Consider the following 107641-nt stretch of genomic DNA (forward strand, 5'->3'; position numbering starts at 1 on the left):
TCCAGAGCATCTCTTCTGACTCGGCCATCATCGGCGGAACGCGGGTTCCGATCACAAAGGTCTCGTGATCGATATCTGCTATGGCTCCGGCGACTCGCCCGGCCCAGAGATCGATCTCCCTGAAGAGATCGGAACAGACAAAACAGGTTCCCTCTTCATAGGGAGCAAAACGCAGGTTAGCATCCAGTGCATGGGCTACACGGAGTGCATGACCCCTTTCCGCATTGGAGAGTCCAAACGATCGTTTTGCAAAGAGTCTACCCAGGCAGTGATCGCAGATTGGCCCGTATTCAAGGATTGAACCAACAAGTGACAGTAATTCGCTCATGCTAACCTCCGGTCGGCTTCATTCAGGTAAATGGTGATGGTATGATCAGCATGGAGCACCTGCGGACCGACAGAGAGTCGCATGAGATCAGCTGTCAATGCCTCTTCCTCTTCAGTGAAATTCTGATGATCAGATAAGAGAAGGTTCTCCGGCAGGGAGTTGATAGTCCGGATATCGTCGCCTGATTCATCAAGTACTGCGAAGGGATACTCTGACAAGAGCCTCGCAAGCCCCCCGCGCCTGATGAAAACACCGGGAGAGGATTCGATAAACTCCGATCCACATATCTTTCCAAGCGCTTTTTTAATCAGGGCACCGGCACTCCGCTCATCAGGATTTAACGATCTGACGGTCTCCCCTTTGAAGAGGATCGTCGTCTCTGGCCCTCCCTTCAGGATGAGGTAACATTCAACATCCCGCCTCAAATCATGTGAGAGAAAGAAACTGGAGTTGACACAGCGGCAGAGGATATCCATTCTTCCTGCACTGCCGGGCATATCATTTAGGGAAAAACCGGGATCGGTGACGGCACGATGGCCAAGGATAGCAAATCGTCTCATAACAGGCTCCATATGGCATCCCGGAGGAATCTCATCTCATACCGGGACAATTACATATCTATATAGATGTACACCAGCTTAATAGAAACGGAATAGGGCTAAACTGCCTACATCAATGACAGAGAGGAGAGAATCCATGAGTACTTACAAAAAAAGAGATGTTGTCCTGGCACCATTCTCCTTTTATCCGGGCGATCAACCAAAAGTCAGACCCGCTATTGTGCTTTCAGAGGAATCCGGAGATCTCCTCCTTGCACCCTGTTCGCGAAGGCTGCCGGAGTCACTTTCTGCCATAACAATCGATCTCGATGATTTTGAGGTGGGGGGGCTTGAACTCTTTGAAGAGAGTGTCGTCCTTGTTGCACACCTGACAAAAATGCCGAAGAGAAAGGTTATTTCAAAGAAAGGAAGGCTAACAAAAGAAGCCTTTACGAAAATTGTTCAGAGAGGATAAAAATCCCGGACAGGGATTATACCAGCTTATCCCCACCACCAAACTGTTTCATCATCCGGTTCATCGAGAAACGGCCGCCACCTTTAAAACCTTTCAGGGCACGCTGCATCATCTTATAGTATTTTATCAGTTCGCGGACATCATCGACTGAGGAGCCCGATCCCATTGCGATCCTGTGTATCCGTGATGTGCCAAGCAGCGAAGGATCATCCATCTCGGCATCGGTCATCGAATCCATCATGATCCGGTACCGTTCCATCTTGACGGACGTGACATCATAGACCTCGTTTGGCACATTCATACCGCCAAGCGGAAGCATGGAGAGAACCTGCTTCAGAGGACCCATTTTATTCAGGGCTTCAAGCTGTTTGTACATATCCTTTAAGGTGAACTTCCCCTTCATCATCGCATTGACGTCGAGATCGTCCCCTTCCATCGCTTCCTCTGCACGCTCGACAAGGGCTTTTAAATCCCCCATTCCGAGCAACCTGGATATGAACCCATTTGGATCGAACCGCTCGAGATCGTCGATTGTTTCGCCCAAACCAATAAAGACGATACTTGAATTCGTTTCGGCAACGGCAGAGAGAGCACCACCGCCTTTTGCGGTTCCATCCATCTTCGTGATGACAACACCATCGATCCCGATTGCTTCATGGAACCTCCGTGCCTGATCGCGTGCACCCTGCCCGAGTGCTGCATCGATAACAAGCCAGCGATGGTCGGCTTTGACAACGGAATTGATCTGCATGATCTCTTCGATGAGCTCATCCTCAAGGGCATGCCTCCCGGCAGTATCAACAATAACCACCTCGACATCGCGAAGGGCAGCCATTCCCTCTGTGACGATCTTCAGGGCATCTTTTTCTTTTGGATCGCCAAAGATGGGGACATTGATCTTCTGGCAGAGGGTCTGGAGCTGGGCAAATGCACCGGGCCTGAAGTTATCACAGCAGATAGCACCGACTTTCAACCCTTTTCGCTGGAAGTACCGGCAGAGTTTTCCGGTTGTCGTAGTCTTCCCTGAACCCTGAAGACCCGCCATCAGGATCGTCTGGGGTTTGAGTGAGACTTCAGTCTCCGGCCCCATCATTGATACGAGTTCCTGGTAGACGATCCTGAGGACATGATCCCGGACCCCCATCCCCTTGGGAGGTTCTTCTTCAAGTGCACGGGTCTTGATGGATTGCGAGAGTGCCATCACCAGCTTGACATTCACATCAGCCTGGATAAGGGCACGCTGGAGATCACGGATAAGCTCGTCAACTGCTGCACGGTCAACGACAGCTTTTCCTGCGAGCTTCTTTACAGCATCCTTCAATGAGTTTGAGAGTGAATCAAGCATCAGGCATCTTCCGCTAAAATCTCGTTTATAATCAAATCAGGGGTGAAGAGAACGATATCCTCATACTCCTGGCCAACACCCAGGAAGATGAGGGGCTTTCCGATCGTATAGGCGATCGAGATGGCAGATCCGCCCTTCTTATCCATATCCACCTTCGTCAGCATGACGCCATCTGCCCCGATCGTCTTTTCAAATTCAGCTGCCCTGACAACCGCATCGTTTCCTGCAGTTGCTTCATCCACATACAGAATGAGATCAGGTTTGAATATACGCCGGATCTTCTCGAGCTGGCTCATCAGGTTCGCACGGTTATGGAACCTGCCGGCGGTATCGGCGAGGACAACATCCACATTATGAGCACGGGCATACTCGACGGTATCAAAGAGGACGGCTGATGGATCTGCTCCCTCCTGGTGGTGGATAAGCCGTATTCCAAGCCGATCGGCATGTACCCTGATCTGTTCGATGGCACCGGCACGATAGGTGTCGCCAGCCCCGATGACAACGGAAAAACCTTCTTTTCTGAGAAAAGCACCTACTTTTGCAATTGAGGTTGTCTTTCCGGTACCATTGACGCCCGTAAAGAGGATTTTGACAGGCTTCTCATGTGAACGGATGAAGGCCGGAAGATCCAGCCCTTCGCCGAGCACCTCACGGAGTGCATTCTTCAGGGCGCACGTCACAATTTCATCAGGGCTCTGCCTGATCTTCCTGTGGTTCCCGACAAGTGAACTCCTCATATGGGCGATGATCGCATCGGTAACCGAAAGTGCAACATCCGACTCAAGAAGAATCATCTCCAGTTCAAAGAGCGGCTCATTGAGATCCTTTTCAGTCAGTATGAACTCCCGTTCCGTGACGAGGGTTTTGACTTTCGAAAAAAAACCATCTTTCCCGGGTTTTGTCTCAGGACCGGTCTCTCCAATCCTTTTCGGCGGCAACTCACCAGTCTGGCGATCCTCCGGTATGGATTCTCCCTGAGGAAAAGATTCTTCTCCGGGATGAGTCTCCGGTGAAGGAGAGGAGATAGCCGGCGACTCTTCGATATGCTCCTCGATTGAGGCGCCAAATCGTGACCGGACATCCCGTAATTTGTTTTTTAAGCCTTCAAACATACTCCGGCATCAGCTCCGGCCGGTAGGTTGTCCCTGACCAGCCTGGTACAGCTGTTCAAGGCGTCCGCCAACCTCTGCTGCCTGAGTCTGGAGCTTCTGAATCGTCTCGGCAAGACGTTTTCCCTGGGCTTCCATCTCGGTGATCCGCTCTTCCATAAAGGAGACGGTCTCGTCATTTGTCTTTCTGACAGAGATATCAGATCCGATAGAGACGAGGACCGAATCGGGATCGATCACTTTTGCCAGGATGGCAGCGCCCCCGCCAAGCGGAAGGAGTGATACAGCATCTGTTGTCTCCTTCAGTCCTCTGAGGGTTTCAATAGAGATGATCATCTCCATTCTTGCCTGTTCGATAAACTGGAACTGCCGGGAAAAGAGTTCAATCTGTTGATTAAACTCATTCAGGTACATCTGAAGTGCCTGAAACTCCTCTTCAGGTGTCGGAGTACTATCTTTACTCGCCATTGACACTCTTTATGCTCTCAATTTTGATTAATCTTCTCTCGATGCGGTGTTTACTTCCCATGAGAGTATAGATCCGCTCTTTCGCCTGTGCTTCGTTTGGTGCTGAAATCACCTTGGTGTATGGTTTCCATTCATCACCAATCTTCATCAGACCTGTAATTTCAAATTCTGGTAACTCCATTCAGCTCACCGTAGTAATCCAAATACATCTTCCATCCTTCCGAGTTCAAAACCGGTCGTCTCGCTGCCTGCAATGAACCCTTTCGAGTTTGCAAGAACACCTGTCCCAACCAGATTCGAACCCATGTTGACGGATCCACAACCGACCGGAAGCGAGGTGAAAGACTCAACCCGTTCGATCTCCTGCGGGGTTGCCCGCGGAGAGAGAAGAATGCCTTTATTTGTTGCAACGGCGGCCATTCCAACGGTTGGAATTCCGGCGATCTGCATCCGTTCAACCGGAACCTTGAGGAAATCACTGATCCGATCGATCAGCCTGGCAGGCATCTCCGGATGAACGAGGGCAAACTCATCATTGACCAGCATGCAATTGCCAGCGGCATTCATCATCTCATCCATAAGCAGCACTTCCCCGTACTCCTCAAGCCGCCTCTGCTCCTCACTCCCGATCATGCCGGAGACCACCATACCCCGGCTGTTGCCGGTGATGAGCGATCCGATGATGGATGACCCCTGCAGGAACGTCCGGACGATCTCAACATCCAGAAGCTCAGCTATGGTATTGGCAAACTCATCCGGAACCGTTTCGGGAACAATCGCAAACTCCTCAAATACCCGTGCAAAAACCCCGATATTCGGATCGCCATTGAGGGACAGGGTATAGTTCATTTCACTCCCCGGCAAGTTCTGCCTGGACCTGACCGTCTGAGAATTTTATCGCACGGACACGGATCTTTGAAGGGGGTTTCTGGCTCCCGCACTCCCAGATCTTCTCGTTGATACTCCGGTCAAGTTTGACGTCTTCACTCTTCATGTGCTTCTGCAGGTATGTCCGGACATCCTTAACAGCAACTTTTGCCCGCTTCCATTTGGGGGCGCGTTTTGTATCCCGAAGCGGGATGATGTATATCTGTTCCTTCTCTGCCTCGACCATTGCTCACACCTTCAGACTGCTACGTCTCCAGCTGCGCCGCTTTGGATGCGATACAACTGCACGCTTCGTTTTGATCATGACCCATTGCGGAACCCTCCGGTTCTGCTGGGTGGCTTTCGCCATTCGTATCTTTCGACCTTTTGTCAGTTTGCTCATTGGTATTCACCAACCTGATCTATTCTTCTCCCGCAAACGAGAGATTGCTGGTGATTTTCAGGGAAGATTCCGCTCCAGTCGATTCCACGTTGTGTCATCTCCTCACGGATTTCAGCTTCATAATCACCATTTTCTATCATCGGAGTCTCACCATAGACGACGGTGAGCATCCGATCCACAAGGCGTGTTATCTCACGCCTTCCAAACCCAAGAAGGGGGCGTATATAGGAAACCCCCATCCTGTCTTCAAAGCTCTGCACCTCAGACGGGTTCAGCATAGGCACCCGGTCCATGAACCGGGTGCCATCGGCGACCACCTCATACTCCTGTGCAAGCGCACAGAGGGACCGTCGGTGAATCTCATTGATTGCCTCATTTGGATACCCACACCGAACGAGTACTCCAATGGCCTCATCAATGAAACCTGACGCAAAGGTTCTCTTTTTCCAGGGCATACCCAGAGCCTCTGCCGCCGCCGCGACTTTAGGAACCTCCCGATCGGGATTGAATACGAACGTGTTCAGCTCTACAGTATAATCCCGCGAGAGCAGGATGGCAGCAAGAGAACTATCTTTTCCACCACTATAGAGCATTCCGACCTTCATCATACCCTTCGGATATTAAAGTCCTTTTTTTGCGGTACCAGTTGTTTGAGGAGCTCTTTGAGCTGTGCATCAGTGATCTTTTTCGTACTTGAGAGCCGACCCTGCTGGGCGAGCATGACAAGCTGCTGTTCAACGCCTCGTGCAAAATCAGGTTTTGTGAGCTTGATTGTATTTAACCGCTCACGTGCTTCTGGCTCAAGAATCTGCATCAGCACCATCTGGACCTGCTGATCAATCTGTTGCTGGCGCTGGGCCTCCTGCTGTTCTGCCTGCTGCTGTTGCTGCATCTGGGCAAGGCGGCGTTGCCGGAGTTCAGATAACTCATCGTCTCCCATGTACACATCACCTCAATACTTCTCGATTCCCGGTGCTGCTTCTAAAACCTCGGCTTTGAGGCTGTATGCAACATTATCCAGGAATGATCGGCCGGCTGGCGATACCTGTCGGCCTCCTGTTGCCTTCTCAAGGAGACCGGCTGCTTCGAGCTGCTGGAAAAGTTTCCGTGCAATCGAGCCGCTCCCCTTTCTGAACCGGGATGGGCGGGAACCCCTGTTCTGGGCGCCGCCATAGATTGATCTCATTCTCTCCACTCCGACCGGTCCATCAACATAGACACGGCGCAGCACTGCTGCTGCACGGATATGCCACCAGTCGGTGTTCTCCGGTGGCATCTGCTTATGAACTCCCGTCTTGACATACTCTGCCCATGATGGTGCCTGGATCTCGGGTTTACCCTTGAGTTCCTCTGCAACCTTCCTGATGAGGAGTTCTGCCGGGATATCAAATACTGTAGTCATGTTCTATTCCTCACTGTTGTGGTTCACTAACAGTCTTTACGTATAGGGCGGATCAGCTGATATAAATTTCTGGATGAAAAGGAGATGCAGGGCAGGTGGAGCCTACCCGCGTTTCTTTGCAATGACCATTGTCCTGCCACGGGTTGTGATCACCTCACCCCCGGTTCCGTCCACCACTGTGAGGGGATCCATTGGAGCATTCTTCAGCCATTTGATCTTAATCATTTCTCTCACCTCTAGCTGGGCGCGGATCTCACCAGTAACCTCCGGCGTCACCCCGAGTTTTCCAACCCAGATCGTCGGCTTTAATTTCTGGATTCCTGATCTATCATACTTTGTTGGCATCGTGCTTCACCACCGGATAGCGTTTTCTCTGGCCGCATACAAGGCAGGTCATAATAACCCTTCCATGCTGAATCCTGATCCTTGAGTTTTTACCCGGTCTCAGGAGGGTATGGCAGTGTGCGCAGAAGAGACGCCGGTATCGCTTCGGGATACGTATCCTCTGCTTCATTGCAATCCTCTTTGCAATCAGGATACAGCGCCTGGAGCGCTCAGAATCTTCATCAGCCCACTGTATTGCATTCTCAAAGAGGATATCGATCCGCTCACGGGCGATCTTCTTTCCATTTCCAAAATGATTTTTCTCTCTCATCTCAGGCGCTCCAGGATCTATCTTTATGGAGATCAGAATCCAGCCTGATCACCAACCTCCCAAGAATCCGGAGACGATCCTCGCAGAAGAGGGAGACAGCCTCGGGGAGGGCGATATGCTCCTCAAGAAGGATCCGCTCGGCGAGGCTTCCGGGATCATCATCATCCAGGACATGAACTGCTCTCTGGAGGATCACCGGTCCGCTATCTGTTCCTTCATCTACAAAGTGAACGGTGCAACCGGAGATCTTCACCCCGTATGCAAGCGCCTGCCCCTGCGCATCAAGACCCGGAAACGAAGGAAGAAGCGATGGGTGGATATTGATGATCCGGCCTGTATACTCCCTGATAATGGATGATCCCAGGATCTTCATGTACCCTGCGAGGACAACAAGATCCGGGGCAAGAGACCTGAGAGTGCTGATAACTTCCTCTTCGTACTCACTTTTTGTCGAAAATCCGGAATAATCTATGGTAAAGACTGGTATCCCGAACTCCTCTGCACGGACAGCAGCCAGCGTTTCCCTGCGATCGACGATCAGCCCTACACACCGCCCATTGATCATGCCTCGCGCTATCGCGGAGGCGACCGCCTGAAAATTTGAACCACGGCCTGACGCAAGCATGACGATGCGTTTCATAGGAATATATGGGAAGGCTTTACCGATAATACTGATCAGTTCTCCGGAACAGATTCAAGTGTAAGCTTGACCTTCAGGATCTGCCGCCCCCTCATCTGTGTCACCGTGAGCCGCCCGTTCACCTCAGGGATGATGATGGATTCACCGATATGAGGGATCCGACCAAGCCGGGTGAAGACAAGGCCGCCAACCGTCTCATAGTTATCCGGCGCAAGCGGGAGAGGAACAGGGATGGACTTGTTGATATCCTCAACCCATGCCTGCGCATCTATCAGATATGTACCGTTTCCCATATCCTGGATCTCATCTTCCTCGATATCAAACTCATCCAGAATATCGCCCACAAGCTCTTCCAGAATATCCTCGATTGACACCACCCCTGAGAAGACACCGTATTCGTCGAGGATGATCGCAAGATGCGACTGCTTGAACTGAAGCTCTTTTAAGAGTTCGTCAATCTTCTTGGATTCAGGAACAAAATAGACCTCATGAATCATATCGGGGATAGAAACATCAGGAACACCGCTGTGGATAGCCCGGAATACATCCTTTACATTCAGGATGCCGATGATATTTTCACCCTCGCCATGATACACAGGCAGGCGTGAGAAACCGGTCTCATGGAAGAGATCCAGCGCCTCGTTCAGACTTGATGAGTCTGAGATCATCACCACGTCAGGCCGGGGAGTCATCACCTCACGTGCAATTGTATCACCGAACCTGAAGACAGAATGGAGCATTGCACGCTCGTTCTCTTCAATGGCACCGCTCTCTTCCCCGACATCGATCCATTCCTTGAGCTCCTCCTCGGTGACACCATGCTGAAGCTGGAGATCATCCTCTGTCGTGCTCACTTTCCTGATCCGGTCATAGAACCAGAGGATCGGGAAGAGAAGCTTCTCAAGAAACAGGATCGGCCGGGCGACAAAGAGTGCAAATGCATCAACCCGCTTCGAGGCATAGGTCTTTGGCCCGATCTCGCCGATGACGAGCATCAGGATAACAACAACTCCTGTGGCAATCCCAACACCCGCATCGCCGAAGTAATCGATTGCAATCGCTGTGGCAAGGGTCGCTGCCGAGACATTCACGATATTATTTCCGATCAGGATTGTGATCAGCAGGTGATCGGTATTCTCTTTCAGATTTGCAAGGGCTGAGGCACTCTTTGTATTTTCTGCAAGGAGCGTTCTGACTTTTGCCCGTGTGATTGCAATCAGGGCCACTTCGGATCCTGAGAAGAAACCCGAGAGGAAGAGGCAGACAAAAAATAAGGTGAAGTGAAGTGCATCAGCCGCCATAGTGCACTCACTCCATTCCAGTGCTCTGAGATGAATTATGGTTCATAAGCGCTTCGTATCTATCAATCAATTGAAGTCTGTAATGATAAATGTACTCCTTTGTGCCATGCATTCTGGAATTGTTCCGCCTCACCGGCGAGGAGCGCACACTTCTCCTGGTAGCTGAGCCTGTCCGGGAGAGCAAGATCCTCTATCTCAAAGATGACCGGTCCATCATACTCAACAGATGCAAGAATTCTGATTAATCCATCCATTTTTTCTGTCCCGGCGAGGGGTGCATGCATGAGGGCGGGCGAGCCATAGCTGGCATGGATGGTCCTGATCCGATCACAATTCAGCCTGGCGAACTCTTCAGCCAGCTCCTCCCCGCCGATGCAGGCATGCGCATAATCAAAGGTGAAGGAGAGATGCTGGTAATCATCAAGCACATCCCGTATCGCCTCGGGTGTTGAGAGGAGGCTGTTTATTTTCGGCTCCATATTTTCGATGGCAACCGCAACAGAGAGCCCACGGGATGCAGCCTCCACTGCCTCCATGTAGATTGCAAACCTGTGCATATCCGCCCGGCTCGGGGGACGTTTTGCGGTTCTTCTGCCGGGGTGGATGGTGATCACCTCTGCCCCGATCTCATCTGCAGTCAGAATCGCCGAGCAGACGGCGTCAACCGACACAGCCGCCACCTCCGGGTTGATCGAGACAGGATTGAGATCGAGGGTGGGAGCATGTACCGTAACAGGAGATAGGGAGGGGAATTCATTAAGAGCTTTTTTCAGTTCAGATATATTCCTGCCGGTTGTCCAGAAAGAGGGGGTTTCAAGCCAGAACTCAACGGTATCAAGCCCGGCACCCCGGATACCGGAGAAGATCGAGGAAAGGGCATATTCATGAAAGAACATGCTTGATACACCGGTTCGTAGCATACGCAGTTTCTTCTCATCCCGCCACAAATAGATTCCTATGCCCGGTGAAGAACAGGCAACCCTGGTTTCAGGCGATCCTGAGGTTATCACAGTGCAGGATCTCACCAGGATCATCAGGGAAGAGCTTGATACTCCCCTGCTTCGCGGCATTTCTGTCAGGGGTGAGGTAACAAACTACCGTCTGCATTCATCAGGACATATGTACTTCACCCTCTCAGAGAAGGACAGCGGTGGGAATGCCGCAATCGACTGTGTCATCTGGAGACGATCAGCAGTCCGGGTATCACCCCCTCCTGAGAACGGGATGGATGTGATCGTGCATGGGTATGTTGACTTCTATCCTCCTTATGGCAAGACCCAGTTTATCGGAGAGAGCATAATCCATGCAGGGGCCGGAGGAAAATTCATCCTTCTTGAGCAATGGAAGCGTGAACTTGCAGCTGAGGGTTGTTTTGCAGCTGAAATAAAAAAACCGATCCCGCAGTATCCCCTCCGTGTCGGCGTCGTCACGTCCCCGACAGGTGCAGTACTTCAGGATATCAGGAATATCCTCTCACGCCGGTTCCCCCTCGATCTGATCATTTCACCGACCCAGGTGCAGGGAGAGTATGCACACCAGGATATCGCCGGGGCAATCAGGAGGATCGACGGGCTTGCGGATGTGATCATTGTTGCACGTGGCGGGGGGAGTTTTGAAGACCTCTTTGCATTTAATCATCCGGATGTGATCCGGGCGATTGCTTCGTGCAGAACCCCCATCGTCTCCGCTATCGGGCACGAGGTCGATGTGACACTTGCCGATCTTGCAAGCGATCTGCGTGCGCCGACACCGTCAGCTGCCGCAGAACTTATCGTACCCGATCGGGTCACCCTCCTGCGGGAGCATACTGAAGCACGATCAGCACTACAGAACCTTATTCTTGACCGTCTGGAGAAACGTGGACGCGAACTTGAAGAGATCCGGCTCAGGATAGAGAGCCGGAGGATAAAACGGCGGATCAGCGATATGAAACAGGCTTCCGCCGAGCTGCTTGAACGACTCCAACAGGCGATAGCCAGAAAGATCGCACAACAGAGAAGTAATCTTGCCCTGTATGCAGCAGAGATCCGATCGGCAGATCTGAGGGCTCCGCTTCGGAAGGGATATGCCCTCATCCTTGCAGATGGAGAGATGATCCGATCGGTTGATGCAGTCAGGAAGGGCAACCCGGTGACGATCTATCTCCAGGATGGTGAGATGGACGCAACAATTACAGAGGTACGCCATGACAGAGACGTATGAAGAGATGGTTACACGGCTCCGTGATATTACACGAAGACTTGAAGATCCTGATACTCCCCTCGATGAGAGTGTCAGGCTCTATAAGGATGGAATTGAACTGATCAAAAAGTGTGAAGACTACCTGACACAGGCTGAACTCCGCATCCTTGAGATTGCTGAAGAGTGATCCCGATCACTCCTCACAGCTTGCGGTCATGATGACAATCATCTCCGCCCCGCCAGAGAGAGACTCAATAAGTTCACGTGGCAGTGTCCGTGCAACATAATCCGATCCAATCCCAATAGTGCGCCCACAGACAAAATCACTCCTCCGCCAGACGAGATCAGTCGGATGATCGAATGTCATCTGCGACGAGCCACGGGATCTGATCTCGCAGGTAATGTCTCCTGCCTGAAGGCGTGTTTTCAGGATAGCGCGATCATCTGCAAGGAGTGAACAGAAGTCATCGGCAAGATCCGCGGCCCCCTTATCTGCCGATACCCCGATGATACAATCACCCTGCAAAGAGAGTTCATCCTCGCAGGTGATCTCAAATGTTGTCCTGTGAGTGCCCCTGACATGCACATGCCCATGGCAGGTGATCACTTCTCTGATCTCCATTGTTTATGATGTCTGCACACAATCTAATAGAGTATGTCGATATCAGTAAATTGTCCGGTCTGTGGGGAAGAGACCGATCATGAGCTCCTTCGTGACGGTGAGCCTGCCACAGTACAATGCTCTGAATGCAGCCATATACACCGCTCTGCAATAAAAATACCAAAAGTAATTGAGATACGGGCGATCGTCAGCAGTGAAGGGGAATCCAGGCAGGGGACGATTGAACTGACCGATGATGAGATCGTCGAGGTCGGCAATACGTATGTTGCGGATGTTGGGGACGATATCTTTGGTGTGGAGGTGACCGGTGTCGAACTCGGGCCTGCGCGCAGAATGAGAGCAAATACGCGTGATATCACCTGCATCTGGACACGTGTGATCGATTCGGTGATCATCCGTGCCTCTCTCCACAAAGGGGCGGTGACCTACCCCCTGTACGAACATGTCGAGGGGGAGACGGTCTATACTATCGGCGAGATTGCATCTGTCGGTGGCCGGCAGTTCCGCGTGACCCGGATCAAGCTCCGTGACGGCGCTGTCGTCAGAAAGCCCGGATCATATGCTGAAGCTCGTTTTATCAAGCGGGTCTATGGGGAACGATCATAAATACTTCTTCAGGAGAGCTGAGAACTCCTCCAGGTGAAGGACACCCTCCACCTTCTCCACCACTTGATCATCACTGAAGATGATCGTCGTCGGGGTCACCTTCAGCGAATATCTGCTGATATAATCCGGATGCTCTTTTGCATTGATCGATTCGATAGAGACCGACAAGGCTGCCTCTACCTCTGCGTTGATCGATTCCTGCTCAAGGCATCCCATACACCCATCCTGGTAAAAGGAGAGAATCTTCACTGACATGATGGAGATTCTTGGGATTTGAGATAAAAAAGGTATTGGATCTAAGAGATTGCTGTTACCGAGTTGATGGTGACGACAGCATAGGAGTACCCATACCTGACAAGTACCGTCTCATCGGTCTTCTCTTTGATGAATGCGAATCGCAACTTGATGTCAGGTTCCACATCATCCAGAGTGATCTGTGGATTATCAGCAAATCCAAGAGCAATCATCTCTCCAACGGTGAGATTTTCAAATTCATACCCCATCTCACCAATCTGTTCAACAGTCAAATCCCTTTCAAGTGGCGCATCAGCACTTTCAAACGTAAAGGGGACGGTGATTCTATCTCGCTCCCGATATCCGATAGGAGCCGCGGTGATCTCCTGAAACTCCGTTCTGAAAAGGGCATATGGAGCAATACTGTTATAGCGATCAGGAATTGGTATTATATCTTCATTTGGACTGTATCCTGCCGAGACCTCTATCGGGCCAGACAGGTAGACAAATTGATCTGCCTCTGATGCGACAACTTCCAGAGTGGTGAGGACAGGAATATCATTCTCATTATAGATGGTATAATCAATTACAACCAGATCTCCGGGCTGGACTGTGCGCAATCCGCCAATCCATGCAGTTCCAAGGAGGGAAGCTGCCATCATGACGGCGAAGAGGACGGCAATTGAAATTGCCCCCACTTTGGTCCAGTTGATGGGATCAGCCTGTTTCTTCTCTCGTGATGTCTTTCTCTGCGGTGCCATTATGGAATATATGTTATTATCATGAGGGTAAAGCGTTTGTCGATCTGATCGACAAAGTGAGGTTATTTCTCAGAAAACCACCAATTCAATTAAATAATTCAAGAAAGTAACAAAAATTTTTCATACAAAACCCCAAAACTCTTAATAAGGCTTTTCGCAAGGGTACTACACAGCAGGAGGGAGTTCCCCTTCTACCAAACAGGTATTGGTATCACCATACAGCAGGTATAGTCTGCTCAGAAATAGATGCCATCGACAAAGATTATCCAGCCATTGGAGGTGTTTGATGGAGAATGAGTATGAGCCAGAAGTTCTGATAGAAGTAAACAACCTCTCAAAAATATTTGGAAGCAAGCCGGAGAAAGCACTCCTGATGCTCAGGGACGGGAAGACAAAGAACGAAATTCTTGAAAAGACCGGCCAGACCGTCGGGCTGAATAACATCTCATTTCAGGTATTTAAAGGTGAAATATTTGTCCTGATGGGGCTCTCGGGATGCGGAAAGTCAACACTTCTTCGGTGTTTAAACCGTCTCATCAACCCGACTGTCGGGAGTATCGTCATCAATGGAAATGATATTGTTACGATGAATGAGGATGAGATCCGGGATTTCAGGAGAAAGCAGGCCGGAATGATCTTCCAGAATTTTGCACTCCTCCCGCATAAAACCGTCCTTGATAATGTTGCTTTTGGCCTTGAAATTCAGGGGATGGCACTTGAAGAGCGGTATGCAAAAGCAGCTGAAGCACTGAAGATGGTCGGACTTGCCGGATACGAGCAGAGCATGCCCGATCAACTCTCGGGAGGGATGAAGCAGCGGGTGGGGCTTGCCCGCGCACTCGCAAGCGATGCCGAGATCCTGCTGATGGATGAGGCATTCAGTGCACTTGATCCATTGATCCGGAGAGATATGCAGGATGAGCTGATCGAACTTCAGGAGCGGCTGAGTAAGACGATCATCTTTGTCACCCACGATCTCGACGAAGCACTGAAGCTTGGAAGCCGGATCGCACTGATGAAAGATGGAAAGATCATCCAGGTCGGAACGTCTGAGGAGATCCTGATGAACCCGAGCAATGAGTATGTCGAGCGGTTCGTTGCCGATGTCGATATGACAAAGGTGCTGACCGCACAGGATGTGATGAAGAAGGCGGATCCGATTATTTCATGCAGGAGCGGACCGCGTCTTGCTGCACGCCTGATGAAAGAATATGGTATCTCAAGTCTCTTTGTCGTGACACAGCATCGCCTGCTGAAAGGAATAGTCTTTATCGATGATGTCGTGGAGGCAGTCAAAAATGATCATACGACCCTTGAGGAGATTGTCATCAATGATCTGACAACAATTGATCTGGCAACCCCACTTGCCGATATTATCCCGATCATAGCCGATAGTAAATATCCACTCCCGGTCCTCGATCAGGATGGGAAACTGAAAGGGATCATCGTAAGAGGATCGGTCCTCTCGGCATTAGCACGAAAGGAGAGTGAACCAATTGTCGCTTAGTTATACAATTGATCTCCCAAAAATCCCAATCGGACAGTTTGTATCTGATATCGTTGACTGGATTGAGGCGAACCTCGGGTGGCTGCTGGATGGAATTACGAAAGGTCTTCGATTCCTCTTAAATGGTTTCCAGGATATCCTGTCATTTCTCCCACCACTGGTAATGATACCGGTTTTTGGAGTTCTTATCTATCTAATTACCCGGAGGGATATTCGCCTGTCATTGTTAAGTATCGCAGGGCTACTTCTGATCTGGAACCTTCAACTCTGGGATCAGGCGATGATGACGCTTTCACTTGTCATAGCTTCAACGATCATCGCCCTCTTGATCGGCATACCTCTTGGCATTATGGCAGCCAATAACGATAGCATCAATACCGGGATACGGGTGCTGCTTGACTTCATGCAGACGATGCCATCATTCGTTTATCTGATTCCGGCAGTCATCTTTTTCAGCCTTGGAAATGTGCCAGGCATGATCGCAACGGTTGTCTTTGCGATGCCACCTGCAATCCGCCTGACAAACCTCGGGATCAGACAGATCCCAATTGAGCTTATTGAAGTGGCAGATGCCTTTGGCGCAACGCCCTGGCAGAAGCTGATAAAAGTTCAGCTACCGGTTGCTCTCCCGACGATCATGGCCGGCGTCAACCAGTGTATCATGCTCGCCCTCTCGATGGTCGTCATCGCATCGATGATCGGGGCAGGCGGACTTGGATATCAGGTGCTTGTTGGAATCCAGCGGGTGGATATCGCAATGGGCTTTGAGGCAGGGCTTGCGATTGTGATCATCGCCATCATTCTTGACCGGATCACCCAGGGCCTGATAAAATCTGAGAAGGCGCGGGAATGAAGATATGGGCTCCATTTCACCATAATATATAAACATACTCAAAAACTTTTTTCACATATTAGCCACAAAAGTTCAACTGGTCTCTCTAAAAATTTAGTTAGATTTCAAACAATTAAAAAGGATGGTGAATGAATGATTACAAAGAAACTGTTTATCTCACTTTTTGCAGGGTTAATGCTCTGCACCGCACTCCTCGCAGCAGGTTGTGTCGGCGAGACAACCGAACCTCAGAAGGAGATCTCAATCGGCTACGTTACCTGGGACTGTGCCATAGCCAGCACCCATGTGATGCAGGAAGTCTTTAGAGATGCCGGTTATAATGTGAAAACTGTTGCAGTAGATGCAGGACCCCTCTATGCAGGGCTTGCACGCGGCGATATCGACTTTACCACAACTGCATGGCTCCCATTCACCCATAAGATGTACTGGGAAGAGTATGGTGACCGGCTCGATTACGTCCAGGAGAACATCCCGGGTGATGCCAGAATCGGGCTTGTTGTGCCACAGTATGTGACCATCGACTCAATCGAGGAGATGAATAGTGTCGCAGACAAGTTCGATGGAAAGATCATCGGCATTGAGCCCGGCGCAGGCATCATGCAGGCAACTGAAGATGCAATCGTCGAATACGACCTTGATTATGAGCTTGTTGCATCCAGCAGTGCAGGAATGGCAGCAGAACTCAGATCCGCATATAAAGATGAGGAATGGATCGTCGTCACAGGATGGGCACCACACTGGAAGTTCGGCAGGTTTGACCTGAAGTTCCTTGATGATCCAAAGGGTGTATATGGTGAGGCAGAAGATATCGTCACTGTGGCACGCAGCGGCCTGAAGACAGAAGATCCAGAGGCATACGCGATCCTTGAGCGGTTCCAGTGGAGTGCTGCGGATATTGCAGAAGTGATGACCAGCATCGAAGAGGGTACTCCTGCCGAAGAAGCAGCACGTGCCTGGATCACAGCAAACCCAGACAAGGTCAACTACTGGATCAACGGGTAAAACCGAAGATATGGGGATTTCAATTCCCAAATATCGCTTTTTTCTTAATTATGATATGGAATCCGGATTATCTCGCTTTCTTCTTCTGATCCAGTACCGCATTCAGGATCAACTCTACTGCATGAAGAGTTCCCTCAATCCCTGCAAGGGGACGGCTCCCAAGCAGGATATGCCCCCTGTTTGGGGGAGTGATACCGATAAACGCTGCATCCGGCAGGATCCGAGCCTCATAGGACGATCCAATCACCAGATCGTATGCATCCTGACAGAGGGCTGATCTGATCTGATCGTAATCAGTTACACTCCGAGTATCTGTTGCATTCCTTGGAAGGATGAGTGGGTGCTCTGATCCGAGATACCGTACAAGGAGATCTGCAAAAAATGCTGCATACCCGGACTGTGCACATAGTGCGGCAACCGGGGGATCGTTCCTTCGCAGGTACTTCTCACAGGCGGCAATAGCCATCTCCTCAGCCCTCTCGCACTCTTTTAGAACCGGTGTTGGATCTGCACCGGGGATCGTATCGGCTGCATCCGTCAGGGTCTGCTTCAGGGAGGAAAGGCCAAGGAGCGAGCCGTAGGAACGCCCAAGTGGAGCTATATAATCAGGATTTGCCGTAACCGTCATCGGTGCCGCTTTCCGAAGCGATCTCAATTGATCATTTGAGAGGACTACTCCAACCGGCATCCCGGCCATCGCAAGAATTCGTTTTGATTCATGCATATTCCCGCGCCAGAAGGGGTCGAGGAGGCAGATTCCCCCAAGATTCACCCCGGGAACTGTAATCTCTGCCTCTTTCAGGAGTGTTTCGGCTGCCAGTGTAAATCCGGCTTCTGCATCTCCGAGAAAACCCGGGGAATCAATGATGAGAACGGGAAGATCGTCCAGTTCCGAGGCGAGATCCTCCCCCATCAGTGCAGGAACACAGGAGTTGACGACTGCCACCCGTCCGGCTCCCCCCTCCAGAACCTCCGAGACGACCGACCGGAGACGGGCACCAGTTCCAAAGATCACCTCATCATGCAGAATAAATGAGCCATGAAGCGGTCTCTTAACGAGCGATTTCGGGTAATAGTAACAGCCGCTTGAGCCATGAATCACAACCGCAAGGTCGCTGAATCCTGCCAGAAAAGAGACTGCACCGGTAAGGGCACAGGGCCAGACGGGGTTTGTACATTCAGGCACGGGAAAGACTCCTCCTCCATGAGTTGAGCATTCGTCTGGTTCCGGCGATTCCAACCGGTGGATCATAGGGCAGGGGAAGGAGATGACCACCTGACACCACTTTCATCTGAAGTGCTCTGAGTGAAGATTCGGCTACAGAAACCGTTTGTGGATCTGCACCCGCTGTATCCAGCCGGATGGACTCGCACCGGAGATCATCGAAACTGCTATAAAGATCATTGATCAGCCCTTCTTCATCCCGGAGTGCCGGACCAGGATCGATTCCGGTACATGCTCCAAGCTGCTTAAGGAAGGCAGAAGTACCATCCGTTCCAACCGGGAAACCGGGGATGATGGGGATATTAAAGCGGCTGGCCAGGATAGATCCAACCGGCTTGAGGGATGATTCACGCAGGATCGCCATCGGTGCGGAGCCGATCCTTTGGCAATCTGAAACAGAGGTCTTCCGGACGAACCGGATGCCGGGAGCAAGATCGAGGAGGGAGAGGAGGCGGGTGATCTCCTTAAAATTTTCTTCTGCCTCGTATTCGAGATTCTTCTCCCCGACAATCAAAACTTCATCATTGGCTCTCCCCCCAGTCCCATCTGCAAGATTGATAAGGGCGGCAAGAGCGTTTCGAATTCCCTCGGAGAAACCTCCCCCGAGAAAACCAGCACCGGGAATATAAATGACCGGCACACCCCGCTTCTGCCTGCAGAGTGCGGCAGTGTCATCGCCGATCGTGTCGGCAATGCAGGTGGATACAACACAGATAAGAGAGGGATCCCGTGCTTCTGCGGCATCCAGCGCATCCAGCAGTGCTTGTTCACCGCCAAATATCACCTCCTCCTCGTTGATATTACTCGAGAGAAAGCAGGGGATCTGCATTTCATCGATCTCGGCTAACGAGGCATGCAGGAGTGAGGCATTATGGTGAGTACACCCTGAAGGGCCATGGATCACCGTCACTGCATCTTCCAGAAAACCGGTCACCGAGAGGACACCCGTTAAGGTGCAGCCCTCACTCCTTGAGATATCGATAGGCGAGCGATTCAAGATCATCGATTGATAGTGGTGTCGGAATTGAGAACTCCGTATTCAGAAGAATGGCCTCTGCACAGCCCCGGTAGACCTCGGCCTGGGGTGAAGCCGGAGCATACTCGATGACGGTCTTCTTATTCAGTTCAGCCTGTGTAACGGTTTTTGACCGGGGAATGAATGCAATCATCTGCGATCCTATTGCATCTGCAAACTCCGAGATGAGAGCATCTTCGCATTCGATATTCTTCCCATTGCCGATCACACCGGCAAGCCTGACTTTGCTCCGCTTATTGGCACTGAGTCGCGAGATCGCTTTTGCAATATTGTTTGCCGCATAGAGGCTCATCAGCTCTCCCGAAGTGACAAGATAGACCTCTTCTGCATATCCTTCCCGCATCGGCATCGCAAACCCGCCACAGACGACATCACCCAGCACATCATAGACGATCAGATCCCCTCTCAACGCACCGAGCTTTTCGAGGAGCTGGAAGGTTGCGATGATGCCACGCCCAGCACAGCCGATGCCAGGCTCGGGCCCTCCCGCTTCGACACATCGCACACCCGAATATCCCGGATAGATCACATCGGAGACGGTCAGATCCGTCTTATGTTCCCGAATCAGGTCAAGAACGGTCGGGATCACACGGCCATTCATCAGCATCCTGGTACTGTCATGTTTTGGATCGCAGCCGATCTGAAGCACATCCAGCCCTTTGTCGGCCCATGCCGCCGAAAGGTTTGCCGAGGTTGTTGATTTTCCAATACCACCCTTTCCATAGAGGGCAATCTGTCTCATCACTCTGATATTGGAGTTTGTAAACTAAAGAAGTTGTGATAACTTCACCCTGATTGAAAAAAGATCAGGCACGATCAAATCCTTTCGCAACGCCAACGATTAAGACAACAACCGGTATCACTTCCAGCCTTCCAAGCCACATCAGAAGGATAAGGAGGATCTTTGATTCATTCGAAATGGCAGGAGAGATCGATCCTGATGACATCCCATTATTACTCATTGCAGAGATAGCGTCAAATATTATACGACTGGTATCAGCAAACTGACCCTCAAACTGGAGAAGAAGAATGGTACTGGAGAAGAGTATGATGATATAGAGGATGATAATAAGCATATTCTTTGATATCTCATACTCCGCAATCATCTTCGGGATTATTCTCCCTTCGTGGCGGAATGGAATAACAGCCTTTCCGGAGATGAAAATCCTCCTGAACCACCAGATAAGACCCTCATAACAGATCTGAACTCTTCCCAGCTTTATGCCACCCGCAGTACTGCCTGTTGATCCACCAATGACCATCAGCGCAGAGAGGAAGAGGAGGGTCGCATGTGGCCAGTAAGAGAGATCGGTGTTCTGAAAACCGGTGCTTGTTGCAGCAGATACAGCCATGAACAACCCATAGCGGATTGAATCAGGAAGTAAAAGATCAAGAATCTGAAAGAGATCAAAGGTGATCACCATGATACCAAAAGCGATTATAGCGAGGAGGAAAACTGCCTGCATATCACGAAAAAATCCAAAGAATCGCTTTGCATAGAGGACATAATAGAGTTTGAATGGAAGTGCCCCGGCGATCATCACCGGTATCAGGAGAATTTCCAGGAGCGGATTATTATAGCTGGCAACCCCGGCATCATACAGGGTAAATCCGCCAGACGAGATAGCAGAAAAAACCAGGTTCGTGGCGTCCCATAACCCGACACCTGAAAGCATCACAATACCGATTCCGGTGAGTGTCAGAATGCCATAGATCTTCCACATCAGAGCCCCGGTATCGACGACGCTCGGCATTAATGCTTCTGAGCGGGCTTCAGAACGATACAGACCACGCTGAACGAGTCCTGACCGATTCACCATCGCAACCGTAAAAGCAACAATTCCCATCCCTCCGAGCCATTGCATAAAGGATCGCCAGAAGAGGATCGTTTTTGGGAAGTTGTCAAGGCCGGATGCCATCGTCAGGCCGGTGGTTGTCCATCCTGACATCGCTTCAAAGACACAGTCGATATACGGCATTCCACAGACGATATAGAATGGGATTGCCCCAATCAGGGAGGAGATTAGCCAGATCATAGCAACCGCGCTGAGTGCCACCGAGAGCCGGGCCTGTTTATTTGAATGAGGGATAGTCCGTAAAAAGCTGCCCAGGATAAAGAATATAAGCGGAACAAGTGCCATCGGAAGGAAGACATGCCATTCCGAATAGATGATGGCAACGATCAGTGGAACGGCCGAGGCAAGAGCCAGAAACTGGAGGATTGCCCCGATATCACGGGCGATGATCGCAAAATGCTCGGTCCGATCCATATTGCATCAGTGATTACCTTTGCTCTGTTAAAAAGATACACTGCTCAGACTGGAGATTCGATGAGAGAACACTGGCGGCAGATAATCTGCCATGCAATCAATAATGCGATCACATCTGTTGGGGAGACCTGTTTTCCCGGGAAGAAAGGCAATGCACATATCTCTGTCTGTGTCTCGATACTCTCCTCAAGAGAACGGGCAAATCCATAGGGGAGATAGCCGTCCAGCCTCAGTGATACACGGCTCCTGCCATCCAGCTCAACAATGCCACCCTCAATCCCAAATGGCCCGTCAGCAAGCGGGAGGATCCGCGAGAGGTCAAGGGTGAATGGTACATTTGTAAGGAGACAGGCGGTTGGATCGGCCTGAAGGAGGGAGACTGAATAGACGGGGGGATCTCGGCCTGGCGCTGCCCGGCTCTCCTCAATTTTGATCACATAATCGGCATACTGCCTCTGGAAGGCCACATATTCTTCGTAGTCAGGTTCTCGTTGGCGAATCTCAGCCAGAACAGCCTCACGGGTATGGCCACGCTCCCCCACATCACGCCTGATCTTCCAGTTATACTTCACATCCCTGTCAGGATCAACAAAGATCGAGAGATCGATCATCTCCCGGAGCTCCTCTGTGAAGAGTGGGTGAAGCCCTTCGAGGATGATGATCTGTTTTGGAGAGAAAGGGATATCCGGATCAAAAGTGCCGTCTGTATGGTTATAGACCGGCTTCTGAATCGTCTCACCCCTCTTCAGGGCGGCTACATCCGATTCAAGACGGTCAAAGCGGTTTGCATCGGGATGAAGGGGGGTAATGGACAATGCGGCCCGCTCCATCCGGTCGTACCGGTGATAATCATCGAGCGTGATCGTTGATACCCTGGAAGGACCGAGGACGATGCTGATGATCTTCGTAAATGTCGTCTTACCCGATCCGCTGTCCCCTGCCACCCCGATGATAAAGGGTTGCCCGGATCCATTCACATGATCGGAAAAATCACCAGAATACATAGCAGAACACCATCTCTCCTCAATTCCAGGCATCAAGCCTCATCTGCCCGGACCATCCTTTCTGTGGACCTGCTATACGTTCAAGCGCCGGACGGATCCGTTCAGGTGAGAATCCGTAATCATCACAGAGTATCTGGATGATCTGATCGGGATCAGGCGGTTTCCATTCCGGCTGATACTCATCAATGACCGGCGGGGAGAGGAAGAACTCCATGATCGGTTCCGGATCGGTATCAGGTGCTTTCTCTGCCATCACATCGGAGAATCGTTCTTCACGGATAATCTTCAATGCCTTCTTCGGCCCGATCCCATGGATTCCCTCGTTAAAGTCTGTCCCGATAAGAATCCCTATCTGGATGAGCTGCTCGCGGGTGATCCCAAGTGTATCAAGGAATTCTGAGAGATAGATCCGCTCAGGAGAAACCGTCACCTGCTTCCCCCCGATCCGCCGTTTCCCGGATACGGCCAGGTTCCGGACGAGGACTGAGGCACCAAAGAGGAGTGAGTCATAATCCTGTGATACTGAATATGTGGCAATTCCATTATTGACGAAGATTGCAGACTGCGCTTCACCTTCGGAGGGGGCGACCATCCAGGGTACCCCTAGTGCATCCAGAAGCTGCTTTCCGCTCGAAAGAATGCTGGCATCCACCCTGGTGGACTGCGTCGCTGCGCGGTATGCAGCACCAGTATCTCCGCGTTCTAAGGCTTCTGCCCATTGTTCTTCACCAGCCTTCCGGATTTCACGTCTTCCTGCAATTGTTCTGGCCTTAAACTCAGGTGGTGAGCCATCAAAGATATAGAGGGGCAGAATACCGTTCTCAAGAAAGTGTGCGGTCCTGAAGAGGAGACCAGAGAGGTGTGAGGTGACCCGCCCTTTCATATCCTGCAAGGGGGTTCCATCTGCCTGCCTGATTATTGAGAGGAACTGGTAGAGTGCGTTATTTGCATCTATTGCCGCAACTCCGGGGATATCCCCAAAGCCGACCGGATGCCTGCATCCTTCCAGCAGAGGACGAATAGAAACTCCCAAGTAAAGACCTCTCTTACCGGTACATCCGCCGTGTCAGGCTGTCGACGATCTCACCGAGCTGTTCAACAGTCCGGTCATATTTCCGATTCAGGCTTACTGAGATCTCTTCCAGATTGACACGCATCGTCCTCTCCCGGGCGATAATATTCTCCTCAAGACTCCGAATCTTCATCCCGAGCGAGAGGAAGAGACCACCCAGCGAGAGCATCATCAGGGTCGCTCCAAGTACTATCGTGAGATCCTGCCAGAGCCTGAGTACAAGAACAAGTGTCGATGACACCATTATGATGATCAGGATCAGATCCCAGACATAATCACGAAGATCCATGTTTTACCATAAGAAGAACCATAATGATTAAGCTACCTATCCGGAGCAGGATATCATGGACCAACAGAACATCTCCGCCATCATTGGCATGCCTCTTATTCTCTGCGCAGTGATCCTCGGAGGCGTGCTCCTTGCAGCCCCTGTTGAGGCTGCCGGGCTGACCGCTTTTGACGACCCAGATTCAATGGCAAACCCGATCATATTTCTCGCAATTCTCCTCACCTTCACCGCAGTCCTTCTGCTGCTGATCAAATATGCAAAACAACAGCTCATCAGCCTCATTATCGGCGGAGCTATCCTGCTCACGTATTTCTATGTCTTCCTGGCAATATCCGGCCATTTTATCGGGTCGGCTCTTGTGGCAGGAGGAGCCGCAGCAGCAGCAGCAATCCTCGCAATCATCCTTCTCTACCGGTATCCAAGATGGTACGTGATCGATTCGCTCGGAATCATCCTTGCCTCAGGAGTGGCGGCCATCTTCGGTGCGTCACTGGCTATTTTTCCGGTGATCATCCTGCTGGTTCTGCTTGCAGTCTATGACGCACTCTCGGTGTATCAGACAAAGCATATGATCACGCTCGCTGAGGGGGTGATGGATCAGAAGATGCCGATCCTCTTTATCATCCCAAAGAAGCTTGGGTACACCGGATCATTTGAGAAGATCACGCCATCTGCTGAAGAGACCGGGGTAAAAAAAGAACGGGGCACTTTCCTGATGGGGATGGGTGATGCGATCATGCCGGCGATACTGGTCGTCTCGGCATATACCTTCATCCAGTCCCCGGTTCCCGCTATCGGCGCTGCAATAGGAGCACTCATCGGACTTGGGGTACTCCTGGTGATGGTCTTCTCAGGCAAACCCCAGGCAGGACTTCCACCATTAAATGGGGGAGTTATTCTAGGTTTTCTGGCAGGATGTCTTCTTGTCTCCGAATGGGCGTGGATCCTCGTTCTCTGAGGGCTGCTTCAAGCGCTTCGGGAACCCCCTCTCCGGTCACTGTTGACATATTCAGGACACCGGGGTAGGGTGCCAGATCGGATTTGTTTGCACAGACAATCACCGGGACGTGAGCAAAACTCTGGACCTCCTCAAGCAGGAGTTGCTGGGTGGGGAGATCATATCCGCAGTGCTCACTTGGATCAATGATAAAGAGGATCACATCTGCCACATAGATGAGTGCGTTGAGTGCCTGCCGCTCGATCTTGTTCCGCTCCCTGTTGCTTCCGGCATCAAGGATCCCGGGCGTATCAATGAACTGGACACGTTCACGCCAGGTGAGTTCACGGTGGCCGACGATGACCCCTTTTGTGGTGAAGGGATACGATGCCACCTGCGGTGTCGCCGTTGAGACGAGCCTGATAAACGAACTCTTCCCGACATTCGGGTACCCTGCCACAACAATCGTGAACTCATCGGGAGAGACGACGGGGAGCTTCCTGAGCACATTCCGTGCGTCATTCAAAAACCTGAGATCCTTATCGATCTGGTGGACAATTGAAGCGATCCGTGCCACTGCCTGTTTACGTAGGGCAAGGTTCTCGGGAGAGCGCCGCATCGATCGTGCGAGATCTTTTCCAATGTCCCGCGTATGTTTCGCAGCCCACCCGACTCCTCCAAAGGCTTTTCTCATCTCTTCAATCCCATAGAGGATATCTACGAGATCCCGGTAGAATGGTGGGAGGGTATCGAACTCAGGGAAGGACTGGATAATCGAGACCAGCTTGTCATGGACTGCCTGTGTGACAGCCATGACGAATTCCTCATTGGCACGGTCTTTATTTTTCTTATCCCGCATCTTCTTTGCTGCACGGCGGAAACTCCGGTCAAGTATCTCATCTGCGGTTGGAACTGTTGGTATTGTATCAAACATCGGTTCTGTTTCCCCAAGCTATTTATCCGGATATGTATGATCAATCATTATGGATCTCTCACTTATCCAGAAAGATATTCTTATAACATTAATCTCACTCTATCATCAACATTCTCATCCCATCAAAGGAGACGATATTGCAGGGATTATCAAGAGAAATCCCGGCACCGTCAGAAACCAGATGCAGGCATTAAAAGCGCTCGGCCTGGTTGACGGCATTCCAGGACCAAAGGGAGGATATCATCCGACTGCACAGGCATATAAGGAGCTGAATATAAAACCGACCGATGATGCAGCGGAGGTGACGATATCAAGAAACGGAATCCCGATTCCGGGCGTGCGGGTGACGGAGGTCGACTTCACCACACTCTGCCATCCCGATCTCTGCCATTCACTGATAAAAATTGTCGGGAGTGTCCGGAATTTCACTATCGGGGAAGAGATCACAATCGGTCCGACACCGGTGAACAAGCTGATGATCCGGGGGGAGGTCTTTGGGCGTGACGAGATCCAGGGTGCGCTTCTCATCTCAATCTCAGAGATGACATCGCTCCCAAAGAAATCGATCCGCCACTACATGAGTTCGCCCTTAATCAGTCTGCCGCCAGATGCGACGATCAGGGAAGCCATCTCCATCTGCTCGAAGAACCGTATCCATGGCGTACCTGTCATATTCAATGAAGAGTTGCTCGGGATCGTTACCCTCACCGATATCGCACGTGCAATAGATACCGGCCAATCCCTGGATACACCAGTGAAAAGCATAATGACCCACGATGTCATTCTGGTTCCCGAACATACACGCCTCTATGAGGTCATCCGGCGATTTAAAGAGCGTGAAATTGGCAGAGTGATCGTTGTTGCCGAAGGAAAACCTGCCGGCATCCTCACACAATCCGATATCATCAGGGTTTTTCCCACCCTTTAACGCCCCGGTTCGGGAAAATAGGAATAGTTTATATAGTTATCAGCCAACCATCTTTCTATGACAAAGGCGTTTGCTCGTACGCTTCGGCGGAAGAAGGTCATGAGTAGTGACGGCAAGGTGATCGGACAGTTAAAAAATATCATCATTGACGTGGGGAGCGGGGAGGTGATCAACCTGATCGTCAAGCCCGATGCCGGATTTGATACATCCCATTACAAACTTGATGATGATTGTATGCTCATCCCGTTTGAAGCTGTCAAGGATATTAAGGATTATATCGTTGTTGATCGGTATATGCTCAGGTGAAGATTTCACCCGAAGCGCTCAAGGGCAGATAGCAGACCCTCGGAAAAACCCTCGCCATATTTCTGATCTGTCACCAGATCAGCTATTTTTTTCAGCTTTTCGCTGCCATTTCCCATGGTTATTCCATAACCTGCAACCTCAAGCATCTCGAGATCGTTATCAGAATCACCAACAGCAACAAAATCTCCGGGAGTGAGGGAGAGGAGCGGGGCAAGTGCTGCAAGTGCTGATCCCTTCGAGATTCCGTGGGTCTGGAGATGGATGGCAAATCCGGTATCGATCACCCGGACCGGGAGATCAGCGATAACGGATACCACCTCATCAACGGGAACGGTGCGTGCAAAAGCCACATCAGCATACCGCAGTTCCATACTGTAGGGAAGTAACGTTATTCCCTGCTCTTTGAAATGAGTGACAAGACGATCATATGCATGGAGACATAATGATCTATCACCGGTGATGTGAGGCGTGCCATCGAATCCGGTCTGGAATACCCCTCCATTCTCCCCGATAACAGCTCCATTGGTTCCTATCATCCGGGCTATCGAATCCAGAAAACAGAGGGTGTTTCCTGATGCGAGCACCACCGGGATCCCTCTGTCAATAAAGATCCGGAGTGTCTCGATTGCATCGATGCTGATCCTCCGGCGATCATCAGTTATGGTTCCGTCGATATCGCAGACAACTGCTTTCAGCACGGCTTGATACCCGCCTTCTCGACCATGAACGTTGCTTCGCCTTCAGGAAGGTTCGGGCTGTCCACAAGGCGTGCAATGCGTTTGCCTGCCTTACTCTTCCTGAGATAGAGCCTGAATGTCGCAGAGTGCCCTACGATATTGCCGCCGATCGGTTTTGTCGGATCCCCAAAGAAGACGCCCGGGTTGGACATTACCTGGTTTGTCACCAGTGCAACGGCATTGTGCTCATCGACGAGCTTGAAGAGTTCATGCATATGCCGGTTCAGCTTCTGCTGGCGTGTTGCAAGAGTTCCGCGCCCTGCATATTCTGCACGGAAATGTCCGGTGAGCGAGTCGATGATGAAGAGGCGGATCGGCATGCCGCTCTCCTTCTTCTCATTGGCAAGATCACGCGCGGTATCGATAAGAAGCATCTGGTGATCCGAGGTATGAGCCCGCGCAACATGGATATTCGCGAGGAACTCGTCTGTTGTTCCCACCTCACAATCGACCTCAAGCCCCTCCACCATCTGGGCGATCCGCTCCGGCCGGAAGGTATTCTCGGTATCGATATAGATGCAGGAGCTGCCCAGGCCGCCGCACTCTTCGGGGAGCTGGCAGTTGACAGCAAGCTGGTGTACAATCTGGCTCTTTCCTGACCCGAACTCACCATATAACTCGGTGATTGCCTGGGTTTCCACACCGCCGCCGAGGAGATCATCAAACTCCGGAACAAATGTCCTGAGTTTCCGAACCTCCTGCCTCCTGAGCAGGACATCGGTTCCGGTCTTAAATCCGCCGATATCCGCAATCTCACGGGCACCCTTGATCATCTTCTTCGCAGTCGCCTCGCCGATCTCAGCTGCCTCGGCGAGATCGACGGGAGAGGCGGTTGCGATACTTTCGACTGTGCAGTATCCGGCCTCACGGAGGCGGTCAGCGGTTGCCGGACCTACACCCGGTACATCTTCTATTGTGATTTCTGGCATATCTTCTCACTTCCTTAATTTGAGATATACTCTGATATTCAAGCGGAGAGGTTATCAATGCCTGACCCCGGAGGGTGAAAGTGAAGGATCAGTCAGGGCAGCTGCCCTCTCCCTGAGTAAAATATGATCAATTGGAATTTCTTCTGCTTCATCCACAACGAGCCGTCGCCCCGAGACCCTGCCGGATATGCGGTAGCGGGTGGAGAGCAGAAGATCTGATGATTCAATCAGAAAGAGGTTCTTCCCATCCGAGAGTGCCATTCCCTCGGAGGTGAGGATGATCACCCCTTCGATCACCCTCTCTTCGACCTCATCCGGAACCACCCGGATGGCACTCCCAAACCCGACCGAGAGTTCGACATCGCCGAACCGGTTCAGCCGGGCACCGGCATTGTAGATCTCGATCGTCTCGCCGCAAAGGAATGGATCACATGCCCGATCCCCCCAGATCACAATCCTGAGCGACCCTTCAATGAAGAGGTTTCTCACCCATGATGGCTCACCCCGCCGTGTGGTAAACTGGCGGGGAGGATGGAGAGAGGTGATCGTCCCCCTGACAGAATAGATCCCCCGCTCCATAACCTCATGCACCTGCGAGAAGGAGAACTGAATCGGATCATCCAGCAAAAGGATCCGTGTCTCATCCTGTGCAATATATTCAATACCATCATCTGATGAACGCCGCTTCGCACCGGTTATCCTGACGGATGCACCTTCGGAGATCCCCTCAAGGAGGGCTGGATCCCACGTGACGAATCGGGCGCACCCGGATGGATCCCCGATGATCGCCTCCTGGATAGTCGCCTCCACACCATCCCGCCGGGTAAAGGTGCGGGGGGAGTCAATCACAAGGATACGGGCATCGATATCGGCACTGGAAGTGAACGACCGGGATTTCTCCTCAGATATTGTGATCTCAACAGATGTTTCCCTGACCGCAAGCGCATGTACCTCAGTTATCCGCCCTTTCTTCGGCCTGCCGATCACCTCGATGACTGTGCCTATCTCAAGCTCTGAGACTCCGGCTGCCATCTCATCCCAGAGGACAAGAGGGATCGAGCCGGTACTGTCAGCGAGTTCGACCCGTGCAACACATCCGGATGATCCATCATCACGGGTAAACTCCTTTGGATCGGTGACCTGCACCACCTTTCCAAAGAATGAGACGAGGGAAGGGGAGTTTGTGATCGCCTGAATCTTCTGGTGGCTCCTCCCAAGATCCTCAACGACGAGAAGTGCTGCAGCCGTCTCATCGATCGCCCCGCCATGGGATGCGATCTTCTCCTCGATCCGCCGGTCAAACTCTTCCTGTTTCAGGATATCATCGACAAGTGCATAATGAAACCTCACAGTACACACTCATTCCTGCTGCCATGATGGGACCTGCATGGTGGCACAGAGATCATCCAGTGTCTCTCCTCTCCTGATCACTTCGGCATGATTCCCTTTCACCATCACCTCAGGACACCGGGGGCGTCCGTTATACTGGGAGGACATGGCAAACCCGTATGCCCCGCAGTCGAGGACGGCGACGAGATCCCCTGCATCGGGTGTTGGAAGAAGGCGGTCTGCTGCCAGGATATCTCCGGTCTCACAGATTGGCCCTGCGATCGTCACGTCTTCCACTCCAATCTGATCTGCTTTGTTTGCCATGATCACTTCATGCCATGAATCGTACATTGCTGGCCTGATCAGGAGGTTGAACCCGGCATCGACATTTGCAAATGTCTTGTATGCCCGTTTCACCGAGTTCACTTTCGTAAGGAGCACCGTTGATTCTGCCACAAGCCAGCGGCCGGGTTCGACCCAGAACTCGGGAGAGATCCCAATCTCCCTGATCCCCTCAATGAAGACGGGCATCACGGCCTGTGCATACTCTTCCGGTGTCGGGGCCACATCGGTTTCCCGGTGGTATGGTACACCAAGCCCCCCGCCGATATCGAGGAATTCGAGGTTGACGCCGATATCGGTCACCTCGCCTGCCACCTTCGCCATGACGGCGGCGGCACGGGCAAATGGCTCGACATCCAGGATCTGGGATCCGATGTGGCAGTGGAGCCCGACGGGAACAACATAGGGGGCATCAAGTGCTGCCTGGTATGCAGAGAGGATCTCTGCTGCCGGGATCCCGAACTTTGTGGTGGCAAGGCCTGTTGCAATCTTTGGGTGGGTGGGAACCTCAAGTGCCGGGTTCACCCGGAACGCGATCTGGGCTGTCTTCTTCTGTTCAGATGCGATTCCAGAGAGCTGGTTTAATTCATCGATCGAGTCGACCGAGACCCGGACTCCCATCTCAACAGCAAGCCTGAGATCGTCTGTTGTCTTGGAACTGCCATTGAAGAGGAGCCGCTCCGGTTTCATCCCGGCACGGAGTGCGAGCATCAGTTCGCCTGATGAGAAGACATCGGCACCGGCACCGGCCCGTCCAAGAGCCCGGAGAACAGCAAGGTTCCCGTTTGCCTTTGCTGCAAAGAGGAGGCGGACATTTGGGTACCAGCTGGATAACGCGGATTCGTACCGCTCGAAGTTATCCAGGATCTGGTCTTCGTTTGTCACATAGAGAGGGGTTCCAAACCGGCCTGCAAGATCGACGAGGTCGTGTGAGCCGCTCATAAGGTGCCCGTTCTGTATGGTGAGGTGGGAGGGGAGCTGCATGGCCATCAGTGCATCGCCTCCATCCGTGCAACTGCTTCTGAAATCCGATCAACGGACCGGGTGATTGCAAACCTCACATAGCCTTCGCCGTTTGCGCCAAACCCGATGCCAGGGGTGGCGACAATACCTGCTTCGTCAAGGAGACGGGCTGAGAACTTCATTGAGTCATCGACCTTCATCCAGACATAGAAGGTGGCTTTTGGTGCGGAGACATCATATCCCAGGCTCCGAAGACCTTTCACCAGGACATCGCGCCGCTCCTGGTAGATCCTGCATGCATCGGCAACACAATCCTGCGGGCCGGTGAGTGCTGTCACACCGGCAAGCTGGACCGCATCAAATGCGCCGGAGTCGATATTCGTCTTGACACGGCCGAGGCCCGCGACGATATCCTTGTTCCCGACAGCCATCCCAAGCCGCCAGCCGGTCATGTTATAGGTCTTTGAGAGTGAGTGCATCTCTATCCCGACCTCGGAGGCGCCATCTGCCTGGAGGAACGAGGGTGCGACATACCCGTCAAAGGTGATCTCCGAGTAGGCATTGTCATGGACTGCTACTATTGAGTGTTCCCGTGCGAATTCAACGACCTCATCAAAGAACTTCATCTGTGCGACTGCTGCGGTCGGGTTGTTTGGGTACCCGAAGAAGAGGAGTTTCGTCTTCTTCAGGATATCTTTTGGAATGGCATCGAGATCCGGGAGAAAATTGTTCTCTTCGGTAAGGGGGAGGGGATGGCAGATCCCTTCTGCAAAGAGGGTCGAGGTCTTGTATACCGGGTACCCGGGATCGGTTGCAAGAACGATATCGCCGGGGTTGACGAATGCCTCCGGCACATGGGCGATTCCTTCTTTTGATCCAATCAACGTGATAATCTCGGATTTTGGATCTGCGGTGACACCGAACCGGTTTTTATACCAGGTGGCAACTGCTTCGCGGTAGGTTGAAAGGCCAAGGTACGAGGGGTAATGGTGGGTTGCCGGATCACGTGCTGCAGTGCAGAGCGTCTCGACAATATGCGGGGGTGTCGGGAGATCCGGGTCGCCGACGCCGAGATCAATGACATCGACACCTGAGCGGATCTTTGCTTCTTTCATCTCATCTATACGGGCAAAGAGATAGGGGGGTAGGTTGTCAAGTCTGTCTGCGTACATTGTGGGTACTGTTCAATCTTACGGTACTTAAGAATCACTGAGAATCCGGATACTTCCCCTTGACAAATGGTTATACCATTCAATGACGATACCTTCTGACGTGGAGAGTGGAGATGGAAAAACGCCTCATTTACCTTGATAATGCCGCAACGACAAAAACGCACCCCGATGTCGTATCTGCGATGCTTCCTTACTTTTCTGACTATTTCGGAAACCCTTCTTCGCTCTATGACCTCGCAGCAGCCTCGCGCACCGCTGTAGAGGAGGCACGGGGAAAGGTTGCGAAGGCGATCGGATCGGCACCGGATCAGGTATACTTCACCTCCGGCGGAACCGAGTCTGATAACTGGGCTATCCGTGGCGTTGCCACGGCCCAGGCAAAGAAAGGGCGGCATATCATCACATCCCAAATCGAGCATCATGCGGTTCTGCATACCTGCGAGGCACTTGAGAAGGAAGGGTTCGAAGTGACCTACCTCCCGGTTGACGAGTTCGGCCGGGTGAGGGTTGCAGATGTTCTGGCTGCTATCCGTGACGATACGATCCTGATCACGATCATGCTCGCAAATAACGAGATCGGGACGATCCAGCCGATTGCTGAGATCGGTGAGGTTGCGAGATCGAGAAAGATCGTCTTCCATACCGATGCGGTCCAGGCAGTCGGGCAGATCCCAGTCGATGTGAATGCCCTGAATGTCGATCTCCTCTCCCTCTCATCCCACAAGTTCAGCGGGCCAAAAGGAGCGGGTGCACTCTATATCAGGAAGGGCACCCGGATTGCTCCGTTCATGCATGGCGGGGCACAGGAGAAGCGGCGGCGGGCAGGGACCGAGAATGTCCCTGCAATCGTCGGGCTCGGGGTGGCAATAGAGCGTGCGGTTGCCCTGATGCCGGAGAAGACGGAGCGGATTATCAGGCTGAGAGAGAAGCTTGTTGCCGGGCTGGGTGCAATCCCGGCGAGCCGGTTGAATGGGCATCCCAAAGAGCGGCTTCCAAATAATGTCAACTTCATCTTCGAGTATATCGAAGGGGAGTCGATACTCCTTCTCCTGAATGCACATGGGATCGCCGCATCGACCGGAAGCGCCTGCACATCCGCCTCCCTTGATCCCTCGCATGTCCTCCTTGCCTGCGGCATCCCCCATGAGGTTGCCCATGGGTCGCTCAGGCTGACACTCGGGGAGGAGATGACAGAAGAGGAGATCGACTATGTACTGGAGATTGTGCCGAAGGTGGTGCAGCGGCTCCGGGATATGTCGCCATTAACACCAAAAGAACTCAGGAGCAGGTGAAGAGAGATGTACTCAGAGAAGGTAATGGATCATTTCATGAACCCGCGGAACCAGCGGGAGATCCCGGATGCCGACGGGATCGGCGAGGTCGGGAACCAGAAGTGCGGGGATATCATGCGGATCTTTCTGAAGATCCATGAGAATCGAATCGAGGATGCAGCATTCCAGACTTTTGGGTGCGGGGCGGCGGTTGCCTCCTCCTCGATGGCAACCGAGATGATCATCGGAAAGACACTCGAAGAGGCCTGGGAGATCTCAAACAAGGCGGTTGCAGAGGCTCTCGAGGGGCTTCCTCCCCAGAAACTCCACTGCTCGGTGCTCGCCGAGGAGGCGATCCACGCAGCGATAAACAACTACCGGGAGAAGCAGGGGCTTCCCCCGTGGGGTGACGTCGCATGTCCCGGGTGTGGGGACTGTCATTCCTGCGAGTGAGTCTAAGTTCCAAATACTTTTTTACATCACCCCGCCACTGTTGGTATGATTAGAGATGGATCATACTGCTATTGTACTCATACTCTGTACAGCTCCACCAGGCGAAGCAGAAGAGATTGCGAAGAGAGTTATTGAAGAGCAGCTTGCTGCCTGCGTGAATATCACACCGGTACGATCGGTGTACAGGTGGGATGACGGGGTGGTCTCTGATGATGAGCAGCTGCTGATCTTCAAGACAACGGCTGAAGGGAGCGGGGATCTCATACAGCGGATCGAGGCGATCCACTCCTATGATGTACCTGAGATACTTGTTATCCCGGTTCAGGAGGGGAGCCAGCCATACCTTGACTGGGTTCGATCGGAGGTGGGCGGATGAACCTGATCAACCATACCGGGATCATGTACAAGAACGGTACGATCTCGGAGATCGACGATGCAATCGTCTGCGAGGATACCTTTACCCTCCACCTGAATGATCGGCCGCTCCTGACGATGGTCGCCTCAGACGATCACCTCCGTGAACTCGGTGCAGGTTTTATCATCTGCTCGGGGATTGCTGACCGGATCGATTCGGTCACTGTAATCGATGAGAATATCTATGTCAATGCCCCGGTGACGGGGGAGTATCTGGCAACGCTTGAGTCGTCGGGCGGGTATGCAAACCAGGCAGAACCCCCTGTGGTTCACTCGAAATCCAGAATCACTCCTGAGAAGGTGCTTGAGGTGAGGGAGTCGATTGACTCCGATGCCTGGCTGAAGACCGGTGCACTGCATGCCTCGGTCCTCTTTTACAAGGGAGAGCTGGCGATCAGGTGTGAGGATATCGGGCGGCACAACTCTGTCGACAAGGTCGTCGGACACGCGATCCTGAATAATCTCCCCTTATCGGACTGCGTGATCGGCTGCACTGGGCGGCAGCCGTCGGGGATGGTGCAGAAGGCTGCCAATGCGGGCATCCCGATCATCGTCTCCCGTGCCGCCTCGACCGACCAGGGTATAGCAACTGCAGAGAAGACCGGTATCACACTGATCTGTTTCACGCGGGAGGGGCGGTTCACCGTCTATACACATCCTGAGCGGATCATCGGACTTGAGCAATATGGGAGGGTGAAATAATGAATGACTATTCTATCTGCATCGGCGGGCAGGCGGGCGAGGGGATCAATAAGGCAGGGCTGTTGATCGGCCGGGTGCTTGGCCTCCTCGGCTACCACGTGTACATGTACTATGACTACCCCTCCCTCATCAGAGGCGGGCACAATTATGCGATTCTCCGTTGTGCAGGCCATGAGATCGGGGCGATTTGTGGGAAGCCCGATATCGTCTGTGCCCTTGACCAGGAGACGGTGAACCGGCATGGAGCAGGTGCACTCCTGATCTATGATGCTGATGTTGCAAAGGGTGAGGGGATTGGGATTCCTGCAACCACGATCATCAGGGAAGAAAGAGGGGCGCCGATTGCCCGGAACACGGTTCTCATCGGCGCACTCTGCCGGGCTGCCGGGATACCTCCCGAAATCCTCGGAGAGGCTATCACAAAGGAGTTTGGAAAACGATCAGAAGAGAATCTCAGGCTTGCCCTCAGGGGATACCATGCGGCTGAAGAGCGGATGCAGATCCCAATTCAGAAGAACGATGCTCTTCCGCTCTTAACCGGGAACGATGCCATTGCGCTCGGGCTGATCCGGGGCGGCCTTGATGCCTATGTCTCCTACCCGATGACCCCGTCATCATCAATCCTGCATACGATGGCCGATCTTGCCCAGGGAACCCCGCTTCTTGTGCTCCATCCCGAGAACGAGATCGCGGTGATCACAATGGCGCTCGGCCTCTCCTATGCGGGAAGGCGGGTTGCAGTCGGGACATCCGGGGGCGGATTCTGCCTGATGAACGAAGGTGTCTCGCTTGCCGGGATGGCCGAGCAGCCGGTGGTGATCGTGATGGCGATGCGGCCGGGCCCCTCCACCGGGATGCCGACCTACTCCTCGCAGGGGGATCTCAGCTTCGTCCTGCATGCAGGCCACGGCGAGTTCCCGAGGATCGTGATCGCGCCGGGCACGACCGAAGAGGCATATGAGTGGTCTGCCCGTGCGATGCACCTCGCCTGGCAGTTCCAGGTGCCCGTGTTTGTTCTTTCTGACAAAAACCTCGGCGAGCATCCGAAGTCAACAGAGATCGATCCTGCGTTTCCGGTGCCGGTTGCATCTGTTCGCTCTCCCCGTGGAACATATGCCCGCTACTGCAATACGCCGGATGGGATCTCCCCATTCTATCCGCCGCCGCTTACCGGCAATGTGGTGAAGGTGAACTCCTATACCCATGATGATTCAGGGATCACAACCGAAGACCCAGGTCAGGCTGCTGCCCATGCAGTGAAGCTGATCCGGAAAGGGGCAACGATAGAGAATGAGATGGCATACTATGGCTGTCTCAGGGTTGATGGCGCAGAGGAGGCAACCGTTGCCCTCATCTGCTTTGGATCTACAGGAGAAGCCTGCCGGGAGATTGGGGAGCGGCTTTCGCTCAGGGTGATCCGAATGATCGTCCTCGAACCGTTCCCGCTTGCACAGTGTGCCGATGCACTGGCGGGTGTCGAGCAGATGATCGTGGTTGAAGAGAACGCCACCGGCCAGCTTGATTCCCTGCTCAGGGGATATGGGATCGTAGCGGATCGGCGGATCTCAAATGTCAGTGGCAGGCCATTCCGCCTTGATGAACTGGAACTGAAAGTGAGGGGGGTGATGCAATGAAGGGAGCAGAGTTTATCAGCGGGGCACAGAACACCTGGTGCCCCGGATGCGGGAATTTTGTGATCCAGCATACCATAAAGGACGTCCTTGCCGGACTTGGGCTTTTGCCTGAAGAGGTGGTTCTCGTCTCCGGCATCGGCTGCCATGCAAAGATTGCAGACTATATGCAGACGAACAGTTTCTATTCAATCCATGGCCGGGGCATCCCGGTTGCAACCGGCATCCATCTTGGAAACCCGAAGCTGACGGTGATCTGCTCAGCCGGGGATGGCGATGCCTATGCAGAGGGGCTTGACCACCTGATCTTTGCAGCAAAGCGGAACGTGGATATCACGGTGATCATCCATGACAACCGGGTCTATGGCCTGACAACCGGCCAGTACACCCCGACATCGCCACTCGGTTTTGCCGGTAAATCGACACCTGAAGGGACACATGAGGATCCCTTCAACCCGCTTGACCTGATGCTTGCATCCGGTGCGACCTTTATAGCCCGCTCCTATTCGAGGGACAAGAAGGGGATGGCCGGGGTGCTGAAGCGTGCCATCCAGCATAAGGGGTTCTCGTTTGTGGAGGTGCTCCAGGTCTGTGCCAGTTTCTATGATGCCCATGCCTGCTATGACGAGCATGTCTATACGCCGGAGGGGCACAACCCATCGAACCGTGATTCCGCAGAGCAACTGATCCGTGAGTGGAACTATGCCGGTGAGGGGGCAATCCCGCTCGGAGTGCTCTACGAGAGGAATGCCCCCACATTCGGGGAGCGGGTCCTTGCAGGAAAGGAAGGGGAGATCGACAGGATGGGGATTATTCAGGAGGCGATTGGGAAGCGGTGAAAGGGGGGGTTGAGCGGATTATCTTCTGGTTTGACAGGGGTTTGCAGTGAACCCGTCACCAAAACATCCTCCGGGGGGGCACTCCTCAACCCCCCTCAGGATGCCGGTGAGGGCGGCCTGGCGGCCACCAGGCGGGGCTGTTCGCCCCGCAAGTGAGGATATGAGCGCTTCGCGCCCACTTCGTGTTATTGGTCTCCCTCTCCCATTCCATCCACTGTTTCTTTTCCGATTTCGCCTTTGTGGATAGGGATATGAGGATTTGATCTAGCAGAGATCCCGATCCCCCGGATCATGACGAGGGACTGAAGCATATGCGGTGCGGGCATCGGGGGGCGGGGTAAGGCTGGATCAGGCTGACAGAGGTGATAAACCCTTGCTCATCAGAGCAACCTGAAAGGCGATTCGGAGAATCGGGGTGTATCTCCTCTGGCAGCCATTGGAGAATTCCCGCCCCTCCCCGCACTGCATCTGCGGCTGCCCGGCATACGTTCCCTGCGAAGCATCTGCGGACGGAGAGAGGGGCGGTGGGGGTGTGGTTTGGTTTGAGAGAATCTGGTTTGCATTAGAGTCAGTATAAATAGGAGCCAACGCCATCGTTAGTAAGGTCAAAGAGAGATGCGTGAGATTAAACGCCAATCTATACTTTCAGAAGAGAATGAGCCGGTCGGTGTCAAACCGGATATCGGGAGATGGAAGGAGAGTGATTCGGCTATGGAGGATCATGGCCTTGCTCATTTCATTCTCAATTCCGAGGATAATAATGGTGAAGACCCGCTCCTCCGGAATGAGGCTATCAGGTACTATCAGAGATTAAACGGGATCGAAGACACCCGATAATTGCCTCTTGATCCTTATTGATAGCATCATTTAGCGTCTTGCCTTCACATTCGGTTATTGGTGCTCCTGGTTATTGGTCCACCCTTGATCATACATTCAGGAAGTCTGGTGCAGCTACCAGAATACCAGCCATCATCGTATTCAATTCAAATTCAGGAGTTCAATAGTTCCTCATCCCCCTCCTGTCCTCCATCTCATCTATTCCGGCAAAAACGGGCCGGATCATAATATCCACATATATAGAAGGACATAGAAAGAAGAACATAGAATAGATACTAATACGAGGCATCCATGGGTTTCATCGACATATTACGTCCCAATATTGAGAAACTGCGAGAGCGGAGTGATATCCCCGGACTGATCAGGGCACTTGAATCACCTGATGAGGAGATACGGGATGGTGCAATGGAAGCTCTCCTTGATTGTATGCCCGATGCCCTTTCTCCGCTCGTCTCTGCCGCCGTCGGAGGTAATGGGAAGCGGCGGGCTGCTGCGAATACCGTTCTCGCCTCCATCGGTGAGCCTGCGGTATTGCCTCTGATCGGGTTACTGGAGGGGGATGATCCGGAGGTCTCCGGGTTCGCAGCCGTTGCCCTCGCCTCGGTCGGGGAGCCCGCCGTCTCATCCCTGGTCGGCCTGTTTGGTAAAATAGATGAAGAGAAGAGTGAGCGTGTGGTGGAGACGCTTGTCGCAATCGGGCCTGCTGCCATCCCGGGACTCAAGGGTGGGCTCTTCTCGCTGCCGTACCGATCCCGCCGCTTTGTTGCCCTTACACTTGACCGATTGAATGCCGGGGCAGCCGATGAGACAGAGGATGCTGCACGCAGGATTGCTCTTGGGCAGTGGAAAGAGCTTGGCTCCCTGAAAGAGCCTGGTCCCCTCGGCGATGCAGCAGTTCTGCTCCTTATCGATCTTCTCTCTGAAGAGTACTATGTACCACGGGTGAATGCGGTCAGGACCCTCGGCCAGCTCGGGGATAGTCGGGCACTCCCGCACCTCAAAGAGGCGGCATCTGATGAAAACCCCAATGTCAGGGCAGCAGCCGCCGAGGCCCTTGGCTCTTTCGGGGGTGAAGAGCATCTCCCGGTGCTCCTCTCTGCCTGCATGGATGAGGATCATTTCGTCAGGCAGTCGGCGGCTGCGTCTCTTGACCGGATCAGTTGGCATCCATCAGATGATGATGAGCGGGTGATCTACTTCATCGCCACCCGCCAGTGGAAGAAGGCAGCCGGGATCGGTGAGGCTGCTGTCCTCCCCCTGATCAGGATGCTCAGGGATACCGACAACGGGGTGATGAAAGGATTGACTGATGCACTCCGGAGCCTTGAGCGGTATTCGATCGGCCCGCTTGAAGAGGCTTTGAATGATCCCGATATCAGGGTGAGGAATGCAGCAGGCGAGATCCTGGTCTCGCTTGGGCAGACCGATCTCGTGTACCGTCCCCTCATCCCAAAGAATGATGGGGGAATGCCGGAAGAGAAGAAAGGACTATAATTTTTTGATGATAAGCCCGGCAGAAGCAGATCTGATCTGACCATGAGGCGGTACCGGTGAATGAAATAACACTCCTTGCAATTGCAGTCGCTGTTGCGATGGATGCATCTGCTGTCTCGATTGCCGCGGGTGCCACCCTGAAGAAGAATATTCTCTATTACGGGGTGCGGGCAGCCCTCTTCTTCGGCTTCTTCCAGGGAGGGATGGCACTTGCCGGGTACCTTGTCGGCGAGGCAGGGAGCGAGCTTATCGCCTCGTTCGATCACTGGGTCGCCTTCATCCTGCTTCTTCTGATCGGCGGGAAGATGTGCTATGAATCATTTCAGGAAGAGGCAGATGAGAGGGAGGCGGGGATTACCAGCCTCTTTACCCTCATCCTCCTTGCCATCGCCACATCCATCGATGCGCTTGCAGTCGGCGCCACATTTGCTGTGCTGGATGTGGAAATTATCCCAGCTGTCATTCTAATCGGCATTGTGACCTTCGCCGGATCGATCGCCGGGATCTGGGCCGGGCGGAGATTCGGGGGCTATTTCGGGAACCGGATCGAGCTCATCGGCGGCGTGATCCTGATCATCATCGGGATCAGAATCCTCGTAGACGGCCTCTTCCTGTAAGAGGTGGCGGTGCACCCCTTTTCATTGAGAAGGGAGTGGATATTCCGCTCCATTCTCCTGTTTTCTCTATGGATCCACTTAGATCCCGATATAGATGGAGATGCCAAGAACCCCGTGCAGAATGGCTATGAGAATAGAGATCCTCGCCATCCAGAGATGCCAGGTGAACGGCACATTCTGAAGCCGCCCTCTCCGTTTCATAACCGCAATCGATGCGGTGATACAGAGAGAGATGAAGAGGACGATCCCAAGGACAACGACCAGGGGGAGGCCGAGGACCGGCGTGTAAGCAATTGCTGCGATAATCATGTTGTATCTACCTCCTGAGAATAATCGAGATCTTCATAGCCAGATGCTCGTTGCATGATATGAAAAGCTTTTCTTCATGGAGGGCAAGTCATCTCATATGGAATCTCCTGTGAAATCACTTCGGGATGCCGCCCTTCTCATCGGGGCAGTCCTCCTGCCACTGTTGATCGGTGCGATCGGAAGCTTCGCAACGGCAACGAATGTCTCGGGATGGTACCAGACGATCGCAAGGCCATGGTTCACCCCCCCGGGCTGGGTCTTTGGACCGGCATGGACGATACTCTATATCTTAATGGGTATCTCCCTCTTCCTGATCATAAAATCCGGATGGGAGCGGCGGGAGGTGAAGATAGCAACCGGCATCTTCTTTGTGCAGCTCTTCTTCAATGGGATCTGGTCGTTCCTCTTCTTCGGGATACCATCACCCTTCCTCGGGCTGATCTGCATCATTATCCTCTGGTGCCAAATCCTCTGGATGATCGTCTATTTCTACCGGATATCAAAGGTGGCTGCGTATCTGAATATCCCCTACATCGCCTGGGTTAGCTTTGCAACTCTGCTGAATGCATCCATCTACCTGCTGAATCCCTAGATTCACCGGGGAGACTCTTTTTTTAACTTTTTATTGTGGTTCTTCTCCTAATTTCTGATTGCCAGATTCCCTGATTCCTAAGCTAAGTTCAGCTGGATAGTATGGTCTGCTCCTCACTACAGATCCCTTTTTCACACAAGCAACAGTGGATGAAAAACCTTGGCTGGGATAGGAGAGGGAGCAGTAGCAGGAAGTGGGCGCGAAGCGCTCAATATCCTCACGTGCGGGGCGAACAGCCCCGCCGGGTGACCGCACGGTCGCCTTCACCGGCATCCGGAGGGGGTTGGCAGTGCCCCCCCGGAGGATGTTCGGTGACAGATCCATTCCTGGCTCCATCGACAGAACGATCGGCATTTTCAATCCCCCCCACCCCACCGCCCCGTCCCCGTCCGCAGATGCTTCGCATGAAACGTAAACCGGGCAGCCGCAGATGCAGCGCAGGGAGGGGCGGGAATACTGCTCTGGACTGCCAGAGGAGATACACCCCGATTCTTCGAATCGCCTTTCAGGTTGCTCTCTCGAGCAAGGGTATATCACCTCTGTCATCCTGATCCGGGGCCACCCCGCCCCCCGATACCCGCGCCGCATATGCTTCAAACTTCCATGATCCGAATGTGGGAACAGGATCGCTCCGGGTTTTTTCGTAGATTTTTTGCTGGAAGGTTTTCCCGGATTTCCGGATATTTCTGAAGGAAAGCTATATCGAAGATTGGATCAGATCATCCTTTGCGAGGGGGAAGAGGGGGATATGCGAATTAAACAGGTTTCATGCAGAAATTTCAAGAGTTTCTCGGATCTCACGGTGGACTTGGATGAGTACAACATCCTGATCGGGACGAATGCGGCAGGCAAGACGAACTTCATCAGGATATTCCGGTTCTTCCGCGATATCGCACGCCACGGACTTGGAAATGCCATCTCCCTCCAGGGGGGGGCTGAATATATCAGGAATGTCAGGATTTCTGCCGATGTTCCGACAGAGATTGGGATCATCTTCGAGAATGAACTCGGAGTCTTCAGTGGTGTCCGGGACACAGCAGGCGGCACCCACACCCTCTCCTTCCACCAGATCGAGTACCGCTTCTCCCTGCAGATACAGGAGGGAGGATACAGAATCCTTGAAGATCATCTCCGGATCAGCTGTTCCTGCAAGCCTGATCTCGGTGAGGGCGAGAGCGGGGAGGGAGAGCTTGTGATCACCCATACCGAGGACGGGGTCTTCTATGATCTCTCCACGCCTGAGGGAATCGCAATTGAGATCTCAGAGATCATCCCGCCATACCTCCAGAAGAATGTTCCACGGAGCGGGACGCTGCTCATCGAGAACCCGCTGCTTGTGCCGATGCCCGGTTTCCAGCGGTTCTTTGCCGAGATCGCCATCTATGATTTTGATCCCCGCACCCCCAGAAAGGCGATCCCCCTCTCGGGCAGGAGTGATCTCGAGGAGGATGGATCGAATCTTGCGATCGTCCTCCGGGGCATCCTCTCCGATCCCGAGAAGAAGAGGCGATTGTCGAACCTGATGGGGGAACTCTTGCCGTTTGTGCAGGATATCGATGTCCGGAAGTTCATGGATTCATCGATCTACTTCACGGTGACTGAGCGGTACGGGGATGATCACCCCCTGCCGTCCTCGGTGATCTCTGATGGGACAGTGAACGTGATCAACCTCATCTGTGCCCTCTACTTTGATGAGAAGCCCTTCATCGTCATCGAGGAGCCTGAGAAGAACGTGCATCCCTATCTGATCGCCCGTGTCGTCTCGATGTTTGCAGATGCTGCCCGGAACAAGCAGATCCTGATTACAACCCACAATCCGGGCGTCGTCAGGCATGCGGATATCGAGGATATCCTCCTCATTTCAAGGGATTCGCTTGGGTATTCGATCATCACAAAACCCGCCCGCCGCGAGGAGGTCAGGACGTTTCTGAAGAACGAGGTCGGGATTGAAGAGCTGTATATCCAGAACCTGCTCGGGCTCTGAAGATGATGCGATTCCCACATGACGATGTTATCGTGCATGATGCTGCACCAACCATGGCTTCCCTCTCTTTCGTCCTCTCCATCTGCTATTGTATGGTTGACCTATGAACCGGCTCTTTGTCTTCTGTGAAGGCCCTGATGATATCAGGTTCTTCGAAGGTGTCCTGAAAAAAGAACTCCAGGAAGGATATGCAGGAGTTGAACTGATCGCCTATGCCGGGATGAAGCATATCCGGGTGGACGGCTTCATCCGGGGGATCGGTGCGATGGGCGACGACTACCTGATGATCGCCGATATCGATAGCGACAGGAATGTGAAGGCAAAGAAGAACCGCCTGAAACGCTGGTACCGGGAGCTCGATACTGACAAGGTGATCATCGTCATAAAAGAGATCGAAGGCTGGTATCTCGCCGGCTTAAACGACCATGCATCCCGATCGCTTGGGCTCCGGCCCCTCCCCGGCACCGACCGGATCACCAAGGAGCGGTTCAACCGGATGATCCCGAACCATTACGTATCGCGGATCGATCTGATGATCGAGATTATCAAGCGGTACTCGATCCAGGTGGCCCGGGAGAAGAACCGGTCGTTTCGGTTCTTTTACTGGAAGTGCCTGGAGTAGGGAGGGATGGCGGAGGGGAGGAGATTGAGAAGAACAGGCTGTTGATCCGGAGAAGAGTGGGGCGCAGGAGGAGAGCACAACGATTCCGAAACCGGATTTTTACACCATCAAAGGCTACAATCAATCAGAGATTCCGATTGTATAATCAAAAATCACGATATGATCGTTTCCGTGACTCGACTTCGAGAACATGAATAATTAAAATATCATCATGAATGGATATGAGAGCCCTAATATCGCGCCGTATCCTGAGAGAATAAACTGGATGCTGTGGGTTCGATGCCTTTAGCTTCTTAATCGAGAGATAGGGGGCTTCTTTGATCTCATGAATCTTGCGAACAACCATCCGGGCAGTTTCTTTTGGTAATTTTTCAAGATCCCGATCTGCACGAGGGGTATACCTGATAGTATAGGTGACCACAGGATCACTGAACCCCATATTTCTTCATGATCTCGGATTCGGAGATGAACATCCCTGCCTTGATCTCTTCAAGAGCTTCTTCAAGGCCAATGATTGCCTCCTCTCCCAATGGCTCCTCATCAATGGCAAGGTTGAGCAGGCGCTCGATAATATCATTATATGACTCTTTTGGGTTCTTTTTGAGGGATTTTAGCTGATCCCTCAGGTCATTTCTGATGTATATGGAGGTTGCTCTCTGCATAGTAATACTACTATGCCCCTATAGGTAATAGAGATGACGATTCCGTATCTCCAAATCCTCTCCCTTCATTCTGTGCATACTCTTCTCTATCTGCACCACCTTCTTCGCATCCATTTGCGTCTGATAATTAGCGTCTTGATTGTATTGCCCGGAATCGCCACCCGCTTCCCTGTGAATGATTCAACACCCCTTTCATACCTCACTCCGCGAGCGGCAAAAGCTTTAATTAAGGGGCAATTCACTTTCAGGGTGCACGGTTCATCTCTTATTACCCATACTGCGTCCTTAATGGTATGAGTACAGAAACAAGCCTTACCAGTTCATCGGTTGTTAAAAGCAGTTCCCGATTATTCTCAAAAAACCAAGCCTTCTCCGATAAGCCGCTCATAAAAGACCTTGATATCCTCGAGTGCGACCACATCCCCGACCAGGTGCTCTTCCGCGATGCCGAGCTTGAGGAGATGGCATTCCTGATCAGGCCGGGCCTCCGGGGGCAGCGGCCGGCAAATATCTTCTGCCGGGGGCTCCCCGGTACCGGGAAGACGACCTGCATCCATCATCTCTTCGCCCAGATCAGGGAGGCTTCGCAGACCCTGATCCCGGTGTACGTGAACTGCCAGCAGAACAGGACTGCATTTGCGGTCTTCTCCACGATCTACCGGGAACTGGTCGGCCATGCACCCCCAAGCTCCGGCGTTCCCCTCAGGAAACTGGTGGATGCCGTCGCAAAGGCGCTTCAGTCCGGAAGAGAGCCCAGGAGAGAATCCGGGGGAAAATCTGGGAGAGAATCCGGAAAACGATCAGAGAGGCAGGCACCGGCACAATCCCAGAGACAAAACCAGAAAGAATCACAGAGACCTGTCCTCCTCGTCTGCCTTGACGATATCCACCACCTGATCCATGAGGGGACCGACACCCAGATCCTCTCCTCGCTCCTGCGGATCCACCTCGACTATCCCGGCTGCCGTGTATCGGTCATCCTTGTCGAGAGCGATCTCGCACTTGACATCTCCCGCAGGCTGGATCCATCGGTCACTTCGAGCCTCTGCTCAGAAGAGGTCTTCATTCCCCCCTATACTGCAAACCAGATCCGGGGCATCCTGAGGGAGAGGGCACGGCAGGCGGCCTATCCGGGGGTGATCTCGCCTGAGATCCTCGACCTGATCACCCACAGGACCAAATCGACGGAGCCGGGCGATCTCCGGGTCGGCATCGATCTCCTGAAACGCTCCATCCTCAGGGCAGAGCGGGCGGCGCACACCACCGTCACCGAAGAGGACGTTGCCGCCGCCTACGGCGATGCCCGCGCAACCCACCTCCGGGGCCTCGTCTCGGTCCTCACCGAAAAGGAGCGGACGCTCCTCTCGGTCATTGCCGGGATGGTGGAGGAGAGTGAGATGGCAGCCAGGAAGAGGTATGAGGAGGAGAGGGAGTATCGGGAGCGTGGGGAGCGTGGGGAGTATGACGGCTCCAGCGGGTATAGCGGGTATAGCGGGCATGGAGGGTCTGAAGAGGATGGAGGATATCAAGGATATGGAGAGGATGGAGGATATCGAGGATATGGAGAGTATAGAGAGTATCTCGAGCCCCTGCCCCCGACATCCGGCCGGATCTTCTCACGGCTCCAGGAGGTGCTGGCAGCCGGGCACTACGAACGACATCGGCAACAGCGGGAGCAGGGAGATCAGCGGGAACACCGTGAGCAGTACCAAAAACTACAGCCGCAGCGAGCCGCCGAACCGCAGTCCGAAGAGCTGGCGGCATGTGCCGAGCCGGAGCCGGGATATGACTCCGGCAGAGGCCCTCATGGAGCGGATGCCCGGATGCAGGATGAACAACAGCACCCTGAGCACCACCTCACAGAGACCCAAACCCCTGAACACGAGTACCCTGAGCTCCATCATCCCGAGACCGAGACCGAGCCCCCCGCACCCACCATCTCCTATACCACCTTCTACGAGCTCCTCAGGTCACTTTCCACCTATGCCCTCATCAGGATCACGATCCGGAAGGCGAAGGGGCGGACGAGCGAGGTCACCCTCCGGTACCAGGCGAGTGATGTGAAGAAGATGCTGGAGAGGAGGTGAGGGTTACTTACAGGAGAATGATTAGTAATAATGGGTACTATCATCATAATCAATTAACCACACAAAAATATTTATTAATATAATCACCATTTAACAATCAGGTTTTAATAATGGTTGATTTTAAAAAACTGAAGGGTGGGAAAGTACAATCATTGGATTCAAACCCTATAAAAATATTTGAAAAATTAGACAAAACGGTGGGAAAAGAATATTTATGGCCACCCCAAGAATACATTTTAACAGAGTGGTATCAAAAACACCGCGAAAATATTGATACGATAATAAAATTACCTACAGGATATGGGAAAACTCTAATCGGATTATTGAGTTTATTATCCTCGCTAAAAGAGGGAAAAGGTCCTGCATTATATCTATGCCCCAATACCTATTTAGTAAATCAAACAATTCAGCAAGCAAAATTATTTGGTATAAAAACTGTAGAAACTTTACCTACTCGTGAATTACCTCGTGAATTTAAGAATTCAGAGGCAATACTAGTTACAACTTGTAATAAATTATTCAATGGCTTATCAAAATTTGGATTTGCTGATTCTCGCTCTGAAATTACTGAAATTGGTGCGTTAGTAATGGATGATGCACATAAATGCCTTGATATTATTCGAGAATCATTTTCAATAAACACAGATAGTGATGATGAAATATATGAAAAGATATTTAATTTATTTTTTGAAACTCTAAAACAACAGGAACCTGGAACTGTAAATGATATTCTATGTAAACACGATGATTGTATGATATGTGTACCTTATTGGCACTGGTATGATCAAAAGGACGCTGTTCTAAAGATATTAAGTGATAATCAAAACAATGATAACATTAAATTTTCTTGGAATTTAATAAAAAATAACCTTGATGTATGTAACTGTTATTTTTCAGGGAGAAGAATGGAAATTTCTCCACGCCTAGTACCTATTGATTTAATTCCATCATTTTCTGATTGTAAACGTCGAATTTTTCTTTCGGCAACACTAACAGATGATGCTTTTTTGATCAAGGATTTAGGAATAGATCCGAATCGTGTACTGTCACCGCTCGTCTATGATAAAGAACATTTTAATGGGGAGAGACTAATTTTAATTCCATCATTAATTGACATCCATCTTGAAAGGAAAGAAATAATATCTTGGCTGGAAAAATTAGTTAAAAATTATGGATATTTTGGAATTATAACTATTGTTCCATCTTTTAACCTTGCTAAAGATTGGGAAAAATCAGATTGTGTTCAAGTATCGAGCATAAAGGAAACAATTGAAGAATTAAATTTGCAGATTAAACAAAGAAAAGCTAAGCAGATAAAAATTTTAGTAAATCAATATGATGGAATCGATTTACCAGATGATACATGTAGAATCTTATGTTTTGATTCTCTTCCATCTTATTCAAATTTATCTGATAGGTACATTCAGTTAACACGCCCAAATTCACCATTAATTAGACAAATGCTCGCACAGAAAATTGAGCAAGGAATTGGACGTTCAATAAGAGGCAAAAGTGATTATTCAATTGTAATAATAATTGGGACAAAATTGACAGATTTCTTATCAGTTCATAGCAAAAGAGTAGATTTCTCCCAGGAAACACAACAGCAAATAGTAATTGGAGAAGAACTGGCTATGAATATGAGAAGCGAAGGTAACGTCTTCGAAGTGATGGAAAAATTAATATCACAATTTTTAGAAAGAGATGAAGATTGGAAGGATTATTATAAAGATAAGATGTCTGACATTAAATCCACAAGTATATCAAATAAAAATATAAGTCGTTTTCTTTTAGAGATGGAATCAGAAAAAGCCTTTAAAATGGGAAAGGATTCAAAAGCAGCCATTTCCATCCAAAAACTCATCGATAATGCCAGTGACGAAAGGGAAAAAGGCTGGTATTTACAACTCAAGGCAACCTATCAATATCGACAAAGTCCATCTGATTCAAAAAAGGCTCAAATGAAAGCTTTTGAGTTAAATAATAAATTATTTAGGCCAGAAATGGAAGTAACTTATCAAAAATCTACAGCATCATCTCATAATCGTGCCAAGGAAATATTAGATTTAATCAGTAGTTATGATGATAAAACAGAGTTAATGTATTTTATCAAGTCAATCACGAATATGTTACATTTTAACCAGTCATCTGAGATATTTGAAGAGAATATATGTAAGTTGGGCTATATTCTCGGTTTTGATTCAAAAAGACCAGAAAAACAAACTGGAAAAGGTCCAGATAATCTGTGGCGAGTTGATAATAATCAGTATTGGATAATAGAATGTAAAAATATGGTTGAGAATGAGCGAAAAATAGCAAAACGTGAAGCAGGTCAATTACATGAAGCTATTGATTGGTTTAAGGCGACATTTGATAATGGAAAAGTTGGAGTCCCAATATTAATCCATCCAAATCATTTATTAGGAGACCAAGCTTTTTTTTCTGTGGAATATTGGGTCATGAAAGATGAACATTTAACAAAAATAAAGAACAATATTGAAAAATTTTATTTTTCACTGAAAGACTATTCAAATGATAATCTCACAACTGAAATAATCAATCAAAAATTCGTAGAATTCGATATTAATTTAGAAAAATTAAAAAACCTTTATACAACAAGAGGAGAGATAAAATAAAATATGCACAATACAACTATTTACCCTTATACAACACTTGCCGGTTAAAAAAACACTAGCATTAACTAAAGCGAAAAACCTATCCCCCTTCCCCCCAACCTCCCTTCTAACCACAATGGATCTCGCCGCATACCAGAAGATAAACAACATCATCGAACGCGACAGTGCAGATGCCACCTACAAATATGCCCTGCTTCGTGGTGTCATCGAAGTCTGCCAGCAGTACGGCCATCTCCGCCAGAATGACACCGGGAGTGATCGGGTCTGGTTCCCTCTCGGCCTTCTTGTTGAGAAGTGGATACTCTATTACTATCCGATCTTCGCTGCCCCGGCCTTCATCCCGCAGAAGAACGGGGAGAAGCCGGATACCGAGCCGGGGAATAAAGTGGCGTTTCGAAAATACTTCACCCCGATTATCGATTATTATCGGGATCGGGGCGGGTTCTCGGTCTTCTATAATGACTATTCACGTGGGTTGATCCCAGGAGAAATACAACCGGCATTCAGAACGCTTGTGAGGGAGATTCGAAACACTATTACTATTATGCCGATGAAACATCTTGGTTTCTCACAATCAAAGGAGCATTACTCGATTTTTCAGTATACAAAACCCCTGCCCCGGCTGCCATCACACCGAGAAATCGACCGGGGCTATCTCATCGAACATGGAGGATCATTCTCGATATCAAGGGATCTCGCGACAATCTTTGAATATTTCGGGAGCTTCATCTCAGGGGAGGAGTGCATCCTTAAGAAATGGGCAGCATTTACCGCATCAGCAGATAAGACAAAGACAATCACCGAAGAGGCGATGCTCTCCCTCCTCGGAACGACACCGACGACCGAGCGAGCACTTGCCGATGCACGGGCGATCTACAGCTCGGTCATCGACCGGAAAGGATCGATCAGCTGTGCCTGGTCGGGAAAGGCCATTGCCTCATCTGGTGCAATGCATGTCGATCATCTCCTGCCTTTCTCCATCTGGAAGAATAATGATCTCTGGAACCTGCTTCCAGCAACAGGGTCAGTCAATAATAAGAAGAGTAACCGGATACCTGATCCAGAGTTCCTCAGATCACGAAAAGAACCGATTATCGGGTACTGGGATCTCCTTCACGATCACTGGCCTCACCGTTTCGAGCGTGAGATCGAAGTTTCTCTCCTCGGGATGGACGCTCCGGGAAGCGACTGGCAGGAACATGCCTTCGAGCAGCTCACCGAAAAAACCACCTACCTCATCACCATCAGAGGATATGAACCATGGTCGATCTGAACAATACCCAAAAAGTCCAGGACGAAAACCCCACCTGCCCCTTCTGCACCCCCGCCCCCTCCTCTATCCTCCTCGCAAACGACCTCGCCTACGCCCGGTATGACCTCTATCCGGTGAGCCCCGGCCACCTGCTCGCAATCCCCTTCCGGCACGTGGCCTCATTCTTTCTCGCGACCGAAGCTGAGCAGGCCGCCCTTTTGTCTCTCGTGCATGATGCCCGTCGGCTGCTCGATGAGCGGTATGCCCCCGACGGCTACAATATCGGGGTGAACATCGGGGCGGCGGCCGGGCAGAGCGTGATGCACCTGCATGTCCATGTGATCCCACGGTATGAAGGGGATATGGAGGAGCCAAAGGGCGGGGTGAGAGGAGTTATTCCGGGGAAGAGGGGGTATTAGAGAAAAGTGGATCACTTTTTGAGGGTCGGAAAAATCCTTCATAAACCCTATGAAGACACTGGATTCAAGGAGGTTTGAAGGATTTCGACGGTTGGAATGCGTTTATAGTATATTTAATTATTAATCATCATCCATCTTCTTCTCAGATTCTATCACATAATTGTAGAGACTTTCTCGAATCCAAAAGTGACCCTCATTCCTTAACCGAGCCATCTCATCTTCTAGTGAGGAGATATGACCATCTCTTTTTGCCCGTAGCAACAATCCAATCACTCCAGTGACGTTCAGATTATATGATCCTGCTATACGTCGTGCTTCACTCTCGTCAAGAAGAAGTATATCATGCTCAATTTCTAGGGCCAAAACGATGCTTTCCGCTTCACCTCGATGAAGATCATTCTCAAGAAGATGGAGAAGATCTGTATTTTTAGGTTGAATCACCGATAAACAACCCTCTTTACGCAAGAGGAGGATTTCTGCAACACCCGGTCGATCATCTCCATCTTCTACAACCTCATGCCAGACGGCAGGAGGAATAATAACTGAAGAAAACCTTCGAAGAAGATCTATCCGCCCAATCAATGAAAGATGGATAAGAGGTGATGAATTACTAATCGCTCGAACCATAGGCGATATCCATCTGGAGATCTTCGTCCGTATAATGACGCGGAACCTTCCGTACTCCGAGAAGCTCCTCCCATTGCCAGCGCTTCAGACCGGCAAGTGCGGCAGCCTTTCCTGAAGAGAGCACACCTCTCATATAGAGAGCAATAGCAAGTTCCTGATGGAGGGCAGACTCTACGCTATCTGGGGGAAGGCGAAGTGCAGATACAATCTCCTGTGGGATAGTGATCGTTATATCGGACATACCTCTTACTCGTTGATAAGAATTGGATAGAAACCGTATAATACTAACTGATCCCACGTTCTGCAAGTAAATGGATACAATACATTAAGGGATCTCGCCTACGCCCGGTATGACCTCTATCCGGTGAGCCCCGGCCACCTTCTCCTCATCCCTTTCCGGCACGTGGCCTCGTTCTTTGAGGCGACCGAGGCTGAGCAGGCCGCCCTCCTGGCTCTCGTGCATGATGCCCGTCGGCTGCTTAACGAGCGGTATGCCCCCGACGGCTATAATATCGGGGTGAACATCGGGGCGGCGGCCGGGCAGAGCGTGATGCACCTGCATGTCCATGTGATTCCGAGGTATGTAGGGGATATGGATGATCCGAAAGGCGGGGTCCGGGGAGTGATCCCAGGGAAGAGGGGGTATTAAAGAAAAGGGGAGAGAGGAAGGGAGGGAGATGCGGTTGAATTCGACATCCATAGTCATTTGATAATGTTCACTGATTCATACCATGACCAGAAACAGATTCTGAGAGAAGAACGACATTTACATCCGGCAAATTTCGTAATCTTCTATCATTTGTGAGAAATGAATTGCATTGATGTATTCTGGCTGTTGCTAGGTGTATGGCATCAGGAAGATGTAGGGTCTCTATTCTGGAACGGAGCCTTGCTGCCTCAATAAGTATAGAGCGATCAATAGGGATGATAGAAAGTGTAGATGAAGGTGATAGTGTCTCCAGATAGAGTTTTTCAAGTGATGAATTTCCGTCCATCATAGGTTTGATGAGAGCTTCTGCGAGTGTTAGTTCACTGGTTGCTGCTGTGAGATCTCCCTCATCAATGGCAGAGAAGAGATCAGTTAGCAAAGAAACATACTCTGGATATCCTTCAAGTGCATAAATAACGATGTTGGTATCGAGATATATCAGATCTCCTTCAATCTCATCGATTATTCCCATGATTCACGCTCTTTTCTTATAAAGGCGTCAACCTCCTCTGCACTTCCAAAACACCCTTGTCCTTTACCAATAATGCTTGTGAGTGATCGTTTCTTTTTCTTTTCTGATGGCTCAAGCACTATTACTTCGGCTATAGTTCCGGGTTTAAATTCAGGAACATAAATCTGAATGAGTCCATCAGATTGGATTTTCACCTGTTTTCGTATGGCCTGTATCATGAGCACATCCCCGTTGTGAATATCTCTCTTTACATATTATAAGATACCTCCCTGCTATTGCTTTCGCTCCTGTAATTTTGATCCACCTGGTACATCGAAATGTAATCCACCCCCTCTCTCCATCGCAAGCGATGCCTGTCGACGGCCGGGCAGAGCGTTATGCACCTGCATCTGCATGTTATTCCGAGGTATGTAGGGGATATGGATGATCCGAAGGGCGGTGTGAGAGGGGTGATCCCGGGGAAGAGGAGGTATTGAGGGGAGAGGAGAGAGGGAGGTTCAGATTGAAACTCTCATGATTTCATGACAATAAAGATTATCATTCCACCTGACAATAATAGGATCGAGTCGATACAATGAGCTTCTATAATGAAGTGATGAGGCAGAAGGAGGCGATCCAGCGACTGGCAGCAGCACGTGGAGCGGTGAATATCCGGCTCTTCGGCTCGGTAATCCGGGGAGAAGAGAACCCGGAAAGTGATCTTGATATCCTCGTCGATTTTGAACCAGGAACAAGCCTCCTTGATCATATTGCACTCATCCATGATCTTGAAGACCTCCTTGGACGAAAAGTAGATGTTCTGAGCGAGAAGGGACTCCACTGGGCTGTCCGTGACCGGATTCTTCAGGAAGCGGTTCCGTTATGAACGATGATCCGGGTATAATATCAATGGAAACGAACAGAGAGATGCTGGGAAACCAGCGAAAGAACGATCCCATCATCCGTCAGCTTGAAGCAAATCTTCCCCATCTCAAAAAGCGTTTTGGTGTTGCCAGAATCGGATGCTTCGGCTCGGCGATGCGGGGAGAAGATCGCCCGGACAGTGATATCGATCTGCTGGTTGAGTTTGCACCTGGAGAAACAACCTTTCGTAACTTCATGGAGTTAGTCTATTTTCTCGAAGATCTCCTTGGCCGCAATGTGGACCTTGTCACCGAACAGGGATTAAGCAAATATCTTTGCCGTACTGTCGAAAAGGAGGTTGTCTGGTGTGGAGAGGGAGATTAAGGAGAGAAGAAGAGAGGAGAAGAGATCTCTGATCCAGCGGACATATGCCGCCATCCACATTCGATATTTCAGTCATTCATCCCCTGGAGGAAGAACCTGATGGAGCCTGATAATGCGGGGCCGTTCATCTTCCTCAAAATGGCAGCAGACGGCATCATGCACCATTGCTCTCAGCTCTTCGAAATTATCGGCCTGGGTATAGATGGAGTGGCCAGGCGAATGAGCCTCATACCCTCCCTCCGGGGATTCCCAGGCAATGAATAGGATTTCCTTTTCAGTGTGCATTGCCTTCAACAGATGTAGATTGTGTATTCCATCATGAAGAAAGTATCATCTCTCCATGCCAATGTGTGCCCATGTGTTCACGAATCAGAAACAATTTGTTTCTGAAGTGGAAACATTTTTTTCGAAGAGCGAATACAATCGTGATCTCTATCTTCTTGTGCCCGGAGAGGATTATTTGCCGATCTCGAGATGATGGCGTCAAGGATGGAGAGGTCAATCTCTGAGGAAGTAGGAGTTTTGACCCATATCCTCATCCTGACATCCAACAGATTATCAGACCTCAGGGAGACGACACCCCATTCTATCTTAGCCTGTTAAGGACAGGGTATACACTCAAAGGTGAATCAATTGAAGGATATTGAATATCGAACCGAACAAGTAACCGAACAAGTAGCCGAACAAGTAAAGAATCACGGCCCTGGTTGCAGCCCTGGTTGCGGCGTGAGTTACGGACCGAGTTGAGACAAGCGAATCTCCACGTGCCACCATGGGCATCTTTCGAAAAATCCTGAAGTCTCACGAAAATCATTATTTTAAGGATTAGACCTTCTTCCTCTGGTTCTCTCTCTCAAGCAATCGTTGATTCAAAGCTTCAGTATCGTCAGGAGTATATTGAAGGATTTGGATGTGGTTTTTTTGGGGTCTACCGTAAAGGAAGATTGATCAGTTACTTCTTGCATAAGAGAGTAAAGGAGTTTCCAATTACAGGTGGTCCAAGTGCCGTCGCCGAATCATTCTTTGATGAGAGACTGTATCAATATGGAAAGCAATTGTGCGACGCACTGCATTGGGATGGGCCAATTCAGTATCTCCGATCGAAAATAAGTGAGCGGCACAGTGCCCTCGATTCGCGGCACAATGGCAGTCAGTTACGACCTATCGATGGCTCCCTGATGATCCACCGACCAACACCCCCATGCAACTGTGACATGGAGATGGCAACCGAGCACCTATCGTGGCTCTTTATATCGAGCAGCGCAGAGTTCGTACATCTCCAGTAAGAACTGTTTAAAACTCACCTCATCTTTGTACAACACGATCCAGAGGAGCTGGAGCACCTGTTCATACGCGAAGTAAAAGAACCGGATTCGTGGATCCTTTGATTTCGAGGAGATTCTCGCTTCATCCTGCACCCGGAAACCGGTTTCGATTCTCCATCGTTTCTTGTAGGTTGGAATAACATATTCCAGATCAATAGACTCCTGATTCGTAGCAAATGCCCAATCATATGACTTTTCAGACTTTTTATCGAATATCTGCCTCAGAAGTGCGAGTGTTGTCTCGCCTCGAAACACCGTCTTCTCCTTATTGACCTCGAGTTCATATCGGATCTTTTTCTTCTCTCCAATATCCAGCAATTCTATCTCTTTTTTGATTTTCTCGTTTTTTGGAGCGAAAATCAGATACGGCACCTCGGCATGTGTCAGAGTCAGCATCAGATCTTTGCTAAAGAATCCCCGGTCAAATACCGTGAGTTCAACGGAATTCACCAGTGGTTCAACCAGAGCAAGACACCAGGTCACCGTTGTTGCCATATTATGGCCAAGATGTACAGGAACTGATAAAAGCGGAATCTTCTGGGGAATATCAGAATTGATGATGGCGCATGAGAGGAACTTGAACTTCCCGGTAACCCCATGTTCACCAGTATATCCATGTATCCAGAACCCCTGAACATCACCATAAAAATCTTCTTCGGTATAATCAAAGGCTAAAACAACGTTTTTATTGGCAAGATCAAATCGTGTACCCAGTCGCTCGACCGTCATCCGATACTGCCAGACAATGTGTGATGTCGTGACATTCTTGATGGCGAGATGGAGTGAATCTGCCCTGTTGCCGACGGTTTCGATATAGGTATTTGCAACCGCTGCTTTGAGGAGGTCCCGGTTATACTGGAATCCAGAGAGTGTAGGTCCTTTAAACGGGAGTTTCAGTGCCCGATCGACGAATGTATCGAGTGTTTTGAGGGTCCTGAACAACCGTGCATCACTGATTTTCATAGTATTACCAGGTAGACTGTTCTGTCCAGGTATTCCTTGGGGCAGTCCACTTTTGCGCTATTCCCGAATTTGGTGACTTTTCGAATGAGAAATCCCTGAATATTCTCGATCTCGATCCGGGTAGCAGGATTTAGTTCAACTTTCTTCATTGGAGATACAATGGATATCCATAATATATACATCTTGCTGGCGCCCAGTCTGTTACAGAGGTTCGAAAAGAAGAGGTGTTAATTCAAGTGGAGGTCATGGATCCCTTTCGGAGATACTGTTCCAATACCACCGGCCGAAACCATCGGCGCGATGAGAGCAACGGCGGCCAAGAGTCCGATAATGCGGTTGAACTTCATCAAAATCCACCGATAAGACTTCGAAGAAACTCTGCATAAAGATTCTGTCTTATTTCTTTACACGATTTATATACTGGCGATCTGTCTACTTCCGGCAAGAGAAGGAGGACATCCCATTTGTCCAATAGAAATCAGGAGACGTCTGCCAAATCCCGGAGAATAGGGCAGGAGGCAATCAGACGAATATCGAATGCCCAGTTGCGAGGCGTTCTTACATCCCCCTCCATACAAAGAAACTCTGGACGGATACTACGTTCAATCGTATCTCTTCGAGGTGACGTCAGCGAGGGAGTTTCCGGATCAACCAGGATCACATGTATCCCCATTTGACCTACGTCTTCTCGAAATCCAAAGAACAACTAGGCACCGAATGAATAGCCGTCTAACGGCGATGTAAGTGACGATACAAACGCCGGATGACCAGCAAAACCAGGCCAGCAAAACAGAATGTATAAAGTATCGCGAGAACAAGACCGACAAACTGACCAAAAATCATGAGGAAAAGATCGATTTCCGGATAAAACTCCTTAATGGCGTGATAAAAGAGTAAGAGGAAGAGCATCACGGCAAACAACCCCATTAAAATAGAGTCTATCGATACCTTTTGCCGCATGCTTCATTCACCCGTTATGAAACCGTTACCGTAAACTGATCATCATCAACAGCCGAAAACCCAGTAAGTACTTCCTGTTCATTGTCATTTGCATAAAATGTATATCTACCCTGGTTAGAGAATTTGACCTTAATTTTCATTTCTTCATCGTAACTGAATATATGTAAATCCATCCAAGAGAGGATCGTGCAGGGTCCATTTATTATTCCGTATTTAGGAAGAAAGGTAGACTCTCCAGAGGCTAGTCGTTGCACTGTGGTGGGTTGCTTACCATGATAAACCTCAGTATACTCAACGCCATTTGGAATCTTCAGAAAGTAGTTTGTAAATCCATCTGGAGCAAAATTTTGCACGTGGAGATTCACGGTGCCATATTGGTTGCGAATATAGTTATAACTATCCGGTGTTATTGTAATATGTGCCTCCAATACAGGAATATCTCTCAAAATTAACGGTGAATCCCCATTCTCTGAAACCAATGGATTTCTAGAATATTCCTTTGTCCCTATGAATTCGCCCTGAGCGGAGTAAACCTTAGCGATATATCTACCGCGTTCTGGCTGCTCCACCGCTACGATATACTCTCGTGAGATATTATTAGATTTAAACAATATTGAAGCATTGGTTGCATCAAGGTTTGAATTAACTGTGATTTCAGTATCATCAACAATTGTCCTATATCGTACCTCCGATACCCCACAAACTATGCTCTCACAATTTATGCTCTCACAATTCGGTTCAGCACTCACCACAGGCATAAACGCACTCACTAATAGGATTACTAGGAGTGCCGAAAATACCCGCATTCCAGCTTTTCCACTCATTTCATTTTCCTCCAGAACTTCCCGGAGGCAGGAGAGGCATACCTTCAAGTACTGAAAGAACACATATCCCAATAGCCTCCGGGCTTGTGGGATTCTTCATCCGGGCGTCAACCGTGGATGGAGGGACCCCACGAACTTTTGCGGACGCCGCTTTGGGTATCCACACAGTGACTTGGGCGTAAGATTAATTTATAAACTCTGTCCCATTCATTTACACGTCCAAGGAATTTTCACGAAAATGAAGAAATTGATCCCTCCGTGAGGAAGGAAGGCACTGGAGACAACTCATTCTCACAGAAGGGACTCCGACTTCTATCCAGCAAGCAGATTATGGGATGCGCTAAAAAGACAATCAGGTGTCCAAAGCGGATGCGCGCTCGCTGCCCTCGATGGAGATGATACGTGCCCAAGAAGAAGCCGACGACAACAAGGACAGAGAACAGAAGATCTGGTCGACGGAAGACACAAGGGACACGTAAAGAGATCTGGCAGATCGCAACGACAAAAACGGTATCGATCGCTTTCTCGATGATGACTACTCTCTGCTTTGCATCCTCATCCCCATGCTTCCCCGAGAAGGAGCAAGGCCGAGAATGTTCATGAGGGGTGTATACGCTCATTCCTGCCCTCTTTATATTCAGTATAACCGGAATTGACCCTGATAAGATGGGAGTAGCCGGATATGCACTCTGGATTCTGTTGCTCTTTGCTATATTTTTAGTTACGGCATTTGTATCGTCATTCTTCAAAGCCGGAATTGTGTACAATGCAACAGAAGTGATAAAGGGCAATGATCCCGCATTCAAAGACGGGATCAGTGCAGCAATGCCAAAAATCGTTTCACTATTTACCTGGGTATTCATTGCGGCAACAGTCGGTCTTATTTTAAGCCTTCTGCGTGAATCTGACAACCCTCTTGGCAGAATTCTCACCGAAATTGTAGTTGGAATTGCCGCTGCTGCCTGGAATCTTGTCACCTTCTTTGTAATTCCGGTTCTATTATTTAAAGATCTTGGTGCAGTTGCTTCTATAAAGGAATCCTGGGGCCTGTTTAAGCAGACATGGAGCGAGACGGTCATTGCCGGTTTTTCATTTGTGGTTGTTATGATCCCGGCATTTCTGCTTATGGCCGGCACCTTCTTCTCGGCCATCTTCCTCCCCTTTGAGGTATTCGGAGGCATGCTTATACTGACTATCATCATCTTTGCAATCTCTGTCATTCTCATATCCGCACTTCAGGGTATCCTCGTTGCTCTTCTGTATCATTATGCAAAGACCGGCGAGATCTCACCGCTTGTTGACAGGGATCTCATCGAAGGCGCCTTTGTTGAGAAGAAAAGCAGCACTACTGGTTCATTCACCGGCGGAAATATCTGATATCCCCGATAAAAATCATTTTTTTTCAGCTATCCAAAAAGAGGCGATGAAAGCGGTTAAAGATTAAGATTGGAGCGAGTTTTTAGAGAGCAGATACCATATACCTTTGAAATTAATAGATAGTTATTTATACAATAATTCCAATGTAACCATACCGGGTAGCGTCCTGGTCATAATAAGAAGTGCAAAACATGACAATAGAAAAGGATGAGATCGTCGGTAAAGGCAAACAGATCAAAGGAAAAATCCGTGAAGAAGTAGGGGGAGGGACGGACAACAAAACGGAACAGGTCAAAGGGAAGATTGAACAGGTCGAAGGAAAAGTCCAGGAAGAAGTTGGGAAAGTGAAGAGGAAGCTTAAGGATTAAGATATAATAACCATGCCAGGATGGGGTGCAACGAACGTAAATCCCATGTCGTTTTCTTCGATAAACATCGTATCTTATGAAAACAGCGATACACAATACAAATGAACGGCACCCTTTCTTGTTAATGGCCTTTGGATATCATGTGGATAAACTACTTCAATAGAATACCTGTATAATCACAAAGGAGGTGAATTATGCCTGATTTAATCGGATTGGCAGTTTTATTCCTGATCTTAGCACTTATCGCATATGTGCTGGGAGCGAAAGGAGTTGCCGGAATCTCGATGACCATTGCAAAGTGGCTCGTTCTTATCTTTATCATACTTGCGATTATCGCCTTTATATTCTAACAGGATACCAACTCTTTTTCAAGCATCCAGCTATCCTCATCATGTTGAGCTATAGAAAAGCGTTCCAATACCGGCGTTCCTGTCTTGCAACATAGTATAGAAAGCGAGGGCTATTTTATATAGCATAGAGATATATTAAACATATGATGGAAAAATGAGTGATATATGGCCACCCCTAAAAGCATGAGATGAACGATTTTTACACTTCAAAGAGATTGAGAAAGTCTATTCAGGATAGATAGTGAGATATCCGATATAGCTGGGAGAATTATGGAAGAGCTTGAAACAGCAAGCTCAAAAGATCTCGCAGAGGCCAGATATGCAAGAAAGATATTGCAGTTGTCTGACCTGAACTATACTCAGAATATTTTACTCGAGATAGAGAGTGTCCCCACCGGAGCAGATCGGCTCATCGAAAAACGAGCGGTCATTAAAGCATTATTGCTTTCAATATGGTTGCAAAGGCTTTATTTTATCATACGGTCAGCGCTCATGTCCATCCTTGCAGTGGTTGTCACCTTCTTCTATGTCTCATTCTTTGGAGAGATAGGTGTTGTTTTAGCCGTTTTTATGGGAGTTCTCATCTTTATCATCGGACTTATCGTGACACGCTTATTCGACCCGCAAAACAGTACAAATGACAAAATATATCGTCAGAAAACCGGCATCTCATAAAAAATGCGGGATTTTATCATGACTCATCTCTAGAAATAAATTGTTGGGAGAGTCTGGGTCGATCATATCAGATCGATGAATCCAGCATCTCACTTAAATTTGATAAGCCCCATCAGAGCCATCACAATAATTGCTAAAATGACAGCCCCAAGCAGACCAAAAATATACCACCCGATCAAAAATGCTATCACCGCTCCAATGCCCATTGCACCCCAGTTCACTGATATTGCCATACTATCACCTACTCCTTATGTGTTCATTCTTCTGCTCTGCTCATCTGGAATTGATTTCTGCTCTGATAAGGGATATCAACCTCGTGAGTATGCAATCATTCTATGAGGATCTATAAATAATGAACGGAGAATAATCGGGATCTTCAAATACTACTATCAGGCACGATCAGCAGATTCGGACTTGGAAAAACACTCATCCCGATCTCTGGTAAATACGCCAGTCCCAACTGTCTTTTGCAGCACGGTTATCCACACATATCTATGAAAGTGTTCCGGAGCAGTAGAGCCAGATTAAAAAGGTTCAAAATTAACCGGGTTCCTGATTCGATCCCCCGCCACCTTTTTCCTGCCAGAGACCAATCATACGAACTGTATGCCCCTCAATCCCTCACAGGAGAAAGCCGTCACCGGCAGCGGCTTCCAGCTCGTGCTCGCCGGCCCCGGCTCAGGCAAGACGAAGGTGATCATTGAGAAGATCCTCCACCTGCTTGACCGGGGAGTCTCCCCCACAAATATCCTTGCCCTCACCTTCTCGGAGAAAGCAGCAGCCGAGATGAGCGAGCGGATCGAAGCGCTGCGACCGCACCAGGATATCGGGATCCATACCTTCCACTCCTTCTGCCTTGAAATGCTCCGGGAGAATATGCTCACAAGCGGGATCTCGATCGCAAACGGGATCATCAGCCGGACCAATGTGCTCGTCTGGGGGCTTAGGAATATCGATTCATTTGGTTTTGAGTATATCCGGATCGGAAACAACTCCTCAGACATCATCACCGCGATCGTCGATGGTATCAGCGCATTCCGTGACGAGCTGATCACGCCTGCGATGCTTGATGAGTACCTGAAGAGAAAACAACAGACAGAAGTCACGGAAGAGGAGCGGGATTATCAGAACAAGCTCACCGACCTGCTGAAGGTCTACAGGGCCTATGAGCAGTACAAGCAGGACGAACACCTCATCGACTTCGATGATATGATCTTTCTGGCAGTCAACCTGCTCCGGAACAATCCTGGTATACGAAGCCTCTACCAGAACCGCTTCCCCTACATCCTCGTCGATGAATTCCAGGATACGAACTTCGCCCAGCTCGAGCTCGTCAAGCTCCTCGCAGGCGATCACCTCTGCGTGGTCGGAGACGACGACCAGACCATCTACCGGTTCAGGGGAGCATACCTGACAAACATCCTGGACTTTCGGGAGTGGGCGAAGGATCATGCAGAAGTCCTGTTGGACGAGAACTACAGAAACCCGCCGGCAGTCCTTCAGCTTGCCTTCCAGCTGATGCAGAGGGCACCGAACCGGCAGCAGAAGGAACTCATCTCAAGGAAACCGGCAGGAGAGCCGGTTGTTGTTGCAGCCTGCGGAAACGAGGAGGGGGAGGGAGAGTTTGTTGCAACCGAGATCGAGCGGCTCGTGGGAAGCCCGCTCCCTCCACGGGGTGACGAGCCCCCACGGCCGCTTAAGTACCGGGACTGTGCCATCCTCTGCCGGAGCAGGAAGGATGGCGCAAAGTTCCAGGCAGCCCTGAAACGGCATAACATCCCCTGCATCTACCAGGCCGATGTTGATTTCCTGCGTCTGCCGGTCATCCGTGACATGATCGCATACCTGCAGATCATCAACAACCCCCTGACAGCGGGCATTGCACTCAACAGGATCATGAAGCTCTGCTCCATCCCCGAGACCGTTGTGCAGGCGATCAATACCGGGGCACGGAGGCGGTCCGGAGACGGGAGATCTGATCCGGATCCCGGAAACGACTATGTATACGAGACGATGCTGGATGCCCAATCTGTGGCCCCGGGCTATGCCCAAAAGATCAGCGAGATCATCGGGATGTTCCGGCAGTTCATCGAGGAGAAGGAGAGGCAGACGCTCCCGGCACTCGTCCATTTCGTGATGATGCAGGCATCAGGACTCTACCGGTCAGCCCTCAATGATGAGGCTGCCCTGACCCGGCAGTACCTTGCCAGGTTCCTTGAGATCACGCAGGAGTACGACCAGATCACCCGTGATGCCACAATCGGCGGGTTCCTTGAGTACCTCCAGTACTTCTCAGGCTTCTCTGTGGAGATCGAGGAGCGGGAGGAGACAGATGCAGTCAGGATCCTCACCATCCATAAGAGCAAGGGAAAGGAGTTCCCGGTCGTCTTTGTCGTCGATCTCGCCCAGAGGAAGTTTCCGCTCAACTACCGGGAGAAACAGTTTGTGGTTCCACCGGATCTCGCAAAAGGGCTCAGGGCAGGCGAGGATGAGAAGGCACTCTTCATCCAGGAGGAACGGCGACTCCTCTTTGTCGCGATGACAAGAGCCGAGGAGCGGCTGTACCTCACCTATGCGAAATGGTATGGGAAGAACAAGCTGGAGACAAAGCCTTCCCTCTTCCTTGAAGAGCTGGCATTCCGTGAGAACCCGCTGATCACGCTGGTCGAGCCGGCGGCATGGAATATGGATCTCCCCTTCCCTGAGGAGACACCGGCCGGGGAGGCCCGGACCCGGCTCCAGGAGCAGGCGATCAGGGCGATTGCAGAGATGCGGCTTTCAACCGCCCTCCAGGATCTGATGACGCTCGAGAGGGTCCGGGGCTATTCCGAAGAAGGAAGAGAGGAGTTTGACCGCGACGCATTCGTGTCAGCCGCCTCGACCGAAACACCGATCACCGAGATCATCAGGAGACCCCCGGAACAGGCAATAATCCCGGAGACGATGGTATTCTCGTACTCAAAGCTGCAACAGTACAAGGACTGCCCGCTCCAGTTTAAGTTCAGGCATATCCTGAAGATTGCAGAGCCCCCCGGCCCTGCACCGGCAGCTGCAAAAGGAAAAGGGATCCATGCCGTCATTGAGAACCTCGACCCGTACCGTCCGGCAGATGAACAGATAGAGGAGCTGCTTGAGAAGCACTGGACCCCTGAGCAGTTCGAGTCGAAGACGCAGGCAGAGCAGAATAAGGCATCAGCCCGCGACCTGCTCATGACCTATATGGAGTGGCAGGAGACGAACCCAAACACGATCATCGCGCCTGAGAAAAGGTTTGGTTTCACCTTCTGCGGCCGCGAGATACACGGGTATATCGACCGGATCGAGCAGACCCCGGACGGCGGCTATGTGGTAATCGACTTCAAATCCGGAAAAAAACCTCCAAACATGACAAAGAAGAGTATCCCCGAAAGTATCCAGCTCAACATCTATGCAATGGCAATCAGGGAACTCTTCGGAGAACTGCCGGAACGGGCATCGCTCTTCTATCTCGCTGACAACCTGATCATCGACTACCTGCCAACCGAGGAGAGCATCAGGGCATTCAGCGAGACCCTTGAGGAGATGCTCAACTCTATCCAGGCAGGCGAGTTCCCTGCCCAACCGGATTATCAGCGGTGCCAGTGGTGCCCGTATGGGGATCTCTGCGATATGAAGGGCAATTAATACCCATCAACCGCCTATTCATGTTTTTTGACAATCATCTCAACAACCCGCTGACCTGACAGAACAGCCATCGGCATCCCTCCGCCGGGGTTTACGCTCCCCCCGACAAAATAGAGGTTCTGGTACTTCTCACTCTTCTTCGGCGCCTTGAATCCCTTGTTCTTCCGGCGGTCCGAGACAATTCCATCCTGAACTCCCGCTTTTATAGGCACTGGATCACAATAGGATCCCACATAACCATCCATTTCCTCAATTTATCCTCGATATGGGCTTGTAATCGAAAGTACTTTATACTATCATGTGCCCATATTGTGTAGGCACACCATGAAACCGATTCGAAGGATCAAAAAGTCTGGCGACAGAGAATACTGGTACGAAGAAACACCCTATTACGACCCGGTATCAAAACAGACTCGATATAAAAACTCCAAATATCTTGGACGAAATATTGACGGAAAGCCCGTTCGTATGCGGGATGCACCACCAGAAGTCAGGGAAAAGATCAGGAAAAATACCAAAACTGTAGCTGTCCGTTCTGCCTACGACCATGGATCAGTCATGCTCCTCACGCAGATCATGCATGACCTGAAACTGGATCAATATCTGCATGAGATTCTTAATGACTCAGATGCTGCAATGGTAACTGCACTTGCACTCAACCGGATTATCAGACCACTGGCAATGAAAGATGTCGGGACATGGTACGCCGGAACCACTCTCGCTCTTGATTCGCCACAGATTACTCTTACCGGACAGAGAATCAGTGAACTGCTTGCTCGAATCGGGTCCAGCACTGTTCCCCAACAACTGATGACGAGACTCCTGGAAGAGAACAGGACGAAAAGGACACTGATTTATGATATCACCAGTCTCTCCAGTCATTCTTCTCTGATGAACCTTCTTGAATATGGATATAACAGGGATGACGTGTCACTTCCCCAGATTAATCTCTCACTCATCATGGACAAGGAACTCGGCATCCCGGTGATGTACGATCTCTATCCAGGGAGTATTACTGATGTCACAACGCTCACTGGAACCCTGAAGAAAATTGCCGCATATGGCGTGAAAGAGTATACCGCCATTATGGATCGTGGGTTTTTTAACCAGCATAACCTTCTGGAGATGCTTGATCAGCAGATTTCGTTCATTATCGCTGCAACGTTCCAGCTGAAAGATGTGAAACTTCTCCTCACCGAGGCGCAACGGGATATCACCAATGTTGAATACTTACAGAAGTTCAAAGACAAGACGATCTACGCAAAACCAGTGACACTGTCACTTGAGTCATATCAATTGAAGGGGTATCTCTTCTATGATCCAAAACGGGAACTTGAGGAGAAAGAATCACTCACCAGCCGTCTGGTTGATATCAGGGATAAACTGGCCACTGTGAGACTGAAGAAGGAAAAACCTGCATTTATCCGGTTTTATGAGATCGCAGGCAAGCTCAAGAATTTTTTCGATTGGAAAGCGGTTGATGATCGGATTGAAGCAACAATTCGGCAGAATGCTGTTGCACAACGGATGAACAGAATGGGGAAGTTCATGGTGTTTTATTCAGGAGATGTTGACTGGTTGACTGCTCTGTCTCTGTACAGGGAACGTGATGAGATCGAGAAGGAGATAGAGATGATGAAGTCGGATTTGGATGTAATCCCACTGAATACGCATAAGGAAAGTACCACAAGCGGTTTCATCTTTGTTGTGTTTGTGGCTTTGATCATCCGGGCCAGGTTGTTACGGATGATGACGGAAGCAGAGTTGCTGAAACACTATTCGGTAAAGAGCCTCTTACTTGAGCTCGATAAGCTCAAAAAGATCACTCTTGCAGATGGGCAGGTGATGACGACTGAGATGACAAAGAAACAGCGGCTCATTCTTGAGGCACTTGAGATCATGTGACTACGTTTTCCGGGAGTTCAGGTTACAGAGAACATACCGAAACCTGTAGCAAACCGGCTGATAGATCTGCTTGAAATCCAAAAGTCGTGAAAAAACTGGAGAAAAGACTGATTCTTCAGGGCGATATAAGGACTTTCATCGTATGGAAGAACGGCCGGCCTTCTTTTTTAAGGGTCTCCAGAATGTAGAGCGGCCGCAGGTAGAACTCCCTGTAGGCTTTTTTCTGAATATCCCGTATATCTTCAAGCGTCAGGCTCAATGTCCCGACAACAGGGGAGAAGAGATCAAAGTTCGACCAGTTCTGCGGCAGGTTTCCGTTCTCCCTGACATTATTGTAAAACTCTGTTCCTGGATACGGGGTTGCAACAGAGAAGAGGGCATAGCTGGCATGGAGTTTTTTTACGAATGCAATGCTCTTTTTTGCTGTCTCTTTCGTCTCACCGGGCAGTCCGAGTGCGATGGACGCAATGGTTCTCATCCCAAAGTCACGTGCAGTTGAGAATACCGTTTTGATCTGATCGATCTTTGTTCCCTTCTTAATCCGGTCAAGGATCTCCTGGTCCCCTGACTCCACCCCGATGAAGAGAGTTTCACATCCTGCCCGCTTCATCAGCCTGATCAGATCAGAATCGATCCTGTCAACACGTGCAGTACAGCCCCACTCGATATGCAGATCCTCTTCAATGAGCAGATTGCAGAAGGTCTCCACCCATCCCGGCATCAATGTAAAGGTATCATCCATGAACGCGATCATCGATATGCCAAGGGTATCGCGGATATGCCTGATCTCCTCTATGACATCTTCTGGTGATCGCTTGCGTATTGTTCTCCCATGAATCGCCGAGGATGCACAGAATGAACATCGCATCGGGCATCCCCTGCTGCAGATCACCGTTGCAATCGGCATATTCACATCAAAGATCCGGTAGTTCTCTTTTGGGAGGAGATGCCGGGCGGGATATGGCAGGGTATTGAGATCTACACATACCTCCCTGTCCGGGTTCTCCTGTATCACCCCTTCCGATCTGAATACAAGACCTTCAATTGTTCCCGGATCTCCCCCGGAACGAAGTATCCGGTACAACTCAGAGAAAGCATACTCCCCCTCCCCCTTTATGATAAAGTCGATTGCAGTGTTTTCGGTAAGGATTTCATGATGCAAAAATGTGGCATGGGGCCCTCCAAGGACAATATACGGATCTCCCGCCATTTTTACTGCCTCAGCTGACTTCAGTGCTTCATTGATGAGCGGCGTTGTGGAGGTGATGCCAACAATAAATGGCCTGGTCCGCTCGACCCGTTCCCTGATATCAGCATATGTCGTATCATCTGCTGCACAATCCATCACCTCGACAGATATCCCGTTCTCTTCGAGGACTGCAGCTATATAGAGGATACCGAGTGGCGGGATCCTGATATTGAGGTACTTCTTGTATTTGGATTTCTGGTCAGGCGGATTGATCAGGAGAACATCAAGAGCCATTACAGAAACTATTGATCAGATGTTATTATTTAATCATTTCTCCCTCTCTTCTCTCCACTGTTCCGGGTGTTTTCCGGTAGACCATCCACTGGAAGAATGCAATCCGTCTGTTGTTGTCGTCGGTGATGATGACGGTGTATGAAGCGAGTTTTGGATTTTTCTCAAACACTTCTGCAACCGCTGTAAGGGTACCTTCCCGGTCGGTAGTGAGGTATGAGATGGACGCATTGATCGCCGCTGCCGGCACGCCATCTGTATTAGAGGCAATGGCAAATGCACAATCTGCAAGGGTAAAGAGTGCCCCTCCGTGGACGGTTCCATGGCTGTTTCTGTGTTGTTGCCGGATCTGCATGGAGACGACGGCCCGGCTGGGTCTGACCTCTATGAGGTCAATACCATTCTCCCGGGCAAAATGGTCTCTCCTGAAGAACTCATATGCATCATCCAGAGCAATTATACGGGGAGATGGAGTCTGCTCAAATAAATAGGTGGTGGCACCCTGTACGCAGTTTTTCCTTCTTCATGAGGGGGGCTTTCTCCGGGAGTCATGATAGTTTTGGCTGCATGTAGCAGCGGAAGTGGACCTGACATCATCAAAACTATTATCCGGTGTTTTACCAATTGAGATAACAAAGGAGGAATAGAGAATGAGCTCATGGAAATGCACAATCTGCGGACATATACACGATGATGAGAAAGAAGCAAAGAAATTCGAGGAACTCCCTGAAGACTGGATATGCCCGGTCTGTGCAGCACGCAAAGCCCTCTTTGTGAAGAAGGAGTGAGCGAATCGTGGTTGTTCGATCGATCAAAGATGGAATCTCCTGGGTCGGGGCAATCGACTGGGACCGGCGGCTCTTCGATGCCCTTGTTCCGACACCAAAAGGAACCACCTATAACAGCTACCTCGTACAGGGGAGCAGCAAAACAGCTCTCATCGATACCGTAGACGAGATGGGCGAGGGCGAGCTCATCACCAACCTGATGACAGAGAACGTCGATACCATCGATTATATCGTTGTCAACCATGCCGAACAGGATCATTCGGGATGCCTTCCATTGATGATGGAACTCTATCCCGGCGCAAAGGTCCTTGCAACCCCAAAAGCCAAAGAACTGGTGGTAGAGTTCTTCGGTATTGACGAAGAGCGGGTACAGGTTGTTGAAGACGGGGAAGAAGTGGATCTCGGTGGAAAAACCCTCCGGTTCATCCACGCCCCCTGGGTACACTGGCCAGATACCATGTTCACCCATGTGCCAGAAGACCGGATCATCTTCACGACAGATTTCCTCGGATCACATCTTGCTGCATCTGATCTCTATATCAATGACCCCGAGCGGCTCTATGAATCAGCAAAACGCTACTATGCCGAGATCATGATGCCCTTTGCAGGCAGCATACCCGCATATCTTGACAAAATCGAGAGCCTCGATGTTGAGATCATCGCCCCAAGCCACGGGCCGCTCTATAACAACCCCGATCTGATCATGGGATACTATCGGCAGTGGGCAACAGGAGAACCAAAAAATACCGCAGTGATCGCCTTTGTCTCGATGCACGGGAGCACAAAGAAGATGGTTGATATCCTCTCAAACGCACTCATCGACGAGGGAGTGGATGTCGAGCGGTTCGATCTCACCGTAAGCGATACCGGCCTCCTGGCAATGAGCCTTGTTGAAGCAAAGACGATCATCATCGCCACCCCGACAGTTCTCTTCGGTGCTCATCCACTTGCCGTCTACGGCGCCTATCTGGCAGCTGCCATCAAACCGAAGGCAAAATACGCAACAGTCATCGGATCATTCGGCTGGGGCGGCAAGACCGTGAAGCAGATCAGCGATATGATCGCTCCCCTGAAATGCGAGATCATTGACCCGGTCTACATCAAAGGCCACCCGGCTGAAAAAGACTTCGCTGCACTCAAACAACTTGCAAAGGCGATTGCGGCAAAACATGCAGAGTGAACAGATTTTATAAATTAATTAAACTCCACCAACCCAACTTTTAATACTCTTAACCTGTGTAGTATTGCCTATGACTGAAAAGGGCCAGATATACAAATGCAGCGTCTGCGGAAATATCACCAGCGTCATGCATGCAGCGAATGGAAAACTTGTCTGCTGTGGAAAGGATATGGAACTCCTGATCGAACAGACAGCCGACAAGACCACCGAGAAGCATGTCCCGATCATTGAAAAGTCAGGGAAGGGTTATGTTGTCACCGTCGGCTCAACCCCGCATCCGATGGAGCCAAACCACTACGTCGAATGGATCGAGCTCCAGACGAAGAATGGCACCTGTTTAGCCCATTTAAAGCCAGGGATGGCACCAACGGCGTACTTCGAGACCGATGAAGAGCCAGTCAAAGTACGAGAGTTCTGCAACATCCATCTGCTCTGGGCAGATCGGTAATCTTCTTTTATCACCTGACAACCAGATCGTCACCCAGATCCCTTGATATCTCCTCAAGACTCCGAAAGCGGCCTGCCTGAATATCAGCTTCACTCGCTTTTATTCCTTCAATCTCCTCCCGGGTGAGCGGCTCGTCATCATAGACGGAATCGATGAGGCGGCAGATGATTGAGTCGTAAGTATCAGCAGGATGCGCTTTCAGATCATCAAGCATCACTTTCGTCTCCTCACGTACCCTGATGGATCGCATCGCCATACCATTGATCGGTTCTTCATGGGAAGTATAGCTTCCGGATGAAAGAGTGAAGAGATGATATACACCTATCAACTCATTCTTTAACCCATTCCCTCGCAATCCCTTTATATTCAGACCACGATTACTCTTTCATGACCGCACAAGCCTATCGGATTGGGGAGAGATTCAATCCCGATCCTGCGCTGAAAAAATATTATTTCCTCACCTACGCAATCGTCGTCATCCTCCTTGGGGGCTTCGGCATCAGCATCCTCGCCGTGACGCCGGATATCACCGCACTCATCATCACCATACCAATCGCAGCGGTGCTCCTCTTCATCCTCTACTGGCTGCCGCTCTACTACCGGTCCATCATCTACGAGCTGACGCCAACCGAGATCAGCTGGAGGCGGGGTGTCTGGTTCCGACAGAATGCGATCGTCCCCTACTCAAGGATCACAAACGTTGATATCCACCAGGGTCCTGTTATGCGGTTCTTTGGGATCTCCTCCCTGCATCTCCAGACAGCAGGCTATTCTGCACAGCCAAATTCCGAACTCAGTTTAAATGGCATTACCGCCCCCGAAGAGCTCCGCGAACTGATCATGGGATATGTCAGGTCCGGCCCTGCCATCGCAACCGAATCCGGTGGTGAAACCGCAGTACCACGATCAACAGATCCCGTCCTCGATGAACTGCGCCGGATCAGATCAGTCCTTGAAGAGATCGAGAAGAAGAGCTGAATGTCCATCCCAGATCTTCAGGGGAGAGATCTGGATCCTCCCCGCCTCATATCATGGAACATCACCCTCCGCTGCCCGCTGAAATGTGCCCACTGCTATGTGGATGCAGGGAATAGCGAGCCGGAAGGCGTCCTCTCCACAGCCGGAGCAAAGGAAGTGATCGATCAGATAGCAGACGTCGGCAGTCCCATCCTTGTCCTGAGCGGCGGCGAACCCCTGCTCCGGGAGGATATCTGTGAGATCGCAGCCTATGGGACAGAGAAAGGGCTCAGGATGGTAATGGGCACCTCAGGCTACTCTCTTGACGAAGAGATGGCACTCCGCCTGAAAGAGGCTGGCATAAAGGCAGTTGCAATCAGCCTCGACTCGACCGATCCCGCCATCCATGATAGGTTCCGCGGGGTGGAGGGGGCATGGGAGCGGGCGGTGCATGCAATCAATGCCTGCAATGCAGTGAAAATCCCGGTGCAGATCAATATGACGGTGACGAGGCCGGTGATCGGGGATATCGAATCCGTAATCACCTATGGCGAAAGCAAAGGAGTGAACGACTACCATCTCTTCTTCCCGGTCAGAACCGGCCGTGGCGAAGAAATCAGCCTCAGCACACCGGAGGAGTATGAGGAGATCATCCGCGAGGTCCTAATCAGGTACCAAAACAGCGGCCTGAATATCCGGCCGACCTGTGCCCCGCAGTTCAGGAGGATTGCAGATGATCTTGGGATAGAGAACCCGCAGTGGGGCAGGGGATGCCTCGCCGGGATCACGTACTGCCGGATCTATGCAACCGGCGAGGTGACACCGTGCCCATATCTCACAGTATCTGTTGGAAACCTGAAAACAACGTCATTTTCGGATATCTGGTACAGGTCGGAACTCTTTGTAAAACTCCGCGACCTGAACAATATCACGGGGAAATGTGGCCGCTGCACCTACAAGGCCGCCTGTGGCGGATGCCGGGCCCGTGCATACCAGAACCCCGCATCTTCACCCCGCTGGTGTGACGGGCTTGCCGCACCAAAACACCAGACAGATGAGATATTCGCAGAAGATCCCTGGTGTTCCTACCAGCCACGAGAGGTGATACCATAAGAACAGATACCGGGTTGGATCAGATCGATCTCCTCATCCTTGATGCCCTGCAGGATGATCTTCCCCTCACTCCCCGCCCCTGGAAGGAGATCGGGGATCAGATCGAACTCAGCGAAGAAGAGTGCCTGGAACGAATCTGCCGCCTGAAAGAAATCGGGATCATCAGGAATATCTCACCTGTTCTTGAATCCCGGAAATTCGGCCTGAATGCCGGATCGCTGATCGCTTTTCACATACCGGAAGAGCGAATAGATAAGGTCGCAGCAATCATCAACAGCTACCCTGAAGTCTCCCACAACTACCGGCGGGATCATTACTATTCCATCTGGTTCACAATCGCCGGTAGAACTGGGGAGGAGATCGAATTGATCCTATCAGATATCCAGAAGAGAGCCGGTATTTCTGATGAGGATATGATCAGCCTCCCCACTATCAGATCGTACAAGATCGATGTCCGCTTTCATTGCATCCCGGAGGGATCAGATGGACGAGACTGACCGGGCAATCCTGAGAGAACTTGAACTTGGCGTCCCCCTGGTGCAGCAGCCATTTGCCGGGATCGGAGTTGCCCTTGGCATCCCCGAGGAGGAGATCCTCTCCCGAATCCGGAAGATGAAGGATGCAGGGATCATCAGGAAGATCCGGGCACGGATCAACCAGCGGGAGATCGGAATTGCTGCAAACGCACTTGTCGCCTGGAATGTGCCAAAGGGATGGGACGGTTTTGAAAGGCTCGCAGATCTTCCCGGAGTATCACACTGCTACCTGAGAAAGCCTGTTCCCGGAAAATGGGAGTACTCTGTCTATACCGTTCATCATAACCGTACACAGGACGAAGTCTATTCCATCGTACGCAGGTTTGCACGTGAGGAAGGGATCACCGGGTACCAGGTGCTCTTCAGTACCGAAGAGTTAAAGCGTGTCCCGGCAGTCCGGATCGATCAGACAGGAGAGGGAACCAGATGAACAGGATCACACAGTGCCTCCATGGAAAAGGAACAATCAGCGGCATGATGCATCAGAGGAAGAATGGAGGGAATGGATCCCGTGGAGAGTACCTCGCCTATGCAACCGAGTTTCGGCCGGTCATCTTCTGGAACCTCACTAACCGCTGCAACCTGAACTGTATCCACTGTTATAATCGATCGGGTCCGGGAAACGGCACAAATAACGAGCTGACAACAGACGAGGCATTAGCACTCATCGATGACCTTGCAACAATGAGAGTTCCCCTGATCCTCTTCACAGGCGGCGAGCCGCTCCTCAGGGAGGATATCTGGACCCTGGCAGATCATGCCCGGAGAAGAGGTATCATGACCGCCCTCTCGACAAACGGCACCCTGATCACACCGGAAGTTGCCGAGCAGATCAAGGCGAGCGGGATCGGCTATGCAGGGATATCGCTTGATGGTGCGAACGCAGAGACCCACAACAGGTTCCGCGGAAGACCTGATGCATTTGAACGATCTCTTGCTGCATTTGCGCATTGCAGGGATGCAGGCGTCAGGTGCGGGGTCCGGGTGACGCTGACAAAAGAGAACTATGCAGAACTCCCCGCACTCATCGATCTCGCAGAAGAGATCGGGGCATCCCGCTTCTGCCTCTACTGGCTCGTCCCAAGCGGCCGGGGCATAGACACCTACAACCGTCTCCAGCTCTCCGGTGGTGAGGTGGATGATGCGCTCACACTTCTCTACAGGCGGGCAAAAGAAACTGATCCGAAACGAATGGAGTTTCTCACTGTCGATTCGCCCCAGGATGCCATCCACCTCCTTGCTGCAATGAAACGGGACAATGCCGACGATATCGCCGAGGCAGAAGAGCTTGTCGCATCCCTCAAAGGCGGATGCAGTGCCGGGACACGGGTTGCCAATATCGACCATCAGGGGAATGTCTACCCCTGCCAGTTTGCACAGGCAGACGATCTCCGTATAGGCTCTGTCAGGGACCAGCCATTCTCCCGGATCTGGGATGCAACTGATCATCCGGTCCTCTCGATCTTCAGGGAGGCATCACCCGCACTTACCGGACACTGTGGAAATTGCCGGTATATCACCCTCTGCGGCGGCGGATGCAGGGTGCGGGCGCTCCGGCTCGCCGGTGAGATCCATGCAGAAGATCCCTTCTGTTTCCTCAATGAAAATGAATAACACGCTAATTTCTTCACAGACATGGCACGACTGAACCCGGAAAAAACCACCATCCTCTTCTTCGACCTTGAAGCGTACGTTCCGGGGCCGCTCCGGAGCAGGGCGAGGATCCCCTCGCTTGCCGCAAACCCCCATCTCCCGGGAGTGTGTCTCATCGGTGGTGTGTTCAGCTGCTGTAACCCGTTTCAGATCAACTCACCCGGGATACAGGGACACTGGATATGGGAATATGAATCCGAGAGGGATCTTCTGGCAGCAATTTATTCTCTCTTTCAGGAATGCTGGGCAAGACTGAAAGGAAAAGAGAAGCATGAAGCGGACTTGATTCTTGCGGGTGTTGGGATCGGAACCTTTGACATCCCCTTCCTCTACTCGCGAGCACTCATCCACGAAATCGCTCCCCCAGAAGACCTCTACGAGACCTTCTGCTGCTGTCGGGTGCTCGACCTTGCTTCAGCCGGGATTGGGTACCTGAGGGAGCGCCATCCCATCCCGCACCCGGTCACCCATACCGATCTCCTGAAGCGGTTCATCGGCGATGAGACTAAAGCAGGTGGCGGCATTGTCTGGGATATGGTGGACTCCGGCAGAACCGGGGCGATTGAGGAGCGGACCGTCCTTGAGGTGGAGCAGATCATCGCCATCTATGAGGCGATGATCACTCTGAACGGTTCAGCTCCCGCCAGACAAAACGGAAACGCTGGATTGCGGTGATATGGCCGAGGAAGCCAAAGAGCAGGAGCATGATCCCAAGGTATGTCCATGAGAAGAGTCCTGCCGGGAGGAGAATATCCGCAATTCCCGCAAGCAGGATCAGAACCAACCGGTCAGCCCTCCCGAGGAGCCCGCCATAGTACCGACCCACCCCGACCGCCTGTGCCTGGGTTCCAAGATATGAGGACATCAGGACACCGGTGAGGGCAAAGACGCCAACCTCCCAGGAGGCAAATCCTCCGGCAAAGATCCCGATGATGATGATGATATCGGCATACCGGTCAAGCACATGATCGAGGAAATCACCCTTCACGCCGGCAGAGCCTGATTCGCGGGCAATTGCACCGTCTATCGCATCAAAAAACGCATTTACGGCGACAAAGAGGACGCCGAGGCCGATCTCGCGGTACCAGAATGCAGTCCCGGCAACCATTGCTGCTACAAGTGCGAGTACCGTGCAGGTATTCGGGGTGAGGCCGAGGCGTATCGAGAGCCTTGCAACCGGGGTTACAATCCCGGTCATATGAGGGCGGAGCTGGTCAAGGGTCATGGCATCCGGTTCATGAGATAGAGAGACCAGTCACAGGTGCCATGTGAGGGGGAGGCATCTCCCGCCCTGACATCCAGAACAAAGTCAGCAACTGTCTCGCTCGTTGTATCTGTCGTCTCGAACTCATAAATCACTTCTGAATCATGGTTCTCGAGGGTCTCGATGAGGGTGCTGTCCAGCGCTTCTGCAAGTGCATTCTCTTCTGCTTTCTCAGGAGAATATCCACGCCCAATCAGCCGATCGACAAGCACATCCGGATCGCACCTGAGGATCACCACCCGGTCACAGGGGAGGAGATGAGCAAGATGGCCTTCCACCACGCCATCAACCGGCTTAAACTCCGCTGCCCAGAGCTCTTCGTCGATGATTATTGTATCACGATCCGGGTCCCTTCCGAGAATATAGGGAGTGATTGTGTCGTTGATCCGGACAACATACACCCCACGCTCCTCAAGGATATCCGCAACAGTTGTTTTTCCGGTTCCGGGAACTCCGGTTAAGCCGATCATCATAGTGACACAATCGCAGAGAGGAATCGTTCGCATTCCCAGTCAGCACCGATAGAGACCCTGATGAAAGTCTCGCCAAGTCCGGGGAAACTCTCGCATGAACGCACCAGCACACCCTTCTTCCCCAGTGCATCCATCGCCTCCCTTCCGGTGCGGGGGGCAAGATCGATCATCACAAAGTTCGCACCGCTCGGTGCAACCGGATAGGGGATCTCATCACAGAAGCGTCTCCGCCACCGCGTAACATGAGCGATGTAGCAATCAGCATAGGCAGGATCCGAGAGTGCGCCGACAGCGGCAGCCTCAGAGACCGCATTCAATGCAAACGGCGTCTCTGCCCGGATATAACAGGGTTGGAACCATTCAGGAACAAACGCATACCCGACCCGGAATCCCGCAAGCCCGTAGACCTTTGACATCGTCCGCCCGATGATCAGGTTCTCGTACCGATCCAACAGCGGCAGATAATCAACATCTGAAAACTCGACATATGCGTTGTCGAGGAAGAGGATGCCGTTGATATTCCCGAGAATAGAAGCGATCACCTCAGGCGGCGTAACCGTTCCCGTGGGATTATTCGGGGAACAGATGAAAGAGAGTTTTGCATCCCTGGCAGCTGCAATGAATGATTTTGGATCGACTTCATAAGAGGCATTCCTCGGTACATATCCGACCTTCCCTCCCTGTGCGGTGACGGCAAGCCCATAGAAGGAGAATGTGGGGGAGGAGATAACCACCGAATCACCAGAGGTGATGAGTGCCCGGACGACCGTCTCGATGACTCCATCCATCCCCGCACCGGCGACAACCGGGTACGAACCATAGATCTCCTGTAGTTTTTTGATCAGTTCTTCATGCGTTATGCCGGGATAGCGGTTACAGGAGATGATAGCCTCTGCTGCTGCTGCCTGTGCCGAATCTGAGGGGGGGGAGGGGTTCTCGTTTGAGGCGAGCCGTGCCACCTCGGAGAAACCGTACCTCTCTGCGATATCCTCTGCCTTCCCGGCAAAGACATATCCCCCGTCCAGAAAGCAGGATCTAACCAAGGACCTCGGTGAGGGCTTCATGAACGACTCCTGCTGCACGATCGATCTCGGCATCCGAGATGATCAGGGGCGGGACAAGCCGGAGATTGCCATCTCCGGCACAGTTGACCAGCACGCCGTGATCAAGACAGATCTGTTGGACCTTCGGACATTCCACTTCGCCGACGGTGATGCCGATCATCAGTCCGCAGACACGGGGATTCCATTTCGCCAGTGCTTCGGCAAACCGCTTCCCCTTCCCTGCAATCTCCGGGAGGATCGGCTCGATGACATCCATCGTCGCCATCGAAGCGGCCATCGCAAGCGGTCCGCCCGCAAAAGTGCTGCCATGCTCGCTCTTCTTAAATGCAAGACCTTCACGTGCTGCAATTGCCCCGATTGGGAAGCCGGATGCGATCCCTTTTGCAAGCGAGACGATATCGGGCATCACCTTTGTCTGGTGCATCCGAAGCCAGGAGCCGGTCCTGCCCATGCCACACTGCACCTCGTCAGCAATGAGGAGTGCATCCTTCTCATCGCAGATCTCCCTGACACCCTCGATGAACCCTTCAGGCGGGATGATGACACCGGCTTCACCCTGGATAGGTTCAAGGATGACTGCGGCAGTATCGGTGGTGACGGCTTTTCTGAGTGCATCGAGATCCCCGTACTCAACAAAACTGCACCCATATCCAAGAGGTTCAAATGGTTCGCGGATAGCAGGCTTATGCGTAACAGCAAGAGATCCGATCGTCCGCCCATGGAAACCATGGGTAAAGGCGACGGTCTCTTTTCGCTTTGTTGCAACCCGTGCAAGTTTCAGTGCAGCGTCATTTGCTTCTGCGCCGGAGTTTGAGAAGAATACCTGTGCCATTTGGGTTGCCGTTGCCAGACGCTCTGCATATTCTGCCTGTCCTGGGACATAGTAGAGGTTTGAGCAGTGGATCAGCTCCTTAGCCTGCCGGCAGATCGCCTCTACAACATGGTCATGGCAATGGCCGGTGCTGCAGACGGCAATACCTGCCACACAATCGAGATACTCACGTCCCTCAGCATCCCATACCGTACATCCCTTCCCGCGCCGGATCATCATCGTCCGGGAGAAGGCAGGCATGTAGTACCTGGCATCAAGGCTCTTGTAATCATCCATGTTCATTCACTCATATTCTATTGTTGCAGGGGGTTTTGGGGTTACATCATAGACAACCCGTGCCACCCCGGGGATCTCCGAGGTGATACGGGATGCGATCCGATCAAGGGTCTCATACGGCAGGCGGAGGGGATCTGCGGTCATGCCATCACGGGAGTTTACCGCACGTACCGAGACGATCCAGCCATGGAGCCGAACATCGCCCTTGACACCCGTTCCAAGTCCGATGAGGGCGGCAAAGCACTGCCAGGGGGAGTAGGTCTCGATCAGCTCCTCCTCGACGATATTGTTTGCCTCCCGGACAATCGCAACCTTCTCGGGTGTTACCTCCCCGAGCACCCTGACCGCAAGACCAGGTCCCGGGAACGGCATCCTGTGCTGGATCTCAGGCGGGAGGCCGAGCGCACCTGCAACGACCCGCACCTCATCCTTGTATAAATCCCGGAGCGGCTCAAGAACTCCCTTGAATGTGATGTCAAGCGGCATTCCTCCGACATTGTGGTGGCTTTTTATACCGCCCTCGCTCTCGATTCTGTCGGGATAGATAGTTCCCTGGAGGAGATATTCGGCCCCGGTCTCCTTTGCCTCATGCTCGAATATCCTGATGAACCGCTCTCCGATCGCCTTCCTCTTCTCTTCGGGATCGATGATTCCTTTGAGGGAGGTGAAGAACTCAGTTGAGGCATCCACAGTCTTGAGGTTGATTGACCCAAAGAGCTGCTTTATCCGGGCACTCTCACCTTTCCTCATCAGGCCGGTATCCACATAGATCGGGATCAGCCGATCGCCGATTGCCCGTGCCGCAAGTGCTGCACAGACCGAGCTGTCGACACCGCCTGAGAGCGCCATGACAACATGGCCATCCTTTGCAGCTACTTTTATCTCCTCAACCGCTTCTTCAATGAATTTCTGTGCATTTACCATGGTTGTCACCTATGTTGTCTTTTTTCCGGTTTTACATGCTGTAACGAACCCGAGGAACGGGGGGGACGGCCGTGTCGGACGTGACCTGAACTCGGGATGGAACTGGGTCGCAAAGAAGAACGGATGATCTGATATCTCCAGGATCTCCATCCGGTTCCCGTTTCTTCCCGAGAAGATAAGGCCATGTTCTTCAAGTACCGGTATAAACTCCGGGTTCACCTCATAACGGTGGCGGTGCCGTTCGATCACTTCAGGTGCCTTATAGATCCGATCCGCAATTGTACCCGGAGTGATTGTAACCGGATAATCTCCAAGCCGCATCGTTCCGCCAAGATCCGTCTCACCCTCCTGTTCGGGGAGGATCATGATCACATGAGTGCCATCTCCAATCTCTGCGCTGATCGCATCACTGATCCCTGCGATATTCCGAGCGTATTCGACTACTGCCAGCTGGAAGCCGAGGCAGAGGCCGAGGAAAGGGATCTTCTTCTCGCGAGCGCACCGGATGGCGGAGATCTTTCCTTCGATACCGCGTGTCCCGAATCCGCCGGGGATCAGGATACCGTCAACCTCGTTGAAGGCGGAATCCTCACAATCCTCGGCATCGATCCACCTGATATTCACTTCAGTCGAGAGGGAGCGCCCTGCATGCTTCAGCGCCTCCTTGATGCTCATATAGACATCCTCAACCCCGTACTTGGTGACGATGGCAACGGTGATTCTGCTGGTATATTCTTTGGTCACAATCCGGTACCAGTCAGTTGAGAGAGAATGCACCTCCAGCTGGAGGAGATCCATCAGGACATCTGCAAGACCCTCTTTCTCAAGCTCCATCGGGACATGATAGGTATCGGGGGCCGTTGTGGCACTGATCACCGCCCGTTCCGGTACATCGCAGAAGGCCGAGATCTTTCTCTTCGTATGGGTACCGACCGGCAGCTCGCTTCTGCCAACGATGACATCAGGATACAGCCCGAGCTCCCTGAGCGCCTTCACCGAGTGCTGGGTCGGTTTTGTCTTCAGGTCACCCATCGAATCTGCGGGGATGAGCGTCACATGGACGAGGATAAAGTCGCCGGGTGCAGACTCGCCATGCATCTGACGAACCGCCTCCAGAAACGGCATGCTCTCGATATCGCCGACAGTTCCGCCAACCTCGACGATACAGACATCTGCCGGATCGCCGTTTGTCCTCCAGTTTTCAGCAGCTGATCTGATCAGGCACTTGATCATATCGGTGATATGGGGGATGATCTGGACCGTCTCCCCGAGATAATCCCCATGCCGCTCCTTATCGATGACGGTCCGGTAGATTTTGCCGGTGGTGATATTATGATCTGAGGTGAGCTCGATATCCATGAACCGTTCATAATTCCCAAGATCAAGATCGACCTCCGCGCCGTCACGGAGCACAAAAACCTCACCATGCTGTGCAGGATTCATCGTGCCCGCATCGATATTGAGGTAGGGATCGATCTTCACCGCAGTAACAATATAACCCCGGTTCTTCAGGATACGTCCAATTGAGGCAGCAGTGATACCTTTTCCAAGGCCACTCATCACCCCTCCGGTCACAACAATATACTTCAAGATAGACCCCCGCTTAAGATCCGTCTCTCTTCTCAAACTATTATCCTTCGCATCGGTTGGTATTGGAGGGGATACCCGGAAGGTCAGTTTTTTGAAACGATCGCAAAAGATGCGGTAGTCCTGGCAAGAACTTCTCCCGATCCATCGCCTCTTCGGACTTCGGCTTCTGTAAAAGCGACCCGCCGTCCACGCCTGACCACCCATCCGCGCGCAACAATCGTTCCGTCCCGTGCTCCCCGGAGGAAGCTGGTCGATTCGGAGATGGTGGCGATTCCTTCGGTCTGGTTAAGCACCGTATAGAGGGCAAGCGCCATCGCTTCATCGGCAAGCGCAACGAAGATGCCTCCCTGGAGCCATCCAACCCCATTATGCATCGTCTGCACAATCTCCATAGACAGTTCCGCGTGACCCCCGGCAAATGAGATGACATTGACGCCCATCATCTTAAAAAACGGGTTTGCCTGATCTGAATCCAGTTTCAGGCGCTCTATATAATCCATCATCTATGACTCGCCTTCAGCCCGGCATAAGCATTTCGACGCCATATTTTTTATATAATTAACACCTTCTGAAAAGATGGGAATTCCAATGGTTACAATCAAGCATTTCCTGGCATTAATCATCGCAATCGCGGTGATTCTCCCCGCCGCTTCGGCGATGGTGGGAGGAGACAAGGCCTGGTTCCTAATCAACAGCAATGTCGATGGAGCCGACGTCTATTTTGGAGGAGAATACAAGGGGCAGACCGTAGATCAGAAACTCTATGTTGAGTACTATACCACCGGAACACCAGTGACCAACTTCATGGTGACAAAGGACGGTTATACACCCTATACGGGCCAGATTACCCATTATCCCGCAATGGGTGAGACAGTTAACCTGTTTGCCACCCTGCAGCCTGCCGAGCCAACCCCGGAGCCCGCACCGATCGGCGGAAGCATCGGCTGGTACACCATCTATGCAAATGTCGATGGTGCAAATGTCTACTTTGACAATGATTTCAAAGGCACAACTGCAAATGGCGAATTAACCGTGCAGGTCTATGCGACAGCCACCCCCTACCAGACATTCCGGGTTTCAAAGGCAGGATACTCGGACTTTACCAGCCAGATCACTGACTGGCCGGCAGCCGGGGAGACGGTAAAACTCCATGCAAACCTGCAGCCGGTTGCACCAACCCAGCCCCAGCCTTCCCCGGTATCGATCCTGGCAGTTCTTGGTGGCGCAGTCGGTGCAGCAGTACTCATCGCCTACAGGCGGAAATAATTCACTTCTTTTTTTTATTCAGCCACCATTCTTATAGTATGGTCATCATCCGCAGAATAGTACCAGAGGATTTTGAGGCAGTCTCCAGGATGGAGGAGCGGAGTTCCGGTTCAATTCAAGGTGCATATGTCTTCATCAGGCAGATGCAGGCAATAGCAGGTGATACCTTCTTCGTCGCAGTGGCAGATGGCGAAGTCGCCGGCTATACCATCGGATCCATCGTCGGCTCTTCCCCTGATACAGGATGGGTTCTCCGGCTCCAGGTGGCAGATCTTCATCAGAGGAACGGGATCGGCCGGAGGTTAATAGAAGGGCTTTTAGCAGCATTCAGGGAGAGAGAGGTGGTGAAGGTCATCCTCTCGGTCTCACCAAAAAACCATGCGGCTCTCCCCCTTTATCGCTCACTTGGGTTTATTGATGATTCATTTGAGCCCGACTACTTCGGGCCGGGTGCTGACCGCCTGATCCTCAGCAAAAATATGGAAACTCTTCTCGATTGACCGGAATAATAACTCTGAGTTGCTTGAGGATCGCCTCTATTCTGCAGATCGGTGAAAACCCTTAATGTGATTGTTTCCGATATCAGTATACATGAAACTCTTGGTAGCAGTTGCACCTGATCGGTTCCGTGATGAAGAACTGAGCGAGCCGATGAAGATATTCAAGGCAAAGGGAATAGAAACGGTCATCGGGTCCACACAGACCGGTGAATGCCTGGGGATGATGGGGGATCGTGTAGAGGCGACCGTGACATTTGGTGACGTTTCCGCTGCCGAATTCGATGGAATCGTGATCATCGGCGGACTCGGTGCACAGGATTTCTTCTGGAGCAGCCGGGAGCTGGTTGCGCTGGTGAAAGACTTTGACGAGAAAGGAAAAGTCGTGGCCGCCATCTGCCTCTCCCCGGCAGTCCTTGCATTTGCTGGTATCCTTAAGGGTAAGAAGGCAACGGTCTTTGCAAGCCCCGCATCAACCTATGCGATGAAGGAGGGTGGTGCATCCCTGCAGAATGATCCGGTGGTTGTCGACGGAAAGATCATTACTGCCAATGGGCCGGCTGCTGCAAAGGCATTTGGTGAGGCAATCGTCTCGACACTGAATGCATAACACCATGGACAGGGTATCTGAGAAGGATTGCAGCCTTATCATTCCTGCATATAATGAGGAGGAGAGGATAGGCAACCTCCTCATCGATCTCATCGGATTTGGCGGTGAGATCATCATTATTTCAGATGGGACTGATGCAACAGCCTCGATCGTCTCCCGGTTCACCGTGGAGAATCCCGACTGCGATATCACCTGCATCTCCTCTCCTGAACGGCTCGGCAAAGGCGGTGGCATAGCCAGGGGCATGAAAAAGGCCACACGAAAGTATATCGGTTTTATGGATGCCGATGGCTCGACAAGCATTGAAGAGATGAACCATATCTTCTCGCACCTGGACCATGCAGATGGCGTGATCGGATCACGTTGGATGCCCGGATCAATGATCCCGATCAGGCAGGGATTGATGCGCAGGGTCCAGAGCAGGATCTTTAATATCCTGATACGCATCCTCTTTGGGCTGCCATATGCAGACACTCAATGTGGAGCAAAGGCGTTCCGGCGGGAATTGATCGACAGCACACTGGATACGGTGGAGTCCACCGGCTTTGAGTTTGATGTCGAGCTCCTCTGGAGAGCCCGTAATGCCGGATATGATGTGATCGAGCTGCCGATCAGCTGGAGTGACCGGGGAGGGTCAAGCGTCAGGATGACCGATTCGATAGCAATGATAACCGGACTCCTCAGGATACGCATTCGATGAAAGAAATGGTACCGGAAGACCGGATCCAACAGGCATTCCTCCTCTACGAGACAGGAGCATATGAAGAGTCGCTGGCACTCTGCATCAGAACAAAGGAGATTGCGCTTGAGATCCTGGCTGCTGAGAATCTGCTCGCACTCGGGAGGCTGAGCGATGCCGAAGCAGCATTTTCCGATCTCATCTCCACAATTCCCGGCTCTTCAAAGGCACATCTCGGGCTCGCAGAGGTGTTCAGGAGGAGAGGGGATATGCCGGCTGCGACAGCCGCATATGCCGAGGCGATCCGCCTCGACCAGCAGAACCCTGTAGCACTCAGGGAATATTCCCGGATCCTTGCAGAAAAGGGAGATCATCGTGGCGCCATTCCCGTACAGAAAGCTCTCGTCCGGATCTCACAGAACTCCGGGGATTACCTCCTTCTTCTCAGGTCACTGGTTGCGATCGGGGAGGCAGATGAGGCGATTACCATATACAGGCAGATAAAACCGGCGGGAGGGGAAAACCCCGGGTACATCGAGGCATTGATCGCATCCAAACGATATGCCGAGGCAGCAGATGCAGCTGAAGAGGCATGGATCAGGGAGAGCGATCTGATCTATCTCCGTCTCTGGCTATCTGCCCTTGGACGGATTGATCCGGCAGAGGCATTTGATCGTTATAGAGGGTACATCCGGGAGTATACTGACATCGAACTCCTCTTCTCTGCTGTGCTGCTTGCAAAACAGCTTCATTCTTATGATGAGGGGATTTTAATGCTCCACTCTCTCAGGGAGATGCAGGATGAGCCGATATATCATCTCCTCCTCTGCGATCTGCTCAGGGCGAAAGGCGAGATGGATGCAGCAGGGGAAGAATATGCAGAGCTCCTCTCAGAACAGCTCGGTTCATTTGAACATCCGGAGTCGTTGAAGGTGATCATCGAAAAATATATCGCCTTCCTTGAGTTGACAAAGGAACAGGATTCCGTCATCGAGGAGATCCGCACCCTCCTTGAACCCCATCCATCATGGGTCTGCCTGGTCTGCCTTGGAGAGATGTATGAACGCTATGGCGATCTCACCCGTGCCCGTGATACCTTCTACCGTGGATACCGGAGCCACTATCTCCGTGGTGGCATCCCTTATGCTGCATTTTCTGCACGAAACCATGAGTGGCGTGAGGCTGAGAAGGTGATCCTCTATATCCTCTCCCAAATCCGGAAGGGAGAGGATCTCGAGATGGTGGCAGGGGAGATTGTCCATGGTAAGGAGAAACTGTACCAGAACATGAAGATCACCCACGCCCTCATCGATCGGCTCATGGATATGATCCCGGATCTCACGGCAAACGGGAGAGAGATCCTTGCAGTCGCCTCCCTCTATGCGGCATCCGATGCTCTGGATAGAAGAGATTACCAGGCATGCAAGGAACACTGCCTGACCGGGCTTGACATGATGCCCTGCTATCCCTCCTCGATCAGAATCGGGGATTTTATTCCCCTCCTCTCGCAGGCAAAAGATCATGCACTCTCTGAAAGGCCGGTGATACAGAGGATGCAGGTGGATGCGGTTTCTGAAGAGATACCGATCGCGGAGAGGCTGATGCTCACAGAGAAGGAGGAGAAAGCGTTGGCATTCATCCGCGAACATGCTGAGGCACATGAGATGGAACTCAGATCTCTTCTCGGCACGAGGCGTGTTGCCGGGATTATCAATGAGATTATCAGGAAGGCAGGCGAAGAAGGGATCAGCATAATCGAGAAGCGTGGCATCTCAGAGAATGGGGAGATATATGCCTGGATCTTTAGATAATACACGGAACGACAGGAAACTGCAGAGTATCGGGATCATCAATGCCCTCCGGCGGGGCACTGTCCCGGCAGATGGGCTTGAACGGCTCGCAGTCGGAATCGCAACCGAGGAGCGTGTGATCGCCGATCAGCTTCAGTATGTGGCAGCCGGACGATCAGACCTGAAGTTTGTCAGGGGCGATTTTGGGAGCGGGAAGACCTTTCTTATCTGCCGTGCCCTTGAGATTGCCCGAACCAGCGGATTTGCAACGGCCCATGTCGTCATCTCTCCGGACACCCCGCTCCATAAGCTTGCCGCCCTCTATCGCGCGATAACACAGAACCTCAGGACCAGGACAGGGGAGGCTGCATTAAAGAGTATCATTGATACCTGGATCTTTGGGATCGAAGAACGGCTGATCGAGTCACTTGGCGAGGAGGATGAAGAGCAGCTGGCATCAGCTGCTGCGGGAGAGATCGAGGCGTCCCTCCTAAGGATATCTGAAGATAACTCAGGGCTTGCCGCAGCAGTCAGGACATACTACCAGGCAAACAACCGGGGCGACTTCGCTATCGCACAGGCAGCCCTCGGCTGGATATCCGGGGAGGAGACGGTCGGCAGGAGCTTTAAATCAGAGGCGGGGCTGAAAGGAGCAGTGGATGAAGGGTCTGCCCTCCCCTTCCTCCGGGGACTGACGAGGATCATCGTTCAGGCAGGGTACCGGGGAATTGCAATCGCCTTTGATGAGGCGGAGACGACACAGGGGTCATCCCGGCCGCTCCGCGAGAAGGGGTATGTGAACCTGAGGCGGATCATCGATTCGGTTGACAGAAACGAGATGCCCCATTCATTCCTCCTCTTCACGGGAACTCCATCCTTCTTCGAAGGGCCAAAAGGGATCAGATCGCTTTCCCCGCTCTATGACCGGTTGCAGGTGATGGAGGATGACGGGTTTGCGAATCCTCTCCAGACCCAGATCATCCTTCAGCGGTTTGATGAGAGGCGTCTCTTTGAGGTGGCCTCGCGGGTCGTTCTGATCTATGGCGAGGCATACGCGGAGGTGGACCCGGAGCGGGTGAACCTCAGGTTCATACGGGCGATGATCGACCGGATCACACTCCGGTTTGGCGGCCGGATCGATGTGATCCCCCGGATATTCCTGCGTGAGTTTGTGGATATCCTTGACAAGTGCGCACTCCATGCTGCCTACGATCCGATGGAGAAGTACCGGTTTGAGGGGAGCGGTATGCCTGAACTGAAGGAGGAGGAACGGGCAGTGATGGAGGTTGAGTGGTGAATGGAAGCTTGCGAACACCCTTCTCCATCACATGTTGATGGTATGTAACCGGTCAGCCATAGCTGAATGCCGCTGTTCCCATAAAGGATTCTTTCCTGAATTGAGCCTTCCTGGATGAAAGTAGCAAATAATCCCCTATTTGAGCAGACTCGGAGAAAAATGGTGTTTTGGAATGATCCATAAAGGACCTGAGGATAAGAATCCGCTTACCCATAACAATATGTATGTGTTTAACGTAGAATGTAATTATAGGCATATCATGAATTCAAAGATTTTAATAATTGGAATTGCTATTTTAGCAATTGGAACCGCGTTGTATATGATTGCATTAACCCAACTGCCAGAATATGAAACTCTCATTGGCTCTCTTGCAAGAGTGTTAGATAGTGATGTTCAACAAAAATACGACCTTCTCAAATTATTCCAGGTTATTGGTCCAGTAGCCGGAGTTGCAGGATTTGTTATTTCTATTGCAGGTCTGGTTTCTTCCCCAAAGGACAACTAACCCTGATATGAAAACATCACCTATTTTTTTAAATCAATGTCATCTGCCACTTAAGTGTGTGGATATACATCAATTGTTTTTGTCTTTACTGCAATCCCTGCCATCACACTCTTGAGCATCTGAGATGCATTGGTAAGGTTGATGGGTTGGCGTGTTTTGAGTTTTGGTATTTTGATCTGCTTTGGTTTTGTCATAAGTGGATCTTCGTACATCTCCTTGTTTGTCAGCAGATGATGGATGATGGTCAGCAACTTTCGAGCCACCGCTACGACTGCTTGCTTATGTCCTTTCTTCCGTTTAATCCGCTCATAGAACTGACGAAACATGTTATCCTTGCTTCTGGACAACGCTGAAGCGCACTCGACCAGATATGTTCTGAGATGTTTATTCCCTTGTTTACTGATGGATCCCATCCGTGTTTTACCGGCAGATTCAGAAACACGTGGATCAAGACCTGCATAACGCACTATTTGTTTGGCTGAGTGGAATCGGGTTACATCACCAATTTCGGCAAGTATCATCGATGCTGACTGAAGTTGAATTCCTGGAATGCTGAGAAGGATATTGATCTGCTCTGGATCATTCTCAAACAGGTCAACCATACGTGACAGATGGATATCTATCTCCTTCTCAATCTGCTGAAGCATGCGATGTGCAGACTGAATGCCAAATATATCGTTCTCCGTTAATTCCCCGCAAATAGCAGCTTCAATCTTCTCTCTCTTCTTCACGATGCCGGGATGAGAGAGTTGTGCAAATATCTCATCAAATGTCTTTCTCTTGACCAGTCCATCAAGAATGATGAGACCACTCTTACCAAAGAGATCGGAAATGACTGGGGTGATCCGAATACCTGCCCGTGAGAGAATGGTGTGGATTCGATTTCTATATCGTGTTCGTTCTTTCACTAAATTCTTATAGGAACGGCAGAGATCACGATAATCTCGAACTCTCTCTTCAGGAATATACGAAGCTTTGAAGTGCCCTTCCAAACAGATTTCAGCAATCCATACGGCATCTTTAGTATCTGTCTTTGAAGAGGGGACGTATTTAATGAAGTATGGATTTGCAACAAACGTTGGTACAGCATGTTCAAGTATGGTGTAAACCGGCACCCAGTAGACGCCCGTTGCCTCCATAAGCACACGAGAACAGTTATTCTCAACAATCCAATCACGTAACCTGATCAGATCAGGAAGTTGGGTAGAATAGTTTTTTGTCTCATAAGAACCAGAAGCATCAATGATAGTGGCCGTGAGTTTTGACCGATGGACATCAATGCCACAGGCGCTATCGACCCGAGGAAACATTGTGTATCACCTCCATTAGTGTGGGGATGACAGAATATGTGGTCACTCTGATATACGTGCTCGAAGCACAATTGCATGTTCGAAGAAATAAGACCAGACTTTTTCACGGGTTCAGAAGGCCCAAGGAAAGATAGGTCTTGTCATCCCCATGAGGTGATACAACCCAGGAAACTTAATGATTACTCACCAGTTTTCATCTATTGCATGTGACCCCTATAGGGTCATGAGTGACTTTTTGTAAATTGTTAACTTTGACTGGAAGCCGCTTGTGGACTTCAGATTTTCTCTCCAGAATATTTCTTGTTGACGGCTGTTACCACCCCTCTGGCCCGTCGGATACGGATCAATTATTAAGGGATTTTGAAGATTTGGATCGAAACAGTACATAAATAGAGAGGAGAATAGTACTGTAGCAGACAAAACCAGGATCATCACCATGCCACTCTTTGACTTTCTCAGGAAAAGCGATTTCAACAAGGGTGTCGAGCTCCAGGTCGCCGGGCACTATGCCGAAGCGCTCGATTATTTTGACCGGGCACTCGCCCACCACCCCGGCCATGTCGATACCTGGAACAATCGCGGTGCGGCACTGAGCAATCTCGGGCGGCATGAAGAGGCTCTCAGATCCTATGATATGGCACTCCAGATCGAGCCGGGACATTGCATCGCATGGATTAACCGGGGGAGTGCTCTTGAGGGGCTCGGCAGGTACGAAGAGGCGATTCTGTCATATGACCGGACACTCACGATAAATCCGAAGCATGCTGGTGCATGGAATGACCGGGGATTGGTACTCAGCACCCTTGGGCGATATGATGAGGCTCTTGAAGCCTTTGAAAATGCAGTCCGGCATGATGACGGTTTAGCCCCGGCATGGACCAGCCGGGGCTGTGCCCTCCATGCCCTCGGCCGGTATGAGGAGGCGATTCTGTCATATGACCGGGCAGCGAAGATCGAGCCGCGTTATGTGGATGCATGGGCACTGCGGGGGTCTTCACTCTTCTCCCTTGGCAGATATGCTGATTCAATCGAATCATGCGATCAGGCGATAGCAATATACCCGGATTTCTGCATTCCATGGTACATCCGGGGTGCTGCCCTCGATGCCCTCAGCAGGCATGCAGAAGCAGTAGAAGCATGGGAGAAGGTACTCGGCTTTGTGGCAGAAGCCCGGTTCCAATGGTACTACCGTGGGCTGGCATTCACGAGGCTCGGCAGGAATGAAGAAGCTGCCGTGGCTTTTGAGAGGGCACGTGCCTCTGGAAGGCTCTGTATCCTCGATCCCCCGGATGAGGAGATAGGGGGGGCAGGGGGAACGCTAAACGAGGCATCTGCCGTCCTATAACCCTCAATACTGACGGTATATCGAGCTTCGATTACCTGTCTCAATAACGTGGATGATCAGCACTGCATTGTCGATAGTGAGGATGACCCGGTAGTCCCCCACCCGTAGAGAATAAAAAGACGGCTCGCTGCTCCCTTTGAGCTTTTTTACATGGATTTTTGGATTCAGTTCACCGGCAAGTGTGCTTAGCTCCCGGTATATTGCCTTTCCAACAGGTACCGGGAGCCGGATAAGATCTTTTTTTGCAACGGCTGAGATCAACACTTTATAGGCCATTCAATCAGTCATCCAGAAGACCAAGTTCGCCTGCAACAGCTTCAAGAGATTGAACTCTACCGGCTTTGATATCGGCAAGCGACTCCTCTATTGCCTGGATGGTCTCATCACTGAGAGGTTCATCGTCGATCGCAACCTCAATTAGTCGTTCGATAACATCTTCAAACGGTTCCTTCGGGTGCACCTTCAACGATGCCAGCCGGTCCCGGAGATCAGTGCTGATCCGGATTGTTGTGATAGCGGGCATATTAGAATATATGGAAATATATCATCATATATCTTTGCACATCTGAATATGCAATCATTCAGATGAGAAGAGAGGATCTTATGCAGGGCGAGGATTGGCAATCACAGGAGCGACCCACTAAAAAGACCTTTTTGGAGTGATATCCTGAAGATATGATTCGACCCTCGTATAGACCTCAATTGAAAGCGCATCATGGGAAAACACCAATCTCCTCGCATGGAACGAGGGTTCAGCACTCCATATCTCCTCCCAGGCGATCTCGATCCCGGAATGGATTGCGGGAACAGAATAGTCGATCGGCGCCCATACATATGGTGCAGGAATGATTATTTCCCGCTTTGTTGCCCTTTCGATACAGAGATCGTGGGGGCAATCAATCCATATGATTGCTACCTCCAATTTCGAGCTGAGAAGTGCATCGCGGACCAGGCAGGCATACGGACCCATCCCTGAGAACTCAAGGATTGCCGGGGATGGATCAGAACATGCCTTCAGGAAATAACGCCATGCCGTCTCTTCACCATCAATTGTGCCATCAGAATACCCAATCCGGCAGTCATCAATGGATGTATACGGATGACCAGTCTCGTCTGAGAGGGCTCGTGCAAGTGTCGTCTTCCCGGCACCAAGTGTTCCGATGATGAGAATCTTCATCTTCCCGATTGCCATATGCCTTATTCGTTTAGCAAACGTTGCTGAATCCTGAATTATCGTCGTCGATACTCTTTATGTGCTTGTTCAATGGTCATGATTTTTTCAACCCGGACAACATGCTCATCCTCTATGATAATATAGAAAACCGTAAATAATCTGCTTACATGAAGGCGATAAACCACAGGAGGATGAGGATAATCCAGTCTTTCCTTGTTGCCTCCAGGATAAGGATCGTGCTGTAGTTCAAGTATTCTATCAACAAGTATTCGGCGAGTCTTTTGGTGAAGTTTTCCAAGATACTCCCTTGCTTTCTTCTCGATTACAATCGAAAACACAGAAACGACCCTTTATCTGAATAATACAATGATTCGTAATTTTCTCAATCATCCTTCATTATTTCATCAGGATCAAAAGGGATGAAATCACCTTTTCTATCAATCTCGCAGATCATCTTCCATTCACGGAAATCCTGTTCCCGCCGTATCATAGCTGCAATAAGTTCATCAAAACTCTGGCCTGCCTCTTTCAGATTATGAAGATCGCGCCAGGTGGGTTCCTTCACCGGAATGCGTTTTATAGAGGAAATTCCAGGGTCAGCAGTACTGGATGACATGGAGGATAATGGGACGAATGAAGATATAAGAGTGTGCATAGAGTGCATAATGATCCTAATTGCCATAATATCCAATGAGAAATAAATGGAGAGCCCCATACATCATATCTACACATTCCCAACCGATACACAAAATACATCTCAGCAACCAGATTCTCATATATTTGTCCACAACGGATACTATGACCCATACGCAAGGTGATCCCATGCCAAAAACCCAGTCCATAACCGATATACACGACGGATGCGAGGTGGACTCACTCTTCCTCCTCGAAGAGATCGATATACGCAAGAAGAAAGATGATGGCAGATACCTCTTCGCCACGCTCGCCGACAGAACCGGCCGGATCTCCTGCAAGATCTGGGGGCTGCCGGCACAATCGGCCGACGAGATCGAGGCACTCGGCAGGAGCCTCCAGCCGGGAGAAGTCTACCGGATTCGGGGATTTGCAAAAGTCTTCAATGGCGAATGCGAGATCAATATCAATGATGGAATAGCCGATCTCGCCGCCCCGGCTGCTATCCAGGCATCAGAAAAGGGAGAGTTCGTCTACTCGCCCGTTGATATCAAAGAGACCGCTATTGCCATACAGAACCTCGCCGGGACGATTGGAAACGGCCAGCTCAAACTGGTCGTCTCCCTCGCACTGATGGATGCGGGCGGCTTCTACGAGAAGCCTGCTGCCAAGAAACGCCACCATAACTACCGGGGCGGCCTTGCAGAACATACCCTTGAGACGGCGACAATTGCTGTTGCCATGGCAGAGGCGAAGAAGAGCTACGGGATCGATCGCGACATCCTGATCGCCGGTGCACTCCTCCATGATATCGGAAAAGCCCTCTGTTTTGAAGAGAAGGGGATCGGATATGCAGCCCGCCCCGAATACGATCTGATCGGCCACATCCCGCTTGGGATCACCTTCCTCACGAGGTTTAAGGACTACCTCGATGATGCAACCTACCTCCACCTCCTCCATATCATCCAGTCACATCACGGAGAATACGGCGAGGTCATGCCACGGACATCTGAAGCCTGGGCGGTTCACCTCGCCGATCTCGCAAGCGCCACCCTCCGGGAGGTAGCCGACGATATCGCACCGCTTGGACCCGGAGAGGGGAAGTGGAAAGGAGAAAAGAGCGGAAAAGCGGTGTATAGGATATAGGGGACATTCAGTCAATAATTTCCAGACAAGTCGTCTGAGGGCTTGAATTACATTACATAAAGGTGAGATGCAAAGATACGATAGAAAGCACCACATTCAATGCTATATTCTATATGATAAAAGGCACTATATAGTATACATGAGCCCCTTGGAAGATATTCGATCAGTCACGGATCTGAAACGCCACACCCGTGAGATTCTTGATCACCTCCATGCAACCGGTCGTCCTGTCATACTTACAGTAAATGGGAGGGCGGATTCCATCCTGCTTGATATCAAAGCATATGAAAAGTATCTGGAAGCAGCGAATCTCGCACGGCTGCTTGTTCCGGCTGAAAAAGATGTAGAGAACGGACAGACACGCTCAGCCAGTGAATTTATACGTGAGTTCAAACGTGAAAAACAGATATCAGGTTGAGATCACCACCGTCGCTGAACGGGATGTTGAGGAGATATGGGAGTATATTTCTCAGGACAACGCAGAACGAGCAACAGCATTCATCTTTGATCTTGAGAAGAGCATAGCGGGGCTCAGTACCCTTCCCCTGCGTTGTTCACTCGTACCAGAAAACGAAATTCTTGGAACAGCGTATCGCCATCTTCTCTATGGCAATTACCGTATCATCTTCAGAGTGTTCGGCTCAAAAGTGATCATTCTCCGTGTAGTACATAAGGGACGCCTGCTGGATACACGGTTTTTCTGGTAGCCAACCATTACAATCCGATCAAAATGGGACTCTTCTCCAAAGTAACACGAGACCTGTCTCTGACTCGTTACCACAAATATCTGAAAGCCTGAAAATGATTAATAGCATCAAGATACATTATTGTACAGCTGTATATGATTATACAACTGTATAAACACATATCGCCACACACATGTACTGGTGTGTATTGATACACGAAGGTATAATCCGAAATACAAGCAGAAGTAAAAGAAAAGAATTGTCTTATGGAGAAGGGAAAAATGACGGCACAGAAACAGTCTGATGTAGCAACGAAGCGGGTAGCCCTCACCCCGGGTACATGGGCGGCACTCTCGAATATCAAAGAACCGGGGAAGACCCTTGGTCAAACAGTTGCTGATCTTATTGCCGAACACCAGAGACGAAAGCTTGAGTTGGATCTCGATGAAATTGATGCAACCGGCACCTTCACCTCATGGGAAGAAGCAAAAAAAGAACTTAATCTGTAAACGAGGTTCTTTGTGCAGATCAAAATCGAGGATCGTGCAAAGGAGTTCATCCGGGAACTTCCTCAAAAAGATCAACATATCATTGGCGAACATATCGAACAGCTTATCCACCATCCACATGCCCGGGGCAATATCAAGAAGCTTCATACAAAAAACCCCGTTGGCGCATGCATATAGCATGGAAATATACGATATTCTTTTCAGCCGATTCCGATACCATATGGATAGAAAAGATCATGACAATTGAACAGGCGCACAAGAAATATGGGAAGATCTGACAGGGAAGGAGTTTTTCGCTTATCAAAAACAGAAATCCACTTTCAGCAAACCTTTCTCCCAGGACCCCCCTATGGGATATCATGGTGCCTATGATTCAATTTCAGCCGGAGACAAAATACCGTCTGGATGCCTATAAAATGTCTCCTCGCTATTTTATGCGGGTATTTTGAAGCAGGTGCGGCACGGGTATCGGGGGGCGGGTGGTGAGGCAGCCCCCGAAACATTCCCGCCCCTCCCGCGTTGCATCTGCGGTCACCAGTTCAACCTCCCTGCGAAGCATGTGAGGACGGGGAAGTGGAGGGGAGAAAAGAGTGGGAAAGCGGTGTATAGGATATAGGAAAGGTTCTAAGGAGGGGGAGCTTACCCCCGCCGCCTCACCCGTACCGACTCTGCATGCCCATAGAGCCCTTCTGCCTCGGCGAGCGCCTCCACCACATCGCCGATCGCCGCAAGCCCCTCTTCAGTCAGGATCTGGACCTGGCTGCGGGTGCAGAAGTGGTGGACATCAAGCCCGGAGTGAACCCTCGCATACCCTGCTGTCGGGAGGACATGGTTTGTCCCTGATGCATAATCCCCGCAGGCAACCGGCGTCCAGGGCCCGACAAAGATCGAGCCTGCATGCCCGACCTCCTGAAGGAGTGCCATCGGGTCAGCCACCTGGAGCGAGAGGTGCTCAGGCGCAATCTCATTCATCATCCGGACTGCTTCACCCCGGGAGGATGCAATCACATACCCGGACTGCGTGAGGGCTTCTTCGATGATCTCCCGCCTTGGGGAAGACGCAACCATCCGGGCGATCTCTTCCCCGACACGCTCAGCAAGCCCCGCATCAGTCGTCACAAGCACACTTGCCGAGTGGGGGTCGTGCTCTGCCTGGGCGAGGACATCGGCTGCGATATAGGAGGGATCAGCAGTCATATCGGCAATGATCCCGATCTCAGACGGTCCTGCGGGAAAATCGATCTCGGCACGATCCCGGAGGATCATCTTCGCCGCAGTCACATAGACATTCCCCGGCCCCACGATCTTATCGACCGGCCGGATCGTCTCTGTCCCGATAGCCATTGCCGCAATCGCCTGGGCACCACCAACCCGGTAGCATTCCGTCACCCCGGCGATATCCATCGCAACAAGTGTCAGCGGATCGGCCGGGGGCGGGGTGCAGCAGCAGATCTCTGGTACCCCGGCAACCCTTGCAGGGACAGCCGTCATCAGGACTGTTGAGGGATAAGCCGCCCTTCCGCCGGGCACATAGCAGCCGACCCGGTCAAGAGGGCGTGTCCGGACACCGAGGGTGATGCCCGGCTCAACCTCCTCAAGCCAGAGGGAACGGGACTTCTGGAGTTCATGGAACCGAGTGATCCTGGCTTCTGCTTCACAGAGTGCTTCAACGAGGCGTTCATCCACCTCTTCGTACGCCTCTTCAATTTCCTCGGGAAGGATTCGTGGGGTATCCAGCCTGATCCGATCAAACCGCTCGGTCAGATCAAGAAGGGCGGAATCACCATCCGTCTCGATCTGATCGACGATATCCCGGACAGCACCCAGAACCCCGGAAATATCACCCCGACGCTTCTCCTTCCAGCCGGAAATGTCACATTGATTCCACATACGTACCTATACACCCGGAGATCCATTGAATCTTTCCAAATACAGACAATCCCAGAGAAATAGATACTCATTTTATATAGTCGGAAGTTAAAAAGTGCCCATGGTGAAGAAATGAGTGATCTCCTGCTGAGCCTCTCCGCCTATGTCGCCATCGGGGCTCTTGCTTTTGGCATAGGACTTATCGGAGGATACATCGCTCTCTCCAGGTATTATACGAAGAGATTTCTTATCGTTGGGAAGGAATGTTCAGACAAAGATTCTCTCATTCCCCTCCTTGACGAAATTGAACGTGAATCATAAGGTGTTGTATGGTTACCCTCAGCGGCTATAGTCTGATAGTCATCGTCTCGCTCTGTTTTGGACTGATCGTCAGTTTTCAGCTGGCCCATATCCAGTATGTCAGGTACCTAATCAGGCTTGCAAAACGATCAATTCTGAGCGGAACTCTTGCTCCCGTCTTTTCAGAGCTGGAGCAGCGTGGCGGTGAGATATAAGGGATCAGGGATGTATCAGGGAGCATAACCCCGCCTGTTATCTAACAGGAGCAACCAATACGTACCTGATGGAATGCACAGTGCTTGCAAGCGGGAGCAGTGGCAACTGCATCTACGTCAGCAACGGCACAAGCGCCCTCATCATCGATGCGGGCATCGCAAAAAGGGATATCATCACCAGAATAACCGAATCGGGCGGAGACCCGGCAATCGTCGGGGGGATCCTCCTCACCCACGAACATACCGATCATGTCCGGAGTGCCAATGCCCTCGCCCGTGCTCTCTCCCTCCCCCTGATCGCAACCGGCGGGACACTTGCGGCATTCTCCTCGACACGGCAGCAGATCAAAAAACCTCCACCCCATATCGCCTGCCGGTACAATACCCCCCTGACAGTCGGGGCATTCGAGGTCACCCCTTTTGCCGTCTCCCACGATGCAACCGAACCATGCGGCTATTCCATACGATCAGATGACCTTAAGCTCTCAATCATGACCGATACGGGGACAGTCACCCCCCGAATGATGGAGCTTCTTGCAGAGAGCGATGGAATTGTCCTTGAATCAAATCACTGCCCGAAGATGCTTGAGGAAGGGCCCTATCCTGAATATTTGAAGCGACGGATCAGGGGGAAAAAGGGGCATCTCTCAAACAAAATGGCAGCAGAATGTCTCACCGAGCTGCACGGCTCAGTCTCCACCGTCATCCTCTCGCATCTGAGTGAAGTGAACAACTCCCCCTTAGTTGCCTTCGCCTCATCACAGGAGGCGCTTGGCCTCGATATGACCTATACCGATCTCCGGGTGGCATCTCCCGGAATCGACTGTTCCTGCCTCTCCCGGCCGATACGGATTCATTGAGACAGGATAGAGGTAGAAAAATGCTCCATTCGATTCTACATCTTTCCAACAGGAGAGGGCTGGATCCGGCGTATTGAGACGGTTGCACCGATGATCATGCCGGAGTGATCCCGGAATGGCTCGACGCTGATCCGAACCGGCATTCTCACACAATCACGCCTGAGAAGGATACAATCCATCTCCACAGGCTCCCTGGCACCACCTGCAACAACTGAACGGAGCTGTTTTGCGATTGCATCTTTGGAATGGCCTTCAAGCGAAAGAATTGCAGATAGCGGCTGGTTCTCGGCATCTTTCTGCGTCCATCCGATCATCTCTTCTGCCGCATAGTTGATCAGCCTGACATGGAGACCCGAATCAATGCTGATGAGGCCATCCGGCATCCGGGGTTGGGCAGTATAGCTGCCGGCAACTTCTGAGACGAGTGCATCTTCGACCCACTTCTTCTCTACCATATCAATATAATGAAGTGTCTGTTCAAGCCGGGCATTCACTTTTCGAAGCTCCAGTGTCCGTTCGGCAACAAGTTCTTCGAGGTGTTCGCGGTGTCGGCGAAGCTCCTCTTCAGTCCGGACGCGATCGCTGATATCCCGGAATATCAGCACTGACCCTGTGAGATGTTCCTTCTCATCCATAATCGGGGTTGCAGTATACTCAACAAAACGCCGTGTACCATCCAAAGAGACAAGAACCATCAGCTGATCTGAATAGACTGCTCTTTGATCCCTGAGTGCCTGTAGAACAGGATCAGCACCCCGGTTTCCGGCACCGTTCTCAATCCTGAAGACAGCGCCTGAAGGGCTCCCAGCCGCCTGTTCCTCGCCGACGCCGGTGAGGCTGGATGCAACCGGGTTCATAAACCTCACAACCCCCCCGGTATCAGTTGCGATAACCCCCTCACCCATGCTCTGCATCGTTGTCTTCAGCCACCGCTCGCTCGCCCGAAGCCTCCTCTCCATCGAGGATTTATACACTGCTATCTCGATGGCGATCTGCAGATCACGTTCCATGAACGGCTTGAGGATATACCCATACGGCTCGGTCACCTTTGCCCGCGAGATCGTTCCCTCTTCAGAATATGCCGTCAGGTACACAACAGGGATCTCCAGTTCCTCCCTGATGATCGCTGCTGCTTCGATCCCATCCATCGTACCTTTCAGGACGATATCCATCAGTACAATATCCGGAGGATGCAGACGGATCTCTTCTATTGCTTCCTCTGCATAGCCGGATATCCCGGCAACAGAATACCCCATCTTCAGAAGACGGGCCTTTAAATCCATTGCGACGATAGATTCATCCTCGACGATCCAAACACTGGTTTCTGCCATCTCTTCACTCCCTCTCTTTGTATTTTAATGGATTGAAGACAATCCGAAACTCAGTTCCTTTACCTGTTTTCAGCTCAAGCGTTCCATCCAGCTGTGTCACCAGGGAAGAGACGAGGAGGAGGCCAAGCGATTGGATCTTCTCGATCCTGATGCCTTTTGGCATCCCGATGCCATCGTCCCTGATAGCAAGAGTATAGCTTCCATTCTCATTTGGGTGCATGGAGATCATAATCGTCCCTTCACGCTCATCAGGGAATGCATGCCTGAATGCATTTGAAACCAGTTCATTGAGCAGAAGCCCGAGGGGGACCGAGGTATCCGGGTTCAATACCACATCATGGATATCAAACTGCACGGCCACATTCTGTGCATTGGCGCCATATTCCCTCCGAAGACTCTGGGTGATCCGGGTTGTATATTCAGAAAAGTCGATCATCCCGAGTTCCTTTGACCGGTAGAGATGTTCATAGATATAGGCAAGTGCCCGGACCCTGTTCTGGCTGTCAGTCATATAGCCGAGGATCTTCGGATCGCTCACAAACTGGGACTGGAGCTGGAGGAGACTTGAGATCACCTGGAGATTGTTCTTCACCCGGTGATGGACCTCGCGGAGCAGCACCTCCTTCTCGGCAAGCGCCTCTTCCATCAGGAGGTTTGATGAGGACATATCTGAGACCTTTGATATGGAGAGCAGGATATATTCACGATAGTCAAGGTTGATTGCACGTGGCCTGATCAGGTATTCGGCACTTATCCCTGAAGCATCGCGGAGCATCTGAGTGAAGCCGTCCCTCTCCTCCATGACCGCATTCCGTATCTTCTGTTCAAAAACCCCTCGTGAGGTCTGGGAAGATGCGCCGGTCTGAAGAACCGCAGAGAGAGGAAGGGAGAGATCAAGGCCACTCCTGCACCCTAGAATTTTTGAGAGGGATGAGTTAATCGCAACAACAGTTCCTGTCCTCTTTTCAAGGACAAGCATCCCACAGGGAGAACGCAAAAAAACCTGAATACTTAGATCATCATGCATAGGTCACTCTTCTCCAATCTTTAATACGCTCATTGCAAATCTGTCAACTATTGGCAGTAGTGCCTGCATACCCCTCTTCTGACGAACTGGATCGCCAGAGAAGACATCCTCTTCAAGGTATGTGAAGAGATCCATAATATAACCAATGCGGGGATACGATGCCGAGAAACGCTGCCTTGTCCCCACAGCTCCTTCGTGATTTCTCCGGAGTATCTCAAATATATACTCGATGAGATGGATGAGATAGAGAGGAATACCCCGGACGATCGCCTGCTTTTTAAACCGGTAGAATATCTCCGCCTTTCCGGTGATAGTTGCCAGCTTCAGGCCATAATATGCCGGCTCCATTCCATCCGGCATCACCCGGATCATCCTCTGGAGGATCACTGCTGCGGATTCGAGCGATTCCCTCTCAAGCGCCCCATGGAATGCACGCCGCAGAAACCTGATATCATCAGGAAACGAGGTGAGTGCGTCTGTCAAAACCGAATCATATCGGCGGGCATCGCCATCTCTCTCAGCTTTTAATAAAGCAATCTCAGGGAACCATTCATCATGGGGGAACCATTCCCGTGCCAGCTCATAGACATCCCAGAAGAGGGACGAGAGGAGATCATTCTCATCTTCTGTGAGGAGGGGGTGTGAGGCGAGAGGCGGACGGTGTTCGCTCATCGCTATTAACTGCTCCCTTGCAGATAGGAGAGGATCAGATTGCTGGCGATCCGTTTCTCCCTCCTCACGGCCCGTCTGAATATAACAATAGGCAATGGCCGATCCAATCAGCGGATCGATGAACCGGTACTTCTTCAGGAGAAGAACGGCATTGCGGTACAGCCCTCTCCTGATGGAATGCAGGCCGGAGACGAGATCAAGGCCACCTCTCCCGCCATTACGTTTATATTCTGCAAGGATGGCACCGAGTTCCTGATCGAAAGCCGGATCATTCATCCGGGAACTGTTCCTGAAGATCTCACAGGCGATCTCATCCAGAAAAAAATTATAATCGGGATCGGGGAGCCGTCCATCTCCTTCTTCAAGAGCAGAGACGACATGGGTGAAGAAGAGTGGGAGAGAGCGATCTATTGCATCACTGTTTTCCCGGATATACAGACGGAAGCGTTCTCTGATCTGGCCTGGATCATCATGCGGCATCAGATCCAATACAGTGCCCACTCCCATACAAGAGAGATCGCATCACTCAGGTATATGACTATTGCTCTCTGGCCGGATCATGACCCGGAGCCAACCGGCTCTCAAACCGCCGGTAACGATCCTCAATCTGGGCGAGGGTCTCAATCTCATCCATCCGCTTATCATCACGTATCCTTATAAACCGGGGGAATCGAAGGGCATATCCGGAATCATAATTTGTGCTCTTCTGGATCTCCGAGTATCCTACCTCAAAGATGATCCCGGGTTCAAAGGAAACCTCCTTACCAGTTGTACTGATCACCCGGTCTTTGAAGAGATCGTGAAGGAGGGCGAGCGTCTCGTCATTGATACCGGTCGCAACACGGCTCACCGGGAGGAGACTTCCATCATCATCCTGGCAGGCGAGGAGGAAAGAGCCAAAATGGTGGGCACGCCGCCCTTCGCCCCATTCACCCCCGATCACAGCCAGATCGATCGTCTCGACTTCTGGTTTGCATTTCACCCAGTGCTTCCCCCGGTTGCCAGGGATATAGGGGGAGCCTGGCACTTTCAGCATAATTCCCTCGTGCCCCTCCCCAAGTGCCGTATGATAGAATTTCAGGAGCTCCCCAGGATCAGATGATCGGATCTGTGGAGCGATACACCCGCTCATTACGTCTTCGAGATGTATGCGCCGCTCTGAAAGGGGGAGATCGATCAGCCCTTCGCCATCACGGTAGAGGATATCGAAGACGAAGGGGATCATCTGTATCTGATCCACATGGGCAGAGACATCATGTTTCCTCCGTATCCGCCTGAGCACCGTCTGGAATGGCATCGGCCTCCCATCCCTGATGGCAACCACCTCGCCATCAAGGATTACATCGCCTGAGATGACATTTGAGAGCTGATCGGCAATATCAGGAAGCGCAGCGGTCAGATCTTCGAGTCTCCGGGAGTAGATGGCAACACGGTCTCCTCTCCGGTGGAACTGGAACCGGCTCCCATCATATTTGTACTCCGCACAGACCTCACCTGTGCCTGCAACCATCTCCGGAATCGATCCCGTCTGGGCGAGCATCATCTTCACAGGCCTGAAGAGCTCGATCTTCACGTTCAGGAGGGCATCCGGATCAACAGACGCGATCCTTGCCACCTCACCGAGATCATTCATCACCTGATGTGCCCTGTTCACAGAATCGGGGCTCACAAGGAAGGCGATCGCAATCGCATCCCGGACACTTCCTTCCCCGACACCAATCCTGAGCTCCTCAAGCATCAGGCGGGTGAGATACCGGCCTTCAAGTGGCGATGCATTCGAATACAGGAGCTTTGCATTCCTCAGTTTCTCCTTCTGTGACTTTGCACCGGAAGTATCGGCCATCCTCAGAAATGTCGCATAGACATCGCCAAGGGTGAGCTCTTCGGCAAAGAGACTCATCTGAGTCTTCTCTTTCAGAAGGAATTCAACAGCTGTCCCGGCGTCTCCGGTCCGGTTGACAAGAGCGATCACGTCACTCCGTTTCCAGCCCGCCACATAAGCAACCGCATCATAGAGGAGATTTGGCCCGATCCCAAGATGTGCAGAGCTCCAGTCTGGAAAGATCAGGCCGCGGATGAACCTGACAAAAATTGGAAGATCATCCGGTGCAAGGCCGGGGAGGATATCTGCGATTGTATCCCGCATCTCAAGACGGCTTGCGAGCGATTCTATCTTCTCACATAAGAGGGCAAACTCGGAAAAGAGCATTTAATCAGATATACCTCTTCCCTGATCGTGAATGAAGGTATTGTTTTGTTCTCAAAACCATTTTTAGAAAAAGTCGGCAAATGTCCGTTGGGATCGGAGATCCCGGATCAGATCCGATCGGCTCCGCCAGAATGATGAGCCAAGCAGTGCCGTGACCATCGCCTCCCCTGAATGGAGATCGGGACAGGGGATGGCAGGAGATTTCAGTGCAGCCCTGGTTGCCTCCCGGATCACCCAGGTACCAAGGGGTGCCCAGTAATCCCCGGAAATATCCCGGACCACCACCACCCGGGCTGTTCTGCCAATGCTTTCCAGATGCTCGAGAACGGCAAGGCGGGCTGAGTAATAGGCGCCCGCAATCGGAGAATACCCCTGTTTCTTCTTCTTCTCTCCATCGACTACAACCACATCTTCATCTCCACCCCAGAGGGAGTTGCTCTGCCATCGCTCGATCATCTCAAACCTAAAGTCCGGGGAAGGGATGAAGAGGAGAACAATCCTGTTGCCATAGAGGAGAGCAGAGTGGACGAGGATATCCTGAAGGGGTACCAGCCGGCAAACCCGCTTCCTGAGATCTTTTGAGATCATATCGTCAACGGCTGTGATCGCCCACCGGGTAGGCACAAACTTCCGTTTTGAGCCAAGAAGCCCTGCTGTGAGGAGGCTTGTGATCCGGTAAACATCTATTCCATCCTGAAAGAGGGCGGATGCCGCCTCGGTTGCCCGTACATCAGTATCCGATGTGTACCGATCAACGGCAGGCTCCACCACGGCATTATCAAGAACAGAGACTTTTGAGAGTCTTCCCGAGAGGCCGATCGGCGCCACGGTCCCGTCAAACGAGAGATCATAGCGGATCGGTTTTTCAAACCTCGCCTCGACATCAAGGGGCCTGCTTGAGAGAGCGACCTCCTGCGCTTTCTCAAGGACAGTTTTGACTGGCTGTGAACCCCGGATCGTCCTCGACCTGATACCGACGATCTCCTCCATACCAAGGCCGCGGGTGATCCAGTCGGTTGGTGTGTCAGACTCACGGAGGAGGAGCGGTCCTCCGACGACACGGGGGTACCCGCTGCTTCCGATGAAGATGGATGGAGATGGGCCCATATATTCTGACTGCGGCTTCTCATTCGTCAGTGCATAGAACCGTTGCATGATCGGGCATTTCGGGAGGCCGCAGAGCCCCTTCCCCTTGCATTCCGCACACCGCATCATCGGAGATCCCTCACCAAGCGGATGGAACCGGAAAATTGTTCAAGGAGGAAAGTAACAAGTTCATCCCAGCATACCTGATCCCCCTGTGGGAGGGATGCAGCAATCTCGCGGCCAATCTGATCGTCGGTGCCGGAGATTGTACGGACAATAACAGATCCGGGAGCATAGGCTTCTGGAACAATGCTATCTCCATCTCCGTCGGTGATCCCAAAGACCGGTATTCCAAGGACTGCTCCGATATGGCCGCAGACTGCGGTGGTGTCATCCCCGATTGCGAGAATACCACATGTATCCGGGGTGATCATCCTGTACGTGGCGATCCCCGCATGATCGATCGTCTGCACCCTGCCGCAGGGGGGAGAGGTTCGCCTGATATTTGCGGGTGTAGCAGTCCTGATCCAGCCACTCTTGCACCATGCCCGGTCAAGGGGAGGGCAGCCGATGGCGTTAAGCTTCTCGATCCCATGGAGCTTCAGGCGTATGCCGCTGATCGGCATGATGATGCCATCTTTCCTGGAGATGACCGCCTCTTCCGCAGTCGCATACCCGATCGTGATCCCTTCAACCATCACCGGCTCACCAGGAATGCAGCCGCAGATCCTCCGGATATCCGGTTGATCGTCCCGTGACGAGTTCAACATAACGAGACGGTACCCGATCTGATCGCAGATCCCCTCTGCAATTGCCCGATCCCCATTATTCCAGAGGTAACAGATCTGATCCGAACACTCGATATGGATCAGTCCACCCCTGACTCGCGAGGCGACGATCTCTCCAAACCGCCTCCCCGAGGCGGGCGTCTTCCCCCGATTAACCAGCATACTAACACCCTCCATCCCATTGATAACAACAGATGGAGGGGCATCGGCATAGGTTACCGGCAGACCGCTTGCAGCAGCTGCTGTCCTCCCCATCACTCCGGCAACAATAGACCGCTCTGGGAGGAGCGCGTGGTAGATCCGGGCTGCATCCCCTTCATCAAAGACAAAAGGGCCATGAAAGATACAGGTTGCCTGCAGGGATTGCATCTGGAGAAGTATCGCCCTGAAAAGAGATAGGATCTTGGTTAGGTATTACACATTTTATGAAAAGTATTAACTAATACAAGGTTTAACACTCTTTCGTCCTATCAGGACACACCATCCAGACCGGGCGCGTCAATTCATGGCACGTCCCACACCTTGGCAGAGGGAGAGACCGCTTACCCGACTGTTCCGGCATCTCCCCATCATCAGCATGTACGCACCCGGTACCGCCTCTTTTTCCCACAACTGTTTTGTGTCCCTGATGATACATAGAGATCGAGAGATCAGGGAGGCTCCACAGATGACAGTCGATACACTCAGGAAGTTTGTGATGCCGGAGGTGATCTTCGGGGAGGGGGCACGGATGCAGGCAGTCCACTATCTCGATAATCTCGGGGTTGCCCATGTTCTCATCGTTACGGATCCCGGAGTTGTCCGGGCAGGATGGGTAGCAGAGATTGCATCAGCCGCTGAATCTATCGGGATATCTTCCACTATTTTCAGCCATGTCTCTGAGAATCCCCGCACCACAGAGGTGGATGAAGGCACAGCAATGTACCGAAAAAACGGCTGTGATGGAATTCTGGCAATCGGCGGGGGCAGCCCGATGGATTGTGCAAAAGGAATCGCCATACTCTCAACAAATGGCGGCATAATTCAGCAGTATGAAGGGGTAGACCAGATCCACCATATGGGCCCCCCACTCATCTGCATCCCTTCGACCGCAGGTAGTTCTGCCGATGTGTCACAGTTTGCTATCATAAGCGAGGAGGAGAAGGCACGGAAATTCGGGATCATCAGCAAGACGATCATACCGGATGTCTCCCTTATCGATCCCGATCTCCTGTCGACACTGCCTCAGAAGTTCATTGGATACTGCGGCTTTGATGCCCTCACCCATGCGATCGAGGCATATGTATCAACCGGCAGCTCAAACCTGACCGACCTCCATGCGCTTGAGGCGATACGCATGATCGCTGCTGCGCTGCCCGTTGCATACAGGGAGAGGAGCAACAGTGAGGCGCTCCACCAGATGATGCTTGGAAGCCTTCATGCAGGACTTGCCTTCTCTAACGCCAGCCTCGGGCTTGTTCATGCGATGGCTCATCCAATCAGCGGACTCTATGATCTCCCGCATGGCGAGACCAACTCCCTCCTTCTACCGGTGGTTATCCGCTATAATTATCCATCCGCACAGGAGCGGTACAATACCATCGGCAGGATACTCGGTGCATCTGAAGATGATATCCGGAAGAATGGTGCAGAGGCGATCATAGGTGTGGTGCGCGAACTTGCCGAAAAGGTTGGAATCAAAGGAACCCTCGGTGAGCGGGGGGTGCTCAAAGAGGATATCAGTGTACTCTCCGAATATGCAATGGTGGATGGATGCATCGTCACAAACCCGCACCTGCCAACGGTTGAGGAGGTTATGCAACTCTATGAAGCGGCGCTCTGAAAATACGCGGGAAGAACAGCTCAGGCTCCGTGAGAAGATCCTCGGGCTGGGGGAGACCTCCTTTCGAAAGAGTTATTATCCGGAGTTGCGGGTCCGGCTCCTTGAGCTTGAGCGGTTCCGGTTCATCCTGGACCAGGTAAGTGTCGGGATCATGATCATCGATCCGAGATCCGATGTTATCGTGGATCTGAATGAAGAGACCTGCCGCCTCCTGAACAAAAAACTGAAAGAACTCCGGGGTATGCATCTTGCCGACTGCCTGAATGACGCTTCTCTCCTGCTACCGGAGGCCGATGACGGAAAAGTACTCATCAAGGATCTCCAGTCATCCAATGGAGAGTCGACAACACTTGAAATAACAATGCACCATGCGAGCTTTGGTGAAGAACCGTACCGG

The 107641-nt window shown here is 51.3% G+C and carries 134 protein-coding genes (2 of these 134 running past the window's edge); 63 read left to right on the plus strand and 71 right to left on the minus strand.

What is annotated here, in order from left to right:
* Both ACZ44I_RS08610 and trmY read right to left on the minus strand, forming a co-directional pair.
* Nucleotides 1-328, minus strand: partial view of a tRNA pseudouridine(54/55) synthase Pus10 gene (locus ACZ44I_RS08610; protein ID WP_464550784.1) — the 5' portion only. It extends 917 nt beyond the left edge of the window; 328 of the gene's 1245 nt are visible here — the first part of the coding sequence; the start codon lies at nt 326-328; the stop codon falls past the left edge of the window.
* Nucleotides 325-888: a tRNA (pseudouridine(54)-N(1))-methyltransferase TrmY gene (gene trmY, locus ACZ44I_RS08615; RefSeq protein ID WP_464550782.1), complete on the minus strand. Its 564-nt coding sequence runs from the start codon at nt 886-888 to the stop codon at nt 325-327. The genes ACZ44I_RS08610 and trmY overlap by 4 nt, the downstream gene beginning before the upstream one ends.
* A 136-nt stretch (nt 889-1024) precedes the next feature.
* Between trmY and ACZ44I_RS08620 the strand changes: the two genes are divergently transcribed.
* On the plus strand, nt 1025-1342 hold the full coding sequence (locus ACZ44I_RS08620; protein ID WP_464550780.1) for a type II toxin-antitoxin system PemK/MazF family toxin: 318 nt from the start codon (nt 1025-1027) through the stop codon (nt 1340-1342).
* A gap of 16 nt (nt 1343-1358) precedes the next feature.
* Here ACZ44I_RS08620 and ACZ44I_RS08625 read toward each other — a convergent pair whose 3' ends face one another.
* The 15 genes from ACZ44I_RS08625 to ACZ44I_RS08695 all read right to left on the minus strand — a co-directional run bounded on the left by ACZ44I_RS08625 (nt 1359) and on the right by ACZ44I_RS08695 (nt 10455).
* Nucleotides 1359-2687: a signal recognition particle protein Srp54 gene (locus ACZ44I_RS08625; RefSeq protein ID WP_464550778.1), complete on the minus strand. Its 1329-nt coding sequence runs from the start codon at nt 2685-2687 to the stop codon at nt 1359-1361.
* Nucleotides 2687-3802 (minus strand): signal recognition particle-docking protein FtsY, encoded by a 1116-nt coding sequence (gene ftsY, locus ACZ44I_RS08630; RefSeq protein ID WP_464550776.1) that lies wholly within the window; start codon nt 3800-3802, stop codon nt 2687-2689. Before ftsY ends, ACZ44I_RS08625 begins: the two co-directional genes overlap by 1 nt.
* Nucleotides 3803-3811: 9 nt before the next feature.
* Complete coding sequence (gene pfdA, locus ACZ44I_RS08635) at nt 3812-4267, minus strand: prefoldin subunit alpha (RefSeq protein ID WP_464550774.1); 456 nt, start codon at nt 4265-4267, stop codon at nt 3812-3814.
* Nucleotides 4257-4448 (minus strand): 50S ribosomal protein L18Ae, encoded by a 192-nt coding sequence (rpl18a, locus tag ACZ44I_RS08640; RefSeq protein ID WP_464550772.1) that lies wholly within the window; start codon nt 4446-4448, stop codon nt 4257-4259. Before rpl18a ends, pfdA begins: the two co-directional genes overlap by 11 nt.
* A 5-nt stretch (nt 4449-4453) precedes the next feature.
* Nucleotides 4454-5116, minus strand: coding sequence for a translation initiation factor IF-6 (locus ACZ44I_RS08645; RefSeq protein ID WP_464550770.1), 663 nt, complete (start codon nt 5114-5116; stop codon nt 4454-4456).
* A 1-nt stretch (nt 5117) separates the two neighbouring features.
* On the minus strand, nt 5118-5381 hold the full coding sequence (locus ACZ44I_RS08650; protein WP_300328734.1) for a 50S ribosomal protein L31e: 264 nt from the start codon (nt 5379-5381) through the stop codon (nt 5118-5120).
* A 3-nt stretch (nt 5382-5384) separates the two neighbouring features.
* The gene (locus ACZ44I_RS08655) at nt 5385-5537 is read right to left on the minus strand and encodes a 50S ribosomal protein L39e (protein WP_255331977.1); all 153 of its coding nucleotides are present in this window, start codon (nt 5535-5537) and stop codon (nt 5385-5387) included.
* Nucleotides 5534-6145 carry a DUF7411 family protein gene (locus tag ACZ44I_RS08660; RefSeq protein WP_464550768.1) on the minus strand — a complete coding sequence of 204 codons (612 nt, stop codon included), beginning with the start codon at nt 6143-6145 and terminating at the stop codon, nt 5534-5536. Before ACZ44I_RS08660 ends, ACZ44I_RS08655 begins: the two co-directional genes overlap by 4 nt.
* Complete coding sequence (locus tag ACZ44I_RS08665) at nt 6142-6477, minus strand: DNA-binding protein (protein WP_464550766.1); 336 nt, start codon at nt 6475-6477, stop codon at nt 6142-6144. The genes ACZ44I_RS08660 and ACZ44I_RS08665 overlap by 4 nt, the downstream gene beginning before the upstream one ends.
* Nucleotides 6478-6489: 12 nt before the next feature.
* Nucleotides 6490-6939: a 30S ribosomal protein S19e gene (locus ACZ44I_RS08670; RefSeq protein ID WP_464550764.1), complete on the minus strand. Its 450-nt coding sequence runs from the start codon at nt 6937-6939 to the stop codon at nt 6490-6492.
* Between the two features lie 102 nt (nt 6940-7041).
* On the minus strand, nt 7042-7284 hold the full coding sequence (locus ACZ44I_RS08675) for a YhbY family RNA-binding protein (RefSeq protein ID WP_464550763.1): 243 nt from the start codon (nt 7282-7284) through the stop codon (nt 7042-7044).
* A complete protein-coding gene (locus ACZ44I_RS08680; protein ID WP_464550761.1) occupies nt 7268-7594 on the minus strand; it encodes a ribonuclease P protein component 4 in 327 nt (108 codons plus the stop codon). Before ACZ44I_RS08680 ends, ACZ44I_RS08675 begins: the two co-directional genes overlap by 17 nt.
* 1 nt (nt 7595) lies before the next feature.
* Complete coding sequence (gene purN, locus ACZ44I_RS08685; protein WP_464550759.1) at nt 7596-8234, minus strand: phosphoribosylglycinamide formyltransferase; 639 nt, start codon at nt 8232-8234, stop codon at nt 7596-7598.
* A 35-nt stretch (nt 8235-8269) separates the two neighbouring features.
* Nucleotides 8270-9535 (minus strand): hemolysin family protein, encoded by a 1266-nt coding sequence (locus ACZ44I_RS08690; RefSeq protein ID WP_464550758.1) that lies wholly within the window; start codon nt 9533-9535, stop codon nt 8270-8272.
* A gap of 62 nt (nt 9536-9597) precedes the next feature.
* Nucleotides 9598-10455: a sugar phosphate isomerase/epimerase family protein gene (locus tag ACZ44I_RS08695; RefSeq protein ID WP_464550756.1), complete on the minus strand. Its 858-nt coding sequence runs from the start codon at nt 10453-10455 to the stop codon at nt 9598-9600.
* A 37-nt stretch (nt 10456-10492) separates the two neighbouring features.
* Here ACZ44I_RS08695 and xseA point away from each other — a divergent pair, with 37 nt between their 5' ends.
* Both xseA and xseB read left to right on the plus strand, forming a co-directional pair.
* On the plus strand, nt 10493-11737 hold the full coding sequence (xseA, locus tag ACZ44I_RS08700) for an exodeoxyribonuclease VII large subunit (protein ID WP_464550754.1): 1245 nt from the start codon (nt 10493-10495) through the stop codon (nt 11735-11737).
* On the plus strand, nt 11721-11903 hold the full coding sequence (gene xseB / locus ACZ44I_RS08705; RefSeq protein ID WP_300331277.1) for an exodeoxyribonuclease VII small subunit: 183 nt from the start codon (nt 11721-11723) through the stop codon (nt 11901-11903). Before xseA ends, xseB begins: the two co-directional genes overlap by 17 nt.
* A 6-nt stretch (nt 11904-11909) precedes the next feature.
* On the opposite strand, the gene ACZ44I_RS08710 is transcribed toward xseB, so the two are convergent.
* On the minus strand, nt 11910-12338 hold the full coding sequence (locus ACZ44I_RS08710; protein ID WP_464550751.1) for a DUF371 domain-containing protein: 429 nt from the start codon (nt 12336-12338) through the stop codon (nt 11910-11912).
* A gap of 33 nt (nt 12339-12371) precedes the next feature.
* On the opposite strand from ACZ44I_RS08710, the gene ACZ44I_RS08715 reads away from it, so the two are divergent.
* Nucleotides 12372-12944, plus strand: coding sequence for an HVO_0476 family zinc finger protein (locus ACZ44I_RS08715; RefSeq protein ID WP_464550750.1), 573 nt, complete (start codon nt 12372-12374; stop codon nt 12942-12944).
* Here the strand turns inward: ACZ44I_RS08715 and ACZ44I_RS08720 are convergent.
* Both ACZ44I_RS08720 and ACZ44I_RS08725 read right to left on the minus strand, forming a co-directional pair.
* Nucleotides 12939-13199 carry a thioredoxin family protein gene (locus ACZ44I_RS08720; protein WP_464550748.1) on the minus strand — a complete coding sequence of 87 codons (261 nt, stop codon included), beginning with the start codon at nt 13197-13199 and terminating at the stop codon, nt 12939-12941. The genes ACZ44I_RS08715 and ACZ44I_RS08720 overlap by 6 nt on opposite strands.
* Nucleotides 13200-13240: 41 nt before the next feature.
* The gene (locus ACZ44I_RS08725) at nt 13241-13939 is read right to left on the minus strand and encodes a hypothetical protein (RefSeq protein ID WP_464550747.1); all 699 of its coding nucleotides are present in this window, start codon (nt 13937-13939) and stop codon (nt 13241-13243) included.
* Nucleotides 13940-14225: 286 nt separating this feature from the next.
* Between ACZ44I_RS08725 and ACZ44I_RS08730 the strand changes: the two genes are divergently transcribed.
* The 3 genes from ACZ44I_RS08730 to ACZ44I_RS08740 all read left to right on the plus strand — a co-directional run bounded on the left by ACZ44I_RS08730 (nt 14226) and on the right by ACZ44I_RS08740 (nt 17301).
* Complete coding sequence (locus ACZ44I_RS08730) at nt 14226-15446, plus strand: quaternary amine ABC transporter ATP-binding protein (RefSeq protein ID WP_464550745.1); 1221 nt, start codon at nt 14226-14228, stop codon at nt 15444-15446.
* Between the two features lie 7 nt (nt 15447-15453).
* Nucleotides 15454-16299, plus strand: coding sequence for an ABC transporter permease (locus ACZ44I_RS08735; protein WP_464551630.1), 846 nt, complete (start codon nt 15454-15456; stop codon nt 16297-16299).
* Nucleotides 16300-16431: 132 nt separating this feature from the next.
* The gene (locus ACZ44I_RS08740) at nt 16432-17301 is read left to right on the plus strand and encodes a glycine betaine ABC transporter substrate-binding protein (protein WP_464550743.1); all 870 of its coding nucleotides are present in this window, start codon (nt 16432-16434) and stop codon (nt 17299-17301) included.
* 67 nt (nt 17302-17368) lie between these two features.
* Here ACZ44I_RS08740 and ACZ44I_RS08745 read toward each other — a convergent pair whose 3' ends face one another.
* From ACZ44I_RS08745 to ACZ44I_RS08775, 7 genes are all read right to left on the minus strand, one after another.
* Nucleotides 17369-18487, minus strand: coding sequence for a nitrogenase component 1 (locus tag ACZ44I_RS08745; protein ID WP_464550741.1), 1119 nt, complete (start codon nt 18485-18487; stop codon nt 17369-17371).
* A complete protein-coding gene (locus tag ACZ44I_RS08750) occupies nt 18480-19529 on the minus strand; it encodes a nitrogenase component 1 (protein WP_464576483.1) in 1050 nt (349 codons plus the stop codon). Before ACZ44I_RS08750 ends, ACZ44I_RS08745 begins: the two co-directional genes overlap by 8 nt.
* Complete coding sequence (gene cfbC, locus ACZ44I_RS08755) at nt 19489-20304, minus strand: Ni-sirohydrochlorin a,c-diamide reductive cyclase ATP-dependent reductase subunit (protein WP_464550737.1); 816 nt, start codon at nt 20302-20304, stop codon at nt 19489-19491. Before cfbC ends, ACZ44I_RS08750 begins: the two co-directional genes overlap by 41 nt.
* Nucleotides 20305-20368: 64 nt before the next feature.
* The gene (locus ACZ44I_RS08760) at nt 20369-21832 is read right to left on the minus strand and encodes a TrkH family potassium uptake protein (protein WP_464550735.1); all 1464 of its coding nucleotides are present in this window, start codon (nt 21830-21832) and stop codon (nt 20369-20371) included.
* A gap of 44 nt (nt 21833-21876) precedes the next feature.
* On the minus strand, nt 21877-22836 hold the full coding sequence (locus tag ACZ44I_RS08765) for a phosphoribulokinase (RefSeq protein WP_464550733.1): 960 nt from the start codon (nt 22834-22836) through the stop codon (nt 21877-21879).
* 19 nt (nt 22837-22855) lie between these two features.
* Nucleotides 22856-23869, minus strand: a complete 1014-nt coding sequence (gene fen / locus ACZ44I_RS08770; RefSeq protein WP_464550731.1) for a flap endonuclease-1 — start codon at nt 23867-23869, stop codon at nt 22856-22858.
* A 13-nt stretch (nt 23870-23882) separates the two neighbouring features.
* Nucleotides 23883-24197 (minus strand): hypothetical protein, encoded by a 315-nt coding sequence (locus ACZ44I_RS08775; protein WP_464550729.1) that lies wholly within the window; start codon nt 24195-24197, stop codon nt 23883-23885.
* A gap of 55 nt (nt 24198-24252) precedes the next feature.
* Here ACZ44I_RS08775 and ACZ44I_RS08780 point away from each other — a divergent pair, with 55 nt between their 5' ends.
* Nucleotides 24253-25155, plus strand: coding sequence for a presenilin family intramembrane aspartyl protease PSH (locus ACZ44I_RS08780; RefSeq protein ID WP_464550727.1), 903 nt, complete (start codon nt 24253-24255; stop codon nt 25153-25155).
* Here ACZ44I_RS08780 and ACZ44I_RS08785 read toward each other — a convergent pair.
* Nucleotides 25091-26068, minus strand: coding sequence for an NOG1 family protein (locus ACZ44I_RS08785; RefSeq protein ID WP_464550725.1), 978 nt, complete (start codon nt 26066-26068; stop codon nt 25091-25093). The two genes, ACZ44I_RS08780 and ACZ44I_RS08785, sit on opposite strands and share 65 nt — an antisense overlap.
* Before the next feature lie 49 nt (nt 26069-26117).
* Here ACZ44I_RS08785 and ACZ44I_RS08790 point away from each other — a divergent pair, with 49 nt between their 5' ends.
* Both ACZ44I_RS08790 and ACZ44I_RS08795 read left to right on the plus strand, forming a co-directional pair.
* Complete coding sequence (locus ACZ44I_RS08790; protein ID WP_464550723.1) at nt 26118-26996, plus strand: CBS domain-containing protein; 879 nt, start codon at nt 26118-26120, stop codon at nt 26994-26996.
* A 57-nt stretch (nt 26997-27053) separates the two neighbouring features.
* Nucleotides 27054-27302: a PRC-barrel domain-containing protein gene (locus ACZ44I_RS08795; protein WP_464550721.1), complete on the plus strand. Its 249-nt coding sequence runs from the start codon at nt 27054-27056 to the stop codon at nt 27300-27302.
* A gap of 5 nt (nt 27303-27307) precedes the next feature.
* Here the strand turns inward: ACZ44I_RS08795 and ACZ44I_RS08800 are convergent, their stop codons facing one another.
* From ACZ44I_RS08800 to ACZ44I_RS08820, 5 genes are read right to left on the minus strand one after another with little or no spacing between them, the layout of a single operon-like run.
* Nucleotides 27308-28000, minus strand: a complete 693-nt coding sequence (locus ACZ44I_RS08800) for a phosphoglycolate phosphatase (RefSeq protein WP_464550719.1) — start codon at nt 27998-28000, stop codon at nt 27308-27310.
* Entirely contained in the window at nt 27994-28968 is a 975-nt protein-coding gene (radA, locus tag ACZ44I_RS08805; protein ID WP_464550717.1) for a DNA repair and recombination protein RadA, read from the minus strand. Before radA ends, ACZ44I_RS08800 begins: the two co-directional genes overlap by 7 nt.
* Nucleotides 28969-29022: 54 nt before the next feature.
* Nucleotides 29023-30318, minus strand: a complete 1296-nt coding sequence (locus ACZ44I_RS08810; protein ID WP_464550715.1) for an OB-fold nucleic acid binding domain-containing protein — start codon at nt 30316-30318, stop codon at nt 29023-29025.
* A gap of 9 nt (nt 30319-30327) precedes the next feature.
* The gene (lysA, locus tag ACZ44I_RS08815) at nt 30328-31623 is read right to left on the minus strand and encodes a diaminopimelate decarboxylase (RefSeq protein WP_464551629.1); all 1296 of its coding nucleotides are present in this window, start codon (nt 31621-31623) and stop codon (nt 30328-30330) included.
* 5 nt (nt 31624-31628) lie between these two features.
* On the minus strand, nt 31629-32774 hold the full coding sequence (locus tag ACZ44I_RS08820) for an LL-diaminopimelate aminotransferase (RefSeq protein ID WP_464550713.1): 1146 nt from the start codon (nt 32772-32774) through the stop codon (nt 31629-31631).
* A gap of 113 nt (nt 32775-32887) precedes the next feature.
* On the opposite strand from ACZ44I_RS08820, the gene nifS reads away from it, so the two are divergent.
* From nifS to ACZ44I_RS08865, 9 genes are all read left to right on the plus strand, one after another.
* Nucleotides 32888-34066 carry a cysteine desulfurase NifS gene (gene nifS, locus ACZ44I_RS08825; protein ID WP_464550711.1) on the plus strand — a complete coding sequence of 393 codons (1179 nt, stop codon included), beginning with the start codon at nt 32888-32890 and terminating at the stop codon, nt 34064-34066.
* Between the two features lie 6 nt (nt 34067-34072).
* Complete coding sequence (gene nifU / locus ACZ44I_RS08830; protein WP_464550709.1) at nt 34073-34498, plus strand: Fe-S cluster assembly scaffold protein NifU; 426 nt, start codon at nt 34073-34075, stop codon at nt 34496-34498.
* A gap of 55 nt (nt 34499-34553) precedes the next feature.
* Entirely contained in the window at nt 34554-34874 is a 321-nt protein-coding gene (gene cutA, locus ACZ44I_RS08835) for a divalent-cation tolerance protein CutA (RefSeq protein ID WP_464550707.1), read from the plus strand.
* Nucleotides 34871-35614 carry a formate dehydrogenase accessory sulfurtransferase FdhD gene (fdhD, locus tag ACZ44I_RS08840; RefSeq protein ID WP_464550705.1) on the plus strand — a complete coding sequence of 248 codons (744 nt, stop codon included), beginning with the start codon at nt 34871-34873 and terminating at the stop codon, nt 35612-35614. The genes cutA and fdhD overlap by 4 nt, the downstream gene beginning before the upstream one ends.
* Nucleotides 35614-37248 carry a 2-oxoacid:acceptor oxidoreductase subunit alpha gene (locus tag ACZ44I_RS08845; protein WP_464550703.1) on the plus strand — a complete coding sequence of 545 codons (1635 nt, stop codon included), beginning with the start codon at nt 35614-35616 and terminating at the stop codon, nt 37246-37248. Before fdhD ends, ACZ44I_RS08845 begins: the two co-directional genes overlap by 1 nt.
* Nucleotides 37245-38084 (plus strand): thiamine pyrophosphate-dependent enzyme, encoded by an 840-nt coding sequence (locus tag ACZ44I_RS08850; protein WP_464550701.1) that lies wholly within the window; start codon nt 37245-37247, stop codon nt 38082-38084. The genes ACZ44I_RS08845 and ACZ44I_RS08850 overlap by 4 nt, the downstream gene beginning before the upstream one ends.
* A gap of 615 nt (nt 38085-38699) precedes the next feature.
* Nucleotides 38700-38921, plus strand: coding sequence for a hypothetical protein (locus tag ACZ44I_RS08855; protein ID WP_464550699.1), 222 nt, complete (start codon nt 38700-38702; stop codon nt 38919-38921).
* Between the two features lie 291 nt (nt 38922-39212).
* Nucleotides 39213-40415, plus strand: coding sequence for a HEAT repeat domain-containing protein (locus ACZ44I_RS08860; protein ID WP_464550697.1), 1203 nt, complete (start codon nt 39213-39215; stop codon nt 40413-40415).
* A 56-nt stretch (nt 40416-40471) separates the two neighbouring features.
* Complete coding sequence (locus ACZ44I_RS08865; protein WP_464550695.1) at nt 40472-41032, plus strand: manganese efflux pump MntP; 561 nt, start codon at nt 40472-40474, stop codon at nt 41030-41032.
* 78 nt (nt 41033-41110) lie between these two features.
* Here ACZ44I_RS08865 and ACZ44I_RS08870 read toward each other — a convergent pair whose 3' ends face one another.
* The gene (locus ACZ44I_RS08870) at nt 41111-41341 is read right to left on the minus strand and encodes a hypothetical protein (RefSeq protein ID WP_464550693.1); all 231 of its coding nucleotides are present in this window, start codon (nt 41339-41341) and stop codon (nt 41111-41113) included.
* Nucleotides 41342-41438: 97 nt separating this feature from the next.
* Here ACZ44I_RS08870 and ACZ44I_RS08875 point away from each other — a divergent pair, with 97 nt between their 5' ends.
* Complete coding sequence (locus ACZ44I_RS08875; RefSeq protein WP_464550691.1) at nt 41439-41933, plus strand: TspO/MBR family protein; 495 nt, start codon at nt 41439-41441, stop codon at nt 41931-41933.
* Between the two features lie 217 nt (nt 41934-42150).
* Here the strand turns inward: ACZ44I_RS08875 and ACZ44I_RS08880 are convergent, their stop codons facing one another.
* Entirely contained in the window at nt 42151-42339 is a 189-nt protein-coding gene (locus ACZ44I_RS08880) for a hypothetical protein (protein WP_464550689.1), read from the minus strand.
* Between the two features lie 342 nt (nt 42340-42681).
* Between ACZ44I_RS08880 and ACZ44I_RS08885 the strand changes: the two genes are divergently transcribed.
* Complete coding sequence (locus ACZ44I_RS08885) at nt 42682-43917, plus strand: AAA family ATPase (protein WP_464550687.1); 1236 nt, start codon at nt 42682-42684, stop codon at nt 43915-43917.
* A gap of 103 nt (nt 43918-44020) precedes the next feature.
* Nucleotides 44021-44539, plus strand: coding sequence for a hypothetical protein (locus tag ACZ44I_RS08890; protein WP_464550685.1), 519 nt, complete (start codon nt 44021-44023; stop codon nt 44537-44539).
* 145 nt (nt 44540-44684) lie between these two features.
* Here the strand turns inward: ACZ44I_RS08890 and ACZ44I_RS08895 are convergent, their stop codons facing one another.
* Both ACZ44I_RS08895 and ACZ44I_RS08900 read right to left on the minus strand, forming a co-directional pair.
* Nucleotides 44685-44978 carry a type II toxin-antitoxin system RelE family toxin gene (locus ACZ44I_RS08895; RefSeq protein ID WP_292736100.1) on the minus strand — a complete coding sequence of 98 codons (294 nt, stop codon included), beginning with the start codon at nt 44976-44978 and terminating at the stop codon, nt 44685-44687.
* Nucleotides 44965-45201: a DUF7557 family protein gene (locus tag ACZ44I_RS08900; protein ID WP_464550683.1), complete on the minus strand. Its 237-nt coding sequence runs from the start codon at nt 45199-45201 to the stop codon at nt 44965-44967. The genes ACZ44I_RS08895 and ACZ44I_RS08900 overlap by 14 nt, the downstream gene beginning before the upstream one ends.
* Before the next feature lie 293 nt (nt 45202-45494).
* On the opposite strand from ACZ44I_RS08900, the gene ACZ44I_RS08905 reads away from it, so the two are divergent.
* From ACZ44I_RS08905 to ACZ44I_RS08920, 4 genes are all read left to right on the plus strand, one after another.
* On the plus strand, nt 45495-47288 hold the full coding sequence (locus ACZ44I_RS08905) for an AAA family ATPase (protein ID WP_464550681.1): 1794 nt from the start codon (nt 45495-45497) through the stop codon (nt 47286-47288).
* Nucleotides 47289-47398: 110 nt separating this feature from the next.
* Nucleotides 47399-49924, plus strand: a complete 2526-nt coding sequence (locus ACZ44I_RS08910) for a DEAD/DEAH box helicase (RefSeq protein WP_464550679.1) — start codon at nt 47399-47401, stop codon at nt 49922-49924.
* Between the two features lie 115 nt (nt 49925-50039).
* On the plus strand, nt 50040-51197 hold the full coding sequence (locus ACZ44I_RS08915; RefSeq protein WP_464550677.1) for an HNH endonuclease domain-containing protein: 1158 nt from the start codon (nt 50040-50042) through the stop codon (nt 51195-51197).
* Entirely contained in the window at nt 51185-51595 is a 411-nt protein-coding gene (locus tag ACZ44I_RS08920; protein ID WP_464550675.1) for an HIT family protein, read from the plus strand. Before ACZ44I_RS08915 ends, ACZ44I_RS08920 begins: the two co-directional genes overlap by 13 nt.
* A gap of 120 nt (nt 51596-51715) precedes the next feature.
* Here the strand turns inward: ACZ44I_RS08920 and ACZ44I_RS08925 are convergent, their stop codons facing one another.
* Both ACZ44I_RS08925 and ACZ44I_RS08930 read right to left on the minus strand, forming a co-directional pair.
* Nucleotides 51716-52222 carry a PIN domain-containing protein gene (locus tag ACZ44I_RS08925; protein WP_255332220.1) on the minus strand — a complete coding sequence of 169 codons (507 nt, stop codon included), beginning with the start codon at nt 52220-52222 and terminating at the stop codon, nt 51716-51718.
* A complete protein-coding gene (locus tag ACZ44I_RS08930; protein ID WP_255332219.1) occupies nt 52206-52463 on the minus strand; it encodes a UPF0175 family protein in 258 nt (85 codons plus the stop codon). Before ACZ44I_RS08930 ends, ACZ44I_RS08925 begins: the two co-directional genes overlap by 17 nt.
* 123 nt (nt 52464-52586) lie before the next feature.
* Here ACZ44I_RS08930 and ACZ44I_RS08935 point away from each other — a divergent pair, with 123 nt between their 5' ends.
* Nucleotides 52587-52871: an HIT family protein gene (locus ACZ44I_RS08935; RefSeq protein WP_464576486.1), complete on the plus strand. Its 285-nt coding sequence runs from the start codon at nt 52587-52589 to the stop codon at nt 52869-52871.
* A 67-nt stretch (nt 52872-52938) separates the two neighbouring features.
* On the opposite strand, the gene ACZ44I_RS08940 is transcribed toward ACZ44I_RS08935, so the two are convergent.
* The gene (locus ACZ44I_RS08940; protein ID WP_255332217.1) at nt 52939-53403 is read right to left on the minus strand and encodes a type II toxin-antitoxin system VapC family toxin; all 465 of its coding nucleotides are present in this window, start codon (nt 53401-53403) and stop codon (nt 52939-52941) included.
* Nucleotides 53394-53621 carry a hypothetical protein gene (locus ACZ44I_RS08945; protein ID WP_255332216.1) on the minus strand — a complete coding sequence of 76 codons (228 nt, stop codon included), beginning with the start codon at nt 53619-53621 and terminating at the stop codon, nt 53394-53396. Before ACZ44I_RS08945 ends, ACZ44I_RS08940 begins: the two co-directional genes overlap by 10 nt.
* A gap of 159 nt (nt 53622-53780) precedes the next feature.
* Between ACZ44I_RS08945 and ACZ44I_RS08950 the strand changes: the two genes are divergently transcribed.
* The 3 genes from ACZ44I_RS08950 (at nt 53781) to ACZ44I_RS08960 (ending at nt 54630) form a co-directional block, all read left to right on the plus strand.
* Nucleotides 53781-53879, plus strand: a complete 99-nt coding sequence (locus ACZ44I_RS08950; protein WP_464576488.1) for a hypothetical protein — start codon at nt 53781-53783, stop codon at nt 53877-53879.
* Between the two features lie 98 nt (nt 53880-53977).
* Nucleotides 53978-54268 carry a nucleotidyltransferase family protein gene (locus ACZ44I_RS08955; RefSeq protein WP_464550672.1) on the plus strand — a complete coding sequence of 97 codons (291 nt, stop codon included), beginning with the start codon at nt 53978-53980 and terminating at the stop codon, nt 54266-54268.
* A gap of 23 nt (nt 54269-54291) precedes the next feature.
* Entirely contained in the window at nt 54292-54630 is a 339-nt protein-coding gene (locus tag ACZ44I_RS08960) for a nucleotidyltransferase family protein (RefSeq protein WP_464550670.1), read from the plus strand.
* 72 nt (nt 54631-54702) lie between these two features.
* On the opposite strand, the gene ACZ44I_RS08965 is transcribed toward ACZ44I_RS08960, so the two are convergent.
* The 5 genes from ACZ44I_RS08965 to ACZ44I_RS08985 all read right to left on the minus strand — a co-directional run bounded on the left by ACZ44I_RS08965 (nt 54703) and on the right by ACZ44I_RS08985 (nt 58702).
* A complete protein-coding gene (locus tag ACZ44I_RS08965; RefSeq protein WP_464550668.1) occupies nt 54703-54915 on the minus strand; it encodes a hypothetical protein in 213 nt (70 codons plus the stop codon).
* Between the two features lie 950 nt (nt 54916-55865).
* Entirely contained in the window at nt 55866-56918 is a 1053-nt protein-coding gene (locus ACZ44I_RS08970; protein ID WP_464576490.1) for a transposase, read from the minus strand.
* On the minus strand, nt 56915-57067 hold the full coding sequence (locus ACZ44I_RS08975) for a DUF2080 family transposase-associated protein (protein WP_300331682.1): 153 nt from the start codon (nt 57065-57067) through the stop codon (nt 56915-56917). The genes ACZ44I_RS08970 and ACZ44I_RS08975 overlap by 4 nt, the downstream gene beginning before the upstream one ends.
* Nucleotides 57068-57647: 580 nt before the next feature.
* Nucleotides 57648-57878, minus strand: coding sequence for a hypothetical protein (locus tag ACZ44I_RS08980; RefSeq protein WP_464550664.1), 231 nt, complete (start codon nt 57876-57878; stop codon nt 57648-57650).
* 14 nt (nt 57879-57892) lie between these two features.
* Nucleotides 57893-58702, minus strand: coding sequence for a hypothetical protein (locus tag ACZ44I_RS08985; RefSeq protein WP_464550662.1), 810 nt, complete (start codon nt 58700-58702; stop codon nt 57893-57895).
* A 606-nt stretch (nt 58703-59308) separates the two neighbouring features.
* Here ACZ44I_RS08985 and ACZ44I_RS08990 point away from each other — a divergent pair.
* From ACZ44I_RS08990 to ACZ44I_RS09005, 4 genes are all read left to right on the plus strand, one after another.
* Complete coding sequence (locus ACZ44I_RS08990) at nt 59309-60079, plus strand: DUF6159 family protein (RefSeq protein ID WP_464550660.1); 771 nt, start codon at nt 59309-59311, stop codon at nt 60077-60079.
* A 191-nt stretch (nt 60080-60270) separates the two neighbouring features.
* A complete protein-coding gene (locus ACZ44I_RS08995) occupies nt 60271-60447 on the plus strand; it encodes a CsbD family protein (RefSeq protein WP_464550658.1) in 177 nt (58 codons plus the stop codon).
* A gap of 194 nt (nt 60448-60641) precedes the next feature.
* Nucleotides 60642-60797 (plus strand): DUF1328 family protein, encoded by a 156-nt coding sequence (locus ACZ44I_RS09000; RefSeq protein WP_464550656.1) that lies wholly within the window; start codon nt 60642-60644, stop codon nt 60795-60797.
* Nucleotides 60798-61067: 270 nt separating this feature from the next.
* Complete coding sequence (locus ACZ44I_RS09005) at nt 61068-61472, plus strand: hypothetical protein (RefSeq protein ID WP_464550654.1); 405 nt, start codon at nt 61068-61070, stop codon at nt 61470-61472.
* Between the two features lie 89 nt (nt 61473-61561).
* On the opposite strand, the gene ACZ44I_RS09010 is transcribed toward ACZ44I_RS09005, so the two are convergent.
* The gene (locus ACZ44I_RS09010) at nt 61562-61705 is read right to left on the minus strand and encodes a hypothetical protein (RefSeq protein ID WP_300330625.1); all 144 of its coding nucleotides are present in this window, start codon (nt 61703-61705) and stop codon (nt 61562-61564) included.
* A gap of 373 nt (nt 61706-62078) precedes the next feature.
* Between ACZ44I_RS09010 and ACZ44I_RS09015 the strand changes: the two genes are divergently transcribed.
* Nucleotides 62079-65135, plus strand: a complete 3057-nt coding sequence (locus ACZ44I_RS09015; RefSeq protein ID WP_464550652.1) for an ATP-dependent helicase — start codon at nt 62079-62081, stop codon at nt 65133-65135.
* Between the two features lie 14 nt (nt 65136-65149).
* On the opposite strand, the gene ACZ44I_RS09020 is transcribed toward ACZ44I_RS09015, so the two are convergent.
* On the minus strand, nt 65150-65347 hold the full coding sequence (locus ACZ44I_RS09020) for a hypothetical protein (protein ID WP_464550650.1): 198 nt from the start codon (nt 65345-65347) through the stop codon (nt 65150-65152).
* A gap of 112 nt (nt 65348-65459) precedes the next feature.
* On the opposite strand from ACZ44I_RS09020, the gene ACZ44I_RS09025 reads away from it, so the two are divergent.
* Nucleotides 65460-67040, plus strand: a complete 1581-nt coding sequence (locus tag ACZ44I_RS09025) for an IS1634 family transposase (protein ID WP_464550649.1) — start codon at nt 65460-65462, stop codon at nt 67038-67040.
* Between the two features lie 115 nt (nt 67041-67155).
* Here the strand turns inward: ACZ44I_RS09025 and ACZ44I_RS09030 are convergent, their stop codons facing one another.
* Nucleotides 67156-68523, minus strand: coding sequence for a B12-binding domain-containing radical SAM protein (locus ACZ44I_RS09030; protein ID WP_464550647.1), 1368 nt, complete (start codon nt 68521-68523; stop codon nt 67156-67158).
* Between the two features lie 25 nt (nt 68524-68548).
* A complete protein-coding gene (locus ACZ44I_RS09035) occupies nt 68549-68875 on the minus strand; it encodes a PaaI family thioesterase (protein WP_464576494.1) in 327 nt (108 codons plus the stop codon).
* Between the two features lie 295 nt (nt 68876-69170).
* Between ACZ44I_RS09035 and ACZ44I_RS09040 the strand changes: the two genes are divergently transcribed.
* From ACZ44I_RS09040 to ACZ44I_RS09050, 3 genes are all read left to right on the plus strand, one after another.
* Nucleotides 69171-69308: a rubredoxin gene (locus ACZ44I_RS09040; protein ID WP_464550645.1), complete on the plus strand. Its 138-nt coding sequence runs from the start codon at nt 69171-69173 to the stop codon at nt 69306-69308.
* Nucleotides 69309-69315: 7 nt separating this feature from the next.
* The gene (locus ACZ44I_RS09045; protein ID WP_464550643.1) at nt 69316-70488 is read left to right on the plus strand and encodes an FprA family A-type flavoprotein; all 1173 of its coding nucleotides are present in this window, start codon (nt 69316-69318) and stop codon (nt 70486-70488) included.
* 70 nt (nt 70489-70558) lie between these two features.
* A complete protein-coding gene (locus ACZ44I_RS09050) occupies nt 70559-70936 on the plus strand; it encodes a desulfoferrodoxin (protein ID WP_464550641.1) in 378 nt (125 codons plus the stop codon).
* 10 nt (nt 70937-70946) lie between these two features.
* Here the strand turns inward: ACZ44I_RS09050 and ACZ44I_RS09055 are convergent, their stop codons facing one another.
* Nucleotides 70947-71192: a hypothetical protein gene (locus ACZ44I_RS09055; RefSeq protein WP_464550639.1), complete on the minus strand. Its 246-nt coding sequence runs from the start codon at nt 71190-71192 to the stop codon at nt 70947-70949.
* A gap of 131 nt (nt 71193-71323) precedes the next feature.
* On the opposite strand from ACZ44I_RS09055, the gene ACZ44I_RS09060 reads away from it, so the two are divergent.
* The 6 genes from ACZ44I_RS09060 to ACZ44I_RS09085 are packed head-to-tail and all read left to right on the plus strand — an operon-like array spanning nt 71324 to nt 75870.
* Complete coding sequence (locus tag ACZ44I_RS09060) at nt 71324-71914, plus strand: PH domain-containing protein (protein ID WP_464550637.1); 591 nt, start codon at nt 71324-71326, stop codon at nt 71912-71914.
* Entirely contained in the window at nt 71915-73006 is a 1092-nt protein-coding gene (locus tag ACZ44I_RS09065) for a radical SAM protein (protein WP_464550635.1), read from the plus strand.
* Between the two features lie 14 nt (nt 73007-73020).
* Nucleotides 73021-73503 carry a siroheme decarboxylase subunit alpha gene (gene ahbA / locus ACZ44I_RS09070; RefSeq protein ID WP_464550633.1) on the plus strand — a complete coding sequence of 161 codons (483 nt, stop codon included), beginning with the start codon at nt 73021-73023 and terminating at the stop codon, nt 73501-73503.
* On the plus strand, nt 73490-73972 hold the full coding sequence (gene ahbB, locus ACZ44I_RS09075) for a siroheme decarboxylase subunit beta (RefSeq protein WP_464550631.1): 483 nt from the start codon (nt 73490-73492) through the stop codon (nt 73970-73972). The genes ahbA and ahbB overlap by 14 nt, the downstream gene beginning before the upstream one ends.
* A complete protein-coding gene (locus ACZ44I_RS09080) occupies nt 73969-75156 on the plus strand; it encodes a radical SAM protein (RefSeq protein WP_464550629.1) in 1188 nt (395 codons plus the stop codon). The genes ahbB and ACZ44I_RS09080 overlap by 4 nt, the downstream gene beginning before the upstream one ends.
* A gap of 21 nt (nt 75157-75177) precedes the next feature.
* Nucleotides 75178-75870 (plus strand): hypothetical protein, encoded by a 693-nt coding sequence (locus ACZ44I_RS09085; protein WP_464550627.1) that lies wholly within the window; start codon nt 75178-75180, stop codon nt 75868-75870.
* On the opposite strand, the gene ACZ44I_RS09090 is transcribed toward ACZ44I_RS09085, so the two are convergent.
* The 7 genes from ACZ44I_RS09090 to ACZ44I_RS09120 form a co-directional block, all read right to left on the minus strand.
* Nucleotides 75815-76420, minus strand: a complete 606-nt coding sequence (locus tag ACZ44I_RS09090) for a CDP-alcohol phosphatidyltransferase family protein (RefSeq protein WP_300334415.1) — start codon at nt 76418-76420, stop codon at nt 75815-75817. The two genes, ACZ44I_RS09085 and ACZ44I_RS09090, sit on opposite strands and share 56 nt — an antisense overlap.
* Complete coding sequence (locus ACZ44I_RS09095) at nt 76417-76965, minus strand: adenylate kinase family protein (RefSeq protein WP_464550625.1); 549 nt, start codon at nt 76963-76965, stop codon at nt 76417-76419. The genes ACZ44I_RS09090 and ACZ44I_RS09095 overlap by 4 nt, the downstream gene beginning before the upstream one ends.
* Entirely contained in the window at nt 76929-77975 is a 1047-nt protein-coding gene (locus tag ACZ44I_RS09100) for a pyridoxal phosphate-dependent aminotransferase (protein WP_464550623.1), read from the minus strand. Before ACZ44I_RS09100 ends, ACZ44I_RS09095 begins: the two co-directional genes overlap by 37 nt.
* Nucleotides 77968-79104 carry an aspartate aminotransferase family protein gene (locus ACZ44I_RS09105; RefSeq protein ID WP_464550621.1) on the minus strand — a complete coding sequence of 379 codons (1137 nt, stop codon included), beginning with the start codon at nt 79102-79104 and terminating at the stop codon, nt 77968-77970. The genes ACZ44I_RS09100 and ACZ44I_RS09105 overlap by 8 nt, the downstream gene beginning before the upstream one ends.
* Nucleotides 79105-79110: 6 nt before the next feature.
* Complete coding sequence (gene guaA, locus ACZ44I_RS09110; protein WP_464550619.1) at nt 79111-80028, minus strand: glutamine-hydrolyzing GMP synthase; 918 nt, start codon at nt 80026-80028, stop codon at nt 79111-79113.
* A 9-nt stretch (nt 80029-80037) separates the two neighbouring features.
* Nucleotides 80038-81618 (minus strand): glutamine hydrolyzing CTP synthase, encoded by a 1581-nt coding sequence (pyrG, locus tag ACZ44I_RS09115; RefSeq protein WP_464550617.1) that lies wholly within the window; start codon nt 81616-81618, stop codon nt 80038-80040.
* 83 nt (nt 81619-81701) lie between these two features.
* Nucleotides 81702-82118 (minus strand): PaaI family thioesterase, encoded by a 417-nt coding sequence (locus tag ACZ44I_RS09120; RefSeq protein WP_464576497.1) that lies wholly within the window; start codon nt 82116-82118, stop codon nt 81702-81704.
* Between the two features lie 76 nt (nt 82119-82194).
* On the opposite strand from ACZ44I_RS09120, the gene ACZ44I_RS09125 reads away from it, so the two are divergent.
* From ACZ44I_RS09125 to ACZ44I_RS09155, 7 genes are all read left to right on the plus strand, one after another.
* Entirely contained in the window at nt 82195-82884 is a 690-nt protein-coding gene (locus ACZ44I_RS09125) for a PEGA domain-containing protein (RefSeq protein WP_464550613.1), read from the plus strand.
* 38 nt (nt 82885-82922) lie between these two features.
* Entirely contained in the window at nt 82923-83384 is a 462-nt protein-coding gene (locus tag ACZ44I_RS09130) for an N-acetyltransferase family protein (protein WP_464550611.1), read from the plus strand.
* A gap of 91 nt (nt 83385-83475) precedes the next feature.
* Complete coding sequence (locus ACZ44I_RS09135; RefSeq protein WP_464550609.1) at nt 83476-83991, plus strand: DJ-1/PfpI family protein; 516 nt, start codon at nt 83476-83478, stop codon at nt 83989-83991.
* Nucleotides 83984-84691: a dolichyl-phosphate beta-glucosyltransferase gene (locus ACZ44I_RS09140; protein WP_464550607.1), complete on the plus strand. Its 708-nt coding sequence runs from the start codon at nt 83984-83986 to the stop codon at nt 84689-84691. Before ACZ44I_RS09135 ends, ACZ44I_RS09140 begins: the two co-directional genes overlap by 8 nt.
* On the plus strand, nt 84688-86481 hold the full coding sequence (locus ACZ44I_RS09145) for a tetratricopeptide repeat protein (protein WP_464550605.1): 1794 nt from the start codon (nt 84688-84690) through the stop codon (nt 86479-86481). The genes ACZ44I_RS09140 and ACZ44I_RS09145 overlap by 4 nt, the downstream gene beginning before the upstream one ends.
* The gene (gene brxD / locus ACZ44I_RS09150) at nt 86462-87757 is read left to right on the plus strand and encodes a BREX system ATP-binding protein BrxD (protein ID WP_464550603.1); all 1296 of its coding nucleotides are present in this window, start codon (nt 86462-86464) and stop codon (nt 87755-87757) included. Before ACZ44I_RS09145 ends, brxD begins: the two co-directional genes overlap by 20 nt.
* 172 nt (nt 87758-87929) lie before the next feature.
* The gene (locus ACZ44I_RS09155; protein WP_464550601.1) at nt 87930-88262 is read left to right on the plus strand and encodes a hypothetical protein; all 333 of its coding nucleotides are present in this window, start codon (nt 87930-87932) and stop codon (nt 88260-88262) included.
* 50 nt (nt 88263-88312) lie between these two features.
* Here ACZ44I_RS09155 and ACZ44I_RS09160 read toward each other — a convergent pair whose 3' ends face one another.
* Nucleotides 88313-89572 (minus strand): IS110 family RNA-guided transposase, encoded by a 1260-nt coding sequence (locus ACZ44I_RS09160; RefSeq protein ID WP_464548138.1) that lies wholly within the window; start codon nt 89570-89572, stop codon nt 88313-88315.
* Nucleotides 89573-90008: 436 nt separating this feature from the next.
* On the opposite strand from ACZ44I_RS09160, the gene ACZ44I_RS09165 reads away from it, so the two are divergent.
* Complete coding sequence (locus tag ACZ44I_RS09165; protein WP_464550599.1) at nt 90009-90917, plus strand: tetratricopeptide repeat protein; 909 nt, start codon at nt 90009-90011, stop codon at nt 90915-90917.
* A 3-nt stretch (nt 90918-90920) separates the two neighbouring features.
* Here ACZ44I_RS09165 and ACZ44I_RS09170 read toward each other — a convergent pair whose 3' ends face one another.
* From ACZ44I_RS09170 to ACZ44I_RS09185, 4 genes are all read right to left on the minus strand, one after another.
* Nucleotides 90921-91193, minus strand: coding sequence for a type II toxin-antitoxin system RelE family toxin (locus ACZ44I_RS09170; protein ID WP_464550597.1), 273 nt, complete (start codon nt 91191-91193; stop codon nt 90921-90923).
* 4 nt (nt 91194-91197) lie between these two features.
* Nucleotides 91198-91440 (minus strand): DUF7557 family protein, encoded by a 243-nt coding sequence (locus ACZ44I_RS09175; protein WP_464550595.1) that lies wholly within the window; start codon nt 91438-91440, stop codon nt 91198-91200.
* Between the two features lie 117 nt (nt 91441-91557).
* Nucleotides 91558-92109: an AAA family ATPase gene (locus ACZ44I_RS09180; protein ID WP_464550593.1), complete on the minus strand. Its 552-nt coding sequence runs from the start codon at nt 92107-92109 to the stop codon at nt 91558-91560.
* Nucleotides 92110-92473: 364 nt separating this feature from the next.
* Nucleotides 92474-92806, minus strand: coding sequence for a hypothetical protein (locus ACZ44I_RS09185; protein ID WP_464550591.1), 333 nt, complete (start codon nt 92804-92806; stop codon nt 92474-92476).
* Between the two features lie 107 nt (nt 92807-92913).
* Here ACZ44I_RS09185 and ACZ44I_RS09190 point away from each other — a divergent pair, with 107 nt between their 5' ends.
* The 5 genes from ACZ44I_RS09190 to ACZ44I_RS09210 all read left to right on the plus strand — a co-directional run bounded on the left by ACZ44I_RS09190 (nt 92914) and on the right by ACZ44I_RS09210 (nt 95242).
* Nucleotides 92914-93870 carry an HD domain-containing protein gene (locus ACZ44I_RS09190; RefSeq protein WP_464550589.1) on the plus strand — a complete coding sequence of 319 codons (957 nt, stop codon included), beginning with the start codon at nt 92914-92916 and terminating at the stop codon, nt 93868-93870.
* Nucleotides 93871-94009: 139 nt separating this feature from the next.
* Entirely contained in the window at nt 94010-94288 is a 279-nt protein-coding gene (locus ACZ44I_RS09195) for a type II toxin-antitoxin system Phd/YefM family antitoxin (RefSeq protein ID WP_464550587.1), read from the plus strand.
* Entirely contained in the window at nt 94266-94577 is a 312-nt protein-coding gene (locus ACZ44I_RS09200; protein WP_464550585.1) for a type II toxin-antitoxin system RelE/ParE family toxin, read from the plus strand. Before ACZ44I_RS09195 ends, ACZ44I_RS09200 begins: the two co-directional genes overlap by 23 nt.
* Before the next feature lie 260 nt (nt 94578-94837).
* Nucleotides 94838-95065 (plus strand): hypothetical protein, encoded by a 228-nt coding sequence (locus ACZ44I_RS09205; protein WP_464550583.1) that lies wholly within the window; start codon nt 94838-94840, stop codon nt 95063-95065.
* Between the two features lie 12 nt (nt 95066-95077).
* Nucleotides 95078-95242, plus strand: a complete 165-nt coding sequence (locus ACZ44I_RS09210) for a hypothetical protein (RefSeq protein ID WP_464550581.1) — start codon at nt 95078-95080, stop codon at nt 95240-95242.
* Between the two features lie 250 nt (nt 95243-95492).
* On the opposite strand, the gene ACZ44I_RS09215 is transcribed toward ACZ44I_RS09210, so the two are convergent.
* Together ACZ44I_RS09215 and hisD are read right to left on the minus strand one after the other, a co-directional pair.
* Nucleotides 95493-95624, minus strand: coding sequence for a hypothetical protein (locus ACZ44I_RS09215; protein WP_464550579.1), 132 nt, complete (start codon nt 95622-95624; stop codon nt 95493-95495).
* An 80-nt stretch (nt 95625-95704) separates the two neighbouring features.
* Nucleotides 95705-96955 carry a histidinol dehydrogenase gene (hisD, locus tag ACZ44I_RS09220; RefSeq protein ID WP_464550577.1) on the minus strand — a complete coding sequence of 417 codons (1251 nt, stop codon included), beginning with the start codon at nt 96953-96955 and terminating at the stop codon, nt 95705-95707.
* Between the two features lie 111 nt (nt 96956-97066).
* On the opposite strand from hisD, the gene ACZ44I_RS09225 reads away from it, so the two are divergent.
* From ACZ44I_RS09225 to ACZ44I_RS09235, 3 genes are all read left to right on the plus strand, one after another.
* The gene (locus ACZ44I_RS09225) at nt 97067-97255 is read left to right on the plus strand and encodes a hypothetical protein (RefSeq protein WP_464550575.1); all 189 of its coding nucleotides are present in this window, start codon (nt 97067-97069) and stop codon (nt 97253-97255) included.
* An 8-nt stretch (nt 97256-97263) separates the two neighbouring features.
* The gene (locus ACZ44I_RS09230) at nt 97264-97449 is read left to right on the plus strand and encodes a hypothetical protein (RefSeq protein WP_464550573.1); all 186 of its coding nucleotides are present in this window, start codon (nt 97264-97266) and stop codon (nt 97447-97449) included.
* 68 nt (nt 97450-97517) lie between these two features.
* On the plus strand, nt 97518-98309 hold the full coding sequence (locus ACZ44I_RS09235) for an MBL fold metallo-hydrolase (protein WP_464550571.1): 792 nt from the start codon (nt 97518-97520) through the stop codon (nt 98307-98309).
* A gap of 35 nt (nt 98310-98344) precedes the next feature.
* Here the strand turns inward: ACZ44I_RS09235 and ACZ44I_RS09240 are convergent, their stop codons facing one another.
* From ACZ44I_RS09240 to ACZ44I_RS09265, 6 genes are all read right to left on the minus strand, one after another.
* Nucleotides 98345-99640 carry a PAS domain S-box protein gene (locus ACZ44I_RS09240; protein ID WP_464550569.1) on the minus strand — a complete coding sequence of 432 codons (1296 nt, stop codon included), beginning with the start codon at nt 99638-99640 and terminating at the stop codon, nt 98345-98347.
* Between the two features lie 4 nt (nt 99641-99644).
* Nucleotides 99645-100637, minus strand: a complete 993-nt coding sequence (locus tag ACZ44I_RS09245; protein ID WP_464550567.1) for a sensor histidine kinase — start codon at nt 100635-100637, stop codon at nt 99645-99647.
* A gap of 33 nt (nt 100638-100670) precedes the next feature.
* Nucleotides 100671-101846, minus strand: a complete 1176-nt coding sequence (locus ACZ44I_RS09250; protein ID WP_464550565.1) for a hypothetical protein — start codon at nt 101844-101846, stop codon at nt 100671-100673.
* A gap of 31 nt (nt 101847-101877) precedes the next feature.
* On the minus strand, nt 101878-103548 hold the full coding sequence (locus ACZ44I_RS09255; protein WP_464550563.1) for an ATP-dependent DNA ligase: 1671 nt from the start codon (nt 103546-103548) through the stop codon (nt 101878-101880).
* A 63-nt stretch (nt 103549-103611) separates the two neighbouring features.
* On the minus strand, nt 103612-104763 hold the full coding sequence (locus ACZ44I_RS09260) for a hypothetical protein (protein WP_464550561.1): 1152 nt from the start codon (nt 104761-104763) through the stop codon (nt 103612-103614).
* Nucleotides 104760-105791 carry a DUF2117 domain-containing protein gene (locus ACZ44I_RS09265; protein WP_464550559.1) on the minus strand — a complete coding sequence of 344 codons (1032 nt, stop codon included), beginning with the start codon at nt 105789-105791 and terminating at the stop codon, nt 104760-104762. Before ACZ44I_RS09265 ends, ACZ44I_RS09260 begins: the two co-directional genes overlap by 4 nt.
* Before the next feature lie 298 nt (nt 105792-106089).
* On the opposite strand from ACZ44I_RS09265, the gene ACZ44I_RS09270 reads away from it, so the two are divergent.
* The gene (locus tag ACZ44I_RS09270; protein WP_464550557.1) at nt 106090-107244 is read left to right on the plus strand and encodes an iron-containing alcohol dehydrogenase; all 1155 of its coding nucleotides are present in this window, start codon (nt 106090-106092) and stop codon (nt 107242-107244) included.
* A protein-coding gene (locus tag ACZ44I_RS09275) for a sensor histidine kinase (protein WP_464550555.1) crosses the window boundary here: on the plus strand, nt 107228-107641 show its start. The gene runs 1245 nt beyond the window's last position; 414 of the gene's 1659 nt are visible here — the first part of the coding sequence; the start codon lies at nt 107228-107230; its stop codon lies beyond the right edge, outside the window. The genes ACZ44I_RS09270 and ACZ44I_RS09275 overlap by 17 nt, the downstream gene beginning before the upstream one ends.

The organism is Methanocalculus pumilus, from assembly GCF_055382585.1.

What these genes read in the sequence shown, in the direction of transcription:
- trmY (WP_464550782.1), bottom strand. Translation starts at nt 888, where the DNA reads ATGAGACGATTTGCTATCCTTGGCCATCGTGCCGTCACCGATCCCGGT.
- ACZ44I_RS08620 (WP_464550780.1), top strand. Translation starts at nt 1,025, where the DNA reads ATGAGTACTTACAAAAAAAGAGATGTTGTCCTGGCACCATTCTCCTTT.
- ACZ44I_RS08625 (WP_464550778.1), bottom strand. Translation starts at nt 2,687, where the DNA reads ATGCTTGATTCACTCTCAAACTCATTGAAGGATGCTGTAAAGAAGCTC.
- ftsY (WP_464550776.1), bottom strand. Translation starts at nt 3,802, where the DNA reads ATGTTTGAAGGCTTAAAAAACAAATTACGGGATGTCCGGTCACGATTT.
- pfdA (WP_464550774.1), bottom strand. Translation starts at nt 4,267, where the DNA reads ATGGCGAGTAAAGATAGTACTCCGACACCTGAAGAGGAGTTTCAGGCA.
- rpl18a (WP_464550772.1), bottom strand. Translation starts at nt 4,448, where the DNA reads ATGGAGTTACCAGAATTTGAAATTACAGGTCTGATGAAGATTGGTGAT.
- ACZ44I_RS08645 (WP_464550770.1), bottom strand. Translation starts at nt 5,116, where the DNA reads ATGAACTATACCCTGTCCCTCAATGGCGATCCGAATATCGGGGTTTTT.
- ACZ44I_RS08650 (WP_300328734.1), bottom strand. Translation starts at nt 5,381, where the DNA reads ATGGTCGAGGCAGAGAAGGAACAGATATACATCATCCCGCTTCGGGAT.
- ACZ44I_RS08655 (WP_255331977.1), bottom strand. Translation starts at nt 5,537, where the DNA reads ATGAGCAAACTGACAAAAGGTCGAAAGATACGAATGGCGAAAGCCACC.
- ACZ44I_RS08660 (WP_464550768.1), bottom strand. Translation starts at nt 6,145, where the DNA reads ATGATGAAGGTCGGAATGCTCTATAGTGGTGGAAAAGATAGTTCTCTT.
- ACZ44I_RS08665 (WP_464550766.1), bottom strand. Translation starts at nt 6,477, where the DNA reads ATGGGAGACGATGAGTTATCTGAACTCCGGCAACGCCGCCTTGCCCAG.
- ACZ44I_RS08670 (WP_464550764.1), bottom strand. Translation starts at nt 6,939, where the DNA reads ATGACTACAGTATTTGATATCCCGGCAGAACTCCTCATCAGGAAGGTT.
- ACZ44I_RS08675 (WP_464550763.1), bottom strand. Translation starts at nt 7,284, where the DNA reads ATGCCAACAAAGTATGATAGATCAGGAATCCAGAAATTAAAGCCGACG.
- ACZ44I_RS08680 (WP_464550761.1), bottom strand. Translation starts at nt 7,594, where the DNA reads ATGAGAGAGAAAAATCATTTTGGAAATGGAAAGAAGATCGCCCGTGAG.
- purN (WP_464550759.1), bottom strand. Translation starts at nt 8,234, where the DNA reads ATGAAACGCATCGTCATGCTTGCGTCAGGCCGTGGTTCAAATTTTCAG.
- ACZ44I_RS08690 (WP_464550758.1), bottom strand. Translation starts at nt 9,535, where the DNA reads ATGGCGGCTGATGCACTTCACTTCACCTTATTTTTTGTCTGCCTCTTC.
- ACZ44I_RS08695 (WP_464550756.1), bottom strand. Translation starts at nt 10,455, where the DNA reads ATGCTACGAACCGGTGTATCAAGCATGTTCTTTCATGAATATGCCCTT.
- xseA (WP_464550754.1), top strand. Translation starts at nt 10,493, where the DNA reads ATGCCCGGTGAAGAACAGGCAACCCTGGTTTCAGGCGATCCTGAGGTT.
- xseB (WP_300331277.1), top strand. Translation starts at nt 11,721, where the DNA reads ATGACAGAGACGTATGAAGAGATGGTTACACGGCTCCGTGATATTACA.
- ACZ44I_RS08710 (WP_464550751.1), bottom strand. Translation starts at nt 12,338, where the DNA reads ATGGAGATCAGAGAAGTGATCACCTGCCATGGGCATGTGCATGTCAGG.
- ACZ44I_RS08715 (WP_464550750.1), top strand. Translation starts at nt 12,372, where the DNA reads ATGTCGATATCAGTAAATTGTCCGGTCTGTGGGGAAGAGACCGATCAT.
- ACZ44I_RS08720 (WP_464550748.1), bottom strand. Translation starts at nt 13,199, where the DNA reads ATGTCAGTGAAGATTCTCTCCTTTTACCAGGATGGGTGTATGGGATGC.
- ACZ44I_RS08725 (WP_464550747.1), bottom strand. Translation starts at nt 13,939, where the DNA reads ATGGCACCGCAGAGAAAGACATCACGAGAGAAGAAACAGGCTGATCCC.
- ACZ44I_RS08730 (WP_464550745.1), top strand. Translation starts at nt 14,226, where the DNA reads ATGGAGAATGAGTATGAGCCAGAAGTTCTGATAGAAGTAAACAACCTC.
- ACZ44I_RS08740 (WP_464550743.1), top strand. Translation starts at nt 16,432, where the DNA reads ATGATTACAAAGAAACTGTTTATCTCACTTTTTGCAGGGTTAATGCTC.
- ACZ44I_RS08750 (WP_464576483.1), bottom strand. Translation starts at nt 19,529, where the DNA reads ATGATCTTGAATCGCTCGCCTATCGATATCTCAAGGAGTGAGGGCTGC.
- cfbC (WP_464550737.1), bottom strand. Translation starts at nt 20,304, where the DNA reads ATGAGACAGATTGCCCTCTATGGAAAGGGTGGTATTGGAAAATCAACA.
- ACZ44I_RS08760 (WP_464550735.1), bottom strand. Translation starts at nt 21,832, where the DNA reads ATGGATCGGACCGAGCATTTTGCGATCATCGCCCGTGATATCGGGGCA.
- ACZ44I_RS08765 (WP_464550733.1), bottom strand. Translation starts at nt 22,836, where the DNA reads ATGTATTCTGGTGATTTTTCCGATCATGTGAATGGATCCGGGCAACCC.
- ACZ44I_RS08775 (WP_464550729.1), bottom strand. Translation starts at nt 24,197, where the DNA reads ATGGATCTTCGTGATTATGTCTGGGATCTGATCCTGATCATCATAATG.
- ACZ44I_RS08780 (WP_464550727.1), top strand. Translation starts at nt 24,253, where the DNA reads ATGGACCAACAGAACATCTCCGCCATCATTGGCATGCCTCTTATTCTC.
- ACZ44I_RS08785 (WP_464550725.1), bottom strand. Translation starts at nt 26,068, where the DNA reads ATGTTTGATACAATACCAACAGTTCCAACCGCAGATGAGATACTTGAC.
- ACZ44I_RS08790 (WP_464550723.1), top strand. Translation starts at nt 26,118, where the DNA reads ATGGATCTCTCACTTATCCAGAAAGATATTCTTATAACATTAATCTCA.
- ACZ44I_RS08795 (WP_464550721.1), top strand. Translation starts at nt 27,054, where the DNA reads ATGACAAAGGCGTTTGCTCGTACGCTTCGGCGGAAGAAGGTCATGAGT.
- radA (WP_464550717.1), bottom strand. Translation starts at nt 28,968, where the DNA reads ATGCCAGAAATCACAATAGAAGATGTACCGGGTGTAGGTCCGGCAACC.
- lysA (WP_464551629.1), bottom strand. Translation starts at nt 31,623, where the DNA reads ATGCAGCTCCCCTCCCACCTCACCATACAGAACGGGCACCTTATGAGC.
- ACZ44I_RS08820 (WP_464550713.1), bottom strand. Translation starts at nt 32,774, where the DNA reads ATGTACGCAGACAGACTTGACAACCTACCCCCCTATCTCTTTGCCCGT.
- nifS (WP_464550711.1), top strand. Translation starts at nt 32,888, where the DNA reads ATGGAAAAACGCCTCATTTACCTTGATAATGCCGCAACGACAAAAACG.
- nifU (WP_464550709.1), top strand. Translation starts at nt 34,073, where the DNA reads ATGTACTCAGAGAAGGTAATGGATCATTTCATGAACCCGCGGAACCAG.
- cutA (WP_464550707.1), top strand. Translation starts at nt 34,554, where the DNA reads ATGGATCATACTGCTATTGTACTCATACTCTGTACAGCTCCACCAGGC.
- fdhD (WP_464550705.1), top strand. Translation starts at nt 34,871, where the DNA reads ATGAACCTGATCAACCATACCGGGATCATGTACAAGAACGGTACGATC.
- ACZ44I_RS08845 (WP_464550703.1), top strand. Translation starts at nt 35,614, where the DNA reads ATGAATGACTATTCTATCTGCATCGGCGGGCAGGCGGGCGAGGGGATC.
- ACZ44I_RS08850 (WP_464550701.1), top strand. Translation starts at nt 37,245, where the DNA reads ATGAAGGGAGCAGAGTTTATCAGCGGGGCACAGAACACCTGGTGCCCC.
- ACZ44I_RS08855 (WP_464550699.1), top strand. Translation starts at nt 38,700, where the DNA reads ATGCGTGAGATTAAACGCCAATCTATACTTTCAGAAGAGAATGAGCCG.
- ACZ44I_RS08860 (WP_464550697.1), top strand. Translation starts at nt 39,213, where the DNA reads ATGGGTTTCATCGACATATTACGTCCCAATATTGAGAAACTGCGAGAG.
- ACZ44I_RS08870 (WP_464550693.1), bottom strand. Translation starts at nt 41,341, where the DNA reads ATGATTATCGCAGCAATTGCTTACACGCCGGTCCTCGGCCTCCCCCTG.
- ACZ44I_RS08875 (WP_464550691.1), top strand. Translation starts at nt 41,439, where the DNA reads ATGGAATCTCCTGTGAAATCACTTCGGGATGCCGCCCTTCTCATCGGG.
- ACZ44I_RS08880 (WP_464550689.1), bottom strand. Translation starts at nt 42,339, where the DNA reads ATGCGAAGCATCTGCGGACGGGGACGGGGCGGTGGGGTGGGGGGGATT.
- ACZ44I_RS08885 (WP_464550687.1), top strand. Translation starts at nt 42,682, where the DNA reads ATGCGAATTAAACAGGTTTCATGCAGAAATTTCAAGAGTTTCTCGGAT.
- ACZ44I_RS08890 (WP_464550685.1), top strand. Translation starts at nt 44,021, where the DNA reads ATGAACCGGCTCTTTGTCTTCTGTGAAGGCCCTGATGATATCAGGTTC.
- ACZ44I_RS08895 (WP_292736100.1), bottom strand. Translation starts at nt 44,978, where the DNA reads ATGGGGTTCAGTGATCCTGTGGTCACCTATACTATCAGGTATACCCCT.
- ACZ44I_RS08900 (WP_464550683.1), bottom strand. Translation starts at nt 45,201, where the DNA reads ATGCAGAGAGCAACCTCCATATACATCAGAAATGACCTGAGGGATCAG.
- ACZ44I_RS08905 (WP_464550681.1), top strand. Translation starts at nt 45,495, where the DNA reads ATGAGTACAGAAACAAGCCTTACCAGTTCATCGGTTGTTAAAAGCAGT.
- ACZ44I_RS08910 (WP_464550679.1), top strand. Translation starts at nt 47,399, where the DNA reads ATGGTTGATTTTAAAAAACTGAAGGGTGGGAAAGTACAATCATTGGAT.
- ACZ44I_RS08915 (WP_464550677.1), top strand. Translation starts at nt 50,040, where the DNA reads ATGGATCTCGCCGCATACCAGAAGATAAACAACATCATCGAACGCGAC.
- ACZ44I_RS08920 (WP_464550675.1), top strand. Translation starts at nt 51,185, where the DNA reads ATGGTCGATCTGAACAATACCCAAAAAGTCCAGGACGAAAACCCCACC.
- ACZ44I_RS08925 (WP_255332220.1), bottom strand. Translation starts at nt 52,222, where the DNA reads ATGGTTCGAGCGATTAGTAATTCATCACCTCTTATCCATCTTTCATTG.
- ACZ44I_RS08930 (WP_255332219.1), bottom strand. Translation starts at nt 52,463, where the DNA reads ATGTCCGATATAACGATCACTATCCCACAGGAGATTGTATCTGCACTT.
- ACZ44I_RS08940 (WP_255332217.1), bottom strand. Translation starts at nt 53,403, where the DNA reads ATGGGAATAATCGATGAGATTGAAGGAGATCTGATATATCTCGATACC.
- ACZ44I_RS08945 (WP_255332216.1), bottom strand. Translation starts at nt 53,621, where the DNA reads ATGATACAGGCCATACGAAAACAGGTGAAAATCCAATCTGATGGACTC.
- ACZ44I_RS08950 (WP_464576488.1), top strand. Translation starts at nt 53,781, where the DNA reads ATGCACCTGCATCTGCATGTTATTCCGAGGTATGTAGGGGATATGGAT.
- ACZ44I_RS08955 (WP_464550672.1), top strand. Translation starts at nt 53,978, where the DNA reads ATGAGCTTCTATAATGAAGTGATGAGGCAGAAGGAGGCGATCCAGCGA.
- ACZ44I_RS08960 (WP_464550670.1), top strand. Translation starts at nt 54,292, where the DNA reads ATGGAAACGAACAGAGAGATGCTGGGAAACCAGCGAAAGAACGATCCC.
- ACZ44I_RS08965 (WP_464550668.1), bottom strand. Translation starts at nt 54,915, where the DNA reads ATGCACACTGAAAAGGAAATCCTATTCATTGCCTGGGAATCCCCGGAG.
- ACZ44I_RS08970 (WP_464576490.1), bottom strand. Translation starts at nt 56,918, where the DNA reads ATGAAAATCAGTGATGCACGGTTGTTCAGGACCCTCAAAACACTCGAT.
- ACZ44I_RS08975 (WP_300331682.1), bottom strand. Translation starts at nt 57,067, where the DNA reads ATGAAGAAAGTTGAACTAAATCCTGCTACCCGGATCGAGATCGAGAAT.
- ACZ44I_RS08980 (WP_464550664.1), bottom strand. Translation starts at nt 57,878, where the DNA reads ATGCGGCAAAAGGTATCGATAGACTCTATTTTAATGGGGTTGTTTGCC.
- ACZ44I_RS08985 (WP_464550662.1), bottom strand. Translation starts at nt 58,702, where the DNA reads ATGAGTGGAAAAGCTGGAATGCGGGTATTTTCGGCACTCCTAGTAATC.
- ACZ44I_RS08995 (WP_464550658.1), top strand. Translation starts at nt 60,271, where the DNA reads ATGACAATAGAAAAGGATGAGATCGTCGGTAAAGGCAAACAGATCAAA.
- ACZ44I_RS09000 (WP_464550656.1), top strand. Translation starts at nt 60,642, where the DNA reads ATGCCTGATTTAATCGGATTGGCAGTTTTATTCCTGATCTTAGCACTT.
- ACZ44I_RS09005 (WP_464550654.1), top strand. Translation starts at nt 61,068, where the DNA reads ATGGAAGAGCTTGAAACAGCAAGCTCAAAAGATCTCGCAGAGGCCAGA.
- ACZ44I_RS09010 (WP_300330625.1), bottom strand. Translation starts at nt 61,705, where the DNA reads ATGGCAATATCAGTGAACTGGGGTGCAATGGGCATTGGAGCGGTGATA.
- ACZ44I_RS09015 (WP_464550652.1), top strand. Translation starts at nt 62,079, where the DNA reads ATGCCCCTCAATCCCTCACAGGAGAAAGCCGTCACCGGCAGCGGCTTC.
- ACZ44I_RS09025 (WP_464550649.1), top strand. Translation starts at nt 65,460, where the DNA reads ATGAAACCGATTCGAAGGATCAAAAAGTCTGGCGACAGAGAATACTGG.
- ACZ44I_RS09030 (WP_464550647.1), bottom strand. Translation starts at nt 68,523, where the DNA reads ATGGCTCTTGATGTTCTCCTGATCAATCCGCCTGACCAGAAATCCAAA.
- ACZ44I_RS09035 (WP_464576494.1), bottom strand. Translation starts at nt 68,875, where the DNA reads ATGCAGATCCGGCAACAACACAGAAACAGCCATGGAACCGTCCACGGA.
- ACZ44I_RS09040 (WP_464550645.1), top strand. Translation starts at nt 69,171, where the DNA reads ATGAGCTCATGGAAATGCACAATCTGCGGACATATACACGATGATGAG.
- ACZ44I_RS09050 (WP_464550641.1), top strand. Translation starts at nt 70,559, where the DNA reads ATGACTGAAAAGGGCCAGATATACAAATGCAGCGTCTGCGGAAATATC.
- ACZ44I_RS09055 (WP_464550639.1), bottom strand. Translation starts at nt 71,192, where the DNA reads ATGGCGATGCGATCCATCAGGGTACGTGAGGAGACGAAAGTGATGCTT.
- ACZ44I_RS09060 (WP_464550637.1), top strand. Translation starts at nt 71,324, where the DNA reads ATGACCGCACAAGCCTATCGGATTGGGGAGAGATTCAATCCCGATCCT.
- ACZ44I_RS09065 (WP_464550635.1), top strand. Translation starts at nt 71,915, where the DNA reads ATGTCCATCCCAGATCTTCAGGGGAGAGATCTGGATCCTCCCCGCCTC.
- ahbB (WP_464550631.1), top strand. Translation starts at nt 73,490, where the DNA reads ATGGACGAGACTGACCGGGCAATCCTGAGAGAACTTGAACTTGGCGTC.
- ACZ44I_RS09080 (WP_464550629.1), top strand. Translation starts at nt 73,969, where the DNA reads ATGAACAGGATCACACAGTGCCTCCATGGAAAAGGAACAATCAGCGGC.
- ACZ44I_RS09085 (WP_464550627.1), top strand. Translation starts at nt 75,178, where the DNA reads ATGGCACGACTGAACCCGGAAAAAACCACCATCCTCTTCTTCGACCTT.
- ACZ44I_RS09090 (WP_300334415.1), bottom strand. Translation starts at nt 76,420, where the DNA reads ATGACCCTTGACCAGCTCCGCCCTCATATGACCGGGATTGTAACCCCG.
- ACZ44I_RS09095 (WP_464550625.1), bottom strand. Translation starts at nt 76,965, where the DNA reads ATGCGAACGATTCCTCTCTGCGATTGTGTCACTATGATGATCGGCTTA.
- ACZ44I_RS09105 (WP_464550621.1), bottom strand. Translation starts at nt 79,104, where the DNA reads ATGGATGATTACAAGAGCCTTGATGCCAGGTACTACATGCCTGCCTTC.
- guaA (WP_464550619.1), bottom strand. Translation starts at nt 80,028, where the DNA reads ATGGTAAATGCACAGAAATTCATTGAAGAAGCGGTTGAGGAGATAAAA.
- ACZ44I_RS09120 (WP_464576497.1), bottom strand. Translation starts at nt 82,118, where the DNA reads ATGGATTATATAGAGCGCCTGAAACTGGATTCAGATCAGGCAAACCCG.
- ACZ44I_RS09125 (WP_464550613.1), top strand. Translation starts at nt 82,195, where the DNA reads ATGGGAATTCCAATGGTTACAATCAAGCATTTCCTGGCATTAATCATC.
- ACZ44I_RS09130 (WP_464550611.1), top strand. Translation starts at nt 82,923, where the DNA reads ATGGTCATCATCCGCAGAATAGTACCAGAGGATTTTGAGGCAGTCTCC.
- ACZ44I_RS09135 (WP_464550609.1), top strand. Translation starts at nt 83,476, where the DNA reads ATGAAACTCTTGGTAGCAGTTGCACCTGATCGGTTCCGTGATGAAGAA.
- ACZ44I_RS09140 (WP_464550607.1), top strand. Translation starts at nt 83,984, where the DNA reads ATGCATAACACCATGGACAGGGTATCTGAGAAGGATTGCAGCCTTATC.
- ACZ44I_RS09145 (WP_464550605.1), top strand. Translation starts at nt 84,688, where the DNA reads ATGAAAGAAATGGTACCGGAAGACCGGATCCAACAGGCATTCCTCCTC.
- brxD (WP_464550603.1), top strand. Translation starts at nt 86,462, where the DNA reads ATGCCTGGATCTTTAGATAATACACGGAACGACAGGAAACTGCAGAGT.
- ACZ44I_RS09155 (WP_464550601.1), top strand. Translation starts at nt 87,930, where the DNA reads ATGATCCATAAAGGACCTGAGGATAAGAATCCGCTTACCCATAACAAT.
- ACZ44I_RS09160 (WP_464548138.1), bottom strand. Translation starts at nt 89,572, where the DNA reads ATGTTTCCTCGGGTCGATAGCGCCTGTGGCATTGATGTCCATCGGTCA.
- ACZ44I_RS09165 (WP_464550599.1), top strand. Translation starts at nt 90,009, where the DNA reads ATGCCACTCTTTGACTTTCTCAGGAAAAGCGATTTCAACAAGGGTGTC.
- ACZ44I_RS09170 (WP_464550597.1), bottom strand. Translation starts at nt 91,193, where the DNA reads ATGGCCTATAAAGTGTTGATCTCAGCCGTTGCAAAAAAAGATCTTATC.
- ACZ44I_RS09175 (WP_464550595.1), bottom strand. Translation starts at nt 91,440, where the DNA reads ATGCCCGCTATCACAACAATCCGGATCAGCACTGATCTCCGGGACCGG.
- ACZ44I_RS09180 (WP_464550593.1), bottom strand. Translation starts at nt 92,109, where the DNA reads ATGGCAATCGGGAAGATGAAGATTCTCATCATCGGAACACTTGGTGCC.
- ACZ44I_RS09185 (WP_464550591.1), bottom strand. Translation starts at nt 92,806, where the DNA reads ATGGGGCTCTCCATTTATTTCTCATTGGATATTATGGCAATTAGGATC.
- ACZ44I_RS09190 (WP_464550589.1), top strand. Translation starts at nt 92,914, where the DNA reads ATGCCAAAAACCCAGTCCATAACCGATATACACGACGGATGCGAGGTG.
- ACZ44I_RS09195 (WP_464550587.1), top strand. Translation starts at nt 94,010, where the DNA reads ATGAGCCCCTTGGAAGATATTCGATCAGTCACGGATCTGAAACGCCAC.
- ACZ44I_RS09205 (WP_464550583.1), top strand. Translation starts at nt 94,838, where the DNA reads ATGACGGCACAGAAACAGTCTGATGTAGCAACGAAGCGGGTAGCCCTC.
- ACZ44I_RS09215 (WP_464550579.1), bottom strand. Translation starts at nt 95,624, where the DNA reads ATGCTTCGCAGGGAGGTTGAACTGGTGACCGCAGATGCAACGCGGGAG.
- hisD (WP_464550577.1), bottom strand. Translation starts at nt 96,955, where the DNA reads ATGTGGAATCAATGTGACATTTCCGGCTGGAAGGAGAAGCGTCGGGGT.
- ACZ44I_RS09225 (WP_464550575.1), top strand. Translation starts at nt 97,067, where the DNA reads ATGAGTGATCTCCTGCTGAGCCTCTCCGCCTATGTCGCCATCGGGGCT.
- ACZ44I_RS09230 (WP_464550573.1), top strand. Translation starts at nt 97,264, where the DNA reads ATGGTTACCCTCAGCGGCTATAGTCTGATAGTCATCGTCTCGCTCTGT.
- ACZ44I_RS09235 (WP_464550571.1), top strand. Translation starts at nt 97,518, where the DNA reads ATGGAATGCACAGTGCTTGCAAGCGGGAGCAGTGGCAACTGCATCTAC.
- ACZ44I_RS09240 (WP_464550569.1), bottom strand. Translation starts at nt 99,640, where the DNA reads ATGGCAGAAACCAGTGTTTGGATCGTCGAGGATGAATCTATCGTCGCA.
- ACZ44I_RS09250 (WP_464550565.1), bottom strand. Translation starts at nt 101,846, where the DNA reads ATGGGAGTGGGCACTGTATTGGATCTGATGCCGCATGATGATCCAGGC.
- ACZ44I_RS09255 (WP_464550563.1), bottom strand. Translation starts at nt 103,548, where the DNA reads ATGCTCTTTTCCGAGTTTGCCCTCTTATGTGAGAAGATAGAATCGCTC.
- ACZ44I_RS09260 (WP_464550561.1), bottom strand. Translation starts at nt 104,763, where the DNA reads ATGATGCGGTGTGCGGAATGCAAGGGGAAGGGGCTCTGCGGCCTCCCG.
- ACZ44I_RS09265 (WP_464550559.1), bottom strand. Translation starts at nt 105,791, where the DNA reads ATGCAATCCCTGCAGGCAACCTGTATCTTTCATGGCCCTTTTGTCTTT.
- ACZ44I_RS09270 (WP_464550557.1), top strand. Translation starts at nt 106,090, where the DNA reads ATGACAGTCGATACACTCAGGAAGTTTGTGATGCCGGAGGTGATCTTC.